The sequence below is a fragment of the Siphonobacter sp. SORGH_AS_0500 genome, assembly GCF_002838835.1.
Classification (GTDB): domain Bacteria; phylum Bacteroidota; class Bacteroidia; order Cytophagales; family Spirosomataceae; genus Siphonobacter.
Genome location: NZ_NHPP01000003.1, coordinates 57,672 through 173,014 on the forward strand (window position 1 = coordinate 57,672; position 115,343 = coordinate 173,014).

Annotated in this window: 97 protein-coding genes and 3 pseudogenes (2 of these 100 cut by a window edge); 54 read left to right on the forward strand and 46 right to left on the reverse strand. The window is 45.2% G+C overall.

What is annotated here, in order from left to right; all coding sequences use genetic code 11:
• The 4 genes from BWI96_RS21425 to BWI96_RS04020 form a co-directional block, all read left to right on the forward strand.
• Positions 1-136: the final stretch of a hypothetical protein gene (locus BWI96_RS21425; protein WP_157830210.1), read on the forward strand. The gene continues 173 nt to the left of window position 1, outside the view; only the last 136 of its 309 coding nucleotides appear in the window; its start codon lies off the left edge, out of view; it ends in the stop codon at positions 134-136.
• 137 nt (positions 137-273) lie between these two features.
• Entirely contained in the window at positions 274-630 is a 357-nt protein-coding gene (locus tag BWI96_RS04010) for a VOC family protein (protein WP_106635408.1), read from the forward strand.
• Positions 631-668: 38 nt separating this feature from the next.
• Entirely contained in the window at positions 669-2,282 is a 1,614-nt protein-coding gene (locus tag BWI96_RS04015) for a Na+/H+ antiporter (protein ID WP_198555136.1), read from the forward strand.
• Between the two features lie 162 nt (positions 2,283-2,444).
• Entirely contained in the window at positions 2,445-3,392 is a 948-nt protein-coding gene (locus tag BWI96_RS04020) for an alpha/beta hydrolase (RefSeq protein WP_106635409.1), read from the forward strand.
• 5 nt (positions 3,393-3,397) lie between these two features.
• Here the strand turns inward: BWI96_RS04020 and BWI96_RS04025 are convergent, their stop codons facing one another.
• On the reverse strand, positions 3,398-4,285 hold the full coding sequence (locus tag BWI96_RS04025; protein ID WP_106635410.1) for a PorP/SprF family type IX secretion system membrane protein: 888 nt from the start codon (positions 4,283-4,285) through the stop codon (positions 3,398-3,400).
• 179 nt (positions 4,286-4,464) lie between these two features.
• Here BWI96_RS04025 and BWI96_RS04030 point away from each other — a divergent pair, with 179 nt between their 5' ends.
• From BWI96_RS04030 to BWI96_RS04065, 9 genes are all read left to right on the forward strand, one after another.
• Positions 4,465-5,160, forward strand: coding sequence for a head GIN domain-containing protein (locus BWI96_RS04030; RefSeq protein ID WP_106635411.1), 696 nt, complete (start codon positions 4,465-4,467; stop codon positions 5,158-5,160).
• A gap of 525 nt (positions 5,161-5,685) precedes the next feature.
• The gene (locus BWI96_RS04035) at positions 5,686-6,777 is read left to right on the forward strand and encodes a sensor histidine kinase (protein WP_106635412.1); all 1,092 of its coding nucleotides are present in this window, start codon (positions 5,686-5,688) and stop codon (positions 6,775-6,777) included.
• On the forward strand, positions 6,774-7,151 hold the full coding sequence (locus BWI96_RS22135; protein WP_232793569.1) for a LytTR family DNA-binding domain-containing protein: 378 nt from the start codon (positions 6,774-6,776) through the stop codon (positions 7,149-7,151). Before BWI96_RS04035 ends, BWI96_RS22135 begins: the two co-directional genes overlap by 4 nt.
• A complete protein-coding gene (locus tag BWI96_RS22140; RefSeq protein WP_232793570.1) occupies positions 7,148-7,492 on the forward strand; it encodes a LytTR family DNA-binding domain-containing protein in 345 nt (114 codons plus the stop codon). Before BWI96_RS22135 ends, BWI96_RS22140 begins: the two co-directional genes overlap by 4 nt.
• Before the next feature lie 558 nt (positions 7,493-8,050).
• Positions 8,051-9,040, forward strand: coding sequence for a kelch repeat-containing protein (locus tag BWI96_RS04045; RefSeq protein WP_232793571.1), 990 nt, complete (start codon positions 8,051-8,053; stop codon positions 9,038-9,040).
• Positions 9,041-9,045: 5 nt separating this feature from the next.
• The gene (locus BWI96_RS04050) at positions 9,046-9,366 is read left to right on the forward strand and encodes a DUF4907 domain-containing protein (protein ID WP_106635414.1); all 321 of its coding nucleotides are present in this window, start codon (positions 9,046-9,048) and stop codon (positions 9,364-9,366) included.
• Positions 9,367-9,430: 64 nt separating this feature from the next.
• Complete coding sequence (locus BWI96_RS04055; RefSeq protein WP_106635415.1) at positions 9,431-10,765, forward strand: DUF4270 family protein; 1,335 nt, start codon at positions 9,431-9,433, stop codon at positions 10,763-10,765.
• A 170-nt stretch (positions 10,766-10,935) separates the two neighbouring features.
• Complete coding sequence (locus BWI96_RS04060) at positions 10,936-13,314, forward strand: TonB-dependent receptor (protein WP_106635416.1); 2,379 nt, start codon at positions 10,936-10,938, stop codon at positions 13,312-13,314.
• Positions 13,315-13,321: 7 nt separating this feature from the next.
• Positions 13,322-14,227, forward strand: a complete 906-nt coding sequence (locus tag BWI96_RS04065; protein ID WP_106635417.1) for a DUF4249 domain-containing protein — start codon at positions 13,322-13,324, stop codon at positions 14,225-14,227.
• A 483-nt stretch (positions 14,228-14,710) separates the two neighbouring features.
• On the opposite strand, the gene BWI96_RS04070 is transcribed toward BWI96_RS04065, so the two are convergent.
• Together BWI96_RS04070 and BWI96_RS04075 are read right to left on the reverse strand one after the other, a co-directional pair.
• A complete protein-coding gene (locus BWI96_RS04070) occupies positions 14,711-15,211 on the reverse strand; it encodes a hypothetical protein (protein WP_106635418.1) in 501 nt (166 codons plus the stop codon).
• Between the two features lie 343 nt (positions 15,212-15,554).
• Positions 15,555-16,787 carry a bifunctional 3,4-dihydroxy-2-butanone-4-phosphate synthase/GTP cyclohydrolase II gene (locus tag BWI96_RS04075; RefSeq protein WP_106635419.1) on the reverse strand — a complete coding sequence of 411 codons (1,233 nt, stop codon included), beginning with the start codon at positions 16,785-16,787 and terminating at the stop codon, positions 15,555-15,557.
• A gap of 286 nt (positions 16,788-17,073) precedes the next feature.
• Between BWI96_RS04075 and BWI96_RS04080 the strand changes: the two genes are divergently transcribed.
• From BWI96_RS04080 to BWI96_RS04095, 4 genes are all read left to right on the forward strand, one after another.
• Positions 17,074-19,005: a T9SS type B sorting domain-containing protein gene (locus BWI96_RS04080; RefSeq protein WP_106635420.1), complete on the forward strand. Its 1,932-nt coding sequence runs from the start codon at positions 17,074-17,076 to the stop codon at positions 19,003-19,005.
• 100 nt (positions 19,006-19,105) lie between these two features.
• A complete protein-coding gene (locus BWI96_RS04085; RefSeq protein WP_106635421.1) occupies positions 19,106-19,438 on the forward strand; it encodes a YbaB/EbfC family nucleoid-associated protein in 333 nt (110 codons plus the stop codon).
• Between the two features lie 99 nt (positions 19,439-19,537).
• Positions 19,538-20,560: a glycosyltransferase family 2 protein gene (locus BWI96_RS04090; protein WP_106635422.1), complete on the forward strand. Its 1,023-nt coding sequence runs from the start codon at positions 19,538-19,540 to the stop codon at positions 20,558-20,560.
• Between the two features lie 42 nt (positions 20,561-20,602).
• A complete protein-coding gene (locus BWI96_RS04095) occupies positions 20,603-22,177 on the forward strand; it encodes an ATP-binding protein (protein WP_106635423.1) in 1,575 nt (524 codons plus the stop codon).
• Position 22,178: 1 nt separating this feature from the next.
• Here the strand turns inward: BWI96_RS04095 and yidD are convergent, their stop codons facing one another.
• A complete protein-coding gene (gene yidD, locus BWI96_RS04100) occupies positions 22,179-22,388 on the reverse strand; it encodes a membrane protein insertion efficiency factor YidD (RefSeq protein ID WP_106635424.1) in 210 nt (69 codons plus the stop codon).
• A 162-nt stretch (positions 22,389-22,550) separates the two neighbouring features.
• On the opposite strand from yidD, the gene glmM reads away from it, so the two are divergent.
• Entirely contained in the window at positions 22,551-23,942 is a 1,392-nt protein-coding gene (glmM, locus tag BWI96_RS04105) for a phosphoglucosamine mutase (protein ID WP_106635425.1), read from the forward strand.
• Positions 23,943-24,017: 75 nt separating this feature from the next.
• Here the strand turns inward: glmM and BWI96_RS04110 are convergent, their stop codons facing one another.
• The 8 genes from BWI96_RS04110 to rsmA all read right to left on the reverse strand — a co-directional run bounded on the left by BWI96_RS04110 (position 24,018) and on the right by rsmA (position 30,355).
• Entirely contained in the window at positions 24,018-24,227 is a 210-nt protein-coding gene (locus tag BWI96_RS04110; protein ID WP_232793572.1) for a hypothetical protein, read from the reverse strand.
• Between the two features lie 5 nt (positions 24,228-24,232).
• Positions 24,233-24,913, reverse strand: coding sequence for an HAD family phosphatase (locus BWI96_RS04115; protein WP_106635427.1), 681 nt, complete (start codon positions 24,911-24,913; stop codon positions 24,233-24,235).
• Between the two features lie 406 nt (positions 24,914-25,319).
• A complete protein-coding gene (locus BWI96_RS04120; RefSeq protein WP_106635428.1) occupies positions 25,320-26,087 on the reverse strand; it encodes an MBL fold metallo-hydrolase in 768 nt (255 codons plus the stop codon).
• Between the two features lie 75 nt (positions 26,088-26,162).
• Positions 26,163-26,549, reverse strand: a complete 387-nt coding sequence (locus BWI96_RS04125) for a response regulator (protein ID WP_106635429.1) — start codon at positions 26,547-26,549, stop codon at positions 26,163-26,165.
• A gap of 252 nt (positions 26,550-26,801) precedes the next feature.
• Entirely contained in the window at positions 26,802-27,131 is a 330-nt protein-coding gene (locus BWI96_RS04130) for a nucleotide pyrophosphohydrolase (protein WP_106635430.1), read from the reverse strand.
• Positions 27,132-27,584 carry a D-aminoacyl-tRNA deacylase gene (gene dtd / locus BWI96_RS04135; protein ID WP_106635431.1) on the reverse strand — a complete coding sequence of 151 codons (453 nt, stop codon included), beginning with the start codon at positions 27,582-27,584 and terminating at the stop codon, positions 27,132-27,134.
• Between the two features lie 579 nt (positions 27,585-28,163).
• On the reverse strand, positions 28,164-29,522 hold the full coding sequence (mgtE, locus tag BWI96_RS04140) for a magnesium transporter (RefSeq protein WP_106635432.1): 1,359 nt from the start codon (positions 29,520-29,522) through the stop codon (positions 28,164-28,166).
• Positions 29,523-29,575: 53 nt separating this feature from the next.
• The gene (gene rsmA, locus BWI96_RS04145; protein ID WP_106635433.1) at positions 29,576-30,355 is read right to left on the reverse strand and encodes a 16S rRNA (adenine(1518)-N(6)/adenine(1519)-N(6))-dimethyltransferase RsmA; all 780 of its coding nucleotides are present in this window, start codon (positions 30,353-30,355) and stop codon (positions 29,576-29,578) included.
• Between the two features lie 212 nt (positions 30,356-30,567).
• Between rsmA and BWI96_RS04150 the strand changes: the two genes are divergently transcribed.
• Both BWI96_RS04150 and BWI96_RS04155 read left to right on the forward strand, forming a co-directional pair.
• The gene (locus BWI96_RS04150; RefSeq protein ID WP_106635434.1) at positions 30,568-31,056 is read left to right on the forward strand and encodes a methylated-DNA--[protein]-cysteine S-methyltransferase; all 489 of its coding nucleotides are present in this window, start codon (positions 30,568-30,570) and stop codon (positions 31,054-31,056) included.
• A 52-nt stretch (positions 31,057-31,108) separates the two neighbouring features.
• Positions 31,109-34,048 carry a PAS domain S-box protein gene (locus BWI96_RS04155; RefSeq protein WP_106635435.1) on the forward strand — a complete coding sequence of 980 codons (2,940 nt, stop codon included), beginning with the start codon at positions 31,109-31,111 and terminating at the stop codon, positions 34,046-34,048.
• A gap of 81 nt (positions 34,049-34,129) precedes the next feature.
• On the opposite strand, the gene BWI96_RS04160 is transcribed toward BWI96_RS04155, so the two are convergent.
• The 3 genes from BWI96_RS04160 to BWI96_RS04170 form a co-directional block, all read right to left on the reverse strand.
• Positions 34,130-34,309, reverse strand: a complete 180-nt coding sequence (locus BWI96_RS04160) for a hypothetical protein (protein WP_106635436.1) — start codon at positions 34,307-34,309, stop codon at positions 34,130-34,132.
• A gap of 116 nt (positions 34,310-34,425) precedes the next feature.
• Entirely contained in the window at positions 34,426-35,412 is a 987-nt protein-coding gene (locus BWI96_RS04165; protein WP_198555137.1) for a LysM peptidoglycan-binding domain-containing protein, read from the reverse strand.
• 67 nt (positions 35,413-35,479) lie between these two features.
• Positions 35,480-36,238, reverse strand: a complete 759-nt coding sequence (locus BWI96_RS04170) for a DUF4905 domain-containing protein (protein ID WP_106635438.1) — start codon at positions 36,236-36,238, stop codon at positions 35,480-35,482.
• Positions 36,239-36,413: 175 nt separating this feature from the next.
• Here BWI96_RS04170 and BWI96_RS04175 point away from each other — a divergent pair, with 175 nt between their 5' ends.
• The 3 genes from BWI96_RS04175 (at position 36,414) to BWI96_RS04185 (ending at position 41,408) form a co-directional block, all read left to right on the forward strand.
• Entirely contained in the window at positions 36,414-37,988 is a 1,575-nt protein-coding gene (locus tag BWI96_RS04175; RefSeq protein WP_106635439.1) for a PglZ domain-containing protein, read from the forward strand.
• Between the two features lie 207 nt (positions 37,989-38,195).
• Positions 38,196-39,734 carry a capsule assembly Wzi family protein gene (locus BWI96_RS04180; RefSeq protein WP_106635440.1) on the forward strand — a complete coding sequence of 513 codons (1,539 nt, stop codon included), beginning with the start codon at positions 38,196-38,198 and terminating at the stop codon, positions 39,732-39,734.
• 186 nt (positions 39,735-39,920) lie between these two features.
• Positions 39,921-41,408 carry a capsule assembly Wzi family protein gene (locus BWI96_RS04185; protein ID WP_106635441.1) on the forward strand — a complete coding sequence of 496 codons (1,488 nt, stop codon included), beginning with the start codon at positions 39,921-39,923 and terminating at the stop codon, positions 41,406-41,408.
• Positions 41,409-41,762: 354 nt separating this feature from the next.
• On the opposite strand, the pseudogene BWI96_RS04190 reads toward BWI96_RS04185, so the two are convergent.
• Positions 41,763-42,469, reverse strand: a pseudogene (locus BWI96_RS04190) (cell division ATP-binding protein FtsE).
• A gap of 370 nt (positions 42,470-42,839) precedes the next feature.
• Between BWI96_RS04190 and ahcY the strand changes: the two are divergent.
• The 4 genes and pseudogenes from ahcY to BWI96_RS04210 all read left to right on the forward strand — a co-directional run bounded on the left by ahcY (position 42,840) and on the right by BWI96_RS04210 (position 46,456).
• Positions 42,840-44,152, forward strand: a pseudogene (ahcY, locus tag BWI96_RS04195) (adenosylhomocysteinase).
• Between the two features lie 117 nt (positions 44,153-44,269).
• Positions 44,270-45,358, forward strand: a complete 1,089-nt coding sequence (locus BWI96_RS04200) for a hypothetical protein (protein ID WP_106635442.1) — start codon at positions 44,270-44,272, stop codon at positions 45,356-45,358.
• Positions 45,265-45,900: a hypothetical protein gene (locus BWI96_RS04205; RefSeq protein WP_232793584.1), complete on the forward strand. Its 636-nt coding sequence runs from the start codon at positions 45,265-45,267 to the stop codon at positions 45,898-45,900. The genes BWI96_RS04200 and BWI96_RS04205 overlap by 94 nt, the downstream gene beginning before the upstream one ends.
• A gap of 49 nt (positions 45,901-45,949) precedes the next feature.
• Positions 45,950-46,456 carry a pyridoxamine 5'-phosphate oxidase family protein gene (locus tag BWI96_RS04210; protein ID WP_106635444.1) on the forward strand — a complete coding sequence of 169 codons (507 nt, stop codon included), beginning with the start codon at positions 45,950-45,952 and terminating at the stop codon, positions 46,454-46,456.
• 44 nt (positions 46,457-46,500) lie between these two features.
• On the opposite strand, the gene BWI96_RS04215 is transcribed toward BWI96_RS04210, so the two are convergent.
• The 5 genes from BWI96_RS04215 to BWI96_RS04235 are packed head-to-tail and all read right to left on the reverse strand — an operon-like array spanning position 46,501 to position 52,500.
• Entirely contained in the window at positions 46,501-47,616 is a 1,116-nt protein-coding gene (locus tag BWI96_RS04215) for an ATP-binding protein (protein WP_106635445.1), read from the reverse strand.
• A 16-nt stretch (positions 47,617-47,632) separates the two neighbouring features.
• Entirely contained in the window at positions 47,633-48,193 is a 561-nt protein-coding gene (locus BWI96_RS04220; protein WP_106635446.1) for a chemotaxis protein CheB, read from the reverse strand.
• Between the two features lie 15 nt (positions 48,194-48,208).
• Complete coding sequence (locus tag BWI96_RS04225; RefSeq protein WP_106635447.1) at positions 48,209-49,036, reverse strand: protein-glutamate O-methyltransferase CheR; 828 nt, start codon at positions 49,034-49,036, stop codon at positions 48,209-48,211.
• A 42-nt stretch (positions 49,037-49,078) separates the two neighbouring features.
• On the reverse strand, positions 49,079-51,790 hold the full coding sequence (locus tag BWI96_RS04230; RefSeq protein WP_106635448.1) for a response regulator: 2,712 nt from the start codon (positions 51,788-51,790) through the stop codon (positions 49,079-49,081).
• An 11-nt stretch (positions 51,791-51,801) separates the two neighbouring features.
• Positions 51,802-52,500, reverse strand: a complete 699-nt coding sequence (locus BWI96_RS04235) for a CHASE3 domain-containing protein (protein ID WP_106635449.1) — start codon at positions 52,498-52,500, stop codon at positions 51,802-51,804.
• Between the two features lie 319 nt (positions 52,501-52,819).
• On the opposite strand from BWI96_RS04235, the gene BWI96_RS04240 reads away from it, so the two are divergent.
• On the forward strand, positions 52,820-53,203 hold the full coding sequence (locus BWI96_RS04240; RefSeq protein ID WP_106635450.1) for a response regulator: 384 nt from the start codon (positions 52,820-52,822) through the stop codon (positions 53,201-53,203).
• A gap of 54 nt (positions 53,204-53,257) precedes the next feature.
• On the opposite strand, the gene BWI96_RS04245 is transcribed toward BWI96_RS04240, so the two are convergent.
• The 3 genes from BWI96_RS04245 to BWI96_RS04255 form a co-directional block, all read right to left on the reverse strand.
• Positions 53,258-53,884 (reverse strand): outer membrane lipoprotein carrier protein LolA, encoded by a 627-nt coding sequence (locus BWI96_RS04245; protein ID WP_232793573.1) that lies wholly within the window; start codon positions 53,882-53,884, stop codon positions 53,258-53,260.
• Between the two features lie 137 nt (positions 53,885-54,021).
• Positions 54,022-56,688, reverse strand: coding sequence for a DNA translocase FtsK (locus BWI96_RS04250; protein ID WP_106635452.1), 2,667 nt, complete (start codon positions 56,686-56,688; stop codon positions 54,022-54,024).
• A 133-nt stretch (positions 56,689-56,821) separates the two neighbouring features.
• Positions 56,822-57,859 carry a quinone-dependent dihydroorotate dehydrogenase gene (locus BWI96_RS04255; protein WP_106635453.1) on the reverse strand — a complete coding sequence of 346 codons (1,038 nt, stop codon included), beginning with the start codon at positions 57,857-57,859 and terminating at the stop codon, positions 56,822-56,824.
• Positions 57,860-57,885: 26 nt separating this feature from the next.
• Between BWI96_RS04255 and BWI96_RS04260 the strand changes: the two genes are divergently transcribed.
• The 4 genes from BWI96_RS04260 (at position 57,886) to BWI96_RS04275 (ending at position 61,559) form a co-directional block, all read left to right on the forward strand.
• The gene (locus BWI96_RS04260; RefSeq protein ID WP_106635454.1) at positions 57,886-59,028 is read left to right on the forward strand and encodes a carboxypeptidase-like regulatory domain-containing protein; all 1,143 of its coding nucleotides are present in this window, start codon (positions 57,886-57,888) and stop codon (positions 59,026-59,028) included.
• 100 nt (positions 59,029-59,128) lie between these two features.
• On the forward strand, positions 59,129-59,401 hold the full coding sequence (locus BWI96_RS04265; protein ID WP_106635455.1) for a hypothetical protein: 273 nt from the start codon (positions 59,129-59,131) through the stop codon (positions 59,399-59,401).
• Positions 59,402-59,475: 74 nt separating this feature from the next.
• On the forward strand, positions 59,476-60,390 hold the full coding sequence (locus BWI96_RS04270; RefSeq protein ID WP_106635456.1) for an ROK family protein: 915 nt from the start codon (positions 59,476-59,478) through the stop codon (positions 60,388-60,390).
• 821 nt (positions 60,391-61,211) lie between these two features.
• Positions 61,212-61,559 (forward strand): DUF4870 domain-containing protein, encoded by a 348-nt coding sequence (locus tag BWI96_RS04275; RefSeq protein WP_232793574.1) that lies wholly within the window; start codon positions 61,212-61,214, stop codon positions 61,557-61,559.
• A 75-nt stretch (positions 61,560-61,634) separates the two neighbouring features.
• Here the strand turns inward: BWI96_RS04275 and lgt are convergent.
• The 3 genes and pseudogenes from lgt to BWI96_RS04290 all read right to left on the reverse strand — a co-directional run bounded on the left by lgt (position 61,635) and on the right by BWI96_RS04290 (position 64,834).
• Positions 61,635-62,491: pseudogene (lgt, locus tag BWI96_RS04280) on the reverse strand (prolipoprotein diacylglyceryl transferase).
• 70 nt (positions 62,492-62,561) lie between these two features.
• Positions 62,562-63,992, reverse strand: a complete 1,431-nt coding sequence (locus tag BWI96_RS04285; RefSeq protein WP_106635458.1) for a T9SS type A sorting domain-containing protein — start codon at positions 63,990-63,992, stop codon at positions 62,562-62,564.
• On the reverse strand, positions 63,989-64,834 hold the full coding sequence (locus BWI96_RS04290; RefSeq protein ID WP_106635459.1) for an FG-GAP-like repeat-containing protein: 846 nt from the start codon (positions 64,832-64,834) through the stop codon (positions 63,989-63,991). Before BWI96_RS04290 ends, BWI96_RS04285 begins: the two co-directional genes overlap by 4 nt.
• Positions 64,835-64,936: 102 nt before the next feature.
• Between BWI96_RS04290 and murF the strand changes: the two genes are divergently transcribed.
• Together murF and metH are read left to right on the forward strand one after the other, a co-directional pair.
• Positions 64,937-66,217 (forward strand): UDP-N-acetylmuramoyl-tripeptide--D-alanyl-D-alanine ligase, encoded by a 1,281-nt coding sequence (gene murF, locus BWI96_RS04295; RefSeq protein WP_106635460.1) that lies wholly within the window; start codon positions 64,937-64,939, stop codon positions 66,215-66,217.
• A gap of 907 nt (positions 66,218-67,124) precedes the next feature.
• Positions 67,125-70,961, forward strand: coding sequence for a methionine synthase (gene metH, locus BWI96_RS04300; RefSeq protein ID WP_106635461.1), 3,837 nt, complete (start codon positions 67,125-67,127; stop codon positions 70,959-70,961).
• 737 nt (positions 70,962-71,698) lie between these two features.
• On the opposite strand, the gene BWI96_RS04305 is transcribed toward metH, so the two are convergent.
• Positions 71,699-73,018, reverse strand: coding sequence for a DUF389 domain-containing protein (locus tag BWI96_RS04305; RefSeq protein WP_106635462.1), 1,320 nt, complete (start codon positions 73,016-73,018; stop codon positions 71,699-71,701).
• Between the two features lie 82 nt (positions 73,019-73,100).
• Here BWI96_RS04305 and BWI96_RS04310 point away from each other — a divergent pair, with 82 nt between their 5' ends.
• Complete coding sequence (locus BWI96_RS04310; RefSeq protein ID WP_106635463.1) at positions 73,101-73,997, forward strand: S-adenosyl-l-methionine hydroxide adenosyltransferase family protein; 897 nt, start codon at positions 73,101-73,103, stop codon at positions 73,995-73,997.
• Positions 73,998-74,162: 165 nt separating this feature from the next.
• Here BWI96_RS04310 and BWI96_RS04320 read toward each other — a convergent pair whose 3' ends face one another.
• Both BWI96_RS04320 and BWI96_RS04325 read right to left on the reverse strand, forming a co-directional pair.
• Positions 74,163-75,263: an XdhC family protein gene (locus tag BWI96_RS04320; protein ID WP_106635465.1), complete on the reverse strand. Its 1,101-nt coding sequence runs from the start codon at positions 75,261-75,263 to the stop codon at positions 74,163-74,165.
• A 350-nt stretch (positions 75,264-75,613) separates the two neighbouring features.
• Complete coding sequence (locus BWI96_RS04325; protein ID WP_198555138.1) at positions 75,614-77,608, reverse strand: TonB-dependent receptor; 1,995 nt, start codon at positions 77,606-77,608, stop codon at positions 75,614-75,616.
• A 285-nt stretch (positions 77,609-77,893) separates the two neighbouring features.
• Here BWI96_RS04325 and BWI96_RS04330 point away from each other — a divergent pair, with 285 nt between their 5' ends.
• From BWI96_RS04330 to BWI96_RS04340, 3 genes are all read left to right on the forward strand, one after another.
• Complete coding sequence (locus BWI96_RS04330; RefSeq protein WP_106635467.1) at positions 77,894-78,808, forward strand: AraC family transcriptional regulator; 915 nt, start codon at positions 77,894-77,896, stop codon at positions 78,806-78,808.
• A gap of 567 nt (positions 78,809-79,375) precedes the next feature.
• Positions 79,376-80,899, forward strand: coding sequence for an aldehyde dehydrogenase family protein (locus BWI96_RS04335; RefSeq protein ID WP_106635468.1), 1,524 nt, complete (start codon positions 79,376-79,378; stop codon positions 80,897-80,899).
• A gap of 56 nt (positions 80,900-80,955) precedes the next feature.
• A complete protein-coding gene (locus BWI96_RS04340) occupies positions 80,956-81,336 on the forward strand; it encodes a DUF779 domain-containing protein (RefSeq protein WP_106635469.1) in 381 nt (126 codons plus the stop codon).
• An 824-nt stretch (positions 81,337-82,160) separates the two neighbouring features.
• Here BWI96_RS04340 and fdhD read toward each other — a convergent pair.
• The 7 genes from fdhD to asnS form a co-directional block, all read right to left on the reverse strand.
• Positions 82,161-83,003: a formate dehydrogenase accessory sulfurtransferase FdhD gene (gene fdhD / locus BWI96_RS04345; protein WP_198555139.1), complete on the reverse strand. Its 843-nt coding sequence runs from the start codon at positions 83,001-83,003 to the stop codon at positions 82,161-82,163.
• Entirely contained in the window at positions 83,000-83,557 is a 558-nt protein-coding gene (locus BWI96_RS04350; protein WP_106635470.1) for an NUDIX domain-containing protein, read from the reverse strand. The genes fdhD and BWI96_RS04350 overlap by 4 nt, the downstream gene beginning before the upstream one ends.
• Before the next feature lie 6 nt (positions 83,558-83,563).
• Positions 83,564-84,715, reverse strand: a complete 1,152-nt coding sequence (locus BWI96_RS04355) for a cysteine desulfurase family protein (protein ID WP_198555148.1) — start codon at positions 84,713-84,715, stop codon at positions 83,564-83,566.
• Between the two features lie 87 nt (positions 84,716-84,802).
• On the reverse strand, positions 84,803-85,861 hold the full coding sequence (hemH, locus tag BWI96_RS04360) for a ferrochelatase (protein WP_106635471.1): 1,059 nt from the start codon (positions 85,859-85,861) through the stop codon (positions 84,803-84,805).
• 327 nt (positions 85,862-86,188) lie between these two features.
• Complete coding sequence (locus BWI96_RS04365) at positions 86,189-87,685, reverse strand: catalase (protein WP_106635472.1); 1,497 nt, start codon at positions 87,683-87,685, stop codon at positions 86,189-86,191.
• A 153-nt stretch (positions 87,686-87,838) separates the two neighbouring features.
• Positions 87,839-88,924, reverse strand: coding sequence for a complex I subunit 1 family protein (locus BWI96_RS04370; protein ID WP_106635473.1), 1,086 nt, complete (start codon positions 88,922-88,924; stop codon positions 87,839-87,841).
• 131 nt (positions 88,925-89,055) lie between these two features.
• On the reverse strand, positions 89,056-90,510 hold the full coding sequence (asnS, locus tag BWI96_RS04375; protein WP_106635474.1) for an asparagine--tRNA ligase: 1,455 nt from the start codon (positions 90,508-90,510) through the stop codon (positions 89,056-89,058).
• Positions 90,511-90,785: 275 nt separating this feature from the next.
• Here asnS and BWI96_RS04380 point away from each other — a divergent pair, with 275 nt between their 5' ends.
• Complete coding sequence (locus tag BWI96_RS04380; RefSeq protein WP_106635475.1) at positions 90,786-91,448, forward strand: phosphatase PAP2 family protein; 663 nt, start codon at positions 90,786-90,788, stop codon at positions 91,446-91,448.
• Between the two features lie 92 nt (positions 91,449-91,540).
• Here the strand turns inward: BWI96_RS04380 and rpsU are convergent, their stop codons facing one another.
• The gene (gene rpsU, locus BWI96_RS04385; protein ID WP_094811467.1) at positions 91,541-91,735 is read right to left on the reverse strand and encodes a 30S ribosomal protein S21; all 195 of its coding nucleotides are present in this window, start codon (positions 91,733-91,735) and stop codon (positions 91,541-91,543) included.
• Positions 91,736-91,939: 204 nt separating this feature from the next.
• Between rpsU and BWI96_RS04390 the strand changes: the two genes are divergently transcribed.
• The 10 genes from BWI96_RS04390 (at position 91,940) to BWI96_RS04435 (ending at position 105,503) form a co-directional block, all read left to right on the forward strand.
• Positions 91,940-92,878 carry a phosphatase gene (locus BWI96_RS04390; protein ID WP_106635476.1) on the forward strand — a complete coding sequence of 313 codons (939 nt, stop codon included), beginning with the start codon at positions 91,940-91,942 and terminating at the stop codon, positions 92,876-92,878.
• A 219-nt stretch (positions 92,879-93,097) separates the two neighbouring features.
• Complete coding sequence (gene msrB / locus BWI96_RS04395; protein ID WP_232793575.1) at positions 93,098-93,565, forward strand: peptide-methionine (R)-S-oxide reductase MsrB; 468 nt, start codon at positions 93,098-93,100, stop codon at positions 93,563-93,565.
• 207 nt (positions 93,566-93,772) lie between these two features.
• Positions 93,773-95,203, forward strand: coding sequence for a circularly permuted type 2 ATP-grasp protein (locus tag BWI96_RS04400; protein WP_106635477.1), 1,431 nt, complete (start codon positions 93,773-93,775; stop codon positions 95,201-95,203).
• A gap of 589 nt (positions 95,204-95,792) precedes the next feature.
• Positions 95,793-96,179 (forward strand): response regulator, encoded by a 387-nt coding sequence (locus BWI96_RS04405; protein ID WP_106635478.1) that lies wholly within the window; start codon positions 95,793-95,795, stop codon positions 96,177-96,179.
• A gap of 51 nt (positions 96,180-96,230) precedes the next feature.
• Positions 96,231-98,816, forward strand: a complete 2,586-nt coding sequence (locus tag BWI96_RS04410; protein ID WP_106635479.1) for a response regulator — start codon at positions 96,231-96,233, stop codon at positions 98,814-98,816.
• Positions 98,817-98,965: 149 nt separating this feature from the next.
• On the forward strand, positions 98,966-100,087 hold the full coding sequence (locus BWI96_RS04415) for a thiolase family protein (RefSeq protein WP_106635480.1): 1,122 nt from the start codon (positions 98,966-98,968) through the stop codon (positions 100,085-100,087).
• Complete coding sequence (locus tag BWI96_RS04420; protein ID WP_106635481.1) at positions 100,084-101,430, forward strand: AMP-binding protein; 1,347 nt, start codon at positions 100,084-100,086, stop codon at positions 101,428-101,430. The genes BWI96_RS04415 and BWI96_RS04420 overlap by 4 nt, the downstream gene beginning before the upstream one ends.
• 180 nt (positions 101,431-101,610) lie before the next feature.
• On the forward strand, positions 101,611-103,527 hold the full coding sequence (locus tag BWI96_RS04425; protein WP_106635482.1) for a TonB-dependent siderophore receptor: 1,917 nt from the start codon (positions 101,611-101,613) through the stop codon (positions 103,525-103,527).
• A 433-nt stretch (positions 103,528-103,960) separates the two neighbouring features.
• Positions 103,961-104,701, forward strand: a complete 741-nt coding sequence (locus BWI96_RS04430) for a LexA family transcriptional regulator (RefSeq protein ID WP_106635483.1) — start codon at positions 103,961-103,963, stop codon at positions 104,699-104,701.
• 112 nt (positions 104,702-104,813) lie between these two features.
• A complete protein-coding gene (locus tag BWI96_RS04435) occupies positions 104,814-105,503 on the forward strand; it encodes a hypothetical protein (RefSeq protein ID WP_106635484.1) in 690 nt (229 codons plus the stop codon).
• Between the two features lie 69 nt (positions 105,504-105,572).
• Here BWI96_RS04435 and BWI96_RS04440 read toward each other — a convergent pair whose 3' ends face one another.
• A complete protein-coding gene (locus BWI96_RS04440; protein WP_106635485.1) occupies positions 105,573-106,016 on the reverse strand; it encodes a helix-turn-helix transcriptional regulator in 444 nt (147 codons plus the stop codon).
• A 120-nt stretch (positions 106,017-106,136) separates the two neighbouring features.
• On the opposite strand from BWI96_RS04440, the gene BWI96_RS04445 reads away from it, so the two are divergent.
• The 3 genes from BWI96_RS04445 (at position 106,137) to BWI96_RS04455 (ending at position 107,929) form a co-directional block, all read left to right on the forward strand.
• Positions 106,137-106,670, forward strand: coding sequence for a hypothetical protein (locus tag BWI96_RS04445; RefSeq protein ID WP_106635486.1), 534 nt, complete (start codon positions 106,137-106,139; stop codon positions 106,668-106,670).
• Positions 106,671-106,700: 30 nt separating this feature from the next.
• Entirely contained in the window at positions 106,701-107,282 is a 582-nt protein-coding gene (locus BWI96_RS04450; RefSeq protein WP_157830213.1) for a type II toxin-antitoxin system VapC family toxin, read from the forward strand.
• Positions 107,283-107,386: 104 nt separating this feature from the next.
• Positions 107,387-107,929: a DUF4385 domain-containing protein gene (locus tag BWI96_RS04455; protein WP_106635488.1), complete on the forward strand. Its 543-nt coding sequence runs from the start codon at positions 107,387-107,389 to the stop codon at positions 107,927-107,929.
• Positions 107,930-107,949: 20 nt separating this feature from the next.
• On the opposite strand, the gene BWI96_RS04460 is transcribed toward BWI96_RS04455, so the two are convergent.
• The 4 genes from BWI96_RS04460 to BWI96_RS04470 are packed head-to-tail and all read right to left on the reverse strand — an operon-like array spanning position 107,950 to position 109,209.
• Positions 107,950-108,162, reverse strand: a complete 213-nt coding sequence (locus tag BWI96_RS04460; protein WP_106635489.1) for a hypothetical protein — start codon at positions 108,160-108,162, stop codon at positions 107,950-107,952.
• Entirely contained in the window at positions 108,122-108,751 is a 630-nt protein-coding gene (locus BWI96_RS04465; protein WP_157830214.1) for a PD-(D/E)XK nuclease-like domain-containing protein, read from the reverse strand. The genes BWI96_RS04460 and BWI96_RS04465 overlap by 41 nt, the downstream gene beginning before the upstream one ends.
• Positions 108,748-108,918 (reverse strand): hypothetical protein, encoded by a 171-nt coding sequence (locus tag BWI96_RS21430; protein WP_157830215.1) that lies wholly within the window; start codon positions 108,916-108,918, stop codon positions 108,748-108,750. The genes BWI96_RS04465 and BWI96_RS21430 overlap by 4 nt, the downstream gene beginning before the upstream one ends.
• A 15-nt stretch (positions 108,919-108,933) precedes the next feature.
• On the reverse strand, positions 108,934-109,209 hold the full coding sequence (locus BWI96_RS04470; protein WP_106635491.1) for a hypothetical protein: 276 nt from the start codon (positions 109,207-109,209) through the stop codon (positions 108,934-108,936).
• Between the two features lie 147 nt (positions 109,210-109,356).
• On the opposite strand from BWI96_RS04470, the gene ruvB reads away from it, so the two are divergent.
• Complete coding sequence (gene ruvB, locus BWI96_RS04475) at positions 109,357-110,385, forward strand: Holliday junction branch migration DNA helicase RuvB (protein WP_106635661.1); 1,029 nt, start codon at positions 109,357-109,359, stop codon at positions 110,383-110,385.
• A gap of 419 nt (positions 110,386-110,804) precedes the next feature.
• Here ruvB and BWI96_RS04480 read toward each other — a convergent pair whose 3' ends face one another.
• The 3 genes from BWI96_RS04480 to BWI96_RS04490 all read right to left on the reverse strand — a co-directional run bounded on the left by BWI96_RS04480 (position 110,805) and on the right by BWI96_RS04490 (position 113,682).
• Positions 110,805-111,053, reverse strand: a complete 249-nt coding sequence (locus BWI96_RS04480; protein WP_106635492.1) for a hypothetical protein — start codon at positions 111,051-111,053, stop codon at positions 110,805-110,807.
• Between the two features lie 98 nt (positions 111,054-111,151).
• Positions 111,152-112,171, reverse strand: coding sequence for a hypothetical protein (locus BWI96_RS04485; RefSeq protein ID WP_106635493.1), 1,020 nt, complete (start codon positions 112,169-112,171; stop codon positions 111,152-111,154).
• A gap of 197 nt (positions 112,172-112,368) precedes the next feature.
• Positions 112,369-113,682, reverse strand: coding sequence for a M23 family metallopeptidase (locus tag BWI96_RS04490; RefSeq protein WP_106635494.1), 1,314 nt, complete (start codon positions 113,680-113,682; stop codon positions 112,369-112,371).
• Positions 113,683-113,828: 146 nt separating this feature from the next.
• Here BWI96_RS04490 and BWI96_RS04495 point away from each other — a divergent pair, with 146 nt between their 5' ends.
• Positions 113,829-115,343, forward strand: the 5' portion of a protein-coding gene (locus BWI96_RS04495; RefSeq protein ID WP_369804064.1) for a glycosyl hydrolase family 28 protein. The gene runs 315 nt beyond the window's last position; 1,515 of the gene's 1,830 nt are visible here — the first part of the coding sequence; its start codon is at positions 113,829-113,831; its stop codon lies off the right edge, out of view.

Consider the following 115,343-nt stretch of genomic DNA (forward strand, 5'->3'; position numbering starts at 1 on the left):
TCCTTTGAAGTATTACCGTTGTCGGCATTGTAGCGGAACTTTTTTCTTACGAGAAAGTACTCCTGATAACGAACCGGTAAAGATGGAAATCTCGAGAAAGAGAAGAAGAAGTTCAAGAGAAGCAGAATTGGCTTAAGGTATTCTGAAAGTTATAAAAAGCGGCTTGCCCCTAAGGGCGAGCCGCTTTTGCGTTAATGGGCCTGCATTAAGCATATCTTGTTTTCATTTACTATTGAAAATCTTATTACTTTAGGTCATCAAACCAATCAATCTATGCTTCAGGGACTCCGTACCACCGTTTATCTCGTTGATGATCTTTCTAAAGCTAAAAACTGGTATTCCGAAGTGTTAGCAACACCTCCCTATTTCGATGAGCCTTTCTATGTGGGTTTCAACGTCGGAGGTTTTGAGTTAGGATTGCACCCGACCGATACGCCTTATCCTGAAAAAGCTTCAGTAATCACCTATTGGGCAGTTGAAAACATTCATGAGTCCTATCAGCGGTTAGTATCGCTGGGAGCCACCGAACACGAAGCTCCGCACGAAGTAGGCGGAGATATTTGGGTGGCTACCGTCTGGGATCCGTTCGGGAATTGCCTGGGCATCATCGTTAACCCTCATTTCAGCTAAAATTTCCGCCTAATTCCGGGATCATTAATCGAACATTCATGGGTATCGAGGTTGTTGAGCTTATCGTATTATTACTCTTTGGCGTCACCTTTCTAGCCGTTTTTAGCTTTCGTAGTCATTTTCCCTTTCCCATCGCTTTAGTTCTGGTGGGCCTTATCGTAAGCCAGATTCCCGGCTTACCAACGCTGGTTCTAAATCCCGACATTATCTTTTTCATTTTCCTGCCGCCTTTGCTATACGAAGCGGCCTGGAAATCCAGTTGGCATGAATTCAAGGCCAATATCCGCCCAATAACCATGGCGGCAGTGGGCTTGGTTGTTTTCACCACCCTTTGCGTAGGCTGGGTGGTGCATTCCATGATCCCGAATATCAGTTGGGCGGAGGCCTTTTTGTTAGGAGCTATTGTGTCACCTCCCGATGCCGTTGCTGCTTCGTCGGTTACGAAAGGCTTAGGCTTGAACCCACGGATCATTAGCATTCTGGAAGGAGAAAGCTTACTGAATGATGCCAGCGGACTGATTGTTTATCGGTACGCTCTGGCCGCTATTTTAACCGGAGCTTTTAATTTCTGGGATGCCGGATTACAGTTTTTTATCGTCGTAATTGTTGGCGTAGCTTGTGGCTTGCTGGTGGGTTATGTCCTGTACCTGATCCATAAATATTTTGTTTGCGAGTCCCTGGTCGAAGTAACGCTTACCTTATTAACCCCCTTCGCTTCGTACCTGCTGGCTGAGCATTTCCACGCTTCTGGCGTTCTGGCGGTAGTAACTACCGGTTTGTACTTATCATATCGTTCTTCGGAAATGTTCTCGACCGAATCCCGGATTCAGGCTAATTCCGTCTGGGAAGTGGTGGGCTTTATCCTGAACGGACTCGTGTTTATTCTCTTGGGTTTACAGCTTCGGGTCGTCATGACGGATCTGGACATGGTAACGACTCACGGCACGCTCATTCTTATGAAATATGGCTTGTTAGTAAGCTTAACGGTGATCGTCGTTCGGTTTATCTGGGTATTACCTGCGTCTATTCGACCGAAATTTCTTTTTCATAAAAAAGACGAACGGGAGTTACTGGACCGCCGGAACCTGATTATTATCGGCTGGTCAGGCATGCGAGGGGTAGTGTCCATGGCCATTGCTTTGTCCATTCCCTTAACCCTTCCTTCAGGAGAGCTTTTCCCGAACCGAAACCTGATTATTTTCCTGACATTCTGCGTGATTATGGTTACGCTGGTGGCTCAGGGATTAACGCTTCCCTGGGTTATTCGTAAGCTGAAAATTCCGAAATACTCCCTGCTGGCGGAAGAATACGAGGTACGTTCGCAGATCATCAGCGAAGTAATGGTACACATCGAAAATAACTTGCAGGACATTGATCATGTAGTGTTAAATCGAATTCGAAATAGTTACCAGAATCGTTTTGAACGGCTTCAGCATACCGAACTTCCCAGGACCGAATGGGCTACTTCTGACAACCGGGCCCTACGGGTTTTTAATCAGTTCACGCAAGTACAATTGGACGTTATTGAAGTGGAGCGAAAAGTAATTAGCCAGCTTCATCGTAAAGGAACAGTAAGCGAAGAGATTTTAAGAAAAATAGAAGCCGAGCTGGATATCGAGGAGACTCGTTTACAGATGGAAATGGTCAAATAAAGAGGGATAGGATTTACTGGTAAATAGTTGCAGTTAAGTTCTTGTAATAACTCAATAAGAGAAGGTTCGTTTATAAAATGCTGACTATTAGACTGTAAACTGATAACTGAAGCGGCTAAAAACAATTAACTACTTATTATTTCAGAGGGCAGCGTATTAATCATGAAAAAAACGTTACGTTTTCTTGGCTGGTTTTTGCTGGTTCTTTTCCTGTTTTTCAACGTTCTGATGGCTTTTCAGGCGTATCGATTTACGTATTTCTACGAGCCGCAGGAGGCTGTTTTTCGCCGCCCTGAGCAGATGTCTGCCGGAGAGAAAATTTCTGCTGCCTTATTTGGTTTTCGGGCTCCTAAGCGTCCGGTGAAAGAAAAGCCTGACTTCCCTTATCAAACCGTTCGCTTAAAGAATACGGCTCAGCAAACACTGGTGGGCTGGGTTAGTCCGGCTCGGGGAAAATCGAAAGGCACGGTTATTCTCTGGCATGGACATGGTTCCAATAAATCGCGGGTGCTGGCGGAAGCCCGTTCTTTTCATGAATCAGGTTACCAGACGGTTCTCTTTGATTTTCGGGCTCATGGGCAGTCTGAGGGAAATATCTGTACGATTGGATACAAGGAAACCGATGATCTTCGAACGGTGTATAATTGGGTAAAAGCCAGAGGCGAATCGAATATTATCCTTTGGGGGATGTCGATGGGAGCGGCTACCATTTTAAAAGCCGTACCGGAGTATGCATTAAAACCTAAAAAGGTAATCATTGAATGTCCTTTCGGAACGCTGGAAGAGGCCATTAAAGGTCGACTGCGGTCGTTGCATATTCCGGTGCAACCCATCACGAGTCTGTTACTTTTCTACGGAAGTTTGGAGCGGGATATGGATGGGGCGGCTTATCAGCCTGCCACTTACGCAAAACAGTTTGAGATGCCGGTATTGTTGCAATGGGGCCGCAGTGACCCACGGGTTTCGCAGGCTGAAACGGACCGTATTTTCAAGAACCTGGGCTCTACAAACAAAAAACTGGTGATCTACGAAGAATCGGGTCACCAGTCGTTCTGCCGTCATGAAACGGATAAATGGAAAAAAGAAGTTACTGAATTCCTGAATCAGTGAGTGCATTAAAAATACCGCATCTGTCCGACTTTGCCAGTTCCGTTGTCAAACTCATACCGTAGGAAAAACTGCCAGATCGTACTTTCTGTGGTATTAAAGCCGAAGCTTCCGGTTTGGGTAGAATTGAAATCGTAACTGGCTCCTACGCGGAAGCGATCCCCCAACTGAACTTCGGCGGTTCCGAGAATGCCACTTCGTCCACCCAGCGTTTTGAGCGTACTTTGATACCAAAGTCCAATCCCAACCTGCTTTATCCACACCGTTGCATTAACGTCAGCATTGGCCTTAAAACGGGATTCAAGTGTCTGTCCGCGAACGAGCGTAGCTAGCTTGAGCTTTACTTCTTCCGACACATCAAAAAGATAGCCACCCGTCAGAAAAACAGGTCGAAGATTATCGTAGTAATTATTAGAACCGACCAGATTTTGGGCCGAAAGTCCGGCGTAATAACGTGGCGTTTTATACTGAACCCCTAAGCCAGCACTGACGGGATACACATTATTACCAATAAAATTGTTGGGTGGAACCACCTGCGTTATCCCCACCTGAGCTCCGATTGATAGCATTTCATTTTCCGAAATCCGGTGACGATAGGCTCCGGTTCCGTAAAAACCTACAGACGCAACGGAATAAGGGTCCCGGAAAGCCTGGAAGCCAACCGCAAACTTTTCTCCCGCCGGAGCATCAAAGGCAAAATATTGAGAACTATAAGTATTTCGATAAAATACCGAGCGACGGCGATTGATGAACGTTAGACTCGTTACGTCACGACTTCCAGCGTAAGCGGGGTTAATAGCCAGCGGGTTGAAAGGGTAGGAGCTATACGCTGCTTCTAACTGAGCCGAAGCCATTTCAGAAAGGAAAACCAGACAGATTAGTACAAGTAAACGCATACCAGTGGTTGATTGGAAAACGAAATATAAGCAGAGCCGAATGAAAAAGGGAGTATAAAACGACTTTTCAAAAAACCACTTACCCAAGAAAACTAGTTATTCATCCCAATAACGTAGACTAATGATGCGTTTCGAGAGAAGTTTATGTATTCAATCTATCTATAGTTTCTGATAAAGCCATGAAAAAGTATCTAGTCTGGGGCGTTACCCTCCTCGCCCTGAATTCCTGTAGCCGGGATAATGTTGGACCTTATGATGAAACCTTTGCCGATTTTTCGCTGAACAACTTCGATCGCCTCGCCATGAGTAATGGCTTAAAGGTTTCTGTCGTTCAGGGGAATGCGTATCGCATCGTTGCCCACGGTCACCGGGCCGATGTAGATGATCTGGATGTTCGAAAAGTAAATGATGAGTTACGCATTAGTTACCGACATAATCGCAATCGGCAGTATGACATGGAGCTGGAGATTACCATGCCTTATCTGGAATCGGTAGATTTTTCGGGAGCAGTAGAGGCCGATATTACAGGTTTTGAGCAGGAACCTCAGGTAGATGTAAGACTCTCAGGAGCTTCTGAGCTATGGTTTAGTGGAACAGTTGACTTTCTCACCGCTGATCTTTCGGGAGCCAGCGAGCTGGAATTAGAGGGGTATGCGAACCAAATGGATGTTATTCTGTCGGGAGCTTCGGAGCTGGATGCCTTTGAATTTCCAGTCTATGATGCTGCCGTGGATTTGTCAGGGGCGAGTAAGGCCGAAGTAACCGCTTCTCAAAATCTGAAAGTAAGAGCCGCCGGAGCCAGTGCATTATGGTACCGGGGTAATCCCAGAATGGATGTGCAAAGCTCAGGCGGAAGTACAGTACGCCGGGATTAATTCCTAGTATAAAAGCCGATCAGCTCTAAGAAAAGCCGTTTTGGCCTTAAACAGGGTCTGAATATGACAATTTGGATAAAGTAGGGAGATTATCGAACCGTCTCCCTGCTTTACTGGTGCGAGATTCTATCTCTTTTCTAAAAAGGCAGGCTCCTACCTGCCATTCTCCCCGAGTCTGTCATTCAGAGTGAAGCGAAGAACCTTATAAGGAGAACCTTATAATAGGTTTACGAGCTTACTTGACTCTATAGAAACTTTACTACCCCTCACGCCGTCCCATTCTACAGAAGATCTCTCACTTCGTTCGAGAGGACAGTTTAAGGAGCGTTGTTTATATCCTACCGCTCTTTCATTACAAAGCGAAGGCACTTACTTGCCTTCCCATTCTTAACTGATGAAGGTTCTAAAAGCCGTGACTTACATAGCGTTCGTCGATTATGGATTTGCAAAGTCTTTTAGAGCTGATCGGTTTTTTAGGTATTCCCGTCGAAAAAAGGAAGATTCTCATCGCGGGATGCAGGGGGTATGGCATCTTTTGTGGAACTTACATACTTTTCAAATCGAATAAGTAGTTTACCCTTAGATGGTTACCCCTTTTTCAATACGTATTTCAAGAGCCTGGCGAAGCTGCTTCAGGTGCTATTCTGGAGCCTGTTCGTGGTTTGGCCTTTGGTATTTCCGCCGCAGCCCAGACCTCATCGGCCACCGTCGGGCAAACCGCCCGAACCCAGTTACATGGTGGCCCTGAACCTGATGGCGGTTCTATTCTTCTATCTGAATACCAAGATACTGATTCCTAAAGTACTGGAGAAAAGAGGCATTGGCGTGTACCTGGTAACGGTAGCCAGTTCGGTGCTGGTGATGTTTCTGATTTCGGTGGGGTTACGCTCGCAGTCCCTGGAGTCTGATCTGACCAACGTCCGGTTTATGCTGGGAACCATTTTTCCGGTATTATTCATTTTTTCGTTAAGTACGACGTATCAGATTCTGAACGATTTTCACCGAAAACAACAATCCGAGAAAGAACGTGAAAACGAGCGGCTCAAGTCTGAACTGAGTTTTCTCCGTTCTCAGATTAGTCCTCATTTTCTCTTTAACATTCTGAATAGTATTGTATCGCTGGCTCGGTTCAAACCCGAGTCTGTAGAGCCCGCCACTATTCAACTAGCCGAGTTAATGCGATACATGTTATACGAATCGGATGAAGCGAAAGTGCCAATTGATCAGGAAGTTAGCTATCTGAAAAGTTACATTGATCTGCAAACCCTCCGTCTGGGAAAAAAAGTACAGGTAGGCTTTAACACGGGGTCCATTAACGGGAATCATTCGATTGAACCTATGTTACTGATTCCTTTTGTCGAGAATGCGTTCAAGCACGGAATCGGCATGATTCATCAGCCTACGATTAGTGTTCAACTGAGCATTGAAGAGGATATTTTGTATTTTCTGGTAAAAAATAAAGTAAGCATGCAACCTGATGACCCGAAAGATCATCGTTCTGGTATTGGGTTGAAAAACGTAGAACGACGACTGAATTTGCTCTATCCCCAACACGAACTCAACATCGTGGAGTCGGAGGGCTGGTATGAAGTTCAATTAACCCTAAAGTTTTCATGAATAAAATCCGCTGCGTAGCCGTAGATGACGAGCCACTGGCTTTGGCCTTACTCGCCGATAATATTAACAAAGTACCGTACCTGGAGCTGGTTGCTACCTGCGAAGATGCCCTGGAAACGCTGGAAGTAATCAATCGTGAAACGGTTGATTTATTGTTCATGGACATTCAGATGCCGGGCCTCACGGGCACGCAATTTCTGAAATCTCTGACGCAACGGCCTCAGGTTATATTTGTGACCGCTTATGAGCAATACGCTCTCGAAGGTTTTAACCTGAATGTCCTCGATTACCTGCTGAAGCCCGTACCAATGGCTCGTTTTTTACAGGCGACAGAAAAAGCCAGAGAATTTTTTAGCCGCACGAAGCTGCGGTGACAACGGCTCCGGCGGAAGATCATTTTTTTGTCCATGCCGATTACTCACTGGTGAAAATCCAGGTTCCAACGATTTTATACATTGAAGGACTGAAAGACTACGTGAAGATTCATACCACGGTTCATAGTCGCCCGGTTATTACCCGGATGACCCTAAAAAACCTGGAAGAAATATTACCTGCTCCGGCATTTTTACGCGTGCATCGTTCGTACATCATTGCGACCGATCGGGTGGATGCCATTCGGAAACTGAAGATTACCGTCGCAGGGAACAGCATTCCGGTCAGTGAACAGTACCTGCCTCAGATACTGGAAGTGTTACAGGTAAACAAACACGAGTAGCTTTTTTCGGAAAAACCGTACAATAAAAGCCGCCAGCAACGTTAATAAAGCTAGTGATTAGCCTGAAGTAGAATTTATTTCCGAGTCCTGAAAAGAATGAAGTTTTTGGGAAAGGATACTTAAAGGTAAGAGAGTTATTGTTTTTTAATGGGTAATGTTCTTTTAATCAGTAGTTTATCAAAGCTGCATCCTAGAAAACGGGAAAAGGTCAAAGGAAAGAAGGGCGATAAATCGGAGTTGAAAATGACGAGCGGAAGCAGCTTTTCGACTGAGGGTTTTATTTCCTAAAAACATAAGATTACTTTTGCGTTTTTATTAGGCGAAAGCTGACAAGTAAAAAGGATTTGTATAACCGAGCATGATTCCAGTGAATCACTCCATTACATACATTCCCGGATTAGAAAGCGAAGGTACCGATCAAGCGGAGCTTACGAGTGGACTAATCTATTAATCAACTTTTTCATCATACCGAATTAAATGAAACGGTCTGACTTTTCAATGATGTCTATTTTTTCAAATCCCACCTCTGTGCGTAGTATTTCTCGTGGATTCCGGTCTATGAACCGTTCCCTTTTAATGATTGCTGGTTTAGCAGCCATCGGTTTTTCTTGTGGCAAAAACAACGACACCACTGAGTTTGGTGACTGGACTCGCAAATCAGACTTTGAAGGAGTAGCCCGTGGGGGTGCTGCCAGCTTTGTTATTGGAACGAAGGCATATGTTGCCACAGGTTTAAATAGCAACAGTGAGCGTTTATCTGACATGTGGGAGTACGATTCTCAGTTGAATACCTGGACTCAGAAAGCGAACTTCCCCGGTGTTGCCCGTGCATTAGGATCTGGCTTCACTGCCAATAACAAAGGTTACGTTGGCTTGGGTCAAAATGCGAACAACCAATACTTAAAAGACTTTTATTCATACGATCCCACAGCGAATAAGTGGACGAAAATTGCCGATTATATGGGTAGTGCTCGTTCTGGTTCTGTATCGTTTGTAATCAATAATAAAGGATATGTTGGAACAGGTTATGATGGTAACTATGTGAACGATATCTATTCTTATGATCCCGCTGCTGACGCCTGGACTAAAGAAACGAGCTACGCTGGTGTGAAACGTCGCGGAGCAGTGTCAATGGTTATTAACAATGTTGCTTACGTTGGCACGGGTGAGAACAACGGTTCTAGCCAGAGAGATTGGTGGGTATATGATCCAGCCACGAAAGTTTGGACGCAAAAACTGGACTTTACTTCTGATCAATCCACGATTGCCCGCAGAAATGCTAGTACTTTTGTAATTGGAAACATCGGTTATCTGTTAATGGGTGAAGGTGGAGATTCTTTCGTATGGTCTTATGATCCTGCTACTGATATCTGGACAAAAGTTCAGGATATTTCTACAGGTTCCTGGAAAGTGAAGCCATCTATCAGATCTTTAGCCGTAAGCTTCTCCATTAATAACATTGGATACATCACTACGGGTGGTTCAAGTACCCGTTATGATGATATTTATGCTTTCGATCCTTCCAAACAGCGGGTTGTTGCTGAATAATAGCCATGTTTAGAAAGCGTTGGGTTTGGTTTTTATTCATTATTGGCCTGGTCGCGGTAAGTTTCTATTTCTGGAAATCCCGTTCCTCTTCTTATGAAGTCTCTGTTTTTAAGACGGACATCGGCTGGGGATATCAGATCAGTAACCAAGGGAAACCTTACATCCGTCAGCCCATGATTCCGGGCATTGATGGTGAAAAAGGGTTCAAAGATGCAGAACAGGCAGAAGCTGCCGGTAAACTGGTTCTGCATAAAATAGAAAACCAAGAATTCCCTCCTTCACTAACAGTTGAAGAACTTAAGGAACTGGGTGTAGAAATACCCTAAGCAAGTAAGAAGCGGGAGTGGGTAGATTGCCTGCTCCCGGTTTTATTTACTCAAAAAATAATCAATGAAGAATAGGAAATCCTGGCTATTGCTATGCTTTGTAGCAAGTTTGCTCTATGTATTAGGGAGTTGCCAGAAAGGAGACCTTAATTTAGGTTCTGAAGTTATTCCTGACGCGAATCTTTCGGTGGTGATGGTTGATACGTTTACCGTAAAACTATCCACAGTAGCCGTAACGGATACGGCTATAACTTCTGCGGATTCCATGATATATGCAGGTCGTTGGAGGGATGCCAATACGGGTGTGCAGGAATTTACCGCTTTCGCTTCTCCTACATTTCCCAGTAATACTCTGAATACCAGAGCATCTTCAATTGTACTTGACTCTACCGTTCTGATTTTACCCCTGTCTTATTCGTATGGGGATAGTGTTCAGACCTTTAAGCTAAGTGCTCACGTCATGACGACGCCCTTAGCTTCCGGTACGCTTTATTACAATACGAATACGTCTGCTCGTTATGCAACGCAACCGCTGGCAGAAAAAAGCTTTTATCCCGGCAAAGGAGGAACCCCCACTGTTCGCATCCGTAAGGATTCATTGGGAGCCATTCTTTTTGACCGATTAAAGACTCGCACCATTCGTGATGATGAAACGCTTCAGCAGGTCTTACCTGGCTTAGCGTTCAAAGGATCTTCGGCTGGAAATGTTATCGTAGGCTTTGGTGTCAATACGGGTAGAAGTCTCATCCGACTCTATTTCCATGATAATAGCTCTACGACCGTAACGTCAGAGAAAATAGATATTGATTTTTCTTACAAGCATTATACACGTTACGGCTTTGATTATAAAGGTACGCCCTTGGCAAATCTGAAAAATCGTTCGGATGCTGTGAATAGTTCACTGACTGGAAATGTCGCTTACATTACGCAGGGCGGACCTTTACGGACGCGGGTTGAGTTCCCCTACTTCGACAATGTATTGATGAGTAGAGATGCGATCTTAGGGGTGAATCGGGCGGAGTTAATATTCGATCCCGTTCGAACGAACTTTAGAGATAATGCACTGCCTCCCAATACTTTGTACTTGTACAAGACGAATGCGGTAAATGATATCCTCACCAGTCAGCCCATCGAAACGATCACTAATTCGTTAACTCCCGTTTCGGCCACCTATACGACGGAAAGTTCGATATATGAAACAAAAGATCATTACACATTCAATGTAACGAACTACTTTAATCAGTTGATGTCGGGCAAAACGCAGTTAGCACCCATCATCCTGACACCTGGCGTAGGAGCTCAGCAGTATCTGAATTTCTCGCGAACATCGCTGGGGAATCGAAATTATTCCTCCGATCGGGTAAGGCTCGTGCTTTACTACACCAATCGCAATCGATAAAAAAATCCCCGGTAGCTCCGGGGATTTTTTTTATCCAGCAATCGCTGGTATTCTCCAGTTATCACAAAAAAGTACAACCTTCAGTACATACGCCCCATCTTTGGTCGTATTTTACAATCTATCCGCTAGGGTGGTTTTTAAGCCATACCCCCTGGTTTTATCAACAACTTATGAAACAACTTCTTCCCCTTTGGTTATTGGGCTGTTTTTTCGTACAAACAGCTTTGGGCCAATCTATTGAAAAAGCAACAATTTCCGGTTATGTCAAAGATGCCGCTAACGGCGAAGGACTCATTGGCGTTTCGGTTTTCGTAAAAGAAAAAGCTACCGGAGCCGCTACGAATAGCTACGGCTTTTACTCCATTACCCTGCCCAAAGGAAACTATACGCTGGTGTACAGTTTTGTGGGGTATCAGCGTCAGGAAAAGCAAGTGGATTTGACTCAAAAGGACGTTACGCTAAACCTGGAAATGAAGGATGAAGGCATCCAACTACAGGATGTCGTCGTACGAAGTCAGGCAGCAGACGAAAACGTAAAATCGGTGGAGATGTCGGTTAATAAAGTTGACATCAAGACGATTAAACAAATGCCTGCTTTGCTGGGCGAGGTCGATTTAGTGCGAAGTATTCAGTTGCTGCCGGGCGTTTCGACGGTAGGCGAGGGAGCTTCCGGCTTTAACGTTCGCGGCGGCGATGTAGGGCAAAACCTGATTTTGCTGGATGAAGCTCCGGTCTACAACTCTTCACACTTATTTGGTTTTTTCTCCGTTTTCAACCCGGATGCCGTTAAAGATGTAAAACTTGTCAAAGGCGGAATTCCCGCCAATTACGGGGGCCGGATTTCTTCAATTCTGGATGTTCGGATGAAAGAAGGAAACTCTAAGAAACAGCAGATTGAAGGGGGACTTGGATTAATTTTCAGTCGGTTAACTTACGAACGTCCCATTTTTAATGGCAAGGGTTCTTTCATTGTGGCAGGTCGCCGTTCGTACGCGGATATCCTGGCTAAACCCTTTTTAAAGGGAGATTTGAAAGGGGCCGTTTTTAATTTCTATGATCTGACTGCTAAAGGTAATTACCAGCTTAATGATAATAATACCTTCTACGTTTCGGGTTACTTTGGCCGGGATAACTTTGGTGGCGGTGATTTTGGTTTTAACTGGGGAAATGGTACCGTCTCGACGCGTTGGAATCACATCTTTAGTAACCGCCTGTTCCTGAATGTAACCGGTTATTACTCCAACTACAAGTATTCTTTAGGAGCTGATACCAGTCCACGGGATAGCTTCAAGTGGAATTCGCAAATCAAAAGTGCGAGTGGCAAAGCAGACTTCACGTACTTCCTGACGCCCAGTAATCAGTTAACCTTCGGGGGACAGTACATTTATTATGATTCAGCTCCGGGTAAGGCCATCGCCCGTTCGGTAGGAGAAACCGTTGATATTAGTCTGGAAGGACGCCGAGGAGATGAGTCGGCTCTATACGTGGCTAATGAGCAACGCATAGGAAAGCTATTAACTCTGCAATATGGACTTCGGTATTCCATGTTCAGGAGTCTGGCTCCGGGCGATTTGATTACCTACCTTCCCACCACGCCCGGTGATCACCTGGAACCGCAATTGCCCGGCACTCGCGTGGAAAGTGGTGTCCTGAAGACCTATGGTAACTGGGAGCCTCGATTCTCAGCCAAAGTTCAGGTCAACTCGAATGCATCGATTAAAATGAGTTACAACCGTATGGCTCAATACCTGCATTTACTGAGCAACACGGCTGCTTCGTCACCGCTAGATGTCTGGACCCTTTCTTCGTCGAATATCAAACCCGAACTGGCCGACCAAGTAGCTTTGGGTTGGTTCCAGAACTTTAAAAACAACGCTTACGAATTTAGCATTGAAGGCTATTACAAAGACCTGCAAAATCAGATTGATTACGTACGTCGTTCGGATTTGTTGTTGAATCGATTTGTTGAAGGAGATTTATTATACGGCAAAGGTCGGGCTTATGGAGCCGAGTTCTACCTCAAGAAAAACGAAGGAAAACTGACGGGCTGGGTGAGTTATACGCTGGCTCGCACGGAGCGTCTGGTGGACGGGATCAATAATAATAACTGGTTTGCGGCTCGTTTTGATAAAACGCATAACCTGACAGCCGTAGGAATTTATCAAGTGAACGACCGGCTTTCATTCTCGGCAAACTTCGCTGCTTCCTCGGGAACGCCTGCCACCTATCCCACCAGCCGAAGTGAATGGAGTGGGGGAGAACCGGGTCAGGAAATCATCATCGGCGATAACTATTACGATAGCCGTAATGGAAGCCGTATTCCCTGGTACCATCGACTGGATTTATCGGTAACGCGTAAGGCGAAGAAGAAGCTCTTTGGCAAAGGCGATGCCGAGTGGGTGTATTCGATTTACAACGTTTATAATCGTCGGAATCCTTTCTCGGTTTTTGTTCGGCAGAATGAGAACGATCCGCTTCGCACCGAAGCCGTTCGTTATGCCGTACTAGGCTCGCTTATTCCTTCTATTACCTACAACTTTAAGTTCTGATTCAACCATGAAACGATATAGTTTTTTTCTTCTGCTTTTACTGAGCATTTCTTTGATGTCTTGTGAGGACGTTATTAACTTAAAAACTGAAACGGCCCCGACCCGATTAGTAATCGATGGCTGGGTAACCGATCAGTCTGCACCTCAGTATATTAAGTTAACACTTTCTCAGAATTACTTTGATAACTCACGGGCTTTACCCGCCACTGGAGCCACCGTAACCGTTACGGATGATCAGGGGAAAGTGTATACTTTTCTGGATGAGGCCCGGAATGGAACGTATACCTGGAAGCCTGTCGCCAGAGAAGCGATTGGTCGCGTAGGGGGTAGTTACAAACTGACGGTAATGTATAATAACGAAACCTACGAAGCTCAAACGCAGGTAAAACGCGTGCCCCCCATTGACTCCATCACGTATTATTATGATAAGCCCACTTTCGTGGCTGAGGATAGTCCGAAAGAAGGCTATGTAGCCGAGTTTTACAGTACTGATTTTAAAGGGTCCGATGATTGTTACTGGATTAAAGCCTATAAAAACGGAACACGGTACGATAGAAAAGCAACCGACCTGAACATTTCTTACGATGGGGGCTTCAGCAAAGGCGGAAGCACCGATGGTTTGGTTTTTATTCTCCCGATTCGTCGGTCCATCAACCTGAATAAGCTGTTCAGCGAAAATGACTCCCTTCGGGTAGAGTTATTTAGCATTACCCCAGCCACGCACGAATTTATTAACGCAGTTCGGTCAGAGGCGGGAAATCAGGGCTTGTTTGCTACGGCTCCAGCCAACGTTCCCACCAATATCTCCAACAAAAGAGCCGATGGCCCAAGAGCGATGGGCTGGTTTGGAGCTTCGGCGGTCAGCCGCCGATCAACGGTTTTTAAACGGGAAAACGCCATTCCAAAACCCTGATTTTTGCTGAAGTAGGTTGTAGTTACTGAACTAAAAAGGGGAAACACTTTGGGATAATTATAAAAGACTAACGGCAGGTGAAAACCTGCCGTTTTTGTTGGAACAAGAGGCAGTCTCACACCAGAGGTAAAAAGGGACATACTTTATTGCTACCAGCGTGGCCCGGCCCGTTTTTGTGGATAGCTACTGATTCGCCTCCTATCGGCTAGAGCCGAACGACTTTGGCAGTTTTCATGACCAAGTAAGTTCCTTAAGTCAATAAGGTCCTTCGCTTCGCTCTGAATGACAGGCTTCAGGAGAATGGCAGGCAGGAACGTGGCGTTTTTGAGGAATGAGATGCAATCTCGCACCAGTGATTTATTAGTTGTTAATCCAATAACTAATACCCATCAACGAACAACTACAAAGAGTTACAATAGCGAAATAACTCTACCACGGGTTTTTCGTCGAAGTTGTACCATTTCACGCGGTTAACAAAAAAAGCTACGTCTCCCGGCGGTCATTTAGTGTTCTATAAATCTGTTTGAGGCGGCCTTTATACTTTACAATTTCTCCATTCGGTTGCTGGAAGTAATAAACATTCCGCTTTTGTTTTTCTTCCTGAAAAGGTACACGAATGACTTGTTCCCGACCAAGTAAGCGAATTCGCCCGTCTACTAACAACTCAAAAAAGGTGGGAACGAAGTGATCGTTATGCTTGAAAGACTCGACGACGAAATTTCGCATTCGATTGGCCTGATAATCGAAAAAGTAGAAGGACGCTACTTTATGAGCCGAAAGTACAGTAGTAACGCCATCAAGATTAAACTCCAGAAGACCCAGATCGGCGTTGAAATGCAATTCTCCACTCAGCCATTCCCCATTTTGTAATTGCACCTTTCCAGAGTTCCAGTGGGTTTCAGGGTCTGAAAGTGCAAAGCTTAAGGTAGCAATCAAAAGGCAACAACTGACCAAAGCAAATTTTAAGATAGTAAACGTTTTCATGGCAAATATTTCTCAGAAACTGGATTGAAGAAATTTATTAGAGGTACTTTTTGTATTATACCCAATAATCTTTGATTTATTTTGTACTTGTCAAAGTAAAAATTGGATTAATTGAACAAATGTGTCAAAATTTATCGATTACTTCCAAAGAAAATATCGATTTTTTAGTCCTTACTTTCAGAGGGTTAGGAGTTATTGATAGGGGAATTAATTCATAAAAAAACGTCTTCCCAAAACTTGAGAAGACGTTTTCATTTAATGATATATGTAATAAGTAAGTTCTTAGCATCATTGAACCATACATGGTACGGTTGTAAAACGTTGACTATCGATCAAGTACTTATTAAATCAAAGGCTTAAGTCCATTTAGTAAATGACCCATTTTATCACGCTTCGTTGTCAGATAACGCTCATTGTGCGGATTAGAAGGAATTTCGATGGGCACGGTTTCTACAATTTCGATTCCATATCCTGCCAAAGCCGAACGCTTTTTGGGATTATTGGACATCAGACGGAGTTTGCTAACGCCTAGATCGCGAAGAATCTGAGCTCCTACGCCGTAATCACGCTGATCCATCTGGAAGCCTAACTCAAGGTTAGCTTCAACGGTATCGCGGCCCATTTCCTGAAGCTTGTATGCTTTCAGCTTGTTCAACAAACCAATACCACGGCCTTCCTGAAACATATAGAGCACTACACCTTTGCCCTCTTTTTCTACCATCTGCATGGCCCGGTGTAACTGTTCCCCGCAATCACAACGGCAGGAGCCGAAGATATCGCCTGTTACGCAGGAGCTGTGTACGCGGGTCAATATGGCTTCACCTTCCTCCCAAGTGCCTTTCACCAAAGCCAGATGCGTGTCGTTTGTGGCTACCTGCGTGTAGGCAATCAGACTAAAATTGCCCCATTCAGTAGGCATATCCACGCCAATTTCCCGTTTGATGAGGGATTCAGTGCGTAAACGGTAAGCAATCAAATCTTTGATACTTACCAGTTTCATGTCGAATTTATCGGCGAAGGCTCGAAGCTGAGGCAAGCGAGCCATCGTGCCATCTTCGTTCAGTATTTCGATGAGCGTACCGGAAGGTTTCAAACCAGCAAGAACGGCGAAATCAATTGCGGCTTCGGTATGGCCGGGACGACGCAAAACGCCTTCTGCCCGAGCTTTCAGGGGAAAAATATGGCCGGGGCGACCTAAATCTTCGGGTTTCGTTTCGGAATCTACCAGAGCCCGAATCGTTTTAGCCCGGTCAGAGGCTGAAATTCCGGTGGTACAGCCATTCCCTAATAAATCAACGGAAACGGTGAAGGCTGTTTCGTGATTGGATGTGTTATTCCCAACCATCATATCCAGGTCCAGTTCCCGGCAACGTTCTTCCGTCAGGGGAACGCAAATGAGGCCCCGGGCTTCCTTGGTCATAAAATTGACCATCTCGGGTGTGATCAACTCCGAGGCACAAATCAAATCGCCTTCATTTTCACGATCTTCGTCGTCAACAACAACAATGATCTTTCCGGCTTTAATGTCTTCTATAGCATCCTCGATGCGATCTAATTGAATGGGACTCTCTTCCATGGCTGCTTACCTATAATCGGAGTTTTAATGTCGGGTTTTGCCAAAATCAGCTTTAAAATATACGCCTGAGGCGATCTGATGCGTTGTGACTACACTGAACACGCAAAATTGGCGTTAGGTTTCGTCGGTAAAAAACGGTGTTTGGATATTCAAAACTACGGCCCTATTTTGGAATGATGGCAGGATTAACGGAAATTTGATTCGCCATACAGCTTTGACACAACCTTCAGATGCGAATACGGATACTTTTTTTGATTTTAGGAATAGCGTGTAAAAGCTGGGCTCAGTGTCCGACAGTGAGGGTACTCAAGAAACGGGAAAGCTAGAAGTGAGGATTGGAAGTCAAAATGCTACTCCTATATCGATCACAGGGACCTCTAAAAATGTTCTGAAAATATGCAAAGGAGATAAGGTTTATACGAGTGATCTAACAACGGGCGGCGGAAATACAGGTTTTTGGTACGAGTATCAAGACCCTACCATTGACTTTAATAATAACCTTAAATCTGAAACGGTTACCACGAGTCACCAATATGATAAAGCAGGGACTTACGGCCTGATAATGGTTGGTGCTGCGGGTTCAGGTTACTACGCTTGCCAAACTATTCAGGTAGTCGATAACCCCAAACCTCTTTTTACCGCCAAATCCTGTTCTAATCGTCAGGTAACTATAGAAATTCCACAGGATGCCTCGAAGAATCCTTACGATACGTTCATTATCAATTGGGGAGACGGAACTTCCGAAACGCTCACCAAGGACAAATTACCTTATACCAAAACCTATACGTACACCGCAAGTACCCCCAATACCGTAAACATAATTGTGTCGGGGGGATACACCGGAAGTGTCTGTACGAATACCAGCGACCCTTTAAGTGTTAATATCAACACACCCGCTACGTTTACCCCGGCTATTACGCAATTAGAGCTTGCTAATGATAAGAAAGCCGTAACCATTCAATTTGTAGGAAGTACAGCTTTTAACCAAAACATTTACCAGAAAGAAGTAAATGGAATGTATCAGGCAACGGGTTTGGGCTCAGGAAATGGGGGAGCTACTTCGTTAACGGTTAATCAGTTAGATCCAGCGAAGCAATACTGCTTTCAGGTAAGGACGGAAGTGCCAGCGGGTTGCGGGAATAGCGGCATTTCGCCCGAAGTTTGCACGATTCCCCTAACGGTATCAGCCAGTTCTCAAAAAATGGATATTAACTGGAAGGGGTATCCTAATGCTCCAGATTTTGAGTCATATACCGTTTATAAAGATAACAAAGAGGTAGCCGTTATTACAGATATTACCAAGCTGAGTTTTACTGATCCAGATGTAGTTTGTGGGAAGTCTTATTGCTATCGGGTAGTAGCTAGCGTAAAGGGGGTAGAGTCTATTTCAGATGCTATATGTAAAGAAATAGATTCTAATGATAAGCCCGAATCCATTTCGGACTTATACACAACAGTAGCCAAACAGGGAGTACTGGTAGACTGGAGCATTCCTGGCGGTGGAGAAGCCTTAAGCGAACGTATTCGGAAGGCCAATGGTGGCGGAAATTTTCAGGACATTCCTGCCAGTCAGGTTAAAAAACCGTTTGCGGATAGTGCCGTGGATGTCAATCGCTTATCCTATTGTTATCAGGTGGCTTACCAGAGTGCCTGTCGTACCAACTCCGATTTTTCATCATCTGTCTGTACTATTTTTGCCAGTCAACAAGACAATTACATTCAGTGGACTTCCGCTAATCCCTTTACAAGTGCCCTGGTCTCATACCGGGTTCAGGTGGTCGATGCTCAGGGAACTGTCATCGGTTCTCAGAACGTAGGGCTGCAAACGAAAGTCAGTTTAACGAGTTTAACCATTCCGATTCAGTCGGGGTACGAATACCGGATTGAGGCCCTTTCGGAGAGTGGGCGTGTAAGCGTTTCCAATACCATTCCCCTTTTCGAATCCGTTCGGATTTACGTTCCGCAGGCTTTTTCTCCCAATGGGGATGCCCAGCATGACATTTTTCTGCCGAAAATGCTGAACGTAACCCAGATGAAAATGGTCGTTTTTGATCGATGGGGCAATCCCATTTTTTCTTCGGAGGATATGAATCGGGGTTGGGATGGTTTAGTGAATGGTTCCCCGGCTCCGGTAGGTAGTTATTCGTATCGGGTCGATATTCGTAACGATGCCGGTAACTCCTTCACCAAAAGAGGCGTTTTTCAGCTCATTCGGTAAGGGAGGAATGTCCTATTGTCAGGTCTGCATTCGGCGGCAGGACTTTTTTGATGCTGAATTACCTACTTTTGCAATTAGTTAACAAAAACGACAACAGCACATGTTTGATATGATGGGCATGATGGGCAAGATGAAAGAAATGCAAGCCCGCATGAAAGACGCTCAGGAATCTCTGCCTTCCATTACGGAAACAGCCGAAGCCGGTGCCGGATTAGTAAAGGCAACCGTGAACGGTCGTAAGCAACTGATTCATTTGGAAATTGACCCTGATCTGGTGAAACCCGAAGACACGGAAATGCTTCGTGACCTGATCGTGGCTGCCACCAATAAAGCTCTGGAAGCCGTTGAGGCCAAAGTAGCAGATCATCTGAAACAGGCTACCGACGGATTATTACCCAATATCCCCGGCATGGACAGTCTGTTTGGTAAGTAATCATTCTTTATATATTTCAGAAAGAGAAAAGGCTGCTATCGGTCTTTTCTCTTTGAGTTTATTTCCCCCTTGCTCGGCTATCAGGCCCCGCAACATGATATGGATCTTTTAGCCATTGTTATTCTTAATTACAACGGTAAGGCTTACCTCGAAAAATTCCTTTCTTCGGTTGTCAGGCATTCCGGCGAGCACGCAGTTTATGTGGCTGATAATGGCTCGACGGACGATTCTGTTCACTGGCTGAAAGAACATTTTCCGCAGGTTCGGTTGGTCGTCAATGCTTCCAATTTAGGTTTTGCCGGAGGGTATAACGAAGCTCTGAAACAGATTTCGGCGAAGTATTACTGCCTTCTGAATTCAGACGTGGAAGTAACGGCGGGCTGGATTGATCCGGTGCTGAGTTTACTGGAGAATAATGAAAAAATTGCGGCGGTTCAACCCAAAATTCTGGACTATAACTACCGTAAACACTTTGAGCATGCCGGTGGTGTTGGGGGGTATCTGGACGTATTAGGTTATCCTTTTACCAGAGGACGGATGTTTAATTTTCGGGAAGAAGACCTGGGGCAATACGATACCGATAAACAATGTTTCTGGGCTTCTGGAGCCTGTTTTTTTGTTCGGGCGGATATTTTCAAAGGCTTGCATGGATTTGACAGCGACTTTTTCGCCCACATGGAGGAGATTGACCTGTGCTGGCGAATTCAGTTGCTAGGCTATCAAGTCTGGGCGACGCCGAAATCAACCGTCTACCACGTCGGGGGCGGCACGCTGGATTACCAGAATCCGCGAAAGACTTTTCTGAATTTTCGCAATAGCCTGGCAATGTTATATAAAAACTTACCTGCTTATCACTTGTATCGCCTGATTCTCATTCGACTGGTGCTGGATGGTACTGCTGGAATCCGATACTTTTTGGCGGGCTTCCCACGTTCTTGTTGGGCCATTGTTCAAGCTCATTTTTCCTTTTATGCCGAATTGCCCAAATGGCACCGCAAACGAAAAGAGATTAAAACATTACGCAATCTGGGCAATCCAGTGGAGCGGTATGAGAAGAGCATTGTATCGGCATACTTTTTTCACAGATACCAGAAGTTCTCGGAATTAAAGGGCATAAAGTAAGTTATTGATTATACGATAGTTTACTGGGCTCAACTAAAGTATATGAATAGCAAATCAGTCCAGTTTCAGTATCCAGCTGAATTTCCCGAGCAAGTCCGAATGCTTGAGAAACTGAATCTGCTATTTACGGGGATTGTCCACGTGTACGATCTTGAAACCCGCCGTATTATCTACATTAACCATCGTTTCACGGAGTTATTAGGGTATTCTTTACAGGAATTGGAGGAGTGGGAGGGTAATCTGGAAGTGCCCGTATTACTCGATGATTTATGGTCCCGGAAAGAGGAAAAGCTTGAAGCTTTAGTACGGAAAGAACTAAACGCGATCGAGTGCGAAACCCGGCTGAGGCACAAAGACCAGTCCGAGCGAACCTTTAAAACCCGGCTTACCATTTTTAGGGAAGACGAACACGGCAAACCGCTGGAGTTAATCGGGATTTCGGAAGATATAACCGAGCAGGTAAATCGTTACAAGACCCTTTTGCAGCAACAGGAAATGCACCGCATTACTGAACAGGCTTTCCACTTCGGCAGTTGGGAGAAAAACCTGGAAACCGGGGAGTTAGTCTGTTCGGATGGACTGTATAAAATCATGGGTCATCCGCCGGAAATGATGAGTACTAACTGCGAAGAGTACACGTCACTATTCACTTTTCTGGATAAGAGAGATGATACGATGGTGAGCCAGACGGTGCAGGAAGCTATTCGAAATCATCAACCTTTTCGGTTGGAACACCGGGTATTGACTCAATCGGGCAAGAAAAAAGTATTAATGGTGGTAGGTCGCCCCGTACTGAATGAAAACGGCACGGTAAGCCTGTTGGTAGGAAGTATTGCGGACATAACTATGCTCCGCCAGTACGAACAGGAGTTGCGATTGAAAATAGAAGAGTTACAGCGTTCGAACGGTGAGCTGGAACAGTTTGCGTACGCGGCTTCGCATGATTTGCAGGAACCCCTGCGGAAGATTTCATCCTTTGTTACGCGACTGCGGGCCAAATTAGGGGATACGCTGGAGGACGAAGCCGAAGATTACATGCGACGCACGCTACAGGCTATCGATCGCATGAAGAGCCTTATTGATGCATTGCTTTTATTATCGCGGGTAACCCGACAGGGAAATGTCAAGGAAAGCGTTTCCCTGGCTCATATCGTGCAGGAGGTGTTGGATGATCTGGACACTCAGATATCCGAGAAAAAAGCCTTTATTGAGATAGACGAGCTGCCGACGATAGAAGCGGTACCCGTACAGATGCGGCAGTTGTTTTATAACCTACTGGGAAATGCTCTTAAGTTTACAGACCCTTCCCGCGTGCCGCATATTCAGTTAAAGGCCACGCCTTTGCCGCTGGAAGAGGCCCGCGAAAAAGGGTTATCAACTCATTTTCAGTGGATGAAAATAACCGTTAAGGACAACGGTATTGGTTTCGAGCCGGAATATAAGGAACGTATCTTTCAGGTTTTTCAACGCCTGAACGGGCGTTCCGAGTTTGAGGGTACGGGCATTGGGTTGGCCCTTTGCCGAAAAATCGTAGAATTCTGTGGAGGCACCATTACCGCTGAAAGTCAGTTGGGTCAGGGCACTTGCTTTACTTTTTATTTACCTGCCGCCCTTTAATTCAAGGTACTGGATCATGTCCATGACCACCCCAGGGATGACAACTGGCAATGCGGCGAATCGCCAGCCAGCCTCCTTTCCAGGGACCGTATTTTTCAATGGCCTGGATGGCGTATTGAGAGCAGGTGGGCGTATAACGGCAGGAATTACCCAGGTAAGGGGAAAGAGCTCCCTGATAAATTCGCACCAGAATGATCAAAAACCTACGCATAAGTGTGGTATAGTAGGGTAGTTTATTTTTAAAGTAATTGTTAAAGCGGGAAATCAGTTCTTAGAAATGAAACGTTCTATGAAAAAAATGGATCGCTAAAGTGAATATTTTCTTACTTTTGCCATATATCCCCAACAGTTCTTCCTCAAAATAGAGAGCATCGTGACGTTGATTAAATCTATCTCCGGAATCCGGGGAACCATTGGTGGAAACGTGGGTGAATCCCTAACCCCCGTTGACATAGTTAAATTTTCCGCAGCATTCGGAACGTGGTTAAAACTTAATTCTCCCGAGAATAAAAAAATTGTCATTGGACGTGACGCCCGTCTTTCGGGTGAAATGGCCGTACGTCTGGTTTCTGCTACTTTGCAGGGACTTGGACTAAATGTGATTGATCTGGGATTATCAACGACTCCAACCGTTGAAATGGCTGTTCCCGCCGAGCAGGCTGCTGGTGGTATTATTTTAACGGCCAGTCATAATCCGATCCAGTGGAACGCTTTAAAGTTATTAAACGCAAAAGGCGAATTTATTTCAGCCGAAGAAGGAGCTCAGGTTTTGGCAATTGCTGAGGCAGAATCTTTTTCTTTCGTAGAAGTGAAAAAACTAGGTAGCTACCAGCAGGATGATACCTATCTTCAGAAGCACATTGATGCTATTCTGGCTCTGCCGCTGGTAGATAAAGAGGCCATCGCTGCGGCTAATTTTAGTATCGTTGTGGACGCCGTCAACTCTTCAGGAGGGATTGCCGTTCCTATGATTCTGGAAGCTTTGGGGGTAACTAGAATTGTAAAACTTCACTGTGAACCAACGGGTTACTTCGCTCACAACCCTGAGCCCTTACCCGAACACCTGACCGATATTCGTAAAGAACTTCGTTCAGGAAAGCATAGCCTGGGTATTGTCGTAGATCCTGACGTAGATCGTCTGGCGTTTGTGGCTGAAGATGGCGAACCTTTCGGTGAAGAATACACGCTGGTTGCTGTCGCGGATTACATCCTCAAAAACAACGTAGGTAATACGGTTTCAAACCTTTCATCGACTGTTGCTTTGCGAGATGTTACCCAAAAAGCCGGTGGTACTCATTACTCGGCTGCCGTTGGCGAAGTGAACGTAGTTACCAAAATGAAAGAAGTAGGAGCCGTGATTGGTGGTGAAGGAAATGGCGGTATCATTTACCCTGAGCTTCACTACGGACGCGATGCATTGGTAGGAATTGCCCTCTTTCTGACGCACTTAGCTAAGTTTGGTAAATCTGTTTCGATGCTGCGTCGTTCCTATCCAAATTATTATATCTCAAAAAACAAGATTGAGTTAACGCCAGAACTGAACGTTGATGTAGTGCTGGAGCGAATTCAAAGCAAATACGCTCGTCAGCCGATTAATAGCGAAGACGGGGTAAAAATTGAGTTTGGTAACGAATGGGTTCACTTACGTAAGTCAAATACCGAACCCATCATTCGGATTTATTCAGAATCTGACTTTATGACGAAAGCAGAAAATCTGGCTAAAAAGATTATTCAGGATATTAAAGAAGTAGTTGCTACGCTTTAATAAGCTTACTTCAGGTGAATAACGAAGAAACCCGACGACAACCGTCGGGTTTCTTTTGCTTTATAGCTACAGCGACTAGACACCAATTTCATGACTTAGTCCAAATGCTTTGGCACTGGCCTGAATGGTTTGCAAGAGCTCGGTATAACTAAAAATGCGTCCCTCGATATAATCCCGTTCGGATGGATCACAGAAGGCCAGGCGATCCCGAAGTTCGTGGATGCCACTATGAACTGTAATGAGTACATCGTGAATGAATTCCAGGTATGTTTCGGGCTGCTGCATGGATATTATCGGTTAACAACGGCTTCAAAATGATTCCAGTCAATTTCCCGGAAGTCGGCAATGACCGCCGAAGTAATGGGTGCGAGTTCGTCTTCGCTGTGACTGGTAGAGACCCCAATGACGGGCATACCTGCCGCTTTCCCAGCCTGAATTCCCAATAAGGCGTCTTCAAAAACAACGCAATTTTTGGGATGAACTCCTACTAACTCCGCTGCTTTCAGGTAAATATCGGGAGCAGGCTTGCCATTCTGAACCATCGAAGCATCGACCACTACATCAAAAAGTGGACGTAAGCCCGTTCCATCCAGCGTGAACGCTACGTTTTCGATAGGAGCAGAAGTGGCTACGGCACATTTTACCCCGTGTTCACGTAAGACATTTAGAAAGCCAATCAAACCCTCGGCAGGTTCCAGGTGAGGGCCATAATTGTTCCGATACATTTCTTCTTTTTCAATGGACATCTCCCGAAGTTCTTCGGCTGAAGGCTCACGACCCAGCAGAAACGCAAAAGAATCGAATGAGTTTTTGCCATTGAGCTGGGTATAATACATCTCCTTACTGAAAGCAAACCCGTGAGCTTCACAGAATATACGCCAGGCAGTTTCGTGGTAAGGCATATTATTGACAATCACGCCGTCCATGTCAAAGAGAGCGGCAAGGGTAGTGGGATCAGGTAAAATACTCATGCAATGAATGTTTTGAGAAATTATCTAAAATGTATAATCGTAAAACCATACTACGAGTGATGGTTTCTGAAACCTTTACCGATTAAGCATCGGAAGGTTTCTCTGTTCATCTGCGACGCTCAGCGTTACAAACGCTCTTTTTTGCGTAATCCGAGTTGGAAACGCGGAATAACGCCTGATAAAAAGTACATAGAGAAAACGAGCAGGCTCCTTCGTTCTGGATGACAGTGAGGAATGAAAATGCTTCCTCGAATGAATGGAGAGAGAATGCACGGTCTCTCTATTTCATTAAAATGTCTTTTTCAGACTAGTCTCTAAAATCAGGAAACAAAAAATCGGTACCACTTCGGTCGAAGTGATCGCTGAATAAATGCAAGAAACAAAGAAATGCGTAAGGAGGAATAGATTATTCCAGGGTAATTTTCAGCCCATCATACGCCAGATGCACGTGTGGAGGTAGCTCGGCCTCAACAGCCGCGTGTAGTCCCATGTTGTGGCTAATGTGAGTAAGGTAAGCGGTTTCGGGCTGAACCCGCTCAATTACTTCCAGAGCTTCTGGTAAGGTATAATGCGAAAGATGTTTGGGGCCTTTATGCAAGGCATTAATAACCATAACCCGCGTACCTTTCAGCTTTTCCAGTTCTTCTTCCGCAATAAAATTAGCGTCAGTAATGTAGGAGAAATCGCCAATCCGGTAACCAAAGACGGGTAGCTTATGATGCATGACCTGAATGGGTGTGAGGGTGAGACCTAACACTTCAAAAGGTTCGTTCTGAATGGGATTTAGTTCCAGACGGGGAATGCCAGGATATTTTTTTTCAGCGAAAGCATAGGCAAATTCAACTTTAATCTGCTCCAGTACTTCAGGCTGACCATACAGAGGAATATCCGAATTCTGACGGAAATTGAAAGGGCGTACATCATCCAGACCAGCCGTGTGATCTTTGTGAGCATGCGTAAACACAACCGCATCCAGATGCAGAATATGCTCCCGAAGCATTTGCATGCGAAAATCTGGTCCGGTATCAAAAACCAGACTACGACCTTCGACTTCCACGTGAATGGAAACGCGTAGACGCTTATCCCGAAAATCAAGCGAACGGCAGACCACACAGTCGCATCCAATGACCGGAACGCCTTGAGAAGTACCCGTACCAAGGAAAGTGACTTGCATACAAAACAGGCAAAGATGAGCGGAAGCTTCCGCTCATCTTCTAAAGAATGATGGATAAATCGAGGTAGAAAAAAACTATTCTACAACGCCACCCGTGTATTCACGAACTTTAGCTACGAGAGCATCAAAGTTAAGGGGCTTGATCAGAATGTCGTCAAAACCAGCAGACTTGAACTCCTCGGGAGAATAATTGCGGGCATTACCTGTGATGGCAAGAATAGGGGTTTTGGCCTTGTTTGCATCGGGTAATTTCCGAATCTGACGGGCACATTCCATTCCATCCATAACGGGCATGTTGATGTCTAACAACACCACGTCATAATTTTCTTTTTCAAGGAGTTGTAAAACTTGCTCGCCGTTTTTCACGGAAGTAATCTCGAAATTCTGAAATTCCAGGATTTTCTTAGCCAGGTTTTGAATGACGGAGCTATCTTCAGCAATAAGAACGCGTTTGAAGGCCATTGTCGAAATATTGGGTTTCGGAGTAAAATGATAAAGCGAAATAACAGCTAATTACCGGAGAACCTTCAAAAAAATAAAAAGGAATCGTCCTGTCCTGTGGGTGTATTTCCAAAAACGTAAAGATAAAGTCGTGGTTGACAGTAGCTTGTCTTTCAGAAAAACAAATAAAAATAATCAGCGGGTCTACAGGTCATCCTGTTACATTACCTACAGGACTTTATGTACCTTCTGATACCCTATCTAACCAAAAATTTAACCCTGAAGTTTCGGGTTATTCAAATGCCGGGTCGCGTCGCGGATGTTTTTCTTTTCGAGGTTACGCTCAAAAGCTTCCGTCAGATTAATTCCGGTTTGATTAGCCAGACAGATTAATACCCAGAGGACATCAGCCATTTCATCGCCGAGATCTTTGCCTTTGTCGGATTCCTTTTCGGATTGTTCTCCGTAGCGGCGAGCCATAATCCGGGCCATTTCGCCGACTTCCTCCATCAGAATAGCCGTGTTGGTTAACTCATTAAAGTAACGAACACCGACGGTTGTAATCCATTCGTCTACGGTTTTCTGAGCTTCTTCTAAGGTCATTTAGATGCGGTTTTTTGAATCTATGATAATCGTAACGGGACCGTCGTTCAACAAGGCGACTTTCATATCCGCCCCAAATTCGCCCGTTTGAATGGATTGTCCTAACTCTTCTTCCAGTTGGAGAATCATTTTTTCGTACAAAGGAATCGCCACTTCGGGTCGGGCAGCCTCAATGTAACTTGGGCGGTTACCCTTTTTGGTACTGGCAAATAATGTAAACTGACTGATTAATAGAATATTACCATTGACGGATTTTAAATCCAGATTCATCTTTCCTTCTTCATCCCCAAAAATGCGTAAGCCCGTAATTTTTCGGGCGAGCCACTGCAAATCTTCTTCCGTATCGGTATGGGTAACGCCCAGTAACACCAGTAAGCCTTGGTCAATCTGACCTTTGATGAGTCCATCAATCGTCACAGAAGCCTGAGTAACCCGTTGAATCACTGCAATCATAATTTAGTTTTCAGTTTACGGTTTTCCGTTTTCAGTGGTAGAAACGCGATTGCTCGCGTCTGGGTAGGGTTAGTTTTTAGTGATTCTTTTTCAGTTTACCATTACCATACGCCGATCTATTTATTGATGCTTAGTCATTTACGAAATGAATTATAGTCTATAAACATGTTTCCTTTTCTCTCAATTAGGTTGTTATCGCTGCTAACGTGGCCGCTGCCAGGCCCGGCCAGCTTTTTCGCTGGCAGTACTGTGTTTGAGTACTAACAGGTTATGCTGCCAGCCAAACATATCCAGCTTTACTGAAGAGGTAGTCAGGTCATGCCGCTACCAGCTACCAGCGTGGCCGGCCAGCTTTTTGGCTGGTAACAACAGCTTACTTCACCAAAATAGACCTCATAGCCTAAGTTAGTGCTGCCAGCGAAAAAAGCTGGCAGCGGGTTTGTCGGTTAATTACTATCAGCGAAAAAGCTGGCCGGGCCACGCTGGCAGCAGTGAACTGGAGACTATTTTTTTGAGAAATAAATTTATTTGATAAACAACTAACAACCGCAGCGGCGGCCGCTAACAACTAACAACCCCTCACCAATTATAAAGCAAATAAGCAATTCCAAAATAGACACTGTAGCCTAGAAAGTCGTTGGCGGTGGTGATAAAAGGCCCGGAAGCGACAGAGGGGTTAATACCGTATCGATTCAGAATGATGGGCGTAACAGTTCCGGTGAAGGATGAAAGTAATACCACGGCCATCAGCGAAACAGCTACCACCAGCGAGAGCTTAACCGGGTGGGAGAGAATCAGATAGGTAATCAGAAATACAAATGCTGCAATCATCACGCCTTTTAGTAAGGCAACCGTGGCGATTTTAAGCATTCGGGGCCAGAATTCACCCGTAAAACCCGACTTATCGCTCAGAATCTGCACCATGAACGAGGAAGACTGAATACCTACATTTCCGCCCGTTGAACCGATAATGGGAATAAACAAAGCCAGAGCCGGAACCATCATTAGCAGGTCGTGCTCGAAAATACCGAGGAACTTGGCTGCCAGCAAACTCCCAATCATACCAATGCCCAGCCAGGGTAAACGCGAACGCGTGATCTTCCAGACGGAATCGTCCTCTTCGACTTCTTCCGAAACCCCGGTAATGGCCGCAATATCTTCCTGTGCCTGCTCGGTAATAACATCAATGACGTCATCAATTGTAATTTGTCCAAGTAAGCGTTTCTGAACATTTACTACGGGCAGGGCGTCCAGGTCATAGCGTCGCATGAGCTCGGCTACGTCTTCGGCGGAATCATAAGTAGAAGTATAAATTACTTCATGATCGTAAATCTGTTCAATGCTGCTGCCTCGTTTGGCCAGAATAATATCCTTTAGAGAAACAATACCGAGTAAGGTATTCTCGTCGTCAACCACGTAAACCGTGTATACTTTCTCTACCTCTTCGGCCTGCCGACGAATTTCCTCAACGCATTCCGTAACCGTTTGCCGAACGTTGATTTTTACTAACTCCTTCTGCATCAGCCCTCCGGCTGTGTCGGGCTCGTACGGTAACAGATCTACAATAAAACGGGCCTGTTCACGGTCTTCAATCAGGGCAATAACTTCCTCCCGAATCCGAACGGATTGCTCGATTAATAAATCAACGGCATCGTCCGAGTCCAGCACATTGACGTACCGGGCCATCTGAGCGGAGTCAAACAGAGCCAGTAAGTCCCGACGAATACTGGCATCCATTTCCGCCAGAATTTCGGCTCCCGTTTCAATATCTAGCAATTGAAGCACATAGTAAGCCTGCTCGGGTTCGAGTTCACTCAGTAATACCGAGATATCCGCCGAAAACAGATGCTCCAGTTCCAGCCGAATAAAAACCTCATCTCGTTGATCAACGGCGTTACTTAGCTGTTCAACATACTCTTTAGTAAGCTCGAAAGCCATACAAAAGGGGCTATTTGAAGGGTGGAAGAAAGGATAAAAAAGTGGTCAGGAACTTAAGGCTGAGCTTTTTTGGCCTGTTGGATGGTTTGCGTGATGTCCACAAATTCGGCTACCCCTAACTGTTCGGCCCGTTTATCCAGCAAAGGATGATCGAAGATCACACCGATGGGCTTAAGAGCGTTTCGAAGCGTCTTGCGGCGTTGGTTAAAAGCCGTTTTTACGACATTAAAAAACAGTTTCTCATCACAGGCTAACTCGGCTACGGCGTTGCGTTCCAGACGAATTACGCCGGATTGTACTTTTGGTGGAGGATCAAATGCTCCGGGAGGAACGGTGAAGTGATACTTAATGTCGTAAAAAGCTTGAAGTAACACGCTTAAAATGCCGTAATCCCGGCTCCCCGGAGGTGAGGCAATGCGTTGAGCTACTTCTTTTTGTAGCATGCAAACAACCTCGGGAATCAGATCCCGGTGTTCGAGCACCTTAAAGAAAATCTGGCTGGAAATGTTATACGGAAAGTTTCCAATCACCCCAAAAGGCTCCGTGGAGAACGTGTTGAGATTCCAGCGTAAAAAATCGTAGTTATGAATTCGGGGTGATAACTCCGGGAAATGGACGTTCAGGTAATCCACCGACTCGCGGTCAATTTCCACGACGTGCGTTTCAAACTGCGGTTTCTTCAGCAGAAACTGCGTTAATACTCCCATCCCCGGACCGATTTCCAGTACCGTGCGGTAGTTCTGATATCCCGACAGCAAATCAGCAATTCGCTCGCAAGCGTGTAAGTCGCGGAGGAAATGTTGCCCTAAATGCTTTTTTGCTTTTACTTTCATTCAAGAAGTTAGTAAAATATTCAGTCGTGCTTCCTTCTGAATACGAATCCTGGCTTGTTACTGAACTCAAAAACTGGATTTAATCTTTAATAAAAAGAATTAAATTTAGATAGACTTTAGTTTAGTTTGAAAGCCGTTATTGAAATGTAGGCCAAAATTACCCTGATTTTTGTAGTTTTAACGAAAATGGGACGTTATAATCCGTAAATCAGATGCTGATACCTGAGTATATCGCATTTTACGAATCGCCGCTGGGTTGGATGGAATTGAAAGCTTCGGCAGAACAGTTACATTCGGCACGGTTTGTAACGACAAAAGGCCAGCAGAGGCTAACGCCACTACTGAAGGATGCTCAGCGACAATTGCAGGAATATTTCGTTGGAAAACGGAAGGATTTTGACCTGCCGCTGTATCTGAACGGAACGGCTTTTCAACAGAGCGTCTGGCAGCAATTGCGGAAGTTACCCTACGCCGAAACGATTTCCTACATCAATCTGGCCCGCACGATGGGCGATGAAAAAGCGACCCGAGCCGTAGCGGCGGCTAATGCCAAGAACCAGATTGCTTTGATTGTTCCCTGTCATCGGGTGATTGGTTCGGATGGAAAACCCGTAGGTTACGCCTGGGAAATCTGGCGGAAACATTGGCTGTTGCAACACGAACAGCGAAATGCAGAGAAAGGCCAATTGTCATTATTTTAAAACGAAAAAGCTAAACGTCTGCGATTAACCGGGCGTTTTATCATCATAACACATGAGTAAAGTTAGTATGGCCGAACCTGTTTCAACCTTGCGACAAACTTCGCCGGGGTTACCCCTGAGCTCGGCCTCTTCAGAACTACAGGATCTGATTCGTAATACCACGGATTTGATCCAGATGATTGATTTACAGGGACGCTTTCTGTACGTAAACAAAGCCTGGAAAGATACCATTGGTTATCGGTCGGCGGAGTTGAATCAGATGAATCTTCGGGATGTTATTCACCCGGAGTTTATGGAAGAGACACTGAGTAGATTTGACCGGGTGAAGAATGGGGAGCAAATCCCTGATTTTGAGGCGGTTTACCGTCGGAAAGACGGTCGCCGGGTGTATGTGTCTGGTTCGGTTAACTGTCGGTACGATGAAAATGGCAATCCCATCGTTTTTCGGTGTATTTTTCACGATACCACGGCCAAAAACCGGGCCGAAAATGCTCAGAATCTTTATTACCAGATTGCCAACTCGACTTTGAGTACGCGAAGTCTGGACGATCTGTATCAGTTCATTCATGAGGAATTGGGGAAGGTAATTGATACCAAAAACTTCTTCATTTCGCTTTACGATCCTTCTAAAAGTTACCTCTATTTTCCGTATTACGTGGATGAATATTTTGATAAGAATATTCGATTTACAAAGCGGAAACTGGGGAATGGATTAAACGAATACGCCATTGTGGCCAACCGGCCTTTGATGCTAACGGAAACAGAAATCCAGGAACTGGCCCGTCAGAAAGTATTATACATCTACGGACAAATTCCGAAGGTAATGTTATGCGTACCGCTTCGGATCGGGGATCGGGTCACGGGGATTATCGGGGTTAAATCCTACGAGCGTACCAACAAATACGATATCCGGGATCTGGAGTTATTGGAGTTTATTTCGGGTCAGGTTGCCGTTGCGATTGAAAGAAAGCAGGCGGAATCGGATCTGGCTAAACAAACGGCTCGTCTGCATGCCATTTTTGAATCATCGAGTCACCTGATGTGGACGGTGAACCGTCGTTTGCAGCTAACCTCCTTCAATGATAATTACCTGAACCTGATTCAAAGTCAGCTTCATGTACCACCGCAGGTAAACGTCACGACCGACCAGTTTGCCTGGCGACTGATGAATCCGGCGAACCGGAAAATCATGGAGGATAAGTATAAAGGGGCATTTCGGGGAAAAGCCGAGTCGTATGAAGTACACATGGATAACATCCGGTACGGCGAAGATATCTGGCTGGAGGTATACCTGAACCCCATTTTGCTGGCCGATGGTCGCATTGAAGAAGTAGCAGGTATTGCCCGGGATATTACGCCGTTGAAGCGATCTGCCCGCGAGTTACTGAAGGCCAAAGAAGAAGCCGAGCGTTCGCTGAAAGTAAAAGAACGGTTTCTGGCGAACATGTCGCACGAAATCCGTACGCCCATGAACGGAGTTATCGGGATGATTGACTTACTGAGCAGTACGCATCTAGAAGAAGAGCAGCGGGAATACGTTCATACGATTAAAAAATCTTCGGAAACGTTACTTAATATTCTGAATGACATTCTGGATTTATCAAAAATCGAAGCCGGAAAAATGGTGCTGCACGAAGCTCCATTCGAGTTCAGAAGTATTTTCGATAAGTTAACCAGCCTGTTTGGACAGACTGCCCGAAACCGGAACAATACCCTGAGTTATGACTTGGGCGAAAATCTACCGCAGTACATCATTGCGGATGAAACACGGTTACTGCAAATTCTTTCCAACCTGACTTCCAACGCCCTGAAATTTACCGAGCATGGTTCGGTTCAGGTACGGGTAACCAATTTGTCGACGCACGGCAAGTGGCACAAAATCAAGGTTGAGGTTATTGATAGCGGCATCGGAATTTCTTCTGAAGGCTTGAAACAGCTTTTTGGAGCCTTCCAGCAACTGGATAATACGACTCGCAAATCCTTCGGAGGAACGGGTCTGGGGCTGGCGATTTCCCGCGAGTTATCCCGACTGATGAAGGGAGAAATGGGCGTGGAATCAGAAGTAGGAAAGGGAAGTACCTTCTGGTTTACGGTGGAATTAAAGGAAACCATGATTGCTCCATTTCAGGAGAAAAAATACGCGGAAGAGTTTCAGATTCTGAATTACCTGGCCCAGGAAAATCCCCATATTTTACTGGTGGATGATAACGCAGTAAACCGGAAAGTAGCCAGTGAAATTCTTTCCAAAGCGGGTTGCCGGGTTCAAACAGCCGATTCTGGGCGGAAGGCTATTCAGTTGGTCGATGCCAGTGAAAAAGCGGAACGCTATGACCTCATTCTGATGGACATTCAAATGCCAGATATGGATGGTCTGGAAACGACGCATGAGTTAAGGAGGTTGTTCGGAGAAAAATTGCCGCCCGTGCTGGCCATGACGGCTTATTCCATGAAAGAAGACCGCGAGCGGTTCCTGAGTCAAGGCATGAACGATTACGTGTCCAAACCCATCCGAGCCGAAATGTTGGTGCTGAAGGTGAAAGAATGGGTAGATCGAATGGCTAGTCGCCAGCGGGAAGCGGTTCGACTAGAAACCAAAGTAAAAGAGCCTGAGCCTGTTATACAAAAACCAGCCTCTGCGGAACTGAACGAGCTGTACGATTTTGCGGTCGTCAACCAGTTAGCCGAACTGGCGGGAAAAGAAATGGTCGAGCAGGTATTTGCCGAATTTGAACAGGAAGCAATCGAGCAAATCAAACTAGCCCAGGAATTTTTCGAGACGCAGGATTTTCAGGGCGTTGAATCGAACCTGCATACCCTGAAAGGTAATGCTGGAACGCTGGGCATCACGCGATTACACGAAGCCGTGAAAACGCTGGAGCATAAAACAAAAGTGGGTAACTTCAGCACCTTTGCTACTGAATTTCCACCCATTAAAGATGAGTTTAACATCTTCCAGGAAACCTACACGCAGGTGTTGGAAACGTTAGCCTAACTCTAGAAATCTACCAAACAAAAGAGCGATCAGAAGACAGCCTTCTGATCGCTCTTTTGTTTAACTATCTTCGGAGAAACTTTATTTACGAATTAGCTTCGCCACGTACGCCCACATCCGGGAAGGAATGGACAAAAACCAAACAAGCACATTAAACGCTAAATAGAAAACCGCAATAATGGGGTAAGCCAAAATAAAAATGATGTTGAAAATAATGGCACCGGGCGTTATGTATTTGGAGCGTTCGGGTCTTTTGATCATATACGTGTGTTTTTACAAGATAGTAACGATAGAACGAAAGAAAGGTTCCGGTCAGGATTTGAGTTTTTTATGAATCAGCCAGTTAAGGCTTTAAATGCTGATTTACAGGATAATTATTATTGTTCAACGGCCAGATAGCTTACTTCTGCACGGACGCGGCGGTCTGTAGGCATGAGTTTCTCAAAGGCCCGGGCTGAAAGTCGCACAATCACGCCCCCGGCTGGACCCGTATCGGGTAACTTGCCAATTACTTTCACAATCACACTTTGGTTATTCGCCTCATTCCGAACGGTTAACATCGTTCCGACGGGAGCTGAGCGGTGCAAGGCCAGATACTTACCCGATTTATCCTGAGCATCAATTAACTCGCACAAACCGATCTCCGTAACTTTCTTCGCTCCCGTGCTTGCATTGGGAACGGGGTCATTTTCGGTACGAACGGGAGTTAATACTTCGGCTTCTGGTTTGGGAGTGGTAACGGGTTTGCTCCCCGTGGGTTGAGGGGCGGCTTCGGGCTTCGTTTTTGTCGTCGTATCCGCTTTTTTAGGGGGGTCCTGAACGGCTACTTCGGGTTTATTTACTACGACAGGAGCTTTGGGTGCTTCCGTTTTTACGGGCTCTGCTTTGGTTGGTTCTGGTTTACGGGGTTCCGTTACGGGTATTTTGACGGGAGCTGCCGCTACTTCCGTTTTACCAGAATCAGATTTACCCGGATCCGAAACGTACAAAACCTGACCGAATTTTACGGTACCGTCGGCTGGAATATTATTCCATTTTTTCAATTCAGCCGTTCCTACTTCATACTTACGGGCAATGCTGAATAACGTTTGACCAGATTCCACTTTATGCGTTTTGGCTACCGAATTAGTTGCCCCAACGGAAGTTGCCGTAGCTGGTGCGGCATGGTCTGAACGACGCCAGGGTCGGGGAATTCGTACAACGGATTCTGACCGCAGATTACCCGAGAAATCAGGATTAACGGCTTTGAATTCATCCAGGGTGACGTTATACTTCTTCAAGAGGCTATATAAAGTTTGTCCGGGCGTTACCTGATACACAATCAGCGTTTTACCATTCTTCCACTCCGTCCCGATAGAATCCAAAGGAATGGATCGGGCGGAAGTTTGTAACGAATGAAGACAAAAAAGGCCGAAGAGGGGGAGGAAAAAATTATGATACCGCATAGCAGCAAAGATAAACCTGATCTTTTATATAAATGAGTTGGTGACGCCAGTTGATAAAGGTCGTATGCCCTTGTGCATCGCCGAGTGAAAGCGGCTCATGAAACTGAACCTGCCCCGTATTAGTAACGACTAAGAGGTTGTTTTTAAGCTTTTCAGACTCGTAAAAATAATAAGAAATAATGATCAACGGTGTTAATTCCAGATAATCACAGGCACCGATGGGGTGGTTTTCAGTGGTATAACGTATTAATTTCTGTAAAGTCGCCAGGTGCACATTTCCTTCCGGGTAATGAACCGGAAGGCGGATTTCATGCAGAGCAGACTGAGAAGGCATTTGGGGAACGGATTGTCCCGTTCGCAAATCCAGAAACTCATAAGATTCTTCCCCGGACTGTACCCGAACGATTGCATCCAGGGTTTCCTGCCAGATTCGGTTAGATACCGTCCAGAGGAGTTCTCCCGTACGTCCATCCAAAGCGTGTAAAGCAGTGGGGCGGGGCACTTCCGGTTCTTCGAATGAATGATACAAAATAACCCCATGAAAACAGCCCAGCATATTAACCCACCAAGCAACCTCTACCAGAGGAGTCTGATTTTGGGAGAAAAAATGCCCATCTTCAGCACAGGCCAGTGACTGGACGTAAGCCTTTCGTTGCTCCGAATCCCGAATTTCGATGCCTACATAGGGATCATAGGGATCTGGAGAAATTTTATAGATGGGATGGGAAAATTCAAGACGCTGCATACCGATACACTGGAATAAAAATTTTGAATTAACAATCTTATGCTTTTCGCTGCCGTTACTTCTATACAGGTGTATTGAAAGCAGCGAAGCTTCCTTAACTTGCCAGCAGAAGGATAAGGTTCCTTCTGGCTTAACCTTCCATTCTTTCAACTGAGTAAAACTTCAGTTTATACGTATGCAAAAGTATTCCATCCTTTGGGCCGATGACGAAATTGACCTGTTAAAACCATATATTCTTTTTTTACAGCAAAAAGGCTATGAGGTAACTCCCGTTAACTCAGGGGCCGATGCCCTGGAACAACTCGAAAATAATACGTTCGATTTAGTCTTCCTGGACGAAATGATGCCTGGTTTGACGGGCCTCGAAACGCTTGCTCAACTTAAACAGCAGTGGCCAAACCTTCCGGTGGTCATGATTACCAAGTCCGAGGAGGAGCACATTATGGAGGGAGCTATCGGTTCTAAAATTGCCGATTACCTCATTAAGCCACTCAACCCGAATCAGATTCTGCTTTCGGTACGTAAGATTCTGGATTCAAGACGATTAGTAGAGGAAAAAACCAATTTGAGTTACCAGCAGGAATTCCGTCAGTTATCCATGCAGTATCAGGATCGTATTGGCCATGAAGAATGGGCGGATATTTACAAGAAGCTGGTTTATTGGGAGTTAGAAATTGATGATACCCCTAATAAAAGCATGGAAGAAGTAATGAATATGCAGAAGTCGGAAGCTAATGCAAACTTCTGTAAATTCATTGAAGATAATTACGAAGACTGGATTAACGAGCCCAAAGCCGACAAACCAATTCTTTCGAATATGTTACTTCGGAAAAAGGTTTTCCCACATTTGCAGGCTGGTAATCCCTTATACTTTATCCTGATTGATAATTTTCGCTATGATCAGTGGAAACTCATCGAGCGAACCTTGACGGAATACTTCACCATTGATGAAGAAAGTCACTATTACTCGATTCTTCCCACAACGACCTCCTTTGCCCGTAACTCCATATTCTCGGGTTTATTACCCAGCGAAATAGAGAAACAATACCCACGTCTTTGGGTACACGACATTGAGGGCGATCAGAAAAATGATGAAGAAGGTCTGAATGTGCACGAGGAAGAGTTTCTACAAATGCAATTACAGAAAAGTCGTTTAGGCCATATTAAAATGTCCTATCACAAAATTCTGAACGTCAATCAGGGAAAAGCACTGGTCGAAAACTTTAACAATGTCTCCAATAACGATCTGATCGCAGTAGTTTACAATTTCGTAGACATGCTTTCCCACGCTCGGACGGACTCGACGATGATTAAGGAACTGGCTGCCGATGAATCAGCTTATCGAAGCCTGACTAATTCCTGGTTCCAGCACTCGCCTTTATTGGATTTCCTGAAAAAAATTGCGGAAAAAGGAGGACGAGTGGTACTGACAACCGACCACGGAATGATTCGGGTTCAGAAGCCCGTTCGCATCATTGGCGACCGTTCCGTGAATACCAATCTTCGCTATAAGCAGGGTAAAAACCTGAATTTTGATGAAGATCACGTTTTGGTTTGTCGCCGTCCCGAAGCCTTTGGCTTACCGAAATTTAACGTTTCTTCGGCCTATGTCTTTACCATGGAGGATTACTTCTTTGCTTATCCTAATAACTACAATTATTACGTCAATTATTATAAAGACACTTTCCAGCACGGAGGAGTGTCGCTGGAAGAAGTGATTGTGCCGGTAGTACAGTTAAAAGCAAAATAAACGCCCTGTTTCTAAATAGCTATAAAGCATTCTTATCTTTGAATGGGCTTTATAGCTATATAATTGTATACCCCAGAATAATATATTTTTAAGGTTATAGTCGAGAGAGTCTAGTGTGAGCTAAAATTTCTTACTTTGCATACATTAATAAGGTAAGGAGTTTTGTACAATCCTATATCTTTATGGTATCCACCTAACCCATGCTTTATGCGTTTTTTTACCTACCTGTCTTTAGGTATTCTACTAGGCTTTTTCAACCCGGTCTTCGCTCAGGACGACGACGAAAGTAAATCTTCAGGATCTTATTATGTACAGGCCGCTACGACGGCTCTTTCTACGTCAGGACGAACTCCGTTCTGGTTGCAAACCAATCAATACGGAACCATTCCAATTAAACCCCAGGCTGGTTTATTCACGATCGGTGCTAAATACCACGTTCCCCTTTCGTCTCATACTCATCACTGGTCTGTGGATGGAGCTTTCGAAGGCCTTCTTCAAACGCAAAACCCTAATGTGAAAGGAATTATTACGGAAGGATATTTACGTCTGAACTTTAAAAACTGGGAATTATACGGGGGGCGAAAAAGAGAATACGTTGGTTTGTCAGATACCTTAACCGGGACGGGTTCTTTGAACTGGTCTGGTAACTCCCTGCCCATTCCTCAGATTCATCTCGGTACTAAAAAATTTGTCCCCGTTCCTTTGGTTGGCAAGTGGCTGAAATTCAAAGCCTATTTTGCCCACGGCTGGTTCGAAAACTATAATTCTTTTACCAAAGATGCTTACCTCCATCAAAAAGGATTTTACCTGAAATTTGGTAAGGAAAACTGGCTCATCAATTTGTATGGTGGATTAAGCCATTTTGTTCAGTGGGGCGGTTATGCTCCATCTCTGAAAGGCGACCCGGGCATTTTGTCTAAAGATGGGAAGTTCAATGGCTCCTGGTTTGCTTACTGGAATGGAGTGGTGCTGGCCAAAAGTATGCAGGTTAAATACGGGTATCAGGGGTATCCTTTTGATGATTTTATTTCGATTGACGTAAACCGGATCGGGAACCATTTAGGGACAGTGGACGCCGCACTTGAGGTGAAACATTGTGATTTTAACCTGTTTTTCTACCGTCAAAGTATGTTCGATGACGGCTCCCTATACTATCTCATTAATATTGATGATGGCTTGAATGGAGTGCGGTATATTAACCATATACAGCAGGCTTCAGACGTTCATTTGGAACGGGTTGGTTTTGAATACTTAAGCACGATTAGTCAGGGCGGAAATGACTTTATTATTGACGATCCTTTGAAAAGGGGCGGGGATAACTACTTTAATCACAGTCAGTATCAGGATGGATGGACGTATTTTGATCGTTCAATTGGAACCCCTTTCGTCCAGCCGGATAGTGATTTGAAAAAGGATATTCAGACCCATGTGCGTGGAATGCCCAACAACCGGGTTCAGGTCTTTAATCTTACCTTTCTGGGTAAATACAAAAAACGGACAACCTGGGAAATTCGCGGTTCTTACAGCCGGAATTTTGGCACTTATAATAACATGCGAGAAGAGCCTTACGTAAACGGCCCATTCAAACAATTTTCGGGCTTAATCCGCATAGGGGTAAAAATGCCCTGGCTCAGAGGAAGCGAGTTTTCAGGTGCTCTGGCTTACGACAAAGGCCAGATGTATGATGACACCTTCGGAGCCTATCTAAGTATCCGCAAAACGGGCTTAATCGGAAGAACTCGTTAGTAATATTCTATCCTATTTCATGCGTTTTGATTGCCTGGGTCATTAAGACTCAGGTAGTAAAAACGCATGACCCGTAACGGAACTACTGAAAGATACAGAGGATTAAAACATTATAAATAGTTACTAGTTCTGCTCTATACATAGTTTATGAATTAACCACTATTCGTTAATTATTCCTCCATTTAAATGTATCACAAACCCCTTCAACGAAGTATCTTCTTATTATTTTTTTGCAGCTTATGGGTACAGGCACAGGATACTACCAAATATCGCCCTTCAGGAACGTACTTTATTCAGCTCGCAACCACTGCTCTCTCTACCAGCAATCGCACAGCCTTTTGGTTACAGGCTAATCAATATGGGATTATTCCCTCAACGCCGCAGAATGCTCTACTTTCAGCCGGGGTATATTATGCCATTCCATTGTCAAAAAAATGGACTATTGATGCTGCGATAGCAGGTGTAGGTCAAAGTAATAATCCTGATTACAAGGGAATTATTTCAGAAGGATACCTGCGATTGAAGTTCAAGAAATGGGAACTGTACGGCGGACGTAAGCGGGAGTACATAGGGTTGTCAGATACACTGCTAGGGATGGGCTCCATGGTTTCTTCCACGAATGCCTTACCTATTCCACAGGTTCGATTTGGGACGTACGACTTTATACCCATTATTGGAAAGTGGTTTTGGGTAAAAGGGTATTGGGTTCATGGCTGGTTTGAGAATAGCCGCCCTTTTGTTAAAAACGCCCTCCTGCATCAGAAAGGATTGTACGTAAGATTAGGCGGAAACAAGTCCCCCCTCGTTTTACACGCCGGAGTTAACCATTCAGTACAATGGGGAGGGTACGCCGAAACATTCAGGCAAGATAACGGTGCCATGTCCCGCTATGGCTACTATGAGAATTCATGGCTGGGGTATCGTGGGGTTGTTAGCGGGATGAGTATGGCCGAGTACGCCGTTGCTCATCCCGGTCGGGTTATTGTTTTTGACCAAAATCGCGTTGGTAATCATCTGGGCACGATTGATTTAGGCCTACAGGTCAGATTCAAAGCATTTGATTTGTTTGCCTATCGGCAGATCATGTTTGAAGATGGCTCTTTATTTTATCGGCTACAGGCCGCCGATAGCTTCAACGGACTTCGCTGGCTTAATAAAAAACGATCTGATCCTGCGTTTTACCTGAGTCGAGTTACTGTAGAATTTCTGAGCACGATTGATCAGGGTGGAGCTGAATTTATGGATACGGATCCCAGAAAACGGGGGCGAGATAATTACTTCAATAACAGTCAGTATCAGGATGGCTGGATGTATTTTGGAAGAACACTTGGCACTCCATTTATCATTCCTGACAGTGAGCTAAAGAAAAGCGTGCGAAAAAATGCCCTGGGTTTCACCAATAATCGGGTAGAGGTAGGGCACCTGGGACTAGCGGGTCGGATTCATCGGAGAACCTCTTGGGAGTTAAAGCTTTCGGCCAGCCGGAATTACGGTACCTACATCATGCCTTATTATAAAACCCTAGACCAGTTTTCAGGATATTTACGCATCGGAACGCAGCTTAAATGGCTGAAAGGAGGAGAACTTAGCGGAGCTGTCGCCTATGATGACGGACGAATTCTGGATTCTACGTTAGGCGGATTTGTTAGTTTTCGTAAAACAGGGACTTTCTAATGAGAAGAGCGAAGAAATAGAATTCTTCGCTCTACATTGGTTAAAATGAGTTTACCCCTTTACACTGTTAATCAATGCTTTTGTTTTCCTTGGGTAGAGACGCGACTTCATCGCGTCTGGGTAGAGGCGATATTATTACATTAGTTGGATGAAAAGGCATTTTCATTATCCCTATAGTACTTTCATCTCCCAGCTAGACGCGATGAAGTCGCGTCTCTACTTGGGAAAAGGGACGGCCTCGTTTGGAGCCGTCCCTTTTCGTTACTAATCAATGCTTTTGTTTTCCTTGGGTAGAGACGCGACTTTATCGCGTCTGGGTAGAGGCAGTTTTACTACTACTTACACTCTTCTCATTTAGCTACCTACGTAATCATTCCGTTCAAAAACCCGGTTATTTTCACAACGTAGCATTCGCTGCGGAAACTTGCGAATCAGGTCAAAGTCGTGCGTAGCCATCAATACCGACATGCCCGATTTATTAATGGAAAGAAATAAACGCATGATTCTTCCGAAACTTCCGGGTCGAGGTTACCTGTAGGTTCATCGGCCAGTAAAATCTCAGGATCATTCAGCAGGGCCCGGGCAATGCCTACACGTTGCTGCTCGCCACCGGAAAGCTGATAGGGCATTTTATTCATGGAACTACTAAGACCTACCCGAATCAATACTTCGGCTATCCTGGTTTTCATTTTCATAGAATCCGTCCATCCCGTAGCTTTCAGCACAAACTCCAGATTTTGAGTGATGTTACGATCCATGAATAACTGAAAATCCTGGAAAACGATGCCTAATTTCCGACGTAAAAAAGGGATATTCGACCGACGGATGGAATTAAGCTCATACCCGGCAATCTGAGCTGAACCCTTCGTCAGGGGTAAGTCCGCATAAAGCGTTTTTAGTAAAGAACTTTTGCCACTGCCCGTTCTTCCAATCATATACACAAACTCGCCCTTACCAATGGCGAAGTTCACATTCTCCAGGATAAGCTTATTTCCCGCCTGGTAAATGTCCGCATTAATGACCTGAACAATGGGTTGATTCGTAAACGCTGTATTAATCATACACTAGTTTTTCAGTTTACTGTTTTCAGTCTTCGGTTTAGCTTGTAAACGAAAAATGAAACCGTTCCAGTTTGGGGGAACAAATGTAAGGTACTTTTAAAACAAACATTCAGACAAATAGTTTGCAAATTAAATACTGCGTCACTTTAACAAAAGTCAAAAGAATCGAATTTGACTCAATTCCGATAGCCCGCTTTGGAAAGCTCGTAGATACAGGCTAATTTTGTATGAAAATAAGTTACCCGTAATCGATTAGTTTACTGAGCGTTAGCAGTAATGAGCTGACTATTAACAAGTTTTGTTCACCCTTTTACACCTTTGAAACTAATCGTCTCTATCACTTTTTATTGTTAGGTCTTCGAATTAAGCTATGGAAGCTACGCAAACGTACATCCCTTACAAAGTAAAAGACATTTCGCTGGCCGAATGGGGTCGCAAAGAAATCCGCCTGGCCGAAGCTGAAATGCCAGGTCTGATGGCTATTCGTAAAGAATATGGTCCTCAGAAACCACTTGCTGGTGCTCGCATAGCCGGATGTCTGCACATGACGATTCAGACGGCTGTTTTGATTGAAACTTTAGTGGAACTGGGTGCCGAAGTAACCTGGTCTTCCTGTAATATTTTCTCAACGCAGGATCACGCTGCCGCAGCTATTGCCGCCGCAGGTGTTGCTGTTTATGCCTGGAAAGGCATGAACGAAGAGGAGTTCAACTGGTGCATCGAGCAGACTTTGTTCTTCGGCCCGGATCGCAAGCCTCTGAATATGATTCTGGATGACGGTGGCGATTTAACCAATATGGTTTTTGACGAATACACCGAGCTGATCGACGGCATCAAAGGTCTTTCTGAAGAAACTACTACGGGTGTTCACCGTTTGTACGAGCGTTTCCGTAAAGGAACCTTATATCTGCCCGCTATCAACGTAAACGATTCGGTAACGAAATCGAAATTTGATAACAAATACGGTTGTAAAGAGTCGCTGGTAGATGCCATTCGTCGTGGTACGGACTTAATGCTTGCGGGTAAAGTAGCCGTTGTTGCTGGTTATGGTGACGTAGGAAAAGGTTCTGCGGAATCACTTCGTGGAGCAGGTTGCCGCGTATTAGTGACCGAAATCGATCCTATTTGTGCTCTTCAGGCTGCTATGGATGGCTATGAAGTAGTAACCATGGACGACGCTGCTCCCCGGGCTAATATCTTCGTAACGGCTACGGGTAACGTTAACATCATTAAGGAGCGTCACTTCCGGGCGATGAAGGACAAGGCTGTTGTTTGTAACATTGGTCACTTCGATAACGAAATCGATATGGCCTGGTTGAACAGTGCTTACGGTTCTACCAAAACACAGATCAAACCACAGGTTGACCTGTACGAAATTGATGGTAAAGAAGTAATCGTATTGGCTGAAGGTCGTTTAGTGAACCTGGCGTTGCCATGGGTCACCCTTCTTTCGTGATGTCTAACTCGTTCTCGAACCAGACGCTGGCTCAGATCGAATTGTGGACGAACACTGATAAATACGAGAAGAAAGTATACGTGTTACCGAAACACCTGGATGAAAAAGTAGCGGCTCTTCACCTGGACCACATTGGTGCCAAACTGGAAAAGCTGGAGCCTGCTCAGGCTGAGTACATCGGCGTAACGGTAGAAGGTCCGTTTAAATCCGATCAGTATCGTTACTAATCGTATCGAAATGGATTGAAAAGCCAGGCTCTTGTATGAAAGGCCTGGCTTTTCTTTTTTTATTTGCACTGTGTTTGTGGTTTTGTGTTAGGTTAATGATTGACTTTTTCCTCCTTCATGAAAAAAATCATAGTTATACTCGGTTGTATGTTTCTGGCTATTTCCAAGGGCTGGTCGCAGGTATCACCGGAGGAAAATTTGCGGGCGAATCTGAATCAATTTCGTAGTAATTATGATGTAACTTACTATGAGCTTGAGGTAAAGGTTATACCTCAGACACAGTCGCTGGAAGGTACCGTAACGATGCATTTTCAGACACTCGAAAACCTTCTTCGCTTGCAGGTAGATCTGGATCAGAATCTGGAGGTTTCTACGATTACTTACCAAAAACACAAGCTAGCATTCAAGCGGCAGGATCGAGCTATTTTCGTTGATTTTCTGGAACCAATTCCCAAAGGAGAGCTAGCCTCGATTCGGATTGAGTATAAAGGTCGGCCTCCAATGACCCAGAACGCTCCTCAACAGGGCGGCTTCGACTGGCGGCAAAACCTATCGGGAAAAGACTGGATTGCCGTTTCTCCCCAGCAAACCGGAGGGAGTGGGTGGTGGCCCTGTAAGGATCATATTTCCGATCAGGCGGATTCCATGCGTATTAAAATAGCGGTTCCGAAGGAGTTAATAGCCGTTTCGAATGGCCGATTAACCAGCGTACTGAAAAATCGTTCGGATGGTTTCTGGTCGTATCAGTGGAAGGTGAGTGAGCCCATTCAGACGACGAATGTTATGCTGAGTATCAGCAATTACGTTCTCATCAAAGATACCTACGAGTCCGATGAATACGGAAATCTGGAGTTGAGTTACTACGTCTTACCCACTAACGAAGCCAAAGCCAGAGCTCACTTCAAGCAGGTAAAAACCATCTTACGAACGTACGAGCGGATTCTGGGAAAGTATCCTTTCTGGCGGGACGGATATACGGTTGTTGATACTCCGTTTCAGGGCGTCTATGCACACGGACTTATTCCTTACGCCAATTTTACCGGAATATTCCCGAACAAAACGTGGATTATACCCTGCTACACGGCACGGCTTCTCAGTATTTTGGTAATAGCATCAGCAATGAAAACGAGGCAGCTTTGTGGATTCCCGAAGCTTTTTCTACTTACGCGGAAGCCTTATTCATCGAACGCCGAAAGAGCTACGTAGATGCTCTGGAATACCTTAAGAAGTACCGAAAGAACATTAAAAATGCGGCTCCGTTGGCGAGCCTTTCCCCAACGGTTCAGATCCGTTCTGATCAGGACCCGGCTTATAAAGGAGCCTGGATCATCCATACGCTCCGAAAAATCGTTAACGATGATTCGGCATGGTATGCCCTTATGCGGGACATTCCCCAGCATTTTGCTCACCAGCTTATCACCAACGAAGCATTGGTACGCTATCTGAATCAGCAATCAGGGATCGACTGTACCCCTTTCTTCAATCATTACCTGTTTCAACTTGACCCGCCAGTGTTTGAGTTTATGGCGGTGGACAACCCCAGACGTTACAAGTTGACATACCGCTGGCGTTCGCGGGTACCGGGCTTTAAAATGCCGATGCGGGTAACCTTTGGCGATCGTTACCAAACGTTATACCCCACTCAGGAGTGGCAAACCATCACTTTACCCAAGCAGGATGGGCAGAAGTTTGTACTGGATATGGATCGGTTTTACGTGTTTGGAAATCACTTACCCCTGCCTGACTGAAGTTGGTACGGGATTTTCGAGCTTCCAGGGAAACTAAAGAAATACAGTTATGGCTGAAGTAAAAGAGTTATCCCAAAGCGAACAGATCGCCTTACTTAAAGATAAAATCAAAGAAGTGAAAGTGGCGATGTTAACCACCTTCAACGACGAGGAGGGGTTACGTAGCCGTCCCATGGCAACTACCGAAATGGAAGAGGATGGGACCTTATGGTTTTTTACGAAAGAACATTCCCGCAAAACGGACGAGGTCGAGCAGGATCATCGGGTAAGCGTATCCTACGCTGATCCCAACAGTAATACATACGTGAGCGTACAGGGACGGGCCAAAGTGGTTACGGACAAAGCAAAACTGGAAGAGCTTTACTCGCCGGTCCTGAAAGCCTGGTTCCCCGATGGTATAGATGACCCTGAGTTAGCTCTGCTGAAAGTAAATGTGGAAGAAGCTGAGTTCTGGGACAGTTCTTCCAACAAGCTGGTGAACGGTTTCCGAATGCTGAAAGCCGCCATCACCGGTACTAAATTTGAAAGTGGTCAGCACGGAACAGTAACTTTATAAAGTATGTAGCAAAGAGATCTGGTTACCAATCAGATCTCTTTTTATTACTTGTACCAATCAAAGTAGAAAGTGCTGCCAACGCCGGGGGTGGATTCGAGCCGGAATTTTCCGCCTTGTTCTTCCACTAACACTTTTAATATATTTAAGCCAACCCCTGTTTTGACGTCGCCCGTTTGCGAAGGCGTATCGTTGACGCCAAATAACTCGAAAAGACTATCTTGGCCTTCCTGCGTAATACCCGGACCGTTGTCCCTGACGTAAAATTCATAAGCATTAGGCATCTCGTGGCAACCCACCTCTACCAGTCCTTCGGCCTTATCATTATACTTGATTGCATTACTGATCAGATTCTGAAATACCTGCTGTAACTTCAGTTTCCGGGTAAAGAAAGTAGGCATTTCACCTTGGATGTTGGTCTTGATGGTTCGGGGAGGGAATAGCAATTTGAAAATCTGCTCTACCATTTCCTGCACATTGACCTCTTCAACGGTTTGCTCAGCCAAGCTTTTTCGGGAATAATCCAGAATTTCAGTAATCATGTTTGAAAGGTGATAGGTCGCCTTTTGGGACATGTCCATGTATTCCCGAAACTCTTCCTTACTCAAACTTCCGTCCTCGTATTGCATTTCCAGTAAAGAAAGCATACTGATAATGCCGTTCAGGGGGGACTTGAGGTCGTGAGCCACAATGTAGACGAAATTCTCTAGTTGCTTATTGGTTCGGCGAAGGGCATCCGCTGTGTTTTTCAGCTGATTCTGGTACCGGTATAACTTTTCGAAGACACTGACTTTGGCCTGGGTTACACGAATGTCAAGGGGTTTCTGGAGGTAATCAACTGCTCCCTCCCCGTACCCTTTCAGGACGTATTGCTGCTCTTTATTGAGAGCGGTAACGAAAATGATGGAAATATCCCGGGTTTTAGGGTTGGATTTCAGGATGCGAGCTACCTCGAATCCATCCATTTCGGGCATTTGTACGTCCAGCATAATAAGCCCGATCTGGGGGTTACGCAGGACTATTTTCAAAGCCTCATTTCCTGATAAAGCTTTTATAAAAACCCGATTATTCTGTGCCAACATTTCTTCCAGCGAAATCAGGTTTTCTTCCCGATCATCCACCAGAAGAATGACAAAATCAGTTAAGGAATCGGTATTGGTCATGAGGTAACTTATAGATTTATATAGAAAAAAGAGAGTTTATAAGCTCCGAAGGCTTCACTAAAGTCGCGTTGGGAACTAACTGGAGGCCTGCCAGGGGCATAGCCGGAAATGAACTGAATGCAGGGTTCTGAATAAAGGCCTGACCACCCATTTTAGCCAAATGAGCCAGGCCTTCGGCTCCGTCATGATTAGAGCCACTCAGCAAAATTCCGGCGGCCCGATGGGCATAGACATCGCCGGCACTTTCAAACGTAGGGTCCAGAGAGGGCCTGCTGTAATGGATGGTTTCCGAATAATCCAGACTAACACTTCGGTTATCTTCTACCAGTAAATGATAATTCTGAGGAGCCAGATAAACCTGATTCGGTAGAATCAGGTCTTTATCGTTCGGCTCGATAACCTTCGTATGTTTGTTTAAAATCAGCACCTTATCCATTTCACTGGGGCCGGATTTTTGTCGATGCAGCACCAGTATCAGGGCAAAAGGAAAGGTTTCAGGTAATTGTTCGAGGAGTTTTAAAACCACCGGAAAACATCCCGCTGAACCGCCTATCTCCGGTAGTATTTTCGTTCTCAAATCTACGGACGTTAGCTAGCTTTTACGTCTGAAAATCTTAGCTTCGTCTTTAATGGTATCAAATTTCGGACGTACATCCATAAATAACAAGGACTCTTTCATCCCCAGGGCCATGTATCCCAGCGGGACCAAACTGTCGTAAAACAAGTGTAAAACTCTGTTTTGTAAAGTCTTGTTGAAATAAATCAAAACATTTCGACAGCAAATAAGCTGAAATTCATTGAAAACCTGATCGGTTACCAGATTGTGTTGGGAGAAAAGTACGTTTTTCAACAAACTGGAATCCAGAATAACATGATCGCGTTTAGCTTCATAATAGGACGAAAAATCCTCCGTTCCGCCCGAGCGTAGGTAGTTCGCCGTGTACTCTTTCAGGGCGTTCAGCGGCATAATGCCCCGGCGGGCTTTTTCAAGATTCGCCGGATTCAGATCCGTTGCATAAATGCGGGTTCGGTCGAGTAAGCCAGCTTCCTTCAACAGAATCGCCATGGAAAAAACTTCTTCGCCCGTTGCACACCCAGCGTGCCAGATTTTAATAATCGGGTAGGAGGCCAGCCGTGGAATCACCGTTTCCCGCAGGGCCTTGTAAAAAATTGGATCCCGAAACATCTCGGTAACATTTACCGTCAGGGTTTGCAAAAACCAGTTAAAAAACGAAGGTTCGTTTAGTAAATGATGCTGCAAGTCGGAAACGGTTTTCACACTAGCGGCCTGCATGCAATGCTTGACCCGCCGGGTGAAAGAAGCTCGGGAGTAATCTCCAAAATCATAGCCGTATTGTTCTCGTATAATCTGAATAATATCGTCTATTTGTTCCGGTAGAATATCAATCCATTCATTCATAAATCGCTTTGGCTAATGCTTTTTCACAAGCCAACAGCTGGGTTAACCTTGTGAAAGCCAGACTCGTATTAGGGATAATAATTGTTTACTGTCAATGGGTTTAGTAATGTAATCAGAAGCCCCAGCCTCGATGCACTTCTCCCGATCTCCCTGCATAGCCTTGGCGGTTAGGGCAATAATGGGCAGTTTCTCGAAACGTTTGTTGGCCCGGATGTGCCGCATGGCTTCGTACCCGTCCATTTCCGGCATCATAATGTCCATCAGCACCAGCGTTGTATCGGGGTTATCTTCCAGCGATTCCAGCGATTCCCGACCATCACCAGCGGTAATCACATGCATTTCGTGTTCTTCCAGCAACGTGCTCAGGGAGAAGACATTCCGCATGTCATCATCGACCACCAAGATCTTTTTGCCCTTCAAAGCTTTTTCAGGAATAATGGCCTGAGCTTTGGGTAATACCGGCGGATTTTCTACTTTAAACAAAAACAGTTCCAGCTCGTCGAGCAGACGATCTTTAGCCAATTGGGAGTTCCGAATAATGACGTCTGACACCTTTTTCAATTTGGCTTCGTCGGCAGGTAATAAATCCTGATTCATGAACAAAATGGTCGGAATCCGCCGCGTACCCCGGGCTAGCTGAATGGACTGAAGGTTTTGAAAAGATTTTTCAGCCGAATCGCCTGCGTCCACCAGAATACTATGGAAATCCTGATTCATTAATCGGTTACAAGCTTCTTCAAGGGTGGTAACAAACTGCGTATGGATGTGATAGTCACGCTCTTCCAGCCATTTGCCAATGGAATTTTCCAGGGTTTTATTCTCCGTCAGAATCAATAACTTCTTCTCGTTGGAAGGAACCTCATCCGCAAACTGAGTAAATACTTCATTCAATGTATCATGAGCGGAGGCTTTATTCGTATAAGTTTCGGCTCCTTCGATTACTTCCCGTGGCTTGTCTTCCGAGGTAATGATATGAACGGGGATGGGTTTGAGAAGAGCATCACTTTTGAGGTATTTCAGCACTTCCCAGCCGCTAATGCCGGGTAACTGAATATCCAGTAAAATGGCTGACGGGAAAAATTTGCGGGCGTAATACAGCCCTTCTTCACCACTAATAGCCACGATGGTTTTATACCCTTTGGTACGGACGTAATCGCGTAGTAAATGAGCAAAAAGCGGATCGTCTTCAACGATTAAAACACTTCGGTCATGCGACTGGATCGAATCCCGGTCATCATGCACTACGTCCTGCTCTGTTCGGTGTTCAGGGAAAGTGACCTGTTCCAGCTCTGCTTCTTTTTCGGGAACGGGAACAGGCGTAGAGGCTTTGTAAGCCAGGGAAGGCAGGTAAAGTGTAAACTTACTTCCTTTGCCGACCGTGCTTTCTACGCGAATTTCCCCACCTAGCAGATGAGCCAGCTCTTTGCAAATGGATAATCCTAAGCCCGTTCCGCCGTATTTTCGGTTGGTTGAGCCATCGGCCTGCTGAAAGGCTTCAAAGATTAACTGCTGTTTTTCGGCGGGAATACCAATGCCGGAATCCTGAACACTTAGAGCCAGGACTTCACGGGCTTCGTTGAGGTTATGGGTAAAGAAACCATTGCGGGGTCGGATCAAATCAATGCTGAACTTGATCGTGCCTCCTGCTGGCGTAAATTTGAAGGCATTGGAAAGTAAATTCTTGATAATCTGCTCGATGCGTTGTTGATCGCTGGCAAAACTTTGTGGAGCCACTTCCCCACGAATGGCCTGGAACTGAATACTTTTTTCATCAGCTAATGCACCGAATAATTCCTGCATATTTCTCAGGATGTGAGCCGAATATACTTCCTCCTGAATAACGTCGACTTTCCCTGCTTCGATTTTCGATAAGTCCAGAACATCATTAATCAGGGTTAACAAATCATTACCCGATTTGAAAATGACCCGGGCGTGTTCCACCTGTTTTTCTGTCAGGTTACCGGGCTTATTATCCGCCAATAAACGGGCCAGAATCAGCACACTGTTCAGCGGTGTACGTAACTCATGCGACATGTTAGCGAGAAATTCCGACTTGTATTTACTCGTCATTTCCAGTTCACGAGCCTTGGAGGCGAGAGCCTGTCGGGCCGATTCCATGGCTTCGTTACGCTCTTCGAGTTCAGCGTTAACCTGCCGCAATTCTTCTTCCTGTACCCGCATTTCCTCTTCCGAAGCTTGAAGAGCTTCGGTTTGACGGGTTAATTCTTCATTCGTTTCCCGCAGGTAGTTCTGCTGGTCTTCCAGTACTTTCTTCTGCTCCTGAACCTGCGTAAGTAACAGATTATTGGCCTCCTGAATCAAACTGGCATCCAGAGCAACGGCAATGTTATCTTCTACCGTTTGTAATAAAGCCAGAGCCGCCTCACTGAAAGGCTGGAACGAAGCTAGCTCAATGATCCCTTTTAGTTTATGATCTACCCATAAAGGCACAAAGACCAATTCTCCCGGAAGAGCCGAACCTAGCCCTGCTTCCAGACGCCAGAAGTCAGCCGGAACCTGATTCAAGTGTTGTAAGTGCTTACGCTGAGCAGCTTTGCCAATTAATCCGGCTCCTAAAAGGTATTCGATGGGAGCATTCTGAGGAAGACCAATGGCGGCTTTGCGTAATAATTTATCTCCCTCAACCACATACAATGATGCAGCCTGAATATTCAGGTATGAAACCAACTCATTAATCACCGTATTCGTCAGGGATTCTGTATTATGCGTAACGTGTAAACTGTCATTAATCATGGAAACGCCCGTTAATAACCAGTTTTCTGTTCGGCTTCATCGTTAAGTTTGGAAACCACATCCAACTTAAGGCTCAACTCCTTCTGGGTAGCCTGACGTTGTTTTAATTCTGCTAAAATCAAATAGATGAATAAGGAGGCAATGAGGATGGCGATGGCCATGGAAATCAGAATCGTAATGGCCGCCACCCGAAAAGCCGAAGCCTGAGTGGCCTGCCGTTCTTTCAGTAGGTTTTCCTCAATGCTTATCATCTTATCAATGCCCGAACGAATGGCATTGATGCGAGTACTTTCGTCATTGATGGTTTTGAGGTTATGGATTGAATTTTCTGGCAGCGACCAGAACCTAAGGATTGCTTGTAAGGCATCCTCAATTCTGGAAAGGTGAACGGTCTGAGCGGCGTTGTCAGCCATCAGTTGCTCCAACGTCTTGATTTGAGCTTCCAGTTGTTTATGAGCAAGGGTAAACTCCTTCGTGGAGTTTTTATTGAGCGGATTAACCCGTCGATCCCGCTGAGCTACGTGCATTTTCTGAAGTAGGTGGCGGGAATTTTCCAGGTGGTTGATTGTTTGATAGGTATGGGTAACCCAATCGGAGTCTTCCGCTTGTTTCAGAAACGTGCGATAAGTAAAGACTCCCACCACAATTAATAGGGAAATTCCAAGAATAAAAATTAAATTAACTTTACTTTTAGCAGATATCGAATTCATAAACCAGGCTCTGAGAAGAAAGGATTACTGAGGGAAGTACACCATCAGAACGGCAAATTACGCACGAGGTAAACATTTGTGAAGGAAAGCAAAAGGTATTTTAGTAAAATCGTAGAAAATAGGTAGATTGCTGTCTATAATCTGCTCAACGATTATCAATTGCATCTACCGGAGATTATTTTGTATTTAAGTAGAGAATTGATAGTACAAGCGATTCATCCAGCGGATCTGTTGAAGAAATTTTCATGCGTAAACAGCATGATTTTGAAGCATTCAACCAGAAAAGAATCGATTGATCGTAGGCTCTGACCTTGTTCGTATGAATTATAAATCTCCTTCGATAGTAATAGCTGAAGACGAGGCTTTGACGCTAAAGATGTTAACCTATCGTCTGCAAAAAGAAGGCTTTGAAGTACGTTCGGCATCGGATGGCAAGCAAGCTTTGGCATTACTAAGTGAGTCTACACCCGATCTGGTATTGACCGACTTGCTTATGCCCCATCACACAGGTATTGAGGTCTTAACGTATGTAAAAGAGCAGCTGGGGAACGACATTCCGGTAATCATATTATCGGGTCTAGGGCAGGAAGCCAGTGTTGCCGAGGCTATGCGTTTAGGGGCCGCCGGATACCTCGAAAAACCCGTTAATCCCAATGATCTGATTCGTATCATCAGGAAGATAGTACAGGAAGTACTTTCCTAAACACAACAAAGGCCCGATCAATGTCGGGCCTTTGTTGTGTTTAGGAAAAAGCAATTAATCACGTAAATCAATCACTTCTACGCCTGGGTATCTGGCTTTATTGAAGGTGAATTGATTATCTGCCACTGCTACATTAGGTGTAAACTTGCTAATTTTGAAATGCTGTACCCGGCCCGATTTATCCGTAATTTGCCAGCCTTTGAGCGTGTTATCTTTCTGAGAAATCGTCAGTCGTACTTTAGATACATTCGAAGACTTCCCTTTGTTTGGCGTTAGGTCAATTACTGCGTTACCAGCTTTTCCTGCTTCCACCAGTTTATAACTGTACCCATTTTTGTAGATGTTGTAAATATTCGCCGGACTGAATTCATTACTGGCCGGATCGTTGGTGGAGATATTCACCTCATTGGCCTCTTTCACGTAAGTAGCCACGGTCTTGCCATCATTAAAAACTTCCTGGCCGGCTAGTTTCAGGTGATATTTTCCTCCTTTAGTCGTGATGACTCCCGCGTCTGAACCATAGTTAAAGGCCGCAGTGAAGGAAGAAAAAGACTGATATTTTTTGCTCATGGCATCCAGAATCGCAGCGGCTTTGGCATCCTGGGCCTGGCTAACGATTGGAGAAATGAGTAGGAGGGTTGCAACAAACAGACGTTGAATATTCATGGTATATCGTTTCATGGATTACAGAAAGTAACGGAATGGGCCATTACTTGGTTTTGGGGAAATGTTAAAAATTGTGAACCAACGGATGGTTACACATAAATAGCCACGGACGTTCATCCGTGGCTATTTGAAGTCTTCTGAAAAGAGAAGGATTATAATCGCAATTCTTTAAATAACTCCTCCAGCCGTTCTTCGCTTTGAATCAAAACTTCGCGGGCTTTTGAACCTTCAAAGGGACCGACCACGCCCGTAGCTTCCAACTGATCCATGATACGGCCCGCCCGGTTATACCCGAGTTTCATTTTCCGTTGAATCAGAGAAGTAGAGCCTTGCTGATGAATAACAATCAGTCGGGCCGCGTCTTTATACATTGGATCGAGCTGAGCAAGATCTACATTTTTCTCTTCATTACCGGATTCGTCACCCTCAAATTCAGGCAATAAGTAGGCATCCGAATATCCCTGCTGTTCGCCAATGAAATCGCAAATCGCATCTACTTCGGGCGTATCCACGAAAGCACATTGCAGACGCGTCATGTCCGAGCCTTGCAGGAAGAGCATATCGCCCTGGCCTACGAGCTGATCTGCTCCGCTGGTATCCAGAATCGTCCGAGAATCGACTTTCTGGGTTACCTTGAAAGACAAACGAGCCGGGAAGTTAGCTTTGATTTTACCCGTAATAATATCCACCGAAGGACGCTGCGTAGCAACAATCAGGTGAATGCCAATGGCCCGAGCCAACTGAGCCAGACGAGCAATGGGCGTTTCTACCTCTTTTCCCGCGGTCATCATTAAGTCCGCTAGCTCATCAATCACCAACACGATGTACGGTAGAAAACGGTGCCCTTTTTCGGGATTCAGACGACGTTCAATGAACTTCTGATTGTATTCTTTCAGGTTCCGGCAACCGGCGTTTTTGAGTAACTCATACCGCGAATCCATTTCCACGCAAAGCGAATTGAGCGTGTAAATAACTTTCTTGGTATCTGTAATAATAGCGTCTTCCGTACCAGGTAATTTCGCAAGGAAGTGTCGCTCGATTTTACTGAACAAACTTAACTCCACCTTCTTCGGATCGACCAATACCAGTTTGAGCTGAGAAGGGTGTTTTTTGTAGAGTAAAGAAGCCAGAATAACGTTCATCCCTACTGACTTACCCTGTCCGGTAGCCCCGGCAATGAGTAAGTGAGGCATCTTTGCCAGATCGGTTACAAAGATTTCGTTGGAAATGGTTTTGCCTAGAACCACGGGTAACTCAGCCGTTGATTTCTGGAATTTCTCGCTTGCCACTACCGCCCGAATACTAACCATTTCGCGGTTTTTGTTCGGAACTTCAATGCCAATCGTTCCCTTTCCGGGCATCGGAGCAATAATCCGAATTCCCAAAGCTGCCAGCGACAGGGCAATATCATCTTCCAGCGACTTAATCCGGGAGATTTTTACCCCTGCCGAAGGAATGATTTCATACAGGGTAACGGTTGGCCCTGGCGTAGCTTTAATACTGGCAATACTAATGCCGTAGTCACTCAGGGTGCGAACGATGGTATCTTTTTTCGACTTTAATTCCTCCTCCGAAACCTGAGCTTTATCCGGAGCATATTCCTTCAACAGGTCAACTCCTGGATACTCATACCGAGCCAAATCAAGCGTTGGATCGTATAAACCCAGTTCCTTGATTAGATTTTCGTTGGGCTTAGTATCGAGTTTTTCAATTTTCTTCTGAGGTAATATTTCTTCTGCCGGAACCTGTTCGATGATAAAATCTGGCTCGGCATTTCCTGCCTTGGGGGTGGATTTATTTCCGCTACCATTGACCGTTACCGGAGGAATATAGGCTTCTACTTCCTCGAAAGCAGGCTCCGGTTCGGGCTCGACTTCAGGTTTCAGCTCTACGGGCAGACGAACGGGCGTTTCCAGCACCCGTCGGGCATCCTCAGCCAGACGATTTACTTTTTCCAGCTGAATCTGCTCCAGATCCTCTTCGGGTTCTTCTGGCTCTGGTTCTTCTTCGATTTCTATTTTGGGTTCCACCGCAAACGGTATACGGGGGGCAGGTTTAGGAATTTCCTTTGCAACCGGAGTGGGTTTTTCTGTTTCCGGTTCTAGCTCTTCTTCCTCCTCTGTTTCTTCTAATTCCTTGAATAAATTTTTAAACGGATTACTGATGCTGGGCTTCGGAACCTTCATTCCTTCGACTTTCTCGGCAACGTGTTCCAGTGAATCAACCCGGTAGAAATAAATCACAAAAACAAACAAGCTTGCCGCAATGACTGCAATAGAGCCCCAACCAATTAAATTATAAAGTAACTGGTTGATTAATAGGCCAATGCCGCCGGAAAGTGTGCTGAGGTTTGCCTGAGAATTGGAGTATAACACCACAAAGCCCAGAACTGAACTAACCCAGAGCGTATAGAAAATGGCCTGATAGGTTAACCGCTTTAACGGAAAAATTTCCCGGGCAAAAGTCATTTTTATACCCGCCACCAGTAATACCGGAATGATCAGAAAAGAAGCGATTCCGAACCATTGGAACACGAAAAAATGAGCAACAACGGCTCCGGTTAAACCCAGCCAGTTTTGTACTTTTTGCCCGGATTCGTGAATGGAGGTCTTGAAAGCAGAGCCCACAACGCTCTGATCGGCCTCACCCGAAATGAGGTACGAGAAAAAAGCCAGAAACAGTAATACCGAAAGTAATATGGTCAATCCTCCTACGACCAGCCGCGTACTGGGTCCAGGGGCTTTGGGCTTAAAGCTTTTAGCGGCTAGACTAGCTGGTTTTGAGGAAGATTTTTTAGCAGAATCTACCTTTTTTGCCATGTATGGATACTAATAATAAAGCGAAACCCTAGAAATGAACTAGCGTTATCAGTGGGAGGAACGGTCTGATTTAAGATCGAAAATTTACAAAAGTAAACTGGCGAAATGAATTTATGTTCCAGATAAATTTTAATTAAGCGGGATTCTGTAGTAAATACTTACAAATTCGCTTCACCAGACCCGGGCCTTCGTAAATGAAACCCGTATAGACCTGTACCAAACTGGCTCCGGCCTGAAGTTTTTCCCAGGCATCTTCCGGTGAATGAATCCCGCCAACGCCGATGATGGGAAACGAGCCACCTGAGTGCTGGTGTAAGTAACGAATGACTTCCGTAGAACGATTCCGAACGGGTTTACCGGATAATCCGCCTGCTCCGATGCTTTCAATTACGGAAGCAGGCGTTTTTAGGTTTTCTCTGGAAATCGTCGTGTTGGTGGCAATGACTCCGGCAATGCCGCTGGTTTGTACAATTTCAATGATATCATCCAACTGACTATCCGTCAGATCTGGAGCAATTTTCAGCAGAATAGGCTTGGGTTTGGCCTGTTTCAGGTTTTCTGTTTGCAGGGTAATTAACAATTCCGTCAGTGGTTCTTTTTCCTGAAGGGCCCGTAAGTTAGGCGTATTGGGCGAACTTACGTTTACCACAAAGTAATCCACCGTTTCCTTCAAATCGTGAAAACAGGCCAAATAATCCTGAACGGCATTTTCGTTGGGCGTTACCTTATTCTTACCAATGTTTCCGCCAATTAATACCTTACTTTTCCGGCGTTTGAGTTTCTCGGCAGCTACCCGGGCTCCTTTGTTATTGAAACCCATGCGATTAATTATACCCTGATCAGCTTTCACGCGAAACAAACGAGGCTTGTCATTACCGGGCTGAGGGCGGGGCGTTACCGTGCCCATCTCAATAAATCCAAAACCCAGGTCTGCGAGTTCGTCTATCAATTCGGCATTTTTATCGAACCCAGCTGCTAGTCCAACGGGGTTTGGAAAGCGTAATCCGAAAACTTCGCGTTCCAGCCGGGGATCTTTTATCGTAAAAAACTGACGGGTTAATGCGGATACAAAAGGTATCTTGGCACTAAATTTCAGTACGTTGAATGTAAAGTAATGAACCTGTTCAGGATCGAAGCAGAAGAGAATGGGGCGAATCAGAGCTTGGTACATGGGACAAAAATACGCACTTTGTAGCTATGAAATCGTTGTTAGTGCTTTTCGTTTTAGTGACTTTTCCTAATTTTCTCTTTGCCCAGGGAACACTCAAGGGCCGGGTAATTAATGCTGAAGACCAGAAACCCCTGCCTTTTGCTAACGTTTTTCTGGCGAACACCACCAAAGGAACGACTACTTCCGATGCGGGTGCATTTACCCTGACCCAGATTCCCGCCGGAACGCAGGAGTTAGTGGTTTCTTACGTTGGTTTTCAAACGCAAACGCTTCGCATCGAAGCCAATAACTCAGAGCAAAGCCTGGAAATCAAGCTCAAACCTAACCCTAACCAGTTAGCAGAAATTAAAATTAAATCAAAACTAGACAAAAACTGGAATCAGCGTTACGAGCAGTTCACGAGCTTATTTCTGGGAACGACGGAAAATGCCAGAAGAACAAAAATTCTGAATCCTGAAGCGGTCTGGATTAATGAAGATTCAACCAAAACCTGGATAACCGTAGGCAGTCGAGAGCCTCTGCTGATTGAATGTCCGGCTCTGGGGTATCGAATTAAATACCAACTGGAAGGCTTTGCCTATCACCAGAAACAGGGGTATTTATCATACATCGGTTACCCGGTTTACGAAGAAATGACGCCTAAACGAAGCTCTGATTCGACCACCTGGCAAAAAAATCGGGCGATGGCTTACTACGGTTCGTTAACCCATTTTTTGCGATCGATACATGAAGGCAAAATGGAAGAGGAGGGTTTTAAAATTCAGCAAATGGTGGAGTTGAAGAGTTCGCCGCTGAATGCCTTACTCTGGCAGAGTGAAAAACTCAGCAATCCTGTCCTCACGGGCTTTGAACGGTATAAAGTAATTCCCGAATTTCAACCCGCTTCGGCCATTGTGGTTGCCCGGTTGTCTACCAAAGAACAAACCATTTTAAGTTTTCAGGGGGGCTTGCAGGTAAGCTATGTGGAGAAGAAGAATCGAAGTGCTGCCGGAGAGGTCAATAGCCGGAGAGACCAGATAAGCGTGGTTGAGTTGATGAGCCAGATGGTAAAGATCAAGCCTAACGGACAATTTTTCCCGGTAATGGACCTGCTGGTTTCGGGGGCCTTTTCGCATCAGAAAGTAGCTGACTCCTTACCGTTTGATTACGTACCTACCGAGTTACCCTGAACGATTCGATTCATTGGGCTGGCAAGAATGTTTTTAGTAGTACAAGGGTTAACTAAACAGAAGGTGGTAAAAATGAATACCTTCATTAATCAGAAGAAACATGGAAACGTATCAGACGCTGGCTCCGGCTTATGTAGAATTACTGCAAAAGGCCATTGGTAATAAAAATAGACTGGAATATTTCAACGAATACCGGGAGTATAAACTCGCGGATTCTCCCTTGAAGCAGTTGATTACAAACGAAAAAGGAGAATTTCTGGAGCTGGCCACGGGGCAGACCATTCCTTTGAATCAAATCATTAGTCTAAATTCTATTTTCTTTCCCGGCTACGAGGATTATCAGGAAGTACTGAGCGTTCGTTGCAGTCGTTAGTGAACGGAGGGAGTTTATTCGAAAAAATACCTTACTTTCGAGGCTATCTCCAGTTGTTATTACCTATTTGACTTATGAAGTATTACCTCGGCATTGAAATTGGTTCGGGCAAGTTACACCTGGCCGTTGCGGATGAGACGAATACAGTTCTGGAACAGATTCGTCACGCTGTCACTCCCGAACAAACGGCGGATGATCATCGAAATTTGTTGGAAACCTCCATTGGGGATTTACATACTCGGTATCGGTTTGCATCGGTTTGCGTGGGTTTTAGTGGCCCGGTAGATTGGCAGCAGGGTAAAACCATTCGATCGTATCGGGTAAATGGCTGGGCTAATTTTGATCTGAGTGATTGGCTGGAAGATATTCTACGGTGTCCCTGTAAGATTGAAAATGATGCAAATCTGGCCGCATTGGCTGAAGCTTTGCAGGGGTCAGGAAAGAATTATCCAACTGTTTTCTACTTGAAATTGGGATATGGCATTGGGGGAGGATTGATTCAAAAAGGTCAGATTTACCACGGTGCCCGACCCGGAGAATCTGAAATTGGAAAAATACGTCTGGATCGCTCAGGAACGACGCTTGAGAATGTAGCTTCTATTCGGTCGATCGTAGAAAAAATCAAGACAGAAGTAACAGAACATCCCGATACAGATCTGGCAAAAGCGTTTTCTGAAAACAACGTAAACGATTACCTAACCAAGAACATCGGGCAGGATGCCTGGGCAACGCAGGTAATGCAGGAAACGGCAGATCATCTAGCTTTTGGACTTTCGCACGTGATTCATTTATTACACCCTGATCTGATTATTATCGGTGGTGGTTTCCTGCCCCTAAGCGATCATTTACGATCGGTTATTGAAAAGATATTGCCCACGTATGTAGTAGAAGCTTTCCGTCCATTACCCAAACTTGCCATGGCTCAACTAGCCGACGAAGCGGTAGTTCGCGGGGCATTATTGGTGGCTCGGCAGAATAGTTACCTTTAGCGTTGTCAGTTGTCAGTTGTCAGTTGTCAGTTGTCAGTTGTCAGTTTGGAAAGAGAAAACCTATAAAGGTAGGGTAGTGTTTTGGAAATGGGAGGTATAACCCCATCGGGATTTAACACCAATAGTCCCGGTCTGGCTGGACCCGGATGCCAATCCGGGGTTTTCGTATATATAGGTACATATTCCCTCCCTGGCTGGTGTCCTCACCAGCCATTACTTAAGTGGTTGGTGAGGACACCAACCAGGGCGGAGGGCGAATGATTGCCAACCCGAAAAAGCATAGCAATTAAGCATTCAGGTAGAGACGCGACTTCATCGCGTCTGGGTAAGAGGCGGTTTTTTGTTAAGATTCGAAGGATTACGCATTCCCGCCTTGGCTGGTGTCCTCACCAGCCATTACTTAAGTGGTTGGTGAGGACACCAACCAGGGAGGAGGGCTGATGATTGCCAATTTGAAAAAGCATAGCAATCAAGCATTCAGGTAGAGATGCGACTTTATCGCGTCTGGGTAAGAGGCGGTTTTTGTTACGATTCAAAGGATTCGCATTTCCCGGCCAGACGCGATGAAGTCGCGTCGCTACCAAGAGGGCACTAGATCCCTAGCTACTCCACACAACTTACTTTTGCCAGACGTCCTTTTCAGATCAAAACCGTTTTTGAACCAAAATAAGTTTGCATCATTCCGTTTATCCTTTCTGTGCAAGGAAAGACCCGCAGTTCTTTGGGCTTGTTTAATAAAATGCATAGAATTGCCTCATAATCAATCTGCTTATCTCTGACTATCTATGGAAAATCAACCGTACTCTCAAACCCCAATACCCTTGAGTGATCCTGATTCCCGTACCTGGGCGATGCTGGCTCACTTGAGCAGCATTATTGCCAGCTTTCTAGGCGGCATGGCCTTCCTCGGACCGCTGATTGTCTGGCTCATTTTTCGCGAACGTTCGTCCTACGTTGATTATCACGGTAAAGAAGCTTTAAACTTTCAGATCCTGATGTCGATTGTCATCATTGGTGGTGTCATACTCGGCGTTGTTACGTGTGGACTGGGTTTTGCAGTCTTTCCAGTTATTGTAGTCATTGATGTTGTTTTCGTAGTAATCGCTGCGATTAAAGCGAATAATGGTGAATACTACAAATACCCCTTTAACTGGAGAATCGTCAAATAATTAGCCAGTGAGGGCATAAAAAAAGAGCCATCGGTGTAAACCGATGGCTCTTTTTTTATGGGTAATCAGGAGCAATTATTTTGATTCATTTTGACGAACTGACTGCGGAGCCGAGTTCAGGAAAATGCTGGTTTCGTGACGGCGAATGGCCCAGAAAATACCAACCAAACCAAACAACACGGCTGGAACACTCAGAAGCTGACCAAGGTTATAGGTCATCTGGTCTTCAAACGTTACCTGATTTTCTTTATAGAATTCGTACACAAAACGAAGTGTAAAAACCACAACCATGAAAATTCCGGTGGTTAAACCCTGTGGTAAATTGGTTTTGTATCGACGCCAGATCAGGTAAAGCACGATGCAGAGAATGAAGCAGGAAATGGCTTCGTATAACTGCGAAGGATGACGCGGCACGGGAGAAAATTCCGTGTTATTAACGAAAATAAAGGCCCAGGGCACACTCGTAGCTTTGCCAACGATTTCAGAATTCATAAGGTTACCCAAACGAATGAAACAACCCGCCAGGGCAACGGTAATGACGATACGATCGGTAATCCAGAAAAAGTGAATTTTTTTGGCTCTGGCGAAGAGATATAATCCCGTAAAAATACCAATGGCTGCTCCGTGGCTTGCCAGACCCGCATAGGGGGGAGTAACATATCCTTGAACCAACGCCAGGGGTTGGCAAAGAACATGGGATATTCGTAAAAAATATAATGACCCACGCGAGCACCGATTACGGTTGCCAGTACCATGTATAAGGTGAGGCTATCTACCCAGTCTTCGGGTAAACCTTCTTTGCGGAAAATGTGCAGAATGATTCGCTGACCAATCAGAAAACCGAGGGCGAATAATAACCCGTACCAACGAACCGAAAAAGATCCGATGTTGAAAATTTCGGGGTTAACGTCCCAGACAATATAGTTTAACATGCAGAAAGGAGTTTCAGGCGGTAAAAATAGAGGGTATTTCTTAGGTTGAGGCGGCTTTTACCAATTTTCGCTATCTTACTACCACTTTACGGGTAAACTTTCCACGGGTAGCGGTCTGAATTTCAATAAGATACATGCCTGTAGGAAGGCCTTTTAAATCTAAGGTATAACGTTGAGCGGTCACGCGTGTGGCCTGACCCAGCCATTGCCCCAACATACTATAAGCCTGAACCTGAGCTTCAGCGTCGGTTTCAATAACCAGTTGCTGCTCGTAGGGATTAATCGGGTTGGGGTAAATCTTTACCATTTCCGAACCCGTATTCGGCGTAGGCTTTAGCTTTTCAGATTTATTTTTCAGGAAACGTAATCCACCCGTAGCCGTCCCTGCGATCAGATCGGGCAGGCCGTCGTTATCCAGATCTCCGGCAGCAATGGAAGCAGGACCGCTGAGTCGAAGCGAAGTAATACCAGCGATAGAACCTGTGATGGCACTGGTATCTGCCTTTAGCTCCGACTGATTCAAAAAATCATTAAAAACGCTCATCGATCCATTGGAATAGGTAGCCAGCAAATCAGGACGTTCGTCGCCATTGACATCCGCGGAGGTAATGGAAAAGCCACGGTTTAGGTAATTTTCCTGCAAACCACCATACGTTTTCGTTTCGACTTGGTACACTGGCTGGGTGTTTGTCCCGATATTTCGATGATACTGAATGCTTCCGTAATACGTGCCCAGTAACACATCGATTTTTCCATCACGGTTTACGTCCTGATACACCGGAACTGCCCCAAAGTAATAACCATCGGGCAAGGGTAAGGAAGTTAAGTCAGCACTGTTCAATTGAAAAGCAGCGTTTCGACTGCCTTTATTAGGAATGTAACGAATCATTGAACTCACAAACGTTTCAGCCGTAAAACCTAGATCCGGGATGCCGTCGCCCGTGAGATCGGTCACGAAAATCTTCACCTCCGTAATTAACAGATTTTCTTTACTCTGAATCTGAGCGGCCAATCCAAGGTAATCTTCTGTCTCTAGCACAAAATGAGCTTTCTGAGGCGTTCCCGTATTTCGGAATAAGGCAATTCCTCCGCGATACCCCTGATCTGAACGTACACCAGCGTAACCCACCAGCAAATCCAAATCGCCATCGCCGTCAATATCGGCAAGGGCGGTGGTGGCGTTAGCGCCCAGGTCTACCATTTCATCCTGAAGAAAATTTTCTTTTCGGAAGGTAATCGCAGGTTTAGCGGAGGTGCCAGTGTTTTCATACAACCAGGCCGATTTCCGAAAATTGATTTGTTTCAGTTGATCGTCCTGATAAACGTTAATGGCTGAAATGAAATCTGGTTTTCCATCGAAAGTAACGTCTTCCGCAAAAGAAGAAGGGAAAATATAAAAATCAACGGGGTGGTCATTGGGGAAGTTATAGTCGGCGGAAGCAAATTTGGCCGTTTGCTTCGTACCTACGTTCGGCATATAGGCAATGCGATTTTGGGTCACGTGTCCAAAAAAATGTCTTTCAGTCCATCGCCGTTAAAATCCCAGAGTAACAGCGTATTCCCCGTATGCTTGGGACGACCGCCGGGGTTGGTAACATTGCTGGTATCGGCACAGTGACTCATGCCCGTGTTACAATCCATATTAAAGCAGATGTCGCCATAGTGTTCCTTAATGAAGTTACCCCAGCAATACCCAATCTTTTGAAAATCAAGCCCAGCTTTGCCCGTTCGCTCGACGCTCATGTTCTGGTGGTATTCCGTAAAGTTTCCCGAAGGATCGAACAATACCAGATCTATATCGCCGTCGCCGTCAAGGTCTTCAATGCCCGGAATATCGGGTGAGGAAATCTGTAGGTTCACTTTTCCGGAAAACCCCTGCGTCATTAGGGGAATAGCGGCGGGTTCCCATTTAAAGTTCCCATCGCTGGTGGCTACATTCCGGTAGACCTGCACGCCAGCAGTATGGCGGGCGAATAAGTCTTTTCGACCATCCTGATCAAAATCACGCAGCAGCATCCAGCTATCCATCTCTGGAAAAATCGCTTCGTATTGAGGAGCATAACGCCAGACGTAACTGCCTCCCTGAGCTACGGCTACGAAGGTGAAAACTTTACTGGTAGTACGATCAAACACCACCAAATCCTCCACCGTATCCTGATTCAGATGCATTTTGGAAAATTGGGGAGCGTTCAGTCCACCCGCCCAGGCATTAGGAAGCGTACGACCCTGAATACTTACCTGAGCAGTGCTATCAAAGGCAAAGGAAAAAGTCTGTGCAGAGGTAGAGAACGAAATAAAACAATAAAGCAGCCCAAGGGCGGTTAACAGGTAATGGTTTTTCATTGCATCTTTGTCGAATCAGTAGTAAAACGAACAGAACTCCGGTTTAGCGTTTAAAGTTTAGATTGAATAAACGGCCAAACGCTTCTTCCATACGAATTTCAGATGATGATTACAGAACTTCACCAAAAGTACCTGACTTGCAGCAGTGTTTCGATTGATACCCGTAAAATTGAGCCGGGAGCCCTGTTTTTTGCTCTGAAAGGAGAGAAGTTCGATGCCAATACCTTTGCGGCAAAAGCCCTGGAAAATGGAGCGGCCTACGTCGTGATGGATAATGCCGAATATGCCGTAGATGAGCGTTGCCTGGTGGTGGAGAATACCTTACATGCCCTTCAGAAACTGGCCTTACATCACCGCAGGTTACTTCAGATTCCTTTTATCGGAATTGGCGGTTCGAATGGAAAAACGACGACCAAAGAATTGGTTAATCGGGTATTATCGAAGAAATATAAAACCTTCGCAACGCCCGGAAATTACAATAACTACATCGGCGTTCCACTGACGATCTTGTCTTTACCAAAAGACGCTGAACTGGCCATTATTGAGCTGGGAGCAAATCAGAAAGGGGATATTGATGAGTTAGTTCGTATTTGTGAACCCGGACTTGGCCTGATCACCAATATTGGTAAATCGCATTTAGAGGGTTTTGGTGGCTTGCAGGGCGTTCGTGATGGTGAAGGCGAGTTGTATGATTTCCTCATTAAAACCAATGGTCAGATTTTTGTAAATCAGCAAGACGTAACACTCATGGACATGCTCCAGGAACGTCAGGCTACTGCGGAACGAATCTTGCCTTACCGAACCGATGTCGAACTGGTGGAAAGTAATCCGAATGTCATTTATCAGCAGGGGGAGAATCGGATCGAGACTCATTTAATGGGAGATTATAACTTCATTAACATGCGAGCGGCCATGACGTTGGGGAGCTTCTTCGGAGTAGCGGAAGAGGAGATTCATGAAGCCATTGCGGGGTATGTGGCGGAAAATAATCGTTCGCAGATCATTGAAAAAGGGAGTAACACGATCTGGCTGGATGCGTACAACGCCAATCCGAGTTCGATGGGAGCAGCCCTGAAAAACTTCGAAGCTCTGAAAGCTGAGAAAAAACTGGTGATTTTGGGCGATATGTTTGAGTTGGGCGAAGAAGGCCCTTACGAACACGAAATGATGGGTAAACTCATCTCCGAATGCCATTTTGATTATGTGTTGCTGGCAGGTCCATTGATGCAACACGCCCTGAAATACTTACCTCGGGCGTATTACTTCCCCGATAAATTCGGTCTCCATGTTTGGCTGGAAGAACACCCCATGACAGACACCCATTTCCTCATTAAAGGTTCAAGGGGTATGGGGCTGGAAAGCACGCTGGGAATGATTCGATGAGTTGTCAGTTGTCAGTTGTCAGTTGTCAGTTGTCAGTTGTCAGTTGTCAGTTGTCAGTTGTCAGTTGTCAGTTGTCAGTTGGATAAGTGAAAACTTGTAAAGATAGGCAAGACGTTTAGAAAGGGGAGGCATAACCCTGGAGGGGTTTGATATGGATAGCCCCGGATGACAATCCGGGGTTTTGTTTTGGGTACATGCTTCCAGCTTGGCTGGTGTTCTCACCAGCCATTCATATAAAGTATAGTGGTTGGTGAGGACACCAACCACGGCGAAAAAGAGAAACCCATAAAGGTAGGCAAGACGTTTGGAAATGGAGATCTTAACCCTGGAGGGGTTCAACATGGATAGCCCCAGGCTGGATAGCCCCGGATGACAATCCGGGGTTTTGTTTTAGGTACAAGCTCCCGCCCTGGCTGGTGTCCTCACCAGCCATTAGTAAAAGCCTATTGGTGAGGACATCAACCAGGGCGATTTTGATTGCCAATCTGAAAAAGCATAGCAATCAAGCATTTCAAGTAGAGACGCGATGAAGTCGCGTCTGGCTGGGAAATTCGAATCATTCTAATTGTAACCAAAGTCGCGTCTCTACAATAAGGAAACGTAATAAAAATCTCTAGAGCATAAAGGTTACAAATCCATGATCTGGTAGGATATAAAATCCCTGGTCATTACCGATAAATAGAAAAACCGACTAGCTAAGCTATTACCTTTACAAAGTCTTTGGCGAGCAAGAACAAATTACCCTACTTTTAGAGTTCAACATTTGATATGTTCTGGTTAATCACAAAAACACTGGAACTGGTCCAAAGCAAATGCTAAACTCACCCTATCTTTGCATGTTTTTTCATTCTATACTTTCAATTTCTGGACACAACGCCGACTCCAATCCGGCATCGTTTCGTGACTTATGACGACGACTACGATTCAAAAACCCGACATCCGTACGCTTCTTAAAAACCGTATCCTAATCCTTGATGGAGCGATGGGTACGATGATCCAGCGGTATAAGCTGGAAGAAGAAGACTATCGGGGCTCTCGCTTTGCCGACTGGCCCCATCCGCTTAAGGGTAACAACGATTTACTCGTGTTAACCCGACCCGACATTATCAAAACCATTCATGGTGAATACTACGAAGCCGGGGCTGATATTGTAGAAACGAACTCATTTTCAGGTACATGGATTGCCATGGCTGATTATGGGATGGAAGAGTTAGTGTATGAACTGAACTATGAATCGGCCCGCATTGCCCGCGAGGTAGCGGATGAATACACGGCTCGCAATCCTGAGAAGCCGCGTTACGTAGCTGGTTCTATGGGACCAACGAACCGTACCGCCAGCCTTTCGCCGGATGTAAATAACCCTGGTTACCGGGCCATTACTTTCGATCAGCTCGTCGGAGCCTATTACGAACAGACGAAGGCTCTGGTAGAAGGAGGTAGCGATATTCTACTGGTTGAAACCATTTTCGATACACTCAATGCGAAAGCGGCTCTGTTTGCTATTGATACCTATTACCAGGATGTAACCAGCGGTAAGCTACCCTGGCCTGTCCATATTTCAAAGGCAGAGAAATTTGAAGTGCCTATTATGGTGTCAGGCACCATTACCGACGCTTCGGGACGAACGCTTTCGGGCCAAACGACGGAAGCCTTCCTGACTTCTGTTTCACATTTACCTTTACTTTCCGTTGGGTTGAACTGTGCGTTAGGAGCCGATCTGATGCGTCCTTACGTACAAACCCTGGCAGACAAATCTCCTTTCTTTACCTCGGCTCACCCCAATGCAGGGTTACCGAATGAGATGGGAGAGTACGACGAAACGCCCGAGCAAATGGGCGAAACCATTAACGGTTTCCTGAAAGATGGTTTGATTAACATCATTGGGGGGTGTTGCGGAACTACCCCCGGTCACATTCGTCGGATTGCTGAAATCGCGGGAAAACATCAGCCTCGTCATCTTCCCGTGGAAGAGCCCGTGCTGAAGCTTTCCGGACTGGAACCCATTGAAGTAACCAAGGAAAAAGTTCTCTTCCTGAACATCGGTGAACGTTGTAACGTAACCGGTTCGAAGAAATTCGCTCGTCTGATTCGTGAAAATAAATACGATGAGGCACTGGTTGTGGCTCGTGAGCAGGTAGAAAGTGGAGCTCAGGTCATTGACGTAAACATGGATGAAGGGATGATTGACGGAGCTTCCGCCATGACGACTTTCATGAACCTGATTGCTTCTGAACCGGACATTTCGAAAGTTCCCCTTATGATCGACTCTTCCAAATGGGAAGTGATCGAAGCCGGACTGAAATGTGTGCAGGGCAAGGCCATTGTGAACTCGATCTCGCTGAAAGAAGGGGAGGAAAAATTCAAAGAATACGCCCAAACCGTCAAACGGTACGGAGCCGCTGCTGTGGTCATGGCTTTTGATGAAAACGGCCAGGCTGATAACTACGAACGCCGAATTCAGATTTGCGAACGAGCATATCGAATTCTGGTAGACGAAGTAGGTTTCCCTCCACAGGACATCATTTTTGATCCCAATATCCTAACCGTTGCGACGGGGATTGATGAACATAACAATTACGCCGTAGACTTCATTAATGCCACTCGCTGGATTAAAGAAAACTTACCATACGCTAAAGTGTCGGGTGGGGTGTCTAACGTGTCGTTCAGTTTCCGGGGGAACGAACCCGTTCGCGAAGCCATTCACTCCGTATTCTTGTATTACGCGATCAAGGCGGGTATGGATATGGGAATCGTAAACGCGGGTCAGTTGACGATTTACGATGAAATTCCCAAGGATTTTCTGGAGCTGGTTGAAGACGTTATCCTCAACCGTCGCCCTGACTCAACGGAACGTCTGGTGGCGTTTGCGGAAACGGTAAAGTCGAAAGGCAAAACCGATACGGGCCCGGATTATTCCTGGCGGCAGTTACCCGTAAAAGAACGCTTATCGCACGCGTTGGTGAAAGGCATTGCCGATTTCATTGATGAAGACGTAGAAGAATGTCGCCAGGCTTACGAAAAACCCATTGAGGTGATCGAAGGTCCATTGATGGATGGCATGAACATCGTCGGTGATTTATTTGGTGAAGGAAAAATGTTCCTGCCTCAGGTGGTAAAATCGGCTCGCGTGATGAAGAAAGCCGTAGCCTACCTGCAACCTTTTATCGAAGCAAGCAAAGAGGCTGGTTCTACTGCCGGACGCATTTTGCTGGCAACCGTAAAAGGCGACGTGCACGATATTGGTAAGAATATCGTGGGCGTAGTGCTGGGCTGTAATAACTACGAAATTGTTGACTTAGGGGTAATGGTGCCAACGGATAAAATTCTGGAAGCTGCCAAAACGCATAACGTTGATATTATCGGATTATCCGGTTTGATTACGCCCAGTTTGGACGAAATGGTGGGTGTGGCGAAGGAAATGGAACGTCAGGGTATGAAAATGCCCCTCCTCATTGGCGGTGCTACCACTTCCCGAATCCATACAGCCGTGAAAATTGATCCGCAATATTCCGGGCCGGTTATTCACGTGCTGGATGCTTCGCGTTCGGTTCCGGTGGCAGGTCGTTTGACGCAGAATAAGCAAACATTAGCGGAAATTCACAGCGAAATCAAGCAGCAATACGCCAAGCTTCGGGAAGATCACGCCAAGCGTAAATCGGATAAAAATTTTGTAACGATTGAAGCCGCCCGTCAAAATAAGGTGAAGATCGACTGGGATAATTTCAAAGCTTACAAACCGAGTTTCTTAGGTACGAAGGTATTTGAAGATTATCCGCTGGCCGAAATTGCCCAATACATTGACTGGACGCCTTTCTTCCAAACCTGGCAGTTGCACGGCAAATACCCAGCTATTTTTGAAGATAAGGTGGTAGGAGATGAAGCCAAGAAATTGTACGAAGACGCGAATAATCTTCTGTTGGAAATCATTCACGATCAATCGTTAAAAGCAAAAGCTGTCATTGGTTTCTGGCCTGCCAATAGTCACGAAGACGATATTATTCTGCATCCTTTCGAAGAGATCAGGAAGGAAGTAGCCTGCGAACGCCACGGCTCGCATACGCATCTGGAATACAAAATCAGTCGGGCTTCTCAGGAAGGTAAGATCGATGAAACGGACGTAATAGCCACCCCTGCGTTGGCGACCTTACATCAGTTACGTCAGCAAAGTCTGAAGGCTGGAAATCTGCCGAATTACTCATTGGCTGATTTCATTGCTCCGCTGGAAAGTGCTCATACGGATTACATCGGCGGCTTTGCGGTGACGGCGGGTATTGGAATTGAAGCCTTACTCGAGAAATACGAAAAGGATCACGACGATTACGGCAGCATCATGGTTAAGGCCATTGCCGACCGTCTGGCGGAAGCCTTTGCGGAGTTAATGCACGCCCGGGTTCGTAAGGAATTCTGGGGATATGCTTCCGATGAAAAGCTGGATAATGAGTCTCTGATTGACGAAAAATACCAGGGGATTCGTCCGGCACCGGGGTATCCGGCCTGTCCCGAACACACCGAAAAACGGACGATGTTTGATCTGTTAGGAGCGGAGGAGTTGGGGATTGTCCTAACCGAAAGCTTTGCCATGTATCCGGCTAGTTCGGTTAGTGGCTGGTATTTCAGTCACCCTGACAGCCGTTACTTTACGATTGGTAAAATTCAGAAAGATCAGGTCGAAGATTATGCCAAACGCAAAGGCATGACGCTTGAGGAAGCCGAAAAATGGCTGGCTCCAACGCTCGCTTATTAAAGAGGCTAAAGACTTACTTTACTGATCTAAATTTCGAACCTGCTTTCAATTCTAAGAGAGAGTTGAAAGCAGGTTCGTTTGTATTACTCCCGCAGTCGCTCGGCTCCAGCCGAGTGACTACCTAGCTCTAGGCCTCAGGCCGTTGGGATACGAAAGTAGCTAGTAAAAAATAACCTTTCTCCATTCCAAAACAGCGTTATTCGGCTAGAGCTGAGCGACTGCGATGGGCGGGGTTAACAAATTGGATATTAGACGAATGATGCCAGCAAAAAAGCTGGCATCGGTTGGGCTGAAGTCTATGGATTTGCCCCTTTCTTTTTCTTAGAGTCACTCGGATAGAGATGAGTGACTCTAAGAAAATCTGTAAGGTAATAAACGCAGTTAAACCCGAAATTTTGGTTTTAAAAGGGTAGAGACGCGACTTCATCGCGTCTGGCCGGGAGATGGAAATAGTATTCCCCGCCATGGCTGGTGTTTCACCAGTCCACCAGTCATTGGTACGCAAATAGTGGTTGGTGAGACACCAACCACGGCGTAGGAAGCAATACAGAGGTAACCCAAAAACGCCTCTTACCCAGACGCGATGAAGTCGCGTCTCTACTTGGGAACTTGTAATGTAGTCTGCTTTATCAAGAATTTTGGTTTAACTAACTAAGACCGACTGGTGCGAGATTCCCTCTCGTTCCTTCCAAGTGGCAGGTTCCCACCTGCCTTTATTTCACAAACCTGCCATCCAGTTACATTTTTCTGATCAAAACGGTAATCGCCGCTTCTGGTTTTCGAAGTCGAATGGCCAGCCAATGTTGGACTTTAGGTAATAAGCTCCCGTCTGGTTTTGCCATTTTTAGTAAACAAACCGTTTGCTCTTGATTGGTGGTGCCATCAGTCGATAGGTGTTTCCCGATGGACACCTCTACAATTTCCGGGTAAATGGCTTTTAGTTCCTGAGCAATTTGCGGAGTCTGTGTTTCCAACTGGCTATTTTTTCGGAGGGAATCCATCTCCATCCGTTGCGTAAGTAATAGCTTTTCCGTTTCGGTTAATACACTCCGGGACGTTTCCGCCAGAATGGTATCATCAAAGCCGTAGCGGAAGGATAACTCGGTATGATCTAGTCGATAACGAGGTAACTGACTTTTTAGCGAGTCTAACTCCTGGCTGGAAATACGCTGACCCACGATTAATAACTCCACCTTTCTGCCTCGAGCCGAAGGCAAAACCGTTTGCTGAATGACGTAATGGTTATTACCCCTGATTTTTTCGTCGATGAAAAGCTTAAGATTTCTGCGATAAATGGAATCCGCCACGAGCTGATAAGCTAAATAAATACTGGGAAGCAAAGTCAGAATCATCAGCCAGGTCATGGTTCGGCGTACCCAGTTCTGCGTTTCTTTTTCTACGTATTGATACGGTTCAAAATTGAGGTAACGCACTACCAGATAGGTAGAGAATGCGATGCAGATTCCATTAATGGTAAACAGATAGAAAGCTCCCGCCACGAAAGACCAGTTTTGATTGGCGATCCCATAACCCGCCGTGCAAAGCGGTAACATCATTCCGGTAGCGATAGCCACACCCGTAACGATGGTTCCTTTTCGGGTTCGGGAGGCTCCCACGATCCCAGCGACCCCACCAATTAGAGCAACCAAAACGTCCCAAACGCTGGGATGCGTATAGGCGATCATTTCGGGTTGTACTTCTTTCAAAGGACTCAGCCAGAAATAAATGGTTGAACTACCTAAGCTGAAAAGAACGAAAATCAGCAGGTTGCGAAGGGCACTTTTAAAGAAGGCAAAATCGTAAGTTGCCAGGCTTAAACCAATGCCATAAATCGGGCCCATCAGCGGGGAAATGAGCATGGCCCCAATGATAACGGATGTGGAGTTGATGTTCAATCCAATGGAAGCGATGAAAACAGCTGCGACCAGAACCCAAAGGTTAGTTCCCCACAGAACGGCTCCTTTTTTGATGGACTGAACAATCTCCTGTTCTTGTTCTTTGTCTTCTTCAAGACTAACGAGTCGAGTGATTAATAATCGAAAATTGTTTAATTGCATAGGATATTCATTCGAGGGTCAGGTTGGGACGTTTGTACACTAACGAAAAACGAAATAATAAGGTAAGGCAGCGAAAAACTAGATGATGAGGCATTTTTTACAATCGCTTATTGTAATTCTTGGATTGGCGAACCTGGGTATCGCTCAACAAAAAATCGTGGTTTTTCAATCCGACTTTGGTCTGAAAGACGGAGCTGTTTCGGCCATGAAAGGCGTAGCAATGGGCGTTTCTCAGGAGTTGAAGTTATTTGATTTAACGCACGAAATTCCGGCTTATAACATTTGGGAGGCCGCTTACCGGTTGGAACAAACCGTACCGTACTGGCCCAAAGGAACCGTATTTGTCTCAGTGGTGGATCCCGGTGTTGGGACCAGCCGGAAGTCGGTAGTACTAAAGACAAAAGCGGGTCATTATATAGTAACGCCTGATAACGGAACGCTGACGTTACTAGCCGAATCGGAAGGAATTGATGAGGTTAGAGAAATTAACGAAGCGGTGAATCGCCGGAAGGATTCAGGTAAGTCCTACACGTTTCACGGTCGGGATGTCTACGCTTACACCGCTGCCCGGCTGGCCGCTGGAGTTATAAAATTTGAAGAGGTAGGAGAGGTCTTACCTAAACAGGTCGTAACGATTCCCTATCAGAAAGCCAATAAACAAGGTTCGGTTCTGAAAGGGAATATTTCGATTCTGGATGTTCAATACGGGAACGTCTGGACCAATATTCCAGCAACGTTATTTCAGGAACTAGGTGTGAAAATGGGGGAGCTGTTAACTGTTCGGATTTATCAGAATCAAAAAAAGAAGTACGAAGGTAAAATGCCCTATGTTCAGACGTTTGGAGCCGTCAAAGAAGGGCAACCTTTAGTTTATCTGAACAGTCTATTACAAGTTTCACTAGCCCTGAATATGGATAACTTCGCCGAAAAATTCAAGATAGCAAGCGGTAATGAATGGAGTATTGAAGTGAGTAAATGAGTTTGAATGTTTGAATGTTTGAATGTTTGAATGTTTGAATGTTTGAATGTTTGAATGTTTGAATGTTTGAATGTTTGAATGTTTGAATGTTTGAATGTTTGAATGTTATTGTTTTCAGAGATAACTTTCTCAAACTAAATCAAACGTCAAACCTTCAAACTAACATCAAGATTCTTCGCTATAAATCGGAGTTTTTCGTTTGCGGAGCTGACCGCCTTCGCGATGCGAGAAAACCGTTCTGATTTCCGCTAAAATGGATAAGTCGATCTCTTCGGGCGTGGCTGCTCCGGTATCGAGTCCGGCTGGACTATAGGTTCGCTGAAATTGTTCGGTAGAAAGCGTAATCCCTTCGTCATCCAATCGCTGAATCATCTTCTCAAAACGCTTTCTGGGACCTAATAAGCCGATATAAGGCACCTGAGTTGCCGTGATGTAACGTTGGTAATTCTGAAAATCCGTTTCCAGATCGTGAGCCATTAGAACCACTGCGGTATAATCGTCGGGTTTAATTTCAGTGTGTTTCTGAACAACATGATCGGCCCAATCGAACAAAGATTTATTGATTTTCTGAGGATTACAGAAAACGGTGCTTAGCCAGCCTAACTCTTTTGCCTGCCGAACAAGTGGGAAAATGTCATAGTTACCACCGTGAATGAAGAGGTGAATTGGTGGAGGAATGACTTCCAGTAAAAGGGTAATGCTGCCAAAATCTCCCGTTAATGTTTGTAGAGCTGATTTCTCGTTTGTTAAGCAAGTGTGGATGCAATCCATTACCTCTCTTCTTGCAATCGGAAATTCAAAGTTTTCCTGTGATTCAAAGCGATGGACGGAGCCTTTGGGTAACTCGTCTAAAACACTATCAATCACGGTAATAACTACCGAGGGTTGTCGACGGGAAACCAGCGGCTGTAACTGCAAAACGGCATTATGGGTATCGTTCGGATTCAGTGGACTTAGTAATACATCGATAATTCCATTACAACCGAGTCCAACACCAATCTGATACGGATCGTCATCTGTAGTATCATACGTGACCATGGAAGCCTTACCCGTTGACATAGCCAGTCTGGCTCGTTTGAGAGCGTCGCCTTCCAGACATCCGCCTGAAATACCTCCAATCCATTGTCCGTCTTCGGTAACTAGCATTCTTGCCCCGACCCGGCGATAAGACGAACCTTCCACCCGCACCACTGTTGCCAGAGCCGCTCGCGTTGTCGAAAAATCAATTTTTAAGTAATGCTCGATTATGGACTTTATTTCTTTCATTGCGTTTGTTTACCGTCTTCAGTTTGGGGTTTTCAGTTGAAAAGGGAAAACCTATAAAGTTAGGGGAGACTTTTGACGATGAATGTAATAACCCCAGAGGGGTTAATTCTGAGTAGCCCCGGATGATAATCCGGGGTAATGTTTGGAGTTTAATACCCGCCGTGGCTGGTGTCTCCACCAGCCGCTGTACTTTATATGAATGGTTGGTGGGGACACCAACCATGGCAGAAAGAATACTGGTTGGTGAGGACACCAACTACGGCGTAAACTTTAGCGTCCCAGATGCTCTTCTCACGAATCTGAGGCGAAACGCAGACTACCAGTTTTAACTGAAAACTAACAACAGTCAACTACCACACTCTCACCTTCACCCCACCAAAAAAGGCTCGACTCGTGGCTGGTTCGAAGTATCTGCCGCCGGCAGCATTGATTTGTACATTCGCAAAGTACTTCTGATTCAACAGGTTATTAATCCCGCCAAAAGGTTCCAGCGACCATTTATTCCACTTGATTTGCCAGCCAAAACGTAAATTCAGTAAGCTAAAAGCTTCCGTTTTTACCTGATTGGCATCGTCAGCGTAGAACGTGCCGTTTCTACGGAACTGAACGATTCCATAAAAGCCTTTGGGACGAAAATAACGTAGTTCGCCGTATCCAAAGTGCGGTGGAATACCCGGTAGTTGATTTTCATCAAAAGTCCCGGAAGTCGTGGTGTAATTCAGGTATTTAAAGTCGGAATACGTGTAATTTGCATAAGCAGTTAATCCCTCCACTAGCTGAGCCGTCAGCCCTAATTCAACGCCACGACGGCGGGAGTTACCCGCATTTCTGTAAAAAGTACGGCCCGGAAACTCGCTTAACTGATAAGGGACAATTTCACCCCGAACATTAACCTGAAAGACGGCTACATCAACTTTTACTTTGTTAAAAGTAGCCTTCGTTCCCACTTCAAAATTCTGAGCCCGCATTGGCCCGAGTTCGGGGTTAAAGCCGCCCAGATTACTTGGATTCGTACCTAATTCCGTCAAAGCAGGGGTTTCAAAACTGGTAGAGAAATTGGCGTAAACGCTGCGTTCGGGCTGATACTCCCAGTTCAGACCAGCGGTTGGGCTAAAGCGGTGATAATTCCGGCTACCCGACTGATCGCCATCACTCAGGAATTCATCATTAACGTTCAGGCGAATAGCATCGTAACGCGTACCAATGGTTAATAAAGTATTTTTCAGCAAGCCAAACTCCTGTAAAGCATACGCTCCGATGTTACGAAAGGTTTCTACCTGTTCCAGTGAGAGCGGGCCTTGCTGACCGTCAATATTATTATATCGTTTCCGGTTATCCTGTTGGTTTTCAATATCAACCCCTGTTTTTAAACGGTATGAAACGGACCCAAATTGATCGGTGTATTGGTAACTAACGCCACCCCCCATGTAATTACGGAGAAACTGAACGTTGCCCCCGGCAAGAAAAGCCAGCCGGTTTTCAAAGTCTCGATTGGTCCAGAACGTGCGAGCCTGAAACTGATGTTTTTTACCAATTAAATGGTCATAAATAGCTGCGATACGCTGTTGAGTAGCTCCCGAAAAAGCCTGGAACTGCACGTTTTGCGGACGAGCCATACGACGGTTTTCCCCGACTTGCTGAAGAGTTAATCCGCCGGGATCTTCGGCTGTGTTTTTTGAAAGATTGTAGAGGATGGTTAACTTATTGGAAGCCGTAAATTCGTGCTGGAATTTTAGATTTAGTAACCAGTTATTCATGGAAGAATAGTCCCGGTATCCATCCTGAAGGTTACGACTGGCATTCAGCAACAAGGTCGACTGCTTCCATTTCTGACCTACTTTCAGTTGATACCGCTGGAAACCATAACTACCTGCTACGGCCTGAGCTTCCACAAAATTATACGCTGGCGTTTCGGTAGTGTACGAAAGAATGCCGCCAGAAGCATTTCCATACAAAGCCGAAGAAGCCCCACGAATAACTTCGAGTTGCCCCAAACTTCCTACATCAAAATTATTCACCTTGGCCTGGCCGTCGGGCGTTGATTCGGGAATGCCGTCAAGTAATACTTTCAATCCCCTAATGCCAAAAGAAGAACGGGCTCCAAAACCCCGAATGGAAATGCGTAAGTCCTGGGCAAAATTGTCTGGGTTCTGGGAAAAAACACCCGGAATAGTCCCCATCGCGTCGAAAAGTGAAAGCTGAGGTTGTCCAATCTGAAGGCGGGACTGATTCAATACGGACACCGAAAATGGACTCCGGTTTTCGGCAATTTGAAGTCTGGTAGACTGGATCTCTACGGGCTTCAAATCGCGGGTTCGCAGGCTGTCCTGAGCCTGAGTAATCATAGGTATGCAACTAATCAGTAGAGCGATTCGAAAATACATAGAGCGGATTAAATGTTGAATGAGTAAAGGAATGATGATGGAATGGAAGGCTGATACAGTACATAAAACTCTGAGCCATCAGATAGAGGTAATAATTCTAATCACCAAAACCAATTATTAAACTCATAAGTATAACTTTTCCGCGATATAAAACGTTTTATATTATAGTTAGAATAAATTGGATATTGTAAGTATATTGCCAGCCTTCAGAAGAAATACTTCTGAACTTCAGAAGATCGTAATGCTATGAAATCGGATTCTTTGTTTGATCTCAGAAGTCATTTGAGAAATCGTCGGTTAGAGCAGGTCGTTGAAAATCGAACGGCTTATACGCTGGATACCGCTGAGCTGAATATTTACGAAACGCATTCGCAGGCCCGGGCCGTAGAGTTAACTTTTCACAGTCCGGTGCTGACGAGTATGATTCGGGGCAAGAAAGTCATGCACCTCGAAGATACCCCGGATTTTGACTATCATCCGGGAGAGTCGGTGCTGGTTCCGGGTAATCGAACCATGCGAATTGATTTCCCGGAAGCTACTTTTTCAACGCCAACGCAATGCCTGGCTCTGGCCATTGGTCAGGATCAGATTGCGAAGTATACGGATCTTTTAAATGAAAACATTCCACTCGTTGATTCACCCTCGGGATGGCGATGGTCGGACAGCAGTTTTTACTTCACGAATTCTTCGACGGTAAATAGCTTGATTAGTCGGCTGATAGACATTTTTACGGAGAATAATCCGGCCAAAGATTTCTTCGCTGATCTGGTAATGAAAGAATTAACCATGCGATTGATTCAAACGCAGGCTCGTCGGTTATTAATTGAAAACAGTCAGCAACACAGCAGTACGAATCGACTGGCTTTTATTACTCAATACATTAAGGATCACCTACATGAAACCTTTAATGTCAGACAGTTAGCCGATAAGGCCTGTATGAGTGAGCCTAGTTTTTATCGACAGTTTAAAGCTCAGTTTGGCCTATCGCCATTGGAGTTTATTAATCAGCAACGGATACAGTTGGCTCAGCGACTACTCAAAACAACCAATCGGAGCGTCGGTGATATTAGCGTAGCCTGCGGATTTAATAATCTGAATCATTTTCTGAAACTCTTCAAACGCTATACGCAAAGCACGCCCGTTCAGTATCGGCTTAATTAGTGGATACGTATTCGTTCTTGAGAAGGCCAGCGAATTCGCTGGCTTTTTTTGTGGTTTGCTGGTGGCCTTGCTTTGATGCTAATTGAAAGTTTTCAGATTCAACCTACTGGGTTTACTCGTAACTCATGCTACCAGCGAAAAAGCTGGTAGCGGAAGATCAGTTTTTCCTTGATATGATTTATGATTTGCTGCCAGCTTTTTTGCTGGCAGCGGTTGTTTTACGGGTATGTTCTTAGTTAGCGGTTGTTGAAAGTTTTCAGATTCAGCTTACTGGGTTTACTAGTAACTCATGCTACCAGCGGAAAAGCTGGTAGCGGAAGTCCAGCTTTTTCGCTGGTAGGATGAGTTACTAGGATCATTGAGCGTTACGAAAAGCATTTCTGTAGGTTTACTAACGGTTCTTGCTGCCAGTAGAAAAGCCGAGCGGCGTTTAATTTTTGATTAGGATCATTTCTTTCACTTCGCCTCAAATTGATAGAATCGTTACTTTCTTTGATAGGATCAATCCAATAAAAAATAGACTAATTCCTGATCTTTGTCTTAGTAAACCTCTTAAACAATTGGATTATGGAAGCGACACTCGAAGCTCCGGTACGGACGGATCGTCCGACCTTTAAAGAACGATACGAAAATTACATTGGTGGAAAATGGGTAGCTCCAGCTCGCGGTCAATATTTTGATAACATTTCTCCCATCGATGGGAAAGTATTTTGCCAGGTAGCCCGATCGACTGCCGAAGATATAGAAACGGCCCTGGATGCGGCTCATGCGGCTTTCCCGAAATGGTCCAAAACATCAGTAGCGAATCGTAGTAATGTACTGCTGAAAATTGCTGATCGCATTGAGCAGAATTTGGATTATCTCGCCAAGGTAGAGACGATTGATAATGGGAAGCCACTTCGTGAGACTACCGCAGCGGATTTACCACTGGTTATTGACCACTTCCGGTATTATGCAGGGGTAATTCGGGCTGAAGAAAGCTCGGTGGCAGAACTGGACGAAAATACCGTTTCGCTGAACATTCACGAACCCATTGGCGTAGTAGGCCAGATTATTCCCTGGAACTTCCCATTGCTAATGGCTACCTGGAAAGTAGCTCCGGCCCTGGCGGCGGGATGTACCATTGTGCTGAAACCAGCCGAGCAGACGCCAACGAGTATTCTGGTTTTACTGGAATTAATCGGTGATTTATTACCTGAAGGCGTACTGAACGTAGTGAATGGTTTTGGTCTGGAAGCAGGTAAACCACTGGCTTCTTCTAATCGGGTGGCGAAAGTAGCTTTTACGGGTGAAACGACCACAGGCCGTCTGATTCTTCAATATGCGGCTGAGAATCTGATTCCAGCTACAATGGAATTAGGGGGTAAATCGCCCAATATCATCTTCCCCAGCGTGATGGATAAAGATGATGAATTCCTGGACAAAGCCGTCGAGGGAGCCGTATTATTCGCTCTCAATCAGGGAGAAATCTGTACCTGTCCTTCGCGATTACTGGTGCATGAGTCCATTTACGAAAAGTTCATTGAGAAAGTAATTGCCCGGACAAAAGCAATCAAGATGGGTAGTCCACTTTCGGCAGATACCATGCTTGGAGCTCAGGCTTCGAAAGATCAGTACGAGAAAATTCTGTCTTACATCGAAATTGGTAAGCAAGAAGGAGCTCAGGTATTAACCGGCGGAGCGGCCTTCCATCAGAATAGCGGTCTGGAAAATGGTTATTACATCCAGCCAACCATCCTGAAAGGACACAACAAAATGCGGATTTTCCAGGAAGAAATCTTCGGTCCGGTTTTATCCGTAACTACGTTTAAGGATACGGAAGAAGCCATTTCTATTGCGAACGATACGCTTTACGGATTAGGTGCAGGAGTCTGGACGCGTGATGCTCACGAATTGTATACCGTGCCCCGTGCCATTCAGGCCGGACGCGTTTGGGTGAACTGCTACCATGCTTACCCCGCACATGCTCCGTTTGGTGGCTACAAAAAATCAGGTTTTGGTCGCGAAACGCACAAAATGATGCTAAGTCACTATCGCCAAACCAAAAACATGCTGATTTCCTATGATAAGCATAAGTTAGGATTCTTTTGATGAGTTTTGAGTTAATGGGCTAACTCTCAACTCAAAACCCCAAACCTCAAACTGCTATGGTATCTCGTGTATTAGTTACCGATGCGGCAAAGGCCATTATTGATCAGCTAAGAGAGGTACATGGCGAATTGCTTTTTCACCAAAGCGGAGGTTGCTGTGATGGATCTTCGCCCATGTGTTTTCCCGTGGGAGATTTTAAAATCGGTAGCCACGATGTGTTGTTAGGGAATGTACATGGCTGCGATTTCTGGATGAGCGATTTTCAATTTGAATACTGGAAACATACCCAACTGACCCTTGACGTGGTGCCCGGACGTGGGGCTAGTTTTTCGGCGGAAATTCCCTTGGGGGTACGTTTCCTAATCCGATCACGGTTATTTACGGAAGAAGAATTAAATCAACTGGAGCCCGTTAGCGTTGGTGAAAGCCCTGATTAAGTTAGTAGGTTCAGATTACAGGTGTACAAGTAGAGCTACCCGAATCGTTTTTCGGGTAGCTTTTTATTTTTCAACTTTTAAGAGCTGTCTAACATTTATACTAGAAGACCTTGATACGAATCAGGGTTTCTGTAATCTTGAACGATTGCGAATCGGAATGCGATCCTTGGCTTTGCTAGGGCTAATAGCCTTGGGAGAACGGCAGGTAGAACCTGACTTATTTAAGAAAAAAGATAGAATCTCACACCAGTGATTAACCCCCAACTGACCTCTCGAACGAAGAGAGAGAACTTCTGCCGAATGGGGCGGGGTTGATTTATTCAAGTTACCGCATGCCCCAACCAGCTCGAAAAAGAGCATGAGATTCTTCGCTTCGCTCTGAATGACAGATGCTGATGATCACGTAATGATGTATCCTTTAGGTATGAGATAATTATTATTAACAACCGTGTCCCCGGATTTTATCCGGGTCCATCCAGACCGGGGCTACTCATATTGAACCCCGCTGGGGTTGTTGTCAAGATTGTTGCTATTGGGTTACGACCATTAACCCCGGAGGGGTTTAACGCGAATAGCCCCGGATGAAATCTGGGGAAGCAGCATTCCCGAAGGTCCTCCGCTTCACTCTCGATGACAGATCGCTGTATACACTCTTCCTCCAATGGTCCTCCCGAAGTGAGGAGAGACCTATTTCCCTTTATCTAACTCTTAGTTTTAGACAGTCTCTCAAAGAGTTAAGTTAATGATGTATTTTTTGTTGTAAAAGGTTGAATAGTAATCTACCAACTTACAACCGCTAAAAACGATCAACTACCTGGCGTACGCTAAACTAACCGTTCCGCCCCACTATAAATATTGGCGTGAGAATTCCGAAGAAAGCCTATTAAGGTAAGACCATGTTCCTGAGCCAGTGAAACGGCTAGACTGGAAGGAGCCCCAATGGCGGCAATCAAAGGAATACCAGCCATGACAGCTTTCTGAACCAGCTCAAAACTAATACGTCCACTCAGCAGTAAGACTTTATTACTAAGTGGTAAATCGTTAGTATTTAAAGCATAACCCAATACTTTATCCAGGGCATTATGACGACCTACATCTTCGCGGAGTATTAATAAATTACCTTCGTTATCAAACAAACCCGAGGCGTGAAGACCGCCAGTTTGATCAAAAGTTGATTGGGCCTCCCGGAGCAGTTGAGGTAATCGAAAAAGCTTCTCCCAATGCATCAAAGGTGTTACTTCTGAAATGGGGTAACGAGCCGTTTGCCGAACGGCTTCCAGTGAAGCTTTGCCACAGACGCCGCAACTCGAAGTCGTATAAAAGTGACGTTGCAACCGTTCGGATCGTTCGGCTACAATGGGTAATACTTCTACGAAAACCTTATTAATTAGAGAGCTAACCCGTACTTTCTGCACTTCCGAGCGATCCAGTAATAAGCCTTCCGAAAAGAGAAAACCCAAAGCCAGTTCTTCATCCTGACCCGGCGTTCGCATGGTTACGGACAGACTTTTCTGCTGCCATTTTTCACTCTCTCTCCAGGCCAGTACAATTTCCAGGGGTTCTTCTACCGCTAATACATCGGGTAAGGTTTGGGCCGACTCGTTCAGACTAACTTTCTGAATGGTAATGGGCTGAATAGAAGATCTTTCGTCAAAATCAGAGGTCACAACTGTGGGAGGATAGTAGTTTCAATTCGATCCATCATATTCAAAAAAATGGATTCCATCGGAATGAAGGGTAAGCCAGAGCCGGGGTTTTCCAGCATTTGTTTTACTTCAGTTAGTGAAACGTATTTCAGTTCTGCAATCTCTTCCGCCTGGGGCGTAAATGAGGATAATTCGAGTTGCGTTTTCCAGACGAAAACACCCGTAAACTCCCGATCAAAAGACTGCGTTTTTGCATCAAACCCATCCATAGTCCAGACATCAACGAAGTGTAAAGCTGAAGAGGGGACCTGAATGCCCAACTCTTCCTTGACTTCCCGGATTGCCGCCGTGCGATAGTTTTCACCCGGCATTAAATGTCCCGCTATGCAAACATCCCAGAGATTGGCAAAAAGGTCTTTGTCGGGATGGCGTAGGTTTAGTAACAGCTCCTGATTTTGATTAATAACCCACACTTCCGTGCTGCGGTGCCAGTCGCCGTCGCGGTGTACGTCCGACCGTATTTTGGTTTGCCAGAAGGGAAGGTTCTGTTCGTTGTATAACTCAAAAAGCTCCATGAATGGTCAAAGGCTTATGAAATGGGCTCGGGTATGGGCAACAGTTTCAGTAACGTACCGAATTGCCAGTGTAATATCTTCAGCGGTAGTAAAACGTCCCAGGCTAAACCGAACGGATGCATGGGCTAGCTCATCGCTTAACCCCATAGCTTTCAGCACGTGCGAAGGATGAACCGAAGCTGAAGTACAGGCCGAGCCATTAGAAACGGCGATTTTTGTCAGATTTAATAACAAAGCTTCTCCATCAACGCCACCAAAAGCCAGGTTACTAACATGCGGCAAACGATGCGTAACCGAGCCATTCACCTGAACGTTGGGGATGAATTCCAGAATCGTGCGTTCGAGGTAATCCCTTAAATCAGCCAAACGCTTACTTTCGGTAGGTAACTTCTCGTAACTCAGCTCGCAGGCTTTTCCTAAACCAATAATTCCCGGAACATTCAGTGTCCCTGAACGTCGTCCGCGTTCGTGTCCGCCGCCGTGCATTTGAATGGCCAGAGGTGTTTTTCTGCGAACGTATAAGGCTCCAGATCCTTTCGGGCCGTAAAGTTTATGAGCGGAAAGACTAAGTAAATCAATGAAATCGGCCTCTACATAAATGGGGAGTTTGCCTACAGCCTGCGTAGCATCGGTGTGAAATAAAACGCCAGTATCGCGACATATTCGACCAATTTCCCGAATCGGTTGAATCACACCAGTTTCATTATTGACCCACATCACGGAAACCAGTAAGGTATCCTCTCGAAGGGCTTCCTGAACTTGTTGCGGGGTAACTAATCCCTGAAAATCCGGCTGTAGATAGGTAACTTCCGCACCCTGTTTTTCCAGATAGTTACAAACGTCCAGAATCGCTTTATGCTCGGTCTGAACGGTAATAAGGTGTTTTTTGCTGGAAGAAGCTTCAAAACTACCCAGTAAAGCCAGGTTATTCGATTCAGTGGCTCCGCTGGTAAAAACGATCTCTTTATCCTGAGCCCCCAGGATCTGAGCTACTTGCTGACGGGCATTTTCAACCGCTTCGGCGGCTTCCCAACCCCAAAGGTGCGTGCGACTGGCGGCATTTCCGAATTGTTCCGAAAACCAGGGTAACATCGTTTCCAACACCTGAGGGTCTACGGGTGTGGTTGCGTTATAGTCCAGATAAATCGGTCGGTTTATCATTAGCGTTTGAGGCGTTAGCGTAGGTTTGATAAATATAATACGCACGCTAAAAAAATCGCCCCGATGGTGACCGGGGCGATTCATTTAAGCCTGTTTGTTGATTAAATCAATTAATAAATCAACGTATAAAGGACTGTTATTCAAACTTTCTACCAGTTGCCAGTGCTGACCTCCGTTTTCCTCAAATAACTCTTTATATTCTTCGCCTACTTCAATCGTCGTTTCGAGGCAGTCGGCCACAAACGCAGGGCTGAAGGCCAATACGCTTTTCTTTCCTTGTTTAGCCAGATCAATAATCACCTCGTCGGTGTAGGGTTTAATCCAGGGCGTTTTTCCCAGACGGCTCTGGAAACTGGTGGTATACGTACCTTCTTTTAAGCCCAACTCCTTTACGAGCAGGCGAGTAGTGGCGAAACACTGAGCCCGGTAGCAATACTGATTGTCCTTATGAATATGATCGCAGCAACTGCCAAACTTACAGGTATTACCCGTATGATCGCCCTTGGTAATCTGGCGTTCGGGTAAGCCGTGGTAACTGAACAGGAAGAAGTCGTACTCGTGTTCACGCATGTACTTGCGAGCCGTTTCCGCAAAATGTTCAATGAATTTGGGATGATCGTAAAAGGTATTGGTAAAGGAAATTTCAGGAATAACCTGCCATTTACCTACAATTTCCATGACCTTTTCATACACCGAACCCGTTGAAGCAGAAGCATATTGAGGGAAGAATGGAACGACAATAATCTTCTTCAGTCCTAACTTTTGAAAGCGATCCAGACCAGCTTGAATGCTGGGGTTCTGGTAACGCATGGCCAGCTCTACTTCGTAATCTTCACCCAGACGCTGTTGAACCAGTTCTTTAATATCTTCTCCGTAAAACTTGAGTGGCGAGCCGCGTTCCTCCCATAATTCCCGGTACACTTTAGCGGATTTGGGAGCCCGGAAGGGAGCAATAATCAGGTTGATTAAAGCCCAGCGATTCATGAAAGGAATATCAATGACGCGGCCATCCATCAAAAATTCCTGTAAATATTTACGTACGTCCGGTACACTGGGACTATCGGGTGTACCCAGGTTAACCAGTAAAATACCCGTTTTTAGTTGTTGAGTCGTGCGAGTGGACGCTAATTCTGTGACCTGCATGTTTGGAGGGTTACCTGAATAGATGTAACCTTAAAATACGTTCTGTCTATCTCTTCTTCGCTCGTGGCGTTTCGGGGGCAAAGGTCGGAAATCTTTGCCGTTCTACATATATAAAAACCTTCCCCGGAAGAGGAAGGTTTGAAGTTTGGTTAAGTTTGAGCAGGTTTAATTAATGCTTGGTCAGGTTTGAGATAGTTTGACTTGGTTAGAAACGGTTTGATTGGTTAGGTGGATTTGATCCTAAACCGCCGGGGTACAAATAACTTTTCAAACCGAAATCAAACTTCAAACTACCTCAAACCCGCTCAAACTTTGTAAACCTTCTCGCTAGTTAACTTCATGCTTTTTAGGCATTGCATTTTCTACGTTTACGCCTAAGCCCTGAGCAATTCGCATTCCCAGACCAATGTCGGCCCGGAAGAAGTGGCATAACTGACGGTTAATGATTTCGTCACGTTTAGGACCCGTAACGCCGCCCAAAGCACCCACGATGGTTTCTACCAGGTGGCTTTTCTGCTCATCGTCCAGAACGTTGCGATACAAGTTACCAGGTTGGCTGTAGTGGTCGTTCTCACCTTCGCCGTTGCGGTCGTACCAGCCAGCTATATTCGAATCCAGTTCCCAGGCAGGTTCCTGATAGCTTTGATCTGCTACAATGTTATCAAACGAGTTAGGGAAATAGTTGGGATTACGGCCACCGTTACCATCAACCCGCATTTGTCCGTCACGCTGGTAGTTAGTTGTAGCGAAAGGACAACGGTTTACGGGAATCTGTTCGTAGTTACCTCCTAAACGATACCGCTGAGCATCAGGATACGAGAGCAGACGGCCCTGTAACATCTTGTCGGGCGAATAACCAATGCCATCCACCACGTGAGCGGGAGCAAAGGCCGCCTGTTCTACGTCCTGGAAGTAATTATCAGGGTTTCGGTTTAATTCAATTTCACCGACTTCAATCAGCGGATAATCGGAGTGAGGCCATACTTTCGTCAAATCGAAAGGATTGATATGGTATGTTCTAGCTTCCGCTTCGGGCATGATCTGAACCTGCATCGACCATTTCGGGAAGTCACCCTTTTCAATGTGTTCCAGCAAATCACGCTGAGCAAAATCCATGTCTTTCGACTTCATTTCATCGGCATCTTTACCAGTGAAATTTTTAATGCCCTGTTTGGTCAGGAAGTGGAATTTTACGTAAAAACGCTCATTTTCTTTATTAATGAACGAAAACGTATGACTTCCAAATCCGTGCATGTGACGATAGCCATAAGGCGTGCCGCGATCAGACATCAAAATCAGAACCTGATGTAATGATTCAGGATTCAGCGACCAAAAATCCCACATCATCGTAGGTGATTTCAGGTTAGTGAAAGGATCCCGCTTTTGCGTGTGAATGAAGTCACCAAATTTCTTGGGATCTTTGACGAAGAAGACGGGTGTGTTGTTACCTACTAAATCCCAGTTACCATCTTCGGTATAAAACTTGAGAGCAAAACCGCGAGGGTCGCGTTCAGTATCAGCAGAGCCTTTTTCGCCACCTACGGTCGAAAAACGCAGAAATAAAGGCGTTTGCTTCCCAACTTCACTGAATACTTTTGCCCGAGAATACTTTGTAATATCATTGGTAATGGTCAGGGTACCGAAAGCACCAGAACCTTTGGCATGCACTACCCGCTCTGGAATTCGCTCGCGGTTGAAGTGAGCCATTTTTTCGTGTAAAATATAGTCTTGTAGCAATAAAGGACCACGGGGACCTACGCTTTGTGAGTTTTCGTTTTCAGCATAGGGGCGTCCTGAAGCGGTTGTTAATTTTTGTTGATCCATCGCTTGCTTAGTGATTTTGAAGTAAGAACTGAGACAAAAGTATAAGGAAGAAATCGATAAGTAAAATCGATTATATTGATGAATGTATAATAAAACGTAATGACCACCCTACTTAAGGATGGTCATTAGTTATAACTTATTTATTATCAGATGTTAAACCATCAATAAACGCCATACGCCAGATAAGACGACCATCACTAAAGCAAGAGGCGTTAAGACTTTCCAGCCTAAATACATTAATTGATCCACGCGAAGGCGAGGGTAAGTCCAGCGAACCCAGATTTGAACGAGGATTAACAAAGCAGCTTTGGCCAGTAACCAGAACATACCTGAGAAGTTACCTAACAGCGTTCCTGGTGCACCGGAAGTCCAGTCGGCTAATTTTACCGGACCTATGTTAGGTAAGGGGGTATTCCAGCTACCTAGAAACAACACTACACCGAGAATACTAACCAGCATCATCATGGCATACTCGCTAAGGAAAACCAGGGCCCAGCGAAAACCGGAATATTCCGTATGAAAGCCACCTACCAGCTCAGATTCCGCTTCGGGCAAGTCGAAAGGAGCTCGGTTACATTCGGCCAGCGAGGCGATGAAGTAGATGATAAAGGCAATAAAGAAAAGTGGCATTCGGAAAATATTCCAGCTTAGAAAACCACCGTTGGCCGTTACGTCCAATCCCCAGCTTTTTATACCGAAGAAATAGACATTTTCCTGAGAATAAATGCCTTGCTGAAAACTAATTTCCTGTAAATCAAGGCTCTGGCAAATCATGGCTACGCACAGCACCGAAAGCCCCAGCGGAATTTCATAGCTCACAATCTGAGCTACTGAGCGAATGGCTCCAAACAGGGAATATTTATTGTTAGAAGCCCAGCCTGCAATGATAATGCCCAGCACATCGAGTGAAACGATGGCCATGAGCCAGAAAACGCCAATGGCGGTGCTGGAGCCAATCCAGTCGGGGCCGAGTGGAACGACGGCATAACCTAGAAAAATCGCCACAAAAATCAGACAGGGAGCCACCAGATACATCCAGCGATCTGCCAGTTTGGGCACAATGTCTTCTTTCTGGAGTAACTTCAATAAATCGGCAAATAACTGGAGTAAGCCATATGGACCCACTTCGGTAGGGCCGAGGCGATCCTGAATAAAACCCGAAATTTTTCGTTCAGCGTATACTCCTACTACAACCGTAGCAAGAGTCAGGGCGAGGCATATCAGTAAAGCAGGAAGCAAAATAGTACACGTTTACAGGTTTGGGAATTTCCCGCTGCAAATCTAAGCCGATGCTCGGATTAATTTAGAATGGAACTAAAAAAGACCGTTTCTTAGGAGAAACGGTCTTCACAACTAGAGAAAATCGGGTATTAGAACTCTGCTGATTTAGGGAAACGAGGGAAAGGAATTACATCACGGATGTTACCCATACCCGTTACAAACTGAATCAGACGCTCGAAACCTAAACCAAAACCCGAGTGCGGAGCCGAACCGAATCGACGCGTGTCGAGGAACCAGTCCATGCTTTGAGGTTCAATGCCGACTTCTTCCATCCGGGCTACGAGTTTTTCCAGATTATCTTCCCGCTGACTTCCGCCAATCATTTCACCGATACCGGGGAATAATACGTCCATGGCCCGTACCGTCGGTCCTTTGTCTTCGGGACGATCCACTTCCTGTTTCATGTAGAAAGCCTTGATCGCCCGGGGATAATGCGTCAGGATGACGGGTTTCTTGAAGTGCTTTTCAACGAGGTAACGCTCGTGCTCACTTTGGAGATCAATACCCCATTCTACAGGGTACTGGAACTTCTTCTCTTTGTGAGGCTTCGACTGAAGCAAAATTTCAATAGCCTTCGTATAAGTCAGACGCTCGAACTCGTTTTCTACCACAAACTGGAGCTTTTCCAGCAGCGGCATGGGACTACGCTCGTTCTGGGGCTTGTTCTTTTCTTCCTCAAGCAACCGTTTTTCGAGGAAAGCTAAATCGTCCTGGCAGTTTTCCAGAGCGTATTTAATCACGTACTGAACGAAATCTTCGGCCAGAGCCATGTTATCTTCCAGTTCGAAGAACGCCATTTCGGGCTCAATCATCCAGAACTCAGCTAAGTGACGAGTCGTGTTTGAGTTTTCGGCCCGGAACGTAGGACCAAACGTATAGATTTTACCCAGACCCAAAGCCGCTAATTCGCCTTCCAACTGCCCTGATACCGTCAGGTTAGTTTCTTTGCCGAAAAAGTCTTCTTTATAATTAATCGAACCATCTTCGTTCAGAGGTGGATTTTTAGGATCCAGCGTGGTGACGCGGAACATTTCACCCGCTCCTTCGGCATCCGATCCCGTAATAATGGGAGAGTTCCAGTAGAAAAATCCATTATCACTGAAATACTTATGAACGGCGAAAGCCAGGGCATGACGCACCCGGAACACCGCCGAGAACGTATTGGTACGAGGACGTAAGTGAGCAATTTCCCGTAGAAACTCCAGCGAATGACGCTTGGGTTGCAGCGGATACAGATCAGGATCGGCTGTGCCGTATACTTCGATGGACTCAACTTTTAATTCAACTGACTGGCCCGCTCCCTGCGAATCGACCAGTACCCCGGTAGCTGCAATGGCAGAGCCGGTCGTTACGAGTTTGAGAATATCGTCCGAAATCACGCCCGCTTCAGCCACAACTTGCAGGTTATTGATGGTCGAGCCGTCATTTAGAGCAATAAAATTGACATTCTTGCTCTCTCGCTTGGTTCGAACCCACCCCTGAACCGTTAGGGTCTGACCCACAAAACCGTGGTGACGGAGGTAATCTTTAATTTGATATTTCATGATGAACTTCGATCAGCGGCGGAACACTCGTCCGCCTGTAATGGTCGCAAAATTAGCTACTTCCTGTTACCAGAGAAAAAAAATCCGGTAATGAGCAATGGTTTATGTAGGTTTTAAGGAAAAAATAGATCGAAGAAGAAGGATTCGTGTATCAAATAGATAATAAATCCTAAGGAATGTATTAAAAATCACCTCAGACCAGCTTTGCTCTTTGGTGAAGGGCGTACGGGAAATTACCTTTGTTGTTAGTCGAATCACAAACTAGACCTTAACACTTGAATACCGCCCTTGCCCGTTTCCTTTCGTTTGTTCTGCATCCCTTATTAATTCCGACCGTTTTATTCGGAATTATTTTTTACGCAGCCACGCCTGCCGTTGCCAATCTGGCGGCGTTCAATGGCGAGCAAACCATCGATTTTTTTGGTATCAAATTATCCTTCAGAGCAGGGCTATTGTTACTGGTTTTCTTTTTTACTTTTTTGATTCCCAGTTATTTATTATACGTGCTGTATCGGCTGAAAGTGATTAAAAGCCTCACCATGGAAAATTTACAGGACCGGCGATTGCCTTACCTGGTCATTGTGATGCTGTATACCATTTTCTCCTATGCTTCGTTTCGCTACATGGCGTTGTTACCTGAGGTAACGGTAGTAATGGCCAGTATAACCTTTTCCATTTCCTGTGTCGCTTTTATCAGTCTCTACTGGCAAATTTCAGCTCATGCCACAGGAATGGGCGGAGTGCTGGGCGGCTTACTGGCCTTAACCCTAAAGCTGGGGTTGAGCAGTTTACTCATTCCTTTCCTGATCGTTACGTTATTAACGGGTTTTCTGATGAGTGCCCGTTTGTATCTTAATGCTCACACTCCCCGGCAGATTCTGATGGGGCTGTTATTAGGGGCTATCGTCTGCGGAACTACCTTTTACATTTTTATCTAGTTCTCCTAAAGGGCTATAATGCAAAAAGCCATCCCCGTCAAAAGGATGGCTAAATATGCCGTCGTAAGGGATTATTGAATCCGTTACTGCAACTATTGTTGCTCGCTTTCCTGCATCTTCTGACGGTAAGCCGCCTTGATGACCTGGTGACGACGAGTGATTGATGGCTTCGTAAACGCCATACGAGAACGAAGTTCACGCATTACGCCCGTTTTTTCGAATTTCTTCTTGAAACGTTTGAGAGCCTTGTCAATGCTTTCGTTTTCTTTAACTTGAACGATAATCATGTGTGTTATTCGGCAATTTGAATGGTTCAACTCCAAAACAGGATTGCAAATATACGCTTCTATTTCAAAATTTCAATAGTTTATTAACAACTTTGGCGAAGGATTCGATCAGTAGGGAATTCTCCGCGGGAGATGTTGGGCATAGCCCCTCCCTTTTTCTTTTTATTTATAGGTAAATGGCCTCATCATCAAGGCATACGACACATGAAACGTCAGGCGATCATAGATTTGGGTACGAATACTTTTCAGTTGATGGTAGCGGAAATGGAGCAGGGGAATTTTAAAATTCTGCACGATTCCAGTTTACCCGCCAAAATCGGCGAAGGTGGAATTTCAGAAGGTAAAATTTCAGATGAAGGGATCCGTCGGGCCATCGGGGTATTGAAACAGTTTCGACAGATTACGGATGAATATAACATTGAGCCTGAGAAAATTACGGCTCTGGGTACAAGTGCCATTCGCAATGCCTCCAATCAGGCCGAATTTTCCCAGCGAGTGCTGGAAGAAACCGGCATAACGGTTACCATCATCAAAGGGGAAGAAGAAGCAGGCCTGATTTATGAAGGAGTAAAAGCCGGAATGAAGCTTAGAAAAGAAACGTCACTCATCGTGGATATTGGCGGTGGAAGTGTAGAATTTATTCTTTGCAACAACGAGAAACTGTTCTGGAAACAAAGTTTTGAAATTGGTGGGCAGCGGTTGATGGATCGCTTCAATCAAACCGATCCAATTTTGCCCGATTCAATTAGTAAGCTTAATGAATACCTGGAACAGCAACTGGTACCTTTAACCAACGCCGTACACCAGTACGAAGCCCACGAACTGATTGGATCGGCAGGTTCTTTCGAGACTTTACTGGACATTCATTCCATTCGTGAAACCGGCGAATTGCCTGATCCATCGTTAACTAGCGGAGAGTTGCCGCTGGCTTCGTTCATTGATTCCTACGAAAAATTCATTACTTCTGATCATGACCAACGCCTGGAAATTCCCGGTATGAAAGCGTATCGGGCGGATATGATCGTGGTAGCCAGTTGCCTCATTGCCTTCCTCCTGCGGAAATACGGTCTGAAAAATATCCGCGTTTCGATGTACGCCATGAAGGAAGGAATGTTGTCCCGAATGAGTAAGCAGGAATCATAGAATTGTTAAAAAAGCTCAACATCGCACGATACCAGTCCGTTTTGCGTATCTTTTTGAACAAGTATTTGGTAAAGAAGGTAGTTGATTAAGATTTTGGAGGCGATAAAAAAGCTAAAAAGATCAAGTACTACTAAACCTTTTACGCGTTCATAGGTTGCCTAAGTATCAACGAGAATATCACTCCAAAACCTGCATTATTAAGACGGATTGATTTGTGTAATGGAAAGAAGACACTTCCTTAAATTCTGTTTAGTAACACCTTTGGTGGGCACCCTACTGACTCAGAATCCGGTTAAGCGATACCCGGTTGAAAAAACTGATTCAGAGTGGAAGCGAATTCTTACTCCCGAGCAGTATTTCGTAACCCGGCAGAAAGGGACGGAAAGGGCTTTTTCCGGAAAGTTCTGGAACAATCGGGAGAAAGGAAGCTATCGCTGTGTATGTTGTAATGCTGAATTGTTCAGAACGGATGCCCAGTTCGATAATGGTAGTGGCTGGCCCACGTTTTCGCGGGTAGCCAATCCTCGTAATGTAGAGGAAACAGAAATGCCCGGTGGCCGAGGTAATGAATTGACTTGCAGTCGTTGCGGGGCTTACCTGGGGCGGTCTACGCCGGATGGCTCCGCTCCGGGGCGATTGAAGTACACTATTAATTCGGCGGCTTTACTGTTTGAACGAAATAAATAATTACCCAGGGCCAGCAGAGAACTGCTGGTCTTTTTTGTATTTTTCCAACCAGAGGGCTTTTTTCTCATACCCAAATTTGTAGAGTAATTCGGTATAAGATTTGGTATATCTATTGTATGCTTATACTTAATTGGTTATTTTTCCGATTATGTAGAGGTTTTAATAATTGTTTAAGGAATTTTTAGATTTTATAACAACTGGACACCTATGGAATTTTCCTATGACAATTATCAGACGGAAGGTTTTTTCGATGAGATGTTTGATGCCGACGGAAACGTTCGGAAAGGATACGAAGCTTTTAAGCAACGAAGCGAGCAATTAACCTATGAAGAAATGGTTCGGCGACACCAAGCCGCCGAGCGGTCATTGATGGCCATGGGTATTACGTTCAATGTATATTCTGAAAATGAAGGTACCGAACGTATCATGCCCGTTGATATTATCCCCCGTATTATTCCGAATGAAGACTGGGCCAAGCTGGAAAAAGGTCTGATTCAGCGAATTAAGGCCATTAATATGTTCATCGATGATGTCTATAATGAACAGCGAATCCTGAACGATGGCATTGTTCCCCGCGATTTGATTGAATCGTCGAAGTGCTTTTTACCCGCTTGCAAGGGCCTGAAACCACCCAAAGGAATCTGGTGCCACATTACCGGAACGGATTTGATTAAAGGCGACGACGGCGAATACATGGTACTGGAAGACAACCTGCGTTGTCCTTCAGGCGTTTCATACATGCTCGAAAACCGGGAGTTACTCAAGCAGACCTTCCCCGAAGTTTTTGCCCGTACCGACATTCGTCCGGTTTCCGATTACCCAAGCCGATTGTTGCAGATGCTGCAATACATTTCGGGACGGCCAGATCCTACGGTTTGCGTGTTAACGCCGGGCATTTATAATTCAGCGTATTTCGAGCATTCTTACCTGGCTCAGCAAATGGGCGTAGAATTGGTAGATGCCCGTGACCTGGTAGTTCACGATGGTTACGTGAAAATGAGAACTACCAAGGGTTTTCAGGTAGTAGACGTTATTTACCGTCGCATTGACGATACCTATCTGGATCCTCAGGCCTTCAACCCGGACTCGCTGATTGGCATTCCGGGGATTTTTGATGTGTATAAAAAAGGCAGAGTAGCCCTGGCGAATGCTCCTGGAACGGGCGTTGCGGATGATAAGGTAATCTACGCCTACGTACCTCGAATCATCAAATATTACCTGGATGAAGAGCCTATTATTCCTAACGTTCGGACGTACATCTGTCGGGAAGAAGAAGACCGTGCTTACGTGCTGGAGAACATTGAAAATCTGGTAGTAAAGGAAGCCAATGAAGCAGGCGGTTATGGCATGCTGATTGGTCCCAAAGCCACGAAAGAAGATCATGCTCTTTTCCGGGAAAAAATCAAAGCAAATCCCCGAAATTATATTGCTCAGCCTACCATTTCTCTGTCACGGGTACCCTGCCTGGTAGACGGTGCCATTGAAGGTCGTCACGTAGATTTAAGACCTTATATTCTTTATGGTGAAGACGTTAACGTCATTCCCGGAGGTTTAACCCGTGTAGCTTTGAACAAAGGTTCGCTGGTAGTAAATTCTTCGCAGGGTGGCGGAAGTAAAGACACCTGGGTTATGTGGTAAATACATCATACTTTGATAAAGAGTCCTCTAGGTTAAAATCATTGACCTGGAGGACTCTTTTTTATTTTTCAGCGAATGCAGCCTGATCAACAAAGCCTGTTTTATACTACGAATTATCACTTTTAAAGCCTTCACAATCTTTGCTGTGACTGATCGGCTTGAAGGATAACGGTAGGTGGGAACCTGTTATTAGGCTAGGAACGAGATGGAATCTCAAACCAGTGCTGAGCACTTCTGTAAAATGAGACGGCTTTGATGTTTTTAAAGGTATCGTATGATCTAATACTGTTCTCAAGGTAATGAAGGTTCTTCGCTTTGGAGGACAGACGACGGGGTTTGCAGCAATGAAACGAGAGACTCAAGCAGGGTCTCTAACTTATAATAAAAGATCAATTTAACCAACCTCTAAGACTTTTAAAAAACAGAACTTTTAAAACCCGAATTGGGTTACGAACCAGCGGAATCAGACTCCGCAGGAACAATTATTTTTATTTTGTAGCTTAATCGATAACTTCGTGCTTTGCTGCGTTTATTAAGAGTACATATTGTTTACAACTGGATTTATAACGTTTGTACCTTCAACAAGAACATGTCCGAATCTTTAGCTAGTTCTGATCTTCCTGTGCTAAAAGTATTATTGGTAGACGACCAGCCTTTTAATTTACAGATAGCCCAGCGGGTAGTCGCCAAAACGAGTGCATTGGTCCAGACAGCAGAGGGCGGGTTAGCCGCCATAGAATTGGCTCGTAAAACGTCTTTCGATTTAATTTTAATGGATATTCAAATGCCTGATTTGGATGGTTTTACAGCCAGCAAAGAAATCAGATCATTTGATGCTCAGGTGCAGATCTACATTATGTCTGGAGATGTGCCAACGGAAGAAATATTGAATTCTGAAGCCGTTAATGGCTACATTATGAAGCCTCTGCGTCCTCAAGCCCTATTGTCTTTACTAACTGATATATCATCTAAATAGCTCTATTATAACTATAAATTAAAAATATTCAATACGACTGCACATTCACGGATGCGACTTAAATTCTGGATAGGTTTAATGTTAGGGGGAGGGTTTCTTATAGAAGTCCTTCTGGGAATTAATGGGCATCAGACGATCCAACGGCTGGTAACGACCAATAACTGGATTACTCATACGCACGTGATTCTCGAAAAAGCGGAACAGGTTGACACTCGACTGACGCATATCGATAATGACTTGCGGGGACATTTGCTCAGTAAAAATCCCTATTTCCTAGCAGATTTTAATCGAAACGCAAAAGATCTGATTGATCAGTCGAAAGATCTGAATGACTTCGCCCGAACGGACCTCCAGAAAAAGAGATTACGTTTTTTTAATCAGAAGCTTCTTGAAAAACTAAACTTAGGGCAGCAGCTATTCCTTCAGACGGGTATGCAGGATAGTATGCAAAAGCTGGATTCGGGCCGGGCTTATCTGGATAAGACCTATGAATTGCGGGCTTTGTTAATTGAAATTCAGGACGATGAACAAACTCTGCTTGCCAAACGCGTACAAGAGAGTGAAGAGTCGGCGAGCGAAGCAATTCTAAGCATTTTTGTTGGAACACTTGTGGCGGTTATTATTATTCTCGGAGCCGTTTTTCTGCTGTTTCGGGTATTGAAAAGCCGAACGAAACTTAACCTGGAGTTACAGGAAAACGAAAAACGACTGAAGGAAATTCTGGATGCCATTCCAGCCGCCGTTATTGTCTATGATCAGCAGGGAAAGGTGTTTTATACCAACAAAAACACGCGTACGATGCTGAGGCAACAGTCGGTTTTTGATTCGTACCATACCTTATTCCGCTCCTTACAAATTTATCGTTTTCCCACTGGCGAGGAATACCCTCATGAAGAACGACCTTACTTCAAGGCCCTTGAAGGACGGGCTGTTCAGGTGGATGATATGGAGTTGCGGATTGGAGAAGAACGTACTTTGTTATTGAATTCAGCCGTCCCTGTGTATGATACAGACGGAAATATTCAGTATATTGTTTCGAGTTATGTTGACATTACAGATCGATTATTGTCACATACGCGACTGCGGGAAGCCAAGGAAATGGCTGAGAAAGCGGCTTTGATGAAGGAAAACTTCCTGGCAAACATGAGCCACGAAATCAGAACGCCCCTTAACTCGATTATTGGATTTACAAACTTGCTGGAAACTAGTCCGTTAACTCAGGAGCAGATTGAATATTTAAGAGCAGTCAATACCGCTAGTCGTAATCTGCTAACCATTGTTAACGATATTCTGGATATTTCTAAAATTGAAGCAGGCATGCTTCAGTTCGAGAAAATACCATTCAGCATTACTGCTTTGGTGCAGTCCATTAAAATTATGCTTCAACCAGCGGCTTTCGATAAGCAACTGGCTTTGGAAGTGCAGATTGATCCGAATTTACCCTCGGTGGTACTGGGTGATCCAACGCGATTAACCCAGGTATTACTAAACCTGGCTTCGAACGCTATCAAGTTTACCGAGAAAGGGAAAATACACATTAGTGTTCATTATAGCCGCCAGGAAGGTGACGTAGCTTGGGTGAAACTGGTTGTGAAAGATTCAGGCATTGGGATTGCCACAGACGTATTACCCCACATTTTTGAACGATTCCGCCAGGAAAGTTCATTTACTACGCGTCAGTACGGCGGCTCGGGTTTAGGATTAAATATTGTTCATTCGCTGGTAGAGATGCAGGGAGGCTCTATTGCAGTGATTAGCACGCCCGGATTGGGCTCTACCTTTACTGTCGACATTCCCTACGAAGTGGCCCGGCAGGAGGTACTCGAAGAATCAGAGGTTGCTTCTTCGAGTAGTCAGTCCAATCTGCATATTAAAGTCCTGATTGTAGAGGACAATCCTATGAATCAGAAGCTGGCTACTGCCGTATTGAGCCGAATGGGTTATTCGTCCGAAGTGGCAGGCAATGGAATTATAGCCCTCGAGAAATTAAAATCGAACAAGTACGATCTGATTCTGATGGATATTCAAATGCCCGAAATGGATGGCTATGAAACTACCCGTCAAATTCGAACCGTTTTGAAACTGGATGTGCCGATCGTAGCCATGACGGCTCATGCCCTGGTGGGAGAACGGGAGCATTGTTTGCAGGTGGGTATGAATGATTTCGTATCCAAACCTTTCCAGATGAATGATTTATATAAAATTGTTCGGAAGATGCTTCAGATTAATACGCCTACCTTTGTACATTCTGAAAATGCTCTAAAAAACGATCCAAAAATGATGGCTCCTACACTTAATCTTGATTATTTGAACGATGTAACCGGCGGAGATCACGAATCGATGGCGGACTTATTAACCGTATTTTTAGAAGAAACACCTCTACAGCTCCAAAAAATGAATGATGCTTTGCAGGCGGGGAATGTGGAGGAAGTGGGTAAAATTGCCCATGCCCTAAAATCGCCCGTTCAGATGATTGGAGCAGAAGAACTGACCCCTACATTTATCAAGCTACAGGAGTATGGTACCAAAGGTGCGGATATCAACCTGGTTCAACCGTTGGTACATGAGGTGCAGGTACGCATAGATGCGTTATTACCCCTCGTGGAAGAAGCACGCAAAGAATACTTACCTGCTTAGTGTCACGTACAAAGGCGATCTAATAGCGATTCATTTTTCGTGACAGGCAAATAGTTACTCCCGCAAAATGCCGTAATCAGAACCTGGATTACGGCATTTTTTGAATAAGATTCTACCTTCGCAGGGTTATTCAAGATTAATTGCATCCAATGTCAGCATACATCGTCGAAGGTTTTCGTCTGCCTACGGGTAAAGCAAATGGCTATTACAAGACCGAAATTCCTGAGCGATTAATGGCTGAAATACTCCGGGAGTTTCTTCGTAAATATCCTTCTCTTTCGGCAACGCTGGATGAAGTAATGCTTGGAAATGCCCTGGGGACGGGTGGAAACATGGCCCGTTATGCCTTACTAGAAGCCGGACTTCCAGTAGCTATTCCGGCTACGACCATTGATATGCAGTGCGGAGCGGGACTGCGGTCGGTGATCATGGCCGAAGCCCAGCTTCGAAGTGGAATGAGTCAGTGTGTGATTGCGGGAGGTATGGAAAGCAACAGCCTAGCCCCCCGAAGACAGTATCACACTCGTGATTTTCGGTATCAGGATGAAGACACGTACTATACGCAGGCCACCTTTGCTCCCGAAAGTTGGGGTGATTCGCGATTGACCGAAGCGGCTCGTCTGGTTGCTGAAACGTATGGCATCACGAAAGAAGAAATGATCCGCTGGACGCTTCGCAGCCATCAGTTAGCCAGCCAGTCGGAACAGCTATTGAAGGAAATTCGTCTTCCGTATCAAAATTTTTTCAGCGATCAGCCCATCCGCAAAAATCTGTTGGAATCTCAGTTATGGGCAACGCAAACCTCAGCTTTAATTGACCATACTAATACCGCTCATTTACATGACGGAGCTGCCGGAGTTCTGTTAATCAATGCATCGGAAAAAGCTGATTTTCAGCCCAAATTCAGGATTGTAGCTTCGGCTCTTGCAGGGGGGGCACCTACGATGGCTCCGGCTGGGGTAATCTGGGCTACGGAGCGGTTATTAAGCCAAAGTAAAAGGTCGATTCAGGAGATTGATTTATTCGAAATCAATGAGTCATTTGCGGTAAAACCACTCGCATTTATGCGGCACTGGAATATTTCCGAAGAAAAAGTGAATATCTTTGGGGGCAATTTGGCTTACGGACATCCGTTCGGAGCCTCTGGAATCATTAATTTAATTCACCTCATGCGGGCTCTCGAACATACCCGCAAGCGATTTGGACTCGTAACGGTCGGTGTTGCCGGAGGACTCGGAATCGCTCTAATGATCGAAAATCTCAACGCGTGATCGTTCAGAGAATTCTTCATACCGCTGAAAAATTTCCTGAAAAGCAGGCCATCGTGTACGGCCTGCGGAGTCTTTCGTATGCTGAGTTGAGTGAGGAGATTAAGTATCGGGCGGGGGCTTACCAGCACCGAGTCACTGCCCCCAAAGTTATCCTGACGCACGCCCATTCGCTGGAAAATCTGCTGGATTTACTGGCGTTAATGGCTCTTGGGAAAGCCAGTATTATGGCTTCTACTCAGCTAAATGAGGAGCAAATTCAGGGCTTGCTTGAACAGGAAGAAGCGACGACTTTACCACCAAGAAATCAGGAAAGCGTAGCTCTGACCGAAATACAGTCCGCTACCTTGACAGATCGATTCCTCGGTGTATTAACCTCTGGGACTGAGTCAACTCCCAAAGTAATCTGGAAAGACTACCAGAGCTGGGTAACGGCTTTCCCGCATCAGAGTGACGTATTTGGCATTACCCCGGACGACCGTCTGTTTGTACTGGATGCCCTGAGTTATTCGGCTAACCTGAACAGCGTGCTGCATATGCTCTGGCAGGGAGGGACGGTGGTCATGACTTCACTGAAGTCGGCTGCCAGCTGGCCCCGACAAATGCAGGAGCAGCAGATTAGCTCAGTGTTTATGGTGCCTTCGCACTATCGGCTTTGGGCAAAAAAATCATTATCGCTGCCAGGAATCCGGTCACTGGTTAGTGCGGGGGAAAAGCTAGAGGCTTCATTAGCGGAAATTCTGCTGGCATGTTGCCCCGACGTTTTATTGACCGAGTATTACGGTGCTGCCGAGTTAGGGCACGTCAGTTACCAGCAGAATCAGGAGATTATTCAGCATAGTTACGCGGTGGGACAGGCCTTTCCCGGCGTAAAAATCAAAATCGTTGATCAGCGAATTTTGGTTGAAAGTGACTATGTATCACCCGATTACCGGGGCGTTAATACGGTTTTTGATTTAGGGTTAATCGAAGACGGACGCCTGATTCTGATGGGCCGTTCGGGCCGGATGTTTAATCGTCGGGGTCTGAACGTTTTTGCTGAAGAAATAGAAAACAGTGCGAAACTGCTACCTTTTGTTACCGAAGTAGCTGTCATAGGCTTGCTTCGGGAGGATCTTTCGCACGATATCTATCTGGTGTTTAGTGCCAGTTACCCGGGTCATGTTCAGGCAAATTATAGCCAGCAGCTAAAAACCCATTTATTACATTCCTTACCTACGTTCAAACAGCCCAGACGTATTCTGGAGTTACGCAATCTTCCCCGAAAAGATAATGGAAAGATTGACTATCATGCTGTTGCTCGGATTTTTTCCGAAGAAGATTCCCTTGCTACGCTCGAACGTTAAGTTCGATTGATCGGGTTGTTCCTTTGCTGTGAATCTTCAGGGTTCACTAGCCTTTACCCGATTGTACCCTGTTTTTCTTTTTCTTAACTCACTCACAGAAGTGTGATGGAATTCTAGTGCCCAGGCATTCATGAATGATCCATTTTAACTCTTGCTGAGTCCTTATGTTTTGTTTATTACATGAAACGTATAGTATACATCGTTGCATTTCTCCTTTCTGCCCATTTGTACGCTCAGGATTCCACTAAAACCGTTGGTTTATCGGAAGTTACAGTGACCGCTAACCTACAATCAACGGATATTCGGAAAACGGCCCGTAACGTCACCGTTATTACCGCTCAGGAAATCGAAAAAGCTCCCGTTAAGACCCTGGATGGCGTATTGCAATACGCTTTGAACGTCGACGTGCGGTCGAGAGCTCCGTTGGGTGTACAGGCCGACGTGAGTATTCGCGGCGGGAACTTCGATCAGACGCTGATTTTGGTGGATGGTGTTAAAATGAATGATCCGCAGACGGGCCACCATTCGCTCAATTTGCCTTTCCCATTGGAAATGATTGAGAAAATAGAGATTCTTCAGGGCGGAGCTTCGCGTGTGTTTGGCCCCAGTGCTTTTTCAGGGGTTATTAACATCATTACCAAAAAGAATCAGCCCAGTCAGGTACAAATTGGAGCCGCCGGAGGTCAATATGGTCTGTATCAATTAAATACAGCGGTTGGGTTAACCACCGAAAAACAGACAACACTCGTAGCGGCTGAAAAAATTCATAGCGATGGATATGCCTATAACACCGCTTTTGACCGACATAATCTGTACGGAAGAACGGCTTTCCACTTAGACCGGACGACGCTGGCCTTGCAGGGTGGTTTTATGGATAATCAGTTTGGAGCTTCCAATTTTTATCATCCCAAATTCAACAATCAGTACGAGCAGGTAAAGCAGTATTTTGTGGTGGCTCAAGCTGACCGACAGCTAACCAAAAGCTGGTATTCAAACCTGACGGGTTCCTGGCGGCGGCATTATGATATGTACGATTTCAATAACTATCGCTACACCAAACCGGCTTCTATTAACTTTCACCAAACTAACGTCTATGATATCGAATGGCGTAACAAGTGGACGAATGCCTGGGGTACCACTTCCTTTGGAGCCGAGTGGCGGCGGGAATCCATCATTAGTAACCGTCTAGGAGATGCTTTAGCAAAGTCGCGGGAAGTGCCGGGTTTTTTCGGTAATAACTACACTTTAGGCAAAGACCGGGATAATGTCAACTTTTACCTGGAGCAATTCAAACGCTGGGATCGGCTGACGCTGGTGGCTGGGACGCTATTCAACATCAACTCGCAATTTGGTAACGAATGGTACCCCGGACTGGACGCTTCTTATTCGCTCTCTGAAACACTTAACATTTACGGAAGTGTGAATCGGGCGGTGCGTTACCCGACTTTTACGGAGATGTATGGTAATACCTCTACCGTTATTGCTGACCCCAATGTGCGGCCAGAAAAAGCCTGGAGTTATGAGGTAGGAACGAAGCGATTTACCGCGATTGACCAAACGACTCTTTCTGTTTTCTATCGGCAAAGCAGCACGGCTATCGACAAAATCAAACGTCCCGATCAGGCCGTTCCCCGCATTGAAAACATTAATAATCTGAACACGATTGGGGCGGAAGTAGCGTATACTTTAAGAATGGCCCAGGTGTTGGGTAATGAGAAACACTGGTTTCAACGACTAACTTTCAATTATGCCTACATCTGGGCGGATAAGAAGCAAAATAACTTCCAGTCGTTTTATACCCTGAATTACCTGCGGCATAAATTGAGTGTAGGAGCGAATGTGCGGCTGGCCAAAGATCTTTCGCTGGATCTTTGGTATACGCTCAAAAAACGCGAGGGTGAATACCAATGGGATGCCACTACCGCCCCCGAGCCTTACGCCACGATTCACCTGGTCGATACCCGCCTCTCCTGGAATCGTCCGAAGTTCCGGTTATTCGTCGATGCCAATAACCTGTTGAATCAGTCTTACTTTGAACACGGATTTGTACAGCAACCCGGTCGCTGGGTGACGACTGGAATCTCGTTGAAATTGTAATGACTTTTGCCGCTGTCGGCTTGTAAATTGTATGGAAGAGTGGTTGCTGCCAGCGGAAACGCTGGCAGCGGCGTTTATAGACTAGTAGGCTGTTGAATTATTATTGTTTTGAGCACGGAATTATACAGCAAGCTGGCCGGGCTACGCTGGCAGCGGCGTTATAGGCTACTAGCTTGTTTTGTTTTGAACATAGACTTGTACAGCAATTCGGTCGCTAGGTTACAATCTTTGCCACTGGAAGCAGCATTTGTAGGCATCATCCATTATCGATAACGACCAGCTATTTCTACCTTAGTAAAGTTCTATAGAAAAGCATAATTACTACTATATAATTCTTATTGAAATTTTTGAACCAAAAAATGTGTACGTTTCTTGTTCGATACGAGAAAATAATTCTATATTTGTTCAAAAGTTATAAGAATTGACTAAAAAAATGGATAATATATCTGCTGAAGAGCTAACACAACCGGACTTTTTTTCCAGAAATCTAGTTCAGTTACGCGGTCGATTAGAGGGGAAGGTTTCTCAGCAACGTCTGGCGGATGAATTAGGATTAAAAAAGTCAACCTGGGCTGCTTATGAATCTGGACGGGCGGAGCCTCGCTACGGTGATTTAGTAAAAGTAGCAGATTTCTTTCAGGTAAGCGTAGATGACCTACTTCGGAAAGATCTCAGTAAAGAGCCTGTAAACATGCCTAAAGTTCCTGAACTTCGGGTATTAGCCACAACGGTAGATACGCAGGATCAGGAAAACGTTGAATTTGTTCATGTTAAGGCTTTAGGTGGGTATGCAGAAGGCTACGGCGATCTGGATTTTATTGGGAAATTACCTACGTTTCACCTGCCTTTTCTGGCTCGCGATCGTAAATACCGGGCCTTCCCTTACGAGGGTGAGTCCATGCCTCCTTTACGCGATGGAGCGGTAGTCTTTGGGGAATACATCGAAAATTGGGAAGCGGTCAAGAATGGTTCGATTTGTCTGGTCGTTACTCAGGATGAAGGAGTCGTGTTAAAAATGATTTATAACTATCTCGCTGAAAAGGGAGTGCTTGTACTAAAGTCATTGAATGATCGCTATGCCCCTTATCCCGTTCGCCGGGAAGATATTCGGGAATTATGGCGTTTCGCGGGCTATTTTGAAAATAATTTCCCTATTCAGCGGCTTTCCGAGTAGTGTATAAAAAAAGTGAATAAATGTCTTTGTTTTTTGTATAAGTTTAAATTTTTATTTTATATTTGTACAAAAGATATAGACTTTATTGAGTCGCTAAAAAAACACTATAGCTATGAATTCATCGAACCCAGTAGCACTTGCTTCGTCAGAAAAAGGAAATCTCAAATCGTATCAGATTGAGCGAGTGGATGAAGAAACGGGAGCAATGGTTGCAGAAAGCAAGTTTCTGTATCTGGAAGGCCACCCACGCGAATATCGATTTAACGGTCAGAATGGCCAGTTTAATTTATACGGAGAACGAATCCTGACGGATTCCATCGGTAAGCCCGTTACTGAATTTTCATTTCAACCCATCGCGTACCGGATTTTTGAAGATACGCTCTTTACCAGAAGTGAGCAGGAAGTATGGGCGGAGTTTTTCTTTGTAGATTCGGATAACTGCGTGGCTTCGCTGATGTTTAATAACACATCCGTTTCAGAGTTGTACCGTATGATGCAACCCGTTTTTTACGAAAGAAAAACGCTGTGTGATTTAATCATCACAGTAAAACCTGAGAAAGTGACGAGCAAAGCAGATTCAGGAAAATCCTGGTACATCGCTCGGTTCTCGTACCGGACGGGCAATGAAGAGCTTGCGAAAGAATACCGCGATTTTGCCCGGGATCATCATTTGTATCGGGCCGAAACATTGACGGATTCAGCTTTACATCGGATTGTGTCTAAATTCTACAACCGATTACCCGAAGCTGAACTGGTTTCTTTGCCAGAATCGCCGAAAGAATTGGCTAGCAAAGCGGCCTAACCACAAAAAGAAAGACCGCCAGCTGGAAATGACTCGTGAGAAAGTGAAGTTGGCGGTTCTTTCTAATTACTAAAGACTGTTTTCGGTTTGAGCAGGCTTAATGCTACCGATAACGTCACGAAGAACAACGATTTGTTCTTTAAGGAGGGCAATAACCTCGTCGCGATCATGAACTTGTTTTTCAAGAAACTGAATCTGTTTTTGTAGTAACTCCAAACCAGAAAGGGGGCCATTCGTTTCGGCATTGATGGCTTCAGAGGGGTAAGTAGGGAGGGTTTGAATAAAAATATTACCCGTTCCCCGAAGTAACCAGTTGCAATCAAGATCATCGTATACGGAAGCAATCGACAATAACGTATCGTAACTCGGTTGTGTTTTACCTTTTAAAATGGAGTAAAGTTTGGCAGGTTTTGAGAAGCCTAATTCCTGACTAAACCGGTAAGGAGTCAGTTTTTTACTTTGAATTAGGTGAGATAACCGTTCGTAGATAGTTGCCATTGAGGTTTGTTCCATATCCGTGCAAGAGTTTTTGTGGACTTCAGCAAAAGTAGTCAAATGATTTTTAAATTATTGCTGAAAATGCTCAATAATTTTTTGATATTTCTAAAATAATGGGGTTTTCCCGAAATTGAAATGATCAAAGTGCATAAAGAGCCAGCGATAGGCCGTTTGGCCACGCTTCCATCTATCGAATATCAATTATTACGGGAAATTCAACCCTTAACGGTTCGGCAGGTGGCTACCCCGTCTCCGGCATTGCTGGAGTTGTATGAACAGGTTCGGGAAAACTCCACTTTTGGAACGGCCTGGCGGTTTCCAAAGTGTAGTGAAATCAGTAGAAAACTGGGAAAAGATACGGTAACAAAGCTTTTAGCGATTACGCTGGCGGATTTGTCACAGATTGCCCACGCGGATTGCCGTTTATTTCCCGCTCAGATTACAAGCTTAGCTGAAGAATTAGCCCAGCAGTTTCCATACGAAAGTTATCGTGAATTTGTCGTGGCGTTTAAAGAAGTCCGCAGTCGGGTTAGTCGCTGGAGAAGGCCCCTGAGCCGTCGGCGAATCATCCAGCTTTTGCATATTCACTTTGAGCGTCGGGCTGAATACCTGGAACGCTTCCACGGAAGCTATTCCGAGAAAAATCCTGCCTACTCACAAAGGGCCTAATGATTTGTGAACCTTTAATTCTTTATTCCCATGCCTTCAAAACTAGTTACATCCTCGGTTATTCCTGTTGAGGTAATGGCCCCGGTGGCTGCTCGTACGCGTAAAGCTCCCAAAGTGCCCAAAGATTTCGTAGGCAAGGTGTCTGCTCAGGTTTGGCAGGAAATACAACCGTTAAAGACCGATTTTAAAGAACCCAAACGTTGGCCCAAGCACTTACTGCTAGATACGCCAACGCTGGATTACCTCATTCGGGATGCTTACCGACTGTCGCAGACGGCGGTGGTGGCAATCAATGAGCCTGGCATTACCTGCTATGTGAGTGAATGCTCCTGGCTGGAACTGGCCGAAAAGATGAAACGTGATTTATATGAGATCAATGTCAGCTTTGGTGAATTCATGAACCAGGTAATGACTCATTACAAATTACAATTATTACCCATGGATGCTCTGGCTCTGGAGAAATACCGGAACCTTTCCGCTTTACCAAACGCTGCCAGCCGCATTACCTGTGGCTGGTTGGTAGCTCAATCTTTGGCTATAGGGGCCACCTTAATTTCTCCAGATGGTCATTTTGAGGCTTATCGTTCGCAGGGATTGAAGCAGCTTTGGTAAGCGTATATTGTATAACGTTATTGATTCCACCCGCCTAAAACAGGCCCAGTCAGGATTTTCTGGCTGGGCCATTTTTTTTATTAGTCCCAAAAAGCAATCAGCATATGACGAAGAAAAAAGTAACCAAGGCCTTCAACTATACACTTGATTTTAAGCAAACAGACTTTCGTGAACATCCCGAATTATACCGGGTTGGGGTGGGAGAACAGGGGGTATTACTGGTGGAACCCTACAAGTCTGAACTATTACCTTTATGGCGATTTCGAACGGAGCTCATGGCCAGAGAATCGGCAGAGGCTATTTATGAAAAGTTTAAAGCATACCTGCGTGAAAAAGATTTTGTAGGGGCAGATATGGCCCGAAAATATTTGCAGATGGGATTTACCCGGGCTCGGCGTTATGCTAATCACGCCAGCGGTAAAAAATATACGGAAAAAGAAGACGATGGAAAAGGTGAGCAAAAATCATATCCGTATTCACAGGGTAGTATTCACAAAGGAAATGAGATTCGCCCCCAGGAAGAAGATGCTTTAACCAGCGAAAAGGCGAAAGCGGCGGCTATTTTCAAGCATTATTGGGACGAAGCCCGGCAAAATCCTGATTACTTACAGCAGAAAAAAGAGTTTACGGAAAAGTACGTAAGCTAATCTGTACTTTTCCGTAGCTATTAAAAAGCGGGCTGGGTGCTGGTATGAGCTACTAGCTGGCTCATATCCAATTGTGGATATAACTGGCTGAGAGCCTGCCAGTTCAGTTTGGTTTCTACAATAATTTGCTGCGTTGCAGTAGTAATAATCGAGGTATCCGATTCAATTTCAACGCTTTCAATGGTTTCAGCCTTAAGCAGCCAAATGCCACGGCTTCCCTTCAGTAAAATCATATTGAACCTCCTTCCAGGTTTCTATTAAAAATTGATATTTCTTCCGACCCTGTTCTAAAAACTCAGGGTTGGTTTTAAACCAGAAAATGTCATAGGGTTCCTTTTTCTGAACGCCGACGAAAATGAATTCTTTACCCGAACCTCCCAGGCTATCCAAATAAAAAGCTGCCTGTCGGTCATATTCCAGGTTATGGCACTGATTCACAAAGTCAGCAAATGAATTCGCCGAAGTCGTTTTAAGATCCAAAACCACCTGATTTCTGAACACCATATCTAGGCGGGCTTTGCAGGGAAGAGAGGTAGTTACGTCCGTGAATAACTGAGCGTGCTCTTTCTTCGAATACTGACGATACCAGTTGAATTCTTTATGAGCCCGCAAATTGGCTTCCAGACGCGTCAAACGCTCCTGATCTTCCGTATGAATGGGAATCTCCGGGCGGTGCGGCTCCAGCAAAGTAGCATGTAAAGCCCGACCAAAAGTGGCTGTCCGGGGTGGTATGTAAGATTTGCGTCCGAACAGGTAATCCCTGAACCGACTTAAATCACTGTTCGAAATGCGGCGTAACTGCCGGTATTCGTCTTCGTTCATCGATGTTTCCATTGCTGATACAAGTGCAAACCCTGAGCCGTCGCTTCTGACAGCTCACGGGCCGACAATTTATATTCCCGGTAAATCTTCATCCCTTCAGGCGTCAGGTGACCGTGAGTGGCCACTTCCTGCCGAATGCATAGTAATGCGAATGATTTGGTAGACATACAGGACTTGAGGGGTTAGGAGGCCAGTTTAGTCGTGGCAAAAGGAATCTCGTCCACTTGCTTGGGAGCTAGTTCCCGTAACAATGCCTCCGTCTGATTAAAAGCATCTGCATAGGCAGCAGCCGAAGTAGGTAAGCATCCATAAGCATATAGCATACCGGGCCAGTAACGAAGTCGTTGAATGGCTGGGCAATCTTCACGCAAAGCAACGATGGTTACGAAACCTTCCGTATGACGGAAAAAATGCTCTCCGTCGGGTGTCTGATAGAACAAATCTCGTTGAATAGTCATGATTAGATTAGTCAAAAGTTTATATACAAATATAATAACTATTTACCTTATTTGATTAATTATTCTAGATTTTATTCACATTAAATGAATATAAATTGAAAATATAGGTAATAAATTTTGTATATTTGAATAAAAATAATGGTCAACATGGAGAATAACATTGTTCGGCAGAAATCCGTCAAGGAAGAAGATCGGGAATTCGAGCGGGCTCTTCGACCGCTCTCTTTTGATGACTTTACGGGGCAGGATAAAGTGCTTGAAAACCTAAAGATATTTGTTCAGGCCGCCCGGCAACGGGGGGAAACCCTGGATCACGTATTGCTCCACGGCCCTCCGGGTTTGGGCAAAACTACCTTGTCTCATATTCTGGCTAATGAAATGGGAGCCGGGCTGAAGGCTACTACGGGGCCAGTATTAGAAAAACCCAGCGATTTGACGGGGGTGCTAACAACCTTGCAGAAAGGGGATGTGTTGTTTATCGATGAAATTCACCGACTGAATCCTGTGGTAGAAGAATATCTATATTCAGCGATGGAGGATTATCGAATTGATATTTTATTGGATAGCGGTCCGAACTCCCGGACGGTGCAGATTGGTCTCAATCCTTTTACCTTAATTGGAGCGACCACGCGGGCGGGCTTACTGACTTCTCCTTTGCGGGCTCGTTTCGGGATTAACTGCCGACTGGAGTACTACGACGCTAACTTGTTATCTACAATTATTACCCGGTCGTCATCCATGTTAGGGACCCCCATTCAGCCGGAAGGAGCTCTGGAACTGGCCCGCCGGAGTCGGGGAACGCCACGTATTGCTAATAACTTACTACGCCGAACCCGCGATTTTGCTCAGGTATTAGGCGACGGTACGATCAGCCAGAAAATTGCAGAAACATCTTTAAAAGCCTTGGAAGTAGACGAAGGAGGATTGGACGAAATGGACAACCGAATTCTATTGGCTATTATTGAAAAATTTAAAGGTGGCCCGGTTGGACTTTCTACGATTGCCACTGCGATTGGAGACGAAGCCGAAACGATTGAAGAAGTATACGAGCCTTTTTTAATTCAGGAAGGTTATCTGATGAGAACACCTCGAGGAAGAGAAGCAACCGAAAAAGCGTATCGACATTTAGGGTTTGATTATCCGATAGGAAATAACCCATTCCAAATGGCAGCTTAGTAAATTAAAAGGCGATTTAAGTCAAAATAAGAGCTTCTAACTCGTAATTATTCTTAATTAATATTTTTTGTTAATAAAAAAGAGAGATTTGTATAGACTGTTTTAAAAAACAGTCTATATTTGTACATGCTCTTTAGATTACGAACTCAGCAATAAGAGCTAATTAAAGCGAAGTTGGCGGCTTAGCTTTAATAAATTACGAGGGAAGCATCGATGTTTTTAACATCGATGCTTTTTGTTTTATAACTAATAAAAATAGAAGGTACTTTAAAAACAATAGGTATTATTCAATAATAAAAATATTGATACTATATACTTAATGTATTGTAAAAATATTATTCTTTAACAAAGAATTAATTTGATTAAAATAATTTGACGGTAGATATACTTTAATAAGTAAAAAAAGCTATTCACGTGAATTAAGCCCTTGTTTCTTCAGTAATTAAAACGGGTAAATCCAATAAACGGGCTACTTTTAATTCTGCTTCTCTAAATTCACTTTCACTACAAGGATCACAGGCTAATTTACCCAAAGTATCAGGTCTCATACGAGTACGTTCTACCAGAGGATTAAACTCATAAAGACAAATAATTTTCACCTCCTCACCCTGGCATTTAAAATATTGCCCGCCGCCTTTTGATTTCATAAAAATGGGTTCCTGATTCATGGCTTTAATTTTATAAGTAGGTATAACTACATTTAAAAAGATGAATAAGTGAAGAACATTACTCTAGGTTTTGATAATGCCCTTCACTTAAAGTATGACTATGCTGCCCGACGACCGGGTAATGAAATTAAATGCATGTCTAATTCCGGTTTAATTCGTTCGGTAAACCGCCGTTGTACAAAACCATTTTTTAAATAATCGGGTAGTGTGCCCAGAAACTCGCGGTAGGCCGTTACACCCATGGCTTTTACTACATAAGCTTCGTGGATGGCGTTGATATGATCCACGATATCCAGTAAAGACACGTGAAAAAGTTTGAAATCAACATCCACATTGACGAAGCGTTCAATCTCCCGGTTAGTTGACGAAATCCGCAGGCGGGAGAACAAATCCAGGAAGGTGGTTAAACCTACCCGTTCCGATAACTCCTGCCAGTGTTGGGCACTGAATTTCTCCAGAATTTTACCCGTCCGTTCGCTTCGCAAGGCCAGTGCCGGGTTACTCTGTAATTTCTGACGCAGCGACCGTAATTGTAGGGTACGCGTAGTCCGTAAAAACTGTCCGATCTGAGCCTGAGCCTCAAAAGGACTATCGGCCAATACCAGACCGGGATTCCGTTGGCCTTTCGGTAAACGATGAACGTGGTAATGATCCAGCGGGCCGTCGGCGTAAAAACTTAGGTAACGAGGGTAATACGAATTAGCAACCAGCCGGCTGGTACGACGGCGAATGTTTGCTTCGTCGCTCGTTAATACGCCCTGAGTGGCCAGGAATGCTCGCAGACCGTACCAGACACAGTAATAAGCCTGTGGGAAGGTCCAGTGTAAGGCATTGGATAAAAAGGAATCGTCACCCATCGTTGCGGTATTTCGCAGGGCGTATTCCGTATTCCACGCGTTGATTAACATTCGTTTGGTTACTTCAAGCGTAGTATCATTCATACGGGGAGAGAAGTTACGGAAACGCTCCAGATCGGAGAGTTTTCCGGCGGCTTCGGTTTCCCGAATGTGGTAATGAATTCCAAAAAAATGGTTCAGAAAAACGCGGGCTGCGATGGATTGCCGCCACTGTTCGTCGTCTTCCTGAAGGATCGATAACTGTTGCTGATTTTCTTGCATTTTTTCAAGTAGGCTTATGGATTAATATAACCAAATCTGCCTGCTTCATGTTCCCTGATAATGAATATTTTTTATCTATATAAGTGATTGTTTGTCAGTATTTTAATGAGTAGATTTTGAAAATTATTGGATTGTAAATCCTGCTCTTGAATAATAGTACTTATTAAAGAAACAAACCTGGTAAATGAGGGCTGGCTTTATTCTGAAAAAGGCTGAATCCAGCCTTTCCTTCCGTCGGATAATCGAATGAATTCATAGGAAGAAGCGATCCCCAACAGATCTACTGAAGTGCCTGATTTTAGCGTGTCTTCGGTGGTGGCGTCCCAGCTGGTTCGAAAGAACACATCTGTCGAAAGTTTCCGGCGATTCAGCCGTTTTTCGGGTAACTGCATACTTGTGGCCAGAACATAGCCACGAATGCCATCGGGCGTACTTACACGGTAGTAACCTTTAGTCGAAGCCTCTACCCAGACAATTGTATGTTTAGGAAGCCGTTGCCGGGTTACTTTTGAAGGAGGCAGGCTGCTAAAGAGTGGGGTCGCTTCCCGAGTCCGTAGCGTATCTCCCAACCGCCGGGTTACGGTGGCAGCGGGTAACTGTGAAGGTTCCACAAAAGCCAGCGGGTTAATGGGCCCTGAGCCGCGACGGTAAATGCCAAAGTGAAGGTGCGGGGCGGTGGTGATCGCATTACCAGTATTCCCTACGGTTCCAAGGGTATCTCCGGCTTGTACCCGTTGGCCTGACTGCACTAGGGGCTGGTCCAGGTGAGCGTAATAAAGCGAAAGATTCAATCGGTCAGCGGATAGATTAACTACATTTCCTCCCAGATTATTAACGCCAACGTTTGTAATTGTTCCGGGGACGGAGGCAATCAGAGGGGTGCCTCGGGGAGCGATGACGTCAATACCTTCGTGCGAACGGGCTCCGCCGTCACGGGCCGCTCCCCAGAAACTAATGATATGCTGAGTCGATTTTCCGGCCACTGGAAATTTGAGAATAGGCTGCGTACTCAGGCGAAGCGAAAAATCTTTTTTGGGCTGATCGACAGGAATTTGTACGCGTAAAACCAGTGGAAGATCTTCGGTGGTTTCGTAGGTAATAACCTCATTTTTAGGCTTGGCATAGGCTAGTCGCTGAGGCTTACCATTGGTCTGGAGCCGAAATAAATCCAGGAAATACAGACTATCAGAATGAAACAACTGAGCTTCCAGCCGCCGACCAGCAGGTAAGGTAAACTGGTAACTAAAAGCCCGTTGGCCCCCGGCTGGAAAAATGCCGTCTTCACGAAAGGGAAGGGAGATGATTAACGAATCAGCGAGAGCCGCCTCGCCCGCCAGCATCCAGGTTTGAACCGCATCGGTTTCCAGTATTTTCTGCTTACGCAAACTTCGAATGTATTCGTCCCGGGGAGATTGCTCTCCCAGTAATGCCTGAATACCCGGGCCGGTTTTACAGCTATGGAGCCCAATCAGTAAGGCAAGGAGGCATACATTATAAACAAATCTTTTCATGGCTAATGGAATGGTTATCAGGGTGATAAACCCAGAAAAGTGAATGCCAGTAACATTGGCTGGGGTGAAATATCTACGGAATCAGTTGGTTGATTGAAAGGGAAAGAGGGCCGGAAATCGTCTTGAGTAAGAACCTAAGAATGCCCATGAGAAAACTACTGATTCTAATTCTATTACTGGCAACCCTGGCTTTTCAACTGAAAGAGAGTCCGACGCAGGTATTCCTCATCGGTGATTCTACCGTGTCCAATAAACCCAATCCCGCCGATCCCGAACGCGGTTGGGGACAAGTGTTACCTGAATTTCTGGACGAAAAGGTAAGCGTTCAGAATCATGCGGTTAACGGTCGTAGTACAAAAAGTTTTATTAACGAAGGCCGTTGGAAAAAGGTCGTAGAAGGCTTGCATAAGGGCGACTGGGTACTGATTCAGTTTGGGCATAATGACGAAAAAAGCCAGGATACTTCGCGTTACGCAGCCCCGCAGAGTACTTATCGTGACAATTTAAAACGTTTCATCAAAGAAGCTCGGGCAAAGGGAGCAAACCCCGTACTGATTACGCCAGTGATGCGTCGAAAGTTTAATGAAAAAGGCCAGTTTGAAGATACGCACGGGGATTATCCCGCAGCGGTTAAAGCCGTAGCGGCTGAGCAGAGAGTCCCCCTGATTGATTTACATGCCAAGAGTCGCCAGGTTATCGAGAAAATGGGGGTTGAGGAATCGAAAAAGCTGTTTTTATGGTATACGAAAGGGTATTACGCCACCCGCCGGGAGGGCGTAAAAGACGACACCCACTTCTCGGAATACGGTGCCCGCACGATGGCAGCCCTGATTGCAGGTGGTATCCTAGAAGAGAAGTTAGACTTAGCCAATCATCTGAAAAAGAGTTCGTTTGCAGAGAAACTAGCGTACGAATTACCGATCATTTATCAACCCATTTTTCGGAAAGATACCTTCAATATTATTATATACGGAGCAAAAGCTGACGGGCAAACGCTGAATTCAGAGGCGATTAATCGGGCGATCAAGGCCTGTAGCGAAGCGGGTGGCGGAACGGTCGTGATTCCTTCCGGCCTTTGGCTGACGGGTCCGGTTATCTTGCAGAGCGATGTGAATCTGCACCTTGATCGTGGGGCTGTGTTGCAATTCAGCGAAAACAAGGATCATTATCCACTCATCAAAACGACCTGGGAAGGACTCGATGCCATTCGTTGTCAGGCTCCGCTGTATGGGAAAGATGTGCACGACATTGCCATTACCGGCGAGGGTTACATCGATGGAGCGGGCGATGTCTGGCGAGCCGTGAAGAAAAGTAAGCAAACAGCTCCGGCCTGGGATAAACGGGAGGCTTCAGGTGGGGTAGTCGATGGCGACATCTGGTATCCTTCCGAGCAGTTTTTAAAGGGAGCAAAATCGAAGGTTGCGGTTAGTATTGCCAACGGATTTGACATGAGAAAGTCAGCCGAAATCAGGGATTTCCTACGTCCCAACCTGCTGAGTCTAACCAACTGCCGGAATATTTTGTTGGAAGGAGTTACCATTCAGAATTCCCCCGCCTGGTGTTTGCATCCACTGCTCTGTCAGGATATTAGTCTGATTAACCTCAAGGTTCGTAACCCCTGGTACGCTCAGAATGGCGATGGTATTGACCTGGAATCCTGC

What these genes read in the sequence shown, in the direction of transcription:
- BWI96_RS04030 (WP_106635411.1), top strand. Translation starts at nt 4,465, where the DNA reads ATGAAAAAGTATCTAGTCTGGGGCGTTACCCTCCTCGCCCTGAATTCC.
- BWI96_RS04070 (WP_106635418.1), bottom strand. Translation starts at nt 15,211, where the DNA reads ATGAAAACGTTTACTATCTTAAAATTTGCTTTGGTCAGTTGTTGCCTT.
- BWI96_RS04055 (WP_106635415.1), top strand. Translation starts at nt 9,431, where the DNA reads ATGAAGAATAGGAAATCCTGGCTATTGCTATGCTTTGTAGCAAGTTTG.
- BWI96_RS04250 (WP_106635452.1), bottom strand. Translation starts at nt 56,688, where the DNA reads ATGGCAAAAAAGGTAGATTCTGCTAAAAAATCTTCCTCAAAACCAGCT.
- BWI96_RS04175 (WP_106635439.1), top strand. Translation starts at nt 36,414, where the DNA reads ATGCAAAAGTATTCCATCCTTTGGGCCGATGACGAAATTGACCTGTTA.
- BWI96_RS04425 (WP_106635482.1), top strand. Translation starts at nt 101,611, where the DNA reads ATGAAACGTATAGTATACATCGTTGCATTTCTCCTTTCTGCCCATTTG.
- BWI96_RS04270 (WP_106635456.1), top strand. Translation starts at nt 59,476, where the DNA reads ATGAAGTATTACCTCGGCATTGAAATTGGTTCGGGCAAGTTACACCTG.
- BWI96_RS04015 (WP_198555136.1), top strand. Translation starts at nt 669, where the DNA reads ATGGGTATCGAGGTTGTTGAGCTTATCGTATTATTACTCTTTGGCGTC.
- BWI96_RS04320 (WP_106635465.1), bottom strand. Translation starts at nt 75,263, where the DNA reads ATGAAAGAAATAAAGTCCATAATCGAGCATTACTTAAAAATTGATTTT.
- BWI96_RS04215 (WP_106635445.1), bottom strand. Translation starts at nt 47,616, where the DNA reads ATGACCAATACCGATTCCTTAACTGATTTTGTCATTCTTCTGGTGGAT.
- BWI96_RS04035 (WP_106635412.1), top strand. Translation starts at nt 5,686, where the DNA reads ATGGCATCTTTTGTGGAACTTACATACTTTTCAAATCGAATAAGTAGT.
- BWI96_RS04410 (WP_106635479.1), top strand. Translation starts at nt 96,231, where the DNA reads ATGCGACTTAAATTCTGGATAGGTTTAATGTTAGGGGGAGGGTTTCTT.
- hemH (WP_106635471.1), bottom strand. Translation starts at nt 85,861, where the DNA reads ATGCAGGTCACAGAATTAGCGTCCACTCGCACGACTCAACAACTAAAA.
- BWI96_RS04365 (WP_106635472.1), bottom strand. Translation starts at nt 87,685, where the DNA reads ATGGATCAACAAAAATTAACAACCGCTTCAGGACGCCCCTATGCTGAA.
- msrB (WP_232793575.1), top strand. Translation starts at nt 93,098, where the DNA reads ATGGAAAGAAGACACTTCCTTAAATTCTGTTTAGTAACACCTTTGGTG.
- BWI96_RS04265 (WP_106635455.1), top strand. Translation starts at nt 59,129, where the DNA reads ATGGAAACGTATCAGACGCTGGCTCCGGCTTATGTAGAATTACTGCAA.
- BWI96_RS04290 (WP_106635459.1), bottom strand. Translation starts at nt 64,834, where the DNA reads ATGAAAAACCATTACCTGTTAACCGCCCTTGGGCTGCTTTATTGTTTT.
- BWI96_RS04090 (WP_106635422.1), top strand. Translation starts at nt 19,538, where the DNA reads ATGGATCTTTTAGCCATTGTTATTCTTAATTACAACGGTAAGGCTTAC.
- BWI96_RS04485 (WP_106635493.1), bottom strand. Translation starts at nt 112,171, where the DNA reads ATGCAAGAAAATCAGCAACAGTTATCGATCCTTCAGGAAGACGACGAA.
- BWI96_RS04120 (WP_106635428.1), bottom strand. Translation starts at nt 26,087, where the DNA reads ATGCAAGTCACTTTCCTTGGTACGGGTACTTCTCAAGGCGTTCCGGTC.
- dtd (WP_106635431.1), bottom strand. Translation starts at nt 27,584, where the DNA reads ATGATTGCAGTGATTCAACGGGTTACTCAGGCTTCTGTGACGATTGAT.
- BWI96_RS04310 (WP_106635463.1), top strand. Translation starts at nt 73,101, where the DNA reads ATGATGAGGCATTTTTTACAATCGCTTATTGTAATTCTTGGATTGGCG.
- metH (WP_106635461.1), top strand. Translation starts at nt 67,125, where the DNA reads ATGACGACGACTACGATTCAAAAACCCGACATCCGTACGCTTCTTAAA.
- BWI96_RS04065 (WP_106635417.1), top strand. Translation starts at nt 13,322, where the DNA reads ATGAAACGATATAGTTTTTTTCTTCTGCTTTTACTGAGCATTTCTTTG.
- BWI96_RS04185 (WP_106635441.1), top strand. Translation starts at nt 39,921, where the DNA reads ATGTATCACAAACCCCTTCAACGAAGTATCTTCTTATTATTTTTTTGC.
- BWI96_RS04210 (WP_106635444.1), top strand. Translation starts at nt 45,950, where the DNA reads ATGGCTGAAGTAAAAGAGTTATCCCAAAGCGAACAGATCGCCTTACTT.
- rpsU (WP_094811467.1), bottom strand. Translation starts at nt 91,735, where the DNA reads ATGATTATCGTTCAAGTTAAAGAAAACGAAAGCATTGACAAGGCTCTC.
- BWI96_RS04415 (WP_106635480.1), top strand. Translation starts at nt 98,966, where the DNA reads ATGTCAGCATACATCGTCGAAGGTTTTCGTCTGCCTACGGGTAAAGCA.
- BWI96_RS22135 (WP_232793569.1), top strand. Translation starts at nt 6,774, where the DNA reads ATGAATAAAATCCGCTGCGTAGCCGTAGATGACGAGCCACTGGCTTTG.
- rsmA (WP_106635433.1), bottom strand. Translation starts at nt 30,355, where the DNA reads ATGAAAGTAAAAGCAAAAAAGCATTTAGGGCAACATTTCCTCCGCGAC.
- BWI96_RS04085 (WP_106635421.1), top strand. Translation starts at nt 19,106, where the DNA reads ATGTTTGATATGATGGGCATGATGGGCAAGATGAAAGAAATGCAAGCC.
- BWI96_RS04470 (WP_106635491.1), bottom strand. Translation starts at nt 109,209, where the DNA reads ATGACTATTCAACGAGATTTGTTCTATCAGACACCCGACGGAGAGCAT.
- BWI96_RS04245 (WP_232793573.1), bottom strand. Translation starts at nt 53,884, where the DNA reads ATGAAACGATATACCATGAATATTCAACGTCTGTTTGTTGCAACCCTC.
- BWI96_RS04125 (WP_106635429.1), bottom strand. Translation starts at nt 26,549, where the DNA reads ATGGCCTTCAAACGCGTTCTTATTGCTGAAGATAGCTCCGTCATTCAA.
- yidD (WP_106635424.1), bottom strand. Translation starts at nt 22,388, where the DNA reads ATGCGTAGGTTTTTGATCATTCTGGTGCGAATTTATCAGGGAGCTCTT.
- BWI96_RS04435 (WP_106635484.1), top strand. Translation starts at nt 104,814, where the DNA reads ATGAATTCATCGAACCCAGTAGCACTTGCTTCGTCAGAAAAAGGAAAT.
- BWI96_RS04450 (WP_157830213.1), top strand. Translation starts at nt 106,701, where the DNA reads ATGCCTTCAAAACTAGTTACATCCTCGGTTATTCCTGTTGAGGTAATG.
- BWI96_RS04150 (WP_106635434.1), top strand. Translation starts at nt 30,568, where the DNA reads ATGCTGATACCTGAGTATATCGCATTTTACGAATCGCCGCTGGGTTGG.
- BWI96_RS04045 (WP_232793571.1), top strand. Translation starts at nt 8,051, where the DNA reads ATGAACCGTTCCCTTTTAATGATTGCTGGTTTAGCAGCCATCGGTTTT.
- BWI96_RS04405 (WP_106635478.1), top strand. Translation starts at nt 95,793, where the DNA reads ATGTCCGAATCTTTAGCTAGTTCTGATCTTCCTGTGCTAAAAGTATTA.
- BWI96_RS04060 (WP_106635416.1), top strand. Translation starts at nt 10,936, where the DNA reads ATGAAACAACTTCTTCCCCTTTGGTTATTGGGCTGTTTTTTCGTACAA.
- BWI96_RS04155 (WP_106635435.1), top strand. Translation starts at nt 31,109, where the DNA reads ATGAGTAAAGTTAGTATGGCCGAACCTGTTTCAACCTTGCGACAAACT.
- BWI96_RS04490 (WP_106635494.1), bottom strand. Translation starts at nt 113,682, where the DNA reads ATGAAAAGATTTGTTTATAATGTATGCCTCCTTGCCTTACTGATTGGG.
- BWI96_RS04160 (WP_106635436.1), bottom strand. Translation starts at nt 34,309, where the DNA reads ATGATCAAAAGACCCGAACGCTCCAAATACATAACGCCCGGTGCCATT.
- BWI96_RS04025 (WP_106635410.1), bottom strand. Translation starts at nt 4,285, where the DNA reads ATGCGTTTACTTGTACTAATCTGTCTGGTTTTCCTTTCTGAAATGGCT.
- BWI96_RS04170 (WP_106635438.1), bottom strand. Translation starts at nt 36,238, where the DNA reads ATGCAGCGTCTTGAATTTTCCCATCCCATCTATAAAATTTCTCCAGAT.
- murF (WP_106635460.1), top strand. Translation starts at nt 64,937, where the DNA reads ATGATGATTACAGAACTTCACCAAAAGTACCTGACTTGCAGCAGTGTT.
- BWI96_RS04230 (WP_106635448.1), bottom strand. Translation starts at nt 51,790, where the DNA reads ATGATTAATGACAGTTTACACGTTACGCATAATACAGAATCCCTGACG.
- BWI96_RS04390 (WP_106635476.1), top strand. Translation starts at nt 91,940, where the DNA reads ATGAAACGTCAGGCGATCATAGATTTGGGTACGAATACTTTTCAGTTG.
- BWI96_RS04115 (WP_106635427.1), bottom strand. Translation starts at nt 24,913, where the DNA reads ATGAGTATTTTACCTGATCCCACTACCCTTGCCGCTCTCTTTGACATG.
- BWI96_RS04225 (WP_106635447.1), bottom strand. Translation starts at nt 49,036, where the DNA reads ATGAATGAATGGATTGATATTCTACCGGAACAAATAGACGATATTATT.
- BWI96_RS04325 (WP_198555138.1), bottom strand. Translation starts at nt 77,608, where the DNA reads ATGATTACTCAGGCTCAGGACAGCCTGCGAACCCGCGATTTGAAGCCC.
- BWI96_RS04095 (WP_106635423.1), top strand. Translation starts at nt 20,603, where the DNA reads ATGAATAGCAAATCAGTCCAGTTTCAGTATCCAGCTGAATTTCCCGAG.
- BWI96_RS04110 (WP_232793572.1), bottom strand. Translation starts at nt 24,227, where the DNA reads ATGCAGCAGCCCGAAACATACCTGGAATTCATTCACGATGTACTCATT.
- BWI96_RS04235 (WP_106635449.1), bottom strand. Translation starts at nt 52,500, where the DNA reads ATGAATTCGATATCTGCTAAAAGTAAAGTTAATTTAATTTTTATTCTT.
- asnS (WP_106635474.1), bottom strand. Translation starts at nt 90,510, where the DNA reads ATGAAATATCAAATTAAAGATTACCTCCGTCACCACGGTTTTGTGGGT.
- ruvB (WP_106635661.1), top strand. Translation starts at nt 109,357, where the DNA reads ATGGAGAATAACATTGTTCGGCAGAAATCCGTCAAGGAAGAAGATCGG.
- BWI96_RS04400 (WP_106635477.1), top strand. Translation starts at nt 93,773, where the DNA reads ATGGAATTTTCCTATGACAATTATCAGACGGAAGGTTTTTTCGATGAG.
- BWI96_RS04010 (WP_106635408.1), top strand. Translation starts at nt 274, where the DNA reads ATGCTTCAGGGACTCCGTACCACCGTTTATCTCGTTGATGATCTTTCT.
- BWI96_RS04335 (WP_106635468.1), top strand. Translation starts at nt 79,376, where the DNA reads ATGGAAGCGACACTCGAAGCTCCGGTACGGACGGATCGTCCGACCTTT.
- BWI96_RS04180 (WP_106635440.1), top strand. Translation starts at nt 38,196, where the DNA reads ATGCGTTTTTTTACCTACCTGTCTTTAGGTATTCTACTAGGCTTTTTC.
- BWI96_RS04330 (WP_106635467.1), top strand. Translation starts at nt 77,894, where the DNA reads ATGAAATCGGATTCTTTGTTTGATCTCAGAAGTCATTTGAGAAATCGT.
- BWI96_RS04455 (WP_106635488.1), top strand. Translation starts at nt 107,387, where the DNA reads ATGACGAAGAAAAAAGTAACCAAGGCCTTCAACTATACACTTGATTTT.
- BWI96_RS04240 (WP_106635450.1), top strand. Translation starts at nt 52,820, where the DNA reads ATGAATTATAAATCTCCTTCGATAGTAATAGCTGAAGACGAGGCTTTG.
- BWI96_RS04350 (WP_106635470.1), bottom strand. Translation starts at nt 83,557, where the DNA reads ATGGAGCTTTTTGAGTTATACAACGAACAGAACCTTCCCTTCTGGCAA.
- BWI96_RS04430 (WP_106635483.1), top strand. Translation starts at nt 103,961, where the DNA reads ATGGATAATATATCTGCTGAAGAGCTAACACAACCGGACTTTTTTTCC.
- BWI96_RS04340 (WP_106635469.1), top strand. Translation starts at nt 80,956, where the DNA reads ATGGTATCTCGTGTATTAGTTACCGATGCGGCAAAGGCCATTATTGAT.
- BWI96_RS04050 (WP_106635414.1), top strand. Translation starts at nt 9,046, where the DNA reads ATGTTTAGAAAGCGTTGGGTTTGGTTTTTATTCATTATTGGCCTGGTC.
- BWI96_RS04255 (WP_106635453.1), bottom strand. Translation starts at nt 57,859, where the DNA reads ATGTACCAAGCTCTGATTCGCCCCATTCTCTTCTGCTTCGATCCTGAA.
- BWI96_RS21430 (WP_157830215.1), bottom strand. Translation starts at nt 108,918, where the DNA reads ATGTCTACCAAATCATTCGCATTACTATGCATTCGGCAGGAAGTGGCC.
- BWI96_RS04020 (WP_106635409.1), top strand. Translation starts at nt 2,445, where the DNA reads ATGAAAAAAACGTTACGTTTTCTTGGCTGGTTTTTGCTGGTTCTTTTC.
- BWI96_RS04445 (WP_106635486.1), top strand. Translation starts at nt 106,137, where the DNA reads ATGATCAAAGTGCATAAAGAGCCAGCGATAGGCCGTTTGGCCACGCTT.
- BWI96_RS04440 (WP_106635485.1), bottom strand. Translation starts at nt 106,016, where the DNA reads ATGGAACAAACCTCAATGGCAACTATCTACGAACGGTTATCTCACCTA.
- BWI96_RS04305 (WP_106635462.1), bottom strand. Translation starts at nt 73,018, where the DNA reads ATGCAATTAAACAATTTTCGATTATTAATCACTCGACTCGTTAGTCTT.
- BWI96_RS04480 (WP_106635492.1), bottom strand. Translation starts at nt 111,053, where the DNA reads ATGAATCAGGAACCCATTTTTATGAAATCAAAAGGCGGCGGGCAATAT.
- BWI96_RS04130 (WP_106635430.1), bottom strand. Translation starts at nt 27,131, where the DNA reads ATGACCTTAGAAGAAGCTCAGAAAACCGTAGACGAATGGATTACAACC.
- BWI96_RS04460 (WP_106635489.1), bottom strand. Translation starts at nt 108,162, where the DNA reads ATGATTTTACTGAAGGGAAGCCGTGGCATTTGGCTGCTTAAGGCTGAA.
- BWI96_RS04260 (WP_106635454.1), top strand. Translation starts at nt 57,886, where the DNA reads ATGAAATCGTTGTTAGTGCTTTTCGTTTTAGTGACTTTTCCTAATTTT.
- BWI96_RS04200 (WP_106635442.1), top strand. Translation starts at nt 44,270, where the DNA reads ATGAAAAAAATCATAGTTATACTCGGTTGTATGTTTCTGGCTATTTCC.
- BWI96_RS04465 (WP_157830214.1), bottom strand. Translation starts at nt 108,751, where the DNA reads ATGAACGAAGACGAATACCGGCAGTTACGCCGCATTTCGAACAGTGAT.
- BWI96_RS04075 (WP_106635419.1), bottom strand. Translation starts at nt 16,787, where the DNA reads ATGGAAGAGAGTCCCATTCAATTAGATCGCATCGAGGATGCTATAGAA.
- mgtE (WP_106635432.1), bottom strand. Translation starts at nt 29,522, where the DNA reads ATGGCTTTCGAGCTTACTAAAGAGTATGTTGAACAGCTAAGTAACGCC.